The organism is Exiguobacterium sp. s89, assembly GCF_018617735.1.
GTDB lineage: Bacteria > Bacillota > Bacilli > Exiguobacteriales > Exiguobacteriaceae > Exiguobacterium > Exiguobacterium marinum.
Genome location: NZ_JACSKS010000004.1, coordinates 1 through 115,343, shown reverse-complemented (window position 1 = coordinate 115,343; position 115,343 = coordinate 1). Strand labels below are relative to the sequence as shown.

The 115,343-nt window shown below is 46.3% G+C and carries 120 protein-coding genes, 2 tRNA genes and 1 other annotated feature (1 of these 123 running past the window's edge); of the genes, 49 read left to right on the top strand and 73 right to left on the bottom strand.

Annotated features, from left to right (window positions below; all coding sequences use genetic code 11):
* Positions 1-1,393, top strand: partial view of an aldehyde dehydrogenase gene (gene adh, locus KNO96_RS11975; RefSeq protein ID WP_214703977.1) — the 3' portion only. The gene continues 128 nt to the left of window position 1, outside the view; the window shows 1,393 of its 1,521 coding nt (coding positions 129-1,521); the start codon falls outside the window, past its left edge; the stop codon is at positions 1,391-1,393.
* 1 nt (position 1,394) lies between these two features.
* Positions 1,395-1,769 (top strand): DUF779 domain-containing protein, encoded by a 375-nt coding sequence (locus KNO96_RS11970; protein ID WP_214701175.1) that lies wholly within the window; start codon positions 1,395-1,397, stop codon positions 1,767-1,769.
* A 16-nt stretch (positions 1,770-1,785) separates the two neighbouring features.
* On the opposite strand, the gene KNO96_RS11965 is transcribed toward KNO96_RS11970, so the two are convergent.
* The 12 genes from KNO96_RS11965 to recX form a co-directional block, all read right to left on the bottom strand.
* Complete coding sequence (locus KNO96_RS11965) at positions 1,786-2,856, bottom strand: ABC transporter substrate-binding protein (protein WP_214703970.1); 1,071 nt, start codon at positions 2,854-2,856, stop codon at positions 1,786-1,788.
* Complete coding sequence (locus tag KNO96_RS11960) at positions 2,853-3,647, bottom strand: ABC transporter permease (RefSeq protein WP_026826716.1); 795 nt, start codon at positions 3,645-3,647, stop codon at positions 2,853-2,855. The genes KNO96_RS11965 and KNO96_RS11960 overlap by 4 nt, the downstream gene beginning before the upstream one ends.
* Positions 3,644-4,465: an ABC transporter permease gene (locus tag KNO96_RS11955; protein ID WP_034771217.1), complete on the bottom strand. Its 822-nt coding sequence runs from the start codon at positions 4,463-4,465 to the stop codon at positions 3,644-3,646. The genes KNO96_RS11960 and KNO96_RS11955 overlap by 4 nt, the downstream gene beginning before the upstream one ends.
* Entirely contained in the window at positions 4,452-5,558 is a 1,107-nt protein-coding gene (locus tag KNO96_RS11950) for an ABC transporter ATP-binding protein (protein WP_214701171.1), read from the bottom strand. Before KNO96_RS11950 ends, KNO96_RS11955 begins: the two co-directional genes overlap by 14 nt.
* Positions 5,559-5,579: 21 nt before the next feature.
* Complete coding sequence (locus KNO96_RS11945) at positions 5,580-6,119, bottom strand: helix-turn-helix domain-containing protein (RefSeq protein WP_026826719.1); 540 nt, start codon at positions 6,117-6,119, stop codon at positions 5,580-5,582.
* A gap of 150 nt (positions 6,120-6,269) precedes the next feature.
* Complete coding sequence (locus KNO96_RS11940; RefSeq protein WP_026826720.1) at positions 6,270-6,539, bottom strand: YfhJ family protein; 270 nt, start codon at positions 6,537-6,539, stop codon at positions 6,270-6,272.
* Positions 6,536-6,850 carry a YfhH family protein gene (locus KNO96_RS11935; protein WP_026826721.1) on the bottom strand — a complete coding sequence of 105 codons (315 nt, stop codon included), beginning with the start codon at positions 6,848-6,850 and terminating at the stop codon, positions 6,536-6,538. The genes KNO96_RS11940 and KNO96_RS11935 overlap by 4 nt, the downstream gene beginning before the upstream one ends.
* A gap of 72 nt (positions 6,851-6,922) precedes the next feature.
* On the bottom strand, positions 6,923-8,101 hold the full coding sequence (locus KNO96_RS11930) for an RtcB family protein (protein ID WP_214703968.1): 1,179 nt from the start codon (positions 8,099-8,101) through the stop codon (positions 6,923-6,925).
* A gap of 9 nt (positions 8,102-8,110) precedes the next feature.
* On the bottom strand, positions 8,111-10,156 hold the full coding sequence (locus KNO96_RS11925) for an ABC transporter ATP-binding protein (protein ID WP_214703966.1): 2,046 nt from the start codon (positions 10,154-10,156) through the stop codon (positions 8,111-8,113).
* Between the two features lie 22 nt (positions 10,157-10,178).
* Positions 10,179-11,903 carry an ABC transporter ATP-binding protein gene (locus tag KNO96_RS11920; protein ID WP_214703964.1) on the bottom strand — a complete coding sequence of 575 codons (1,725 nt, stop codon included), beginning with the start codon at positions 11,901-11,903 and terminating at the stop codon, positions 10,179-10,181.
* A gap of 321 nt (positions 11,904-12,224) precedes the next feature.
* The gene (locus KNO96_RS11915; protein ID WP_026826725.1) at positions 12,225-13,865 is read right to left on the bottom strand and encodes an L-lactate permease; all 1,641 of its coding nucleotides are present in this window, start codon (positions 13,863-13,865) and stop codon (positions 12,225-12,227) included.
* A gap of 48 nt (positions 13,866-13,913) precedes the next feature.
* Positions 13,914-14,726, bottom strand: coding sequence for a recombination regulator RecX (gene recX / locus KNO96_RS11910; RefSeq protein WP_026826726.1), 813 nt, complete (start codon positions 14,724-14,726; stop codon positions 13,914-13,916).
* A 145-nt stretch (positions 14,727-14,871) separates the two neighbouring features.
* Here recX and KNO96_RS11905 point away from each other — a divergent pair, with 145 nt between their 5' ends.
* The 5 genes from KNO96_RS11905 to KNO96_RS11885 all read left to right on the top strand — a co-directional run bounded on the left by KNO96_RS11905 (position 14,872) and on the right by KNO96_RS11885 (position 19,938).
* Complete coding sequence (locus KNO96_RS11905) at positions 14,872-15,780, top strand: TIGR01777 family oxidoreductase (RefSeq protein ID WP_214703962.1); 909 nt, start codon at positions 14,872-14,874, stop codon at positions 15,778-15,780.
* Positions 15,781-15,792: 12 nt separating this feature from the next.
* On the top strand, positions 15,793-16,947 hold the full coding sequence (locus tag KNO96_RS11900) for an amidohydrolase (protein WP_026826728.1): 1,155 nt from the start codon (positions 15,793-15,795) through the stop codon (positions 16,945-16,947).
* A gap of 178 nt (positions 16,948-17,125) precedes the next feature.
* On the top strand, positions 17,126-17,692 hold the full coding sequence (locus KNO96_RS11895) for a GNAT family N-acetyltransferase (protein WP_214701161.1): 567 nt from the start codon (positions 17,126-17,128) through the stop codon (positions 17,690-17,692).
* A 168-nt stretch (positions 17,693-17,860) separates the two neighbouring features.
* Positions 17,861-18,550 carry a response regulator transcription factor gene (locus tag KNO96_RS11890; RefSeq protein ID WP_026826730.1) on the top strand — a complete coding sequence of 230 codons (690 nt, stop codon included), beginning with the start codon at positions 17,861-17,863 and terminating at the stop codon, positions 18,548-18,550.
* Positions 18,547-19,938, top strand: a complete 1,392-nt coding sequence (locus tag KNO96_RS11885) for a sensor histidine kinase (protein WP_214703960.1) — start codon at positions 18,547-18,549, stop codon at positions 19,936-19,938. The genes KNO96_RS11890 and KNO96_RS11885 overlap by 4 nt, the downstream gene beginning before the upstream one ends.
* 83 nt (positions 19,939-20,021) lie before the next feature.
* Here KNO96_RS11885 and KNO96_RS11880 read toward each other — a convergent pair whose 3' ends face one another.
* Entirely contained in the window at positions 20,022-20,309 is a 288-nt protein-coding gene (locus KNO96_RS11880; RefSeq protein ID WP_026826732.1) for a hypothetical protein, read from the bottom strand.
* 118 nt (positions 20,310-20,427) lie between these two features.
* Between KNO96_RS11880 and KNO96_RS11875 the strand changes: the two genes are divergently transcribed.
* Positions 20,428-20,634, top strand: a complete 207-nt coding sequence (locus KNO96_RS11875) for a hypothetical protein (RefSeq protein ID WP_214703958.1) — start codon at positions 20,428-20,430, stop codon at positions 20,632-20,634.
* Positions 20,635-20,664: 30 nt separating this feature from the next.
* Here the strand turns inward: KNO96_RS11875 and KNO96_RS11870 are convergent, their stop codons facing one another.
* From KNO96_RS11870 to KNO96_RS11860, 3 genes are all read right to left on the bottom strand, one after another.
* Positions 20,665-21,072: a cytidine deaminase gene (locus tag KNO96_RS11870; protein ID WP_251125184.1), complete on the bottom strand. Its 408-nt coding sequence runs from the start codon at positions 21,070-21,072 to the stop codon at positions 20,665-20,667.
* Between the two features lie 92 nt (positions 21,073-21,164).
* Entirely contained in the window at positions 21,165-22,541 is a 1,377-nt protein-coding gene (gene rlmD / locus KNO96_RS11865; protein ID WP_034771220.1) for a 23S rRNA (uracil(1939)-C(5))-methyltransferase RlmD, read from the bottom strand.
* The gene (locus tag KNO96_RS11860) at positions 22,538-22,747 is read right to left on the bottom strand and encodes a hypothetical protein (RefSeq protein ID WP_015880867.1); all 210 of its coding nucleotides are present in this window, start codon (positions 22,745-22,747) and stop codon (positions 22,538-22,540) included. Before KNO96_RS11860 ends, rlmD begins: the two co-directional genes overlap by 4 nt.
* An 85-nt stretch (positions 22,748-22,832) precedes the next feature.
* Between KNO96_RS11860 and yfkAB the strand changes: the two genes are divergently transcribed.
* The 3 genes from yfkAB to KNO96_RS11845 are packed head-to-tail and all read left to right on the top strand — an operon-like array spanning position 22,833 to position 25,372.
* A complete protein-coding gene (yfkAB, locus tag KNO96_RS11855) occupies positions 22,833-23,939 on the top strand; it encodes a radical SAM/CxCxxxxC motif protein YfkAB (protein ID WP_214703953.1) in 1,107 nt (368 codons plus the stop codon).
* Between the two features lie 53 nt (positions 23,940-23,992).
* The gene (locus KNO96_RS11850; protein ID WP_026826737.1) at positions 23,993-24,187 is read left to right on the top strand and encodes a hypothetical protein; all 195 of its coding nucleotides are present in this window, start codon (positions 23,993-23,995) and stop codon (positions 24,185-24,187) included.
* A gap of 42 nt (positions 24,188-24,229) precedes the next feature.
* On the top strand, positions 24,230-25,372 hold the full coding sequence (locus tag KNO96_RS11845; RefSeq protein WP_214703951.1) for an MFS transporter: 1,143 nt from the start codon (positions 24,230-24,232) through the stop codon (positions 25,370-25,372).
* Positions 25,373-25,411: 39 nt separating this feature from the next.
* Here the strand turns inward: KNO96_RS11845 and KNO96_RS11840 are convergent, their stop codons facing one another.
* The gene (locus KNO96_RS11840; protein WP_214703950.1) at positions 25,412-25,714 is read right to left on the bottom strand and encodes a hypothetical protein; all 303 of its coding nucleotides are present in this window, start codon (positions 25,712-25,714) and stop codon (positions 25,412-25,414) included.
* A gap of 132 nt (positions 25,715-25,846) precedes the next feature.
* Positions 25,847-26,791 (bottom strand): DMT family transporter, encoded by a 945-nt coding sequence (locus KNO96_RS11835; RefSeq protein ID WP_214703949.1) that lies wholly within the window; start codon positions 26,789-26,791, stop codon positions 25,847-25,849.
* A 197-nt stretch (positions 26,792-26,988) separates the two neighbouring features.
* On the opposite strand from KNO96_RS11835, the gene KNO96_RS11830 reads away from it, so the two are divergent.
* The 4 genes from KNO96_RS11830 (at position 26,989) to KNO96_RS11815 (ending at position 31,461) form a co-directional block, all read left to right on the top strand.
* Positions 26,989-28,896 (top strand): heavy metal translocating P-type ATPase, encoded by a 1,908-nt coding sequence (locus tag KNO96_RS11830; RefSeq protein WP_214703947.1) that lies wholly within the window; start codon positions 26,989-26,991, stop codon positions 28,894-28,896.
* A 115-nt stretch (positions 28,897-29,011) separates the two neighbouring features.
* Entirely contained in the window at positions 29,012-29,938 is a 927-nt protein-coding gene (locus KNO96_RS11825; RefSeq protein WP_214701151.1) for a carbohydrate kinase family protein, read from the top strand.
* A gap of 67 nt (positions 29,939-30,005) precedes the next feature.
* The gene (locus tag KNO96_RS11820; RefSeq protein ID WP_084483614.1) at positions 30,006-30,443 is read left to right on the top strand and encodes an NUDIX domain-containing protein; all 438 of its coding nucleotides are present in this window, start codon (positions 30,006-30,008) and stop codon (positions 30,441-30,443) included.
* A 64-nt stretch (positions 30,444-30,507) separates the two neighbouring features.
* The gene (locus tag KNO96_RS11815) at positions 30,508-31,461 is read left to right on the top strand and encodes a YihY/virulence factor BrkB family protein (protein WP_214701150.1); all 954 of its coding nucleotides are present in this window, start codon (positions 30,508-30,510) and stop codon (positions 31,459-31,461) included.
* A gap of 40 nt (positions 31,462-31,501) precedes the next feature.
* Here KNO96_RS11815 and KNO96_RS11810 read toward each other — a convergent pair whose 3' ends face one another.
* Both KNO96_RS11810 and KNO96_RS11805 read right to left on the bottom strand, forming a co-directional pair.
* A complete protein-coding gene (locus KNO96_RS11810) occupies positions 31,502-32,035 on the bottom strand; it encodes a beta-class carbonic anhydrase (RefSeq protein WP_034771569.1) in 534 nt (177 codons plus the stop codon).
* A 37-nt stretch (positions 32,036-32,072) separates the two neighbouring features.
* Positions 32,073-32,972 (bottom strand): 1,4-dihydroxy-2-naphthoate polyprenyltransferase, encoded by a 900-nt coding sequence (locus KNO96_RS11805; protein ID WP_214701148.1) that lies wholly within the window; start codon positions 32,970-32,972, stop codon positions 32,073-32,075.
* 168 nt (positions 32,973-33,140) lie between these two features.
* Here KNO96_RS11805 and KNO96_RS11800 point away from each other — a divergent pair, with 168 nt between their 5' ends.
* Genes KNO96_RS11800 through menC form a run of 6 tightly spaced genes read left to right on the top strand, consistent with a single transcriptional unit; the run spans position 33,141 to position 40,249 of the window.
* Positions 33,141-34,508 carry an isochorismate synthase gene (locus KNO96_RS11800; protein ID WP_214703945.1) on the top strand — a complete coding sequence of 456 codons (1,368 nt, stop codon included), beginning with the start codon at positions 33,141-33,143 and terminating at the stop codon, positions 34,506-34,508.
* A 13-nt stretch (positions 34,509-34,521) separates the two neighbouring features.
* On the top strand, positions 34,522-36,171 hold the full coding sequence (gene menD, locus KNO96_RS11795) for a 2-succinyl-5-enolpyruvyl-6-hydroxy-3-cyclohexene-1-carboxylic-acid synthase (protein ID WP_214703943.1): 1,650 nt from the start codon (positions 34,522-34,524) through the stop codon (positions 36,169-36,171).
* Complete coding sequence (locus KNO96_RS11790) at positions 36,168-36,947, top strand: alpha/beta fold hydrolase (RefSeq protein ID WP_214703940.1); 780 nt, start codon at positions 36,168-36,170, stop codon at positions 36,945-36,947. The genes menD and KNO96_RS11790 overlap by 4 nt, the downstream gene beginning before the upstream one ends.
* A 1-nt stretch (position 36,948) precedes the next feature.
* Complete coding sequence (gene menB / locus KNO96_RS11785) at positions 36,949-37,773, top strand: 1,4-dihydroxy-2-naphthoyl-CoA synthase (protein WP_026826750.1); 825 nt, start codon at positions 36,949-36,951, stop codon at positions 37,771-37,773.
* A 50-nt stretch (positions 37,774-37,823) separates the two neighbouring features.
* Positions 37,824-39,182, top strand: coding sequence for an o-succinylbenzoate--CoA ligase (gene menE, locus KNO96_RS11780; protein ID WP_214703938.1), 1,359 nt, complete (start codon positions 37,824-37,826; stop codon positions 39,180-39,182).
* On the top strand, positions 39,179-40,249 hold the full coding sequence (gene menC / locus KNO96_RS11775; protein WP_214701137.1) for an o-succinylbenzoate synthase: 1,071 nt from the start codon (positions 39,179-39,181) through the stop codon (positions 40,247-40,249). The genes menE and menC overlap by 4 nt, the downstream gene beginning before the upstream one ends.
* A gap of 89 nt (positions 40,250-40,338) precedes the next feature.
* On the opposite strand, the gene map is transcribed toward menC, so the two are convergent.
* The 5 genes from map to KNO96_RS11750 form a co-directional block, all read right to left on the bottom strand.
* Positions 40,339-41,088, bottom strand: coding sequence for a type I methionyl aminopeptidase (map, locus tag KNO96_RS11770; protein WP_214703936.1), 750 nt, complete (start codon positions 41,086-41,088; stop codon positions 40,339-40,341).
* 15 nt (positions 41,089-41,103) lie between these two features.
* The gene (locus tag KNO96_RS11765) at positions 41,104-42,288 is read right to left on the bottom strand and encodes an EAL-associated domain-containing protein (RefSeq protein ID WP_026826754.1); all 1,185 of its coding nucleotides are present in this window, start codon (positions 42,286-42,288) and stop codon (positions 41,104-41,106) included.
* Between the two features lie 40 nt (positions 42,289-42,328).
* A complete protein-coding gene (locus KNO96_RS11760) occupies positions 42,329-42,580 on the bottom strand; it encodes a hypothetical protein (protein ID WP_026826755.1) in 252 nt (83 codons plus the stop codon).
* Between the two features lie 100 nt (positions 42,581-42,680).
* Positions 42,681-44,192: a degradosome RNA helicase CshA gene (gene cshA, locus KNO96_RS11755; protein WP_251125183.1), complete on the bottom strand. Its 1,512-nt coding sequence runs from the start codon at positions 44,190-44,192 to the stop codon at positions 42,681-42,683.
* 169 nt (positions 44,193-44,361) lie between these two features.
* On the bottom strand, positions 44,362-45,213 hold the full coding sequence (locus KNO96_RS11750) for a CvfB family protein (RefSeq protein WP_026826757.1): 852 nt from the start codon (positions 45,211-45,213) through the stop codon (positions 44,362-44,364).
* 290 nt (positions 45,214-45,503) lie between these two features.
* Here KNO96_RS11750 and KNO96_RS11745 point away from each other — a divergent pair, with 290 nt between their 5' ends.
* The 5 genes from KNO96_RS11745 (at position 45,504) to KNO96_RS11725 (ending at position 49,052) form a co-directional block, all read left to right on the top strand.
* Positions 45,504-45,656, top strand: coding sequence for a hypothetical protein (locus KNO96_RS11745; protein WP_167330583.1), 153 nt, complete (start codon positions 45,504-45,506; stop codon positions 45,654-45,656).
* A 130-nt stretch (positions 45,657-45,786) separates the two neighbouring features.
* Positions 45,787-46,029: a hypothetical protein gene (locus KNO96_RS11740; protein WP_214703935.1), complete on the top strand. Its 243-nt coding sequence runs from the start codon at positions 45,787-45,789 to the stop codon at positions 46,027-46,029.
* An 87-nt stretch (positions 46,030-46,116) separates the two neighbouring features.
* A complete protein-coding gene (locus KNO96_RS11735) occupies positions 46,117-46,377 on the top strand; it encodes a hypothetical protein (RefSeq protein WP_026826759.1) in 261 nt (86 codons plus the stop codon).
* Positions 46,378-46,455: 78 nt separating this feature from the next.
* Positions 46,456-47,157 (top strand): lysophospholipid acyltransferase family protein, encoded by a 702-nt coding sequence (locus KNO96_RS11730; RefSeq protein WP_214701130.1) that lies wholly within the window; start codon positions 46,456-46,458, stop codon positions 47,155-47,157.
* Complete coding sequence (locus KNO96_RS11725) at positions 47,154-49,052, top strand: ABC-F family ATP-binding cassette domain-containing protein (RefSeq protein WP_214703934.1); 1,899 nt, start codon at positions 47,154-47,156, stop codon at positions 49,050-49,052. Before KNO96_RS11730 ends, KNO96_RS11725 begins: the two co-directional genes overlap by 4 nt.
* Positions 49,053-49,272: 220 nt before the next feature.
* Here KNO96_RS11725 and KNO96_RS11720 read toward each other — a convergent pair whose 3' ends face one another.
* The 5 genes from KNO96_RS11720 to KNO96_RS11700 form a co-directional block, all read right to left on the bottom strand.
* Positions 49,273-49,908: a response regulator gene (locus tag KNO96_RS11720; RefSeq protein ID WP_015880838.1), complete on the bottom strand. Its 636-nt coding sequence runs from the start codon at positions 49,906-49,908 to the stop codon at positions 49,273-49,275.
* A 2-nt stretch (positions 49,909-49,910) separates the two neighbouring features.
* Positions 49,911-50,933 (bottom strand): sensor histidine kinase, encoded by a 1,023-nt coding sequence (locus KNO96_RS11715; RefSeq protein WP_026826762.1) that lies wholly within the window; start codon positions 50,931-50,933, stop codon positions 49,911-49,913.
* A complete protein-coding gene (gene liaF / locus KNO96_RS11710; RefSeq protein WP_214701126.1) occupies positions 50,930-51,619 on the bottom strand; it encodes a cell wall-active antibiotics response protein LiaF in 690 nt (229 codons plus the stop codon). Before liaF ends, KNO96_RS11715 begins: the two co-directional genes overlap by 4 nt.
* A 78-nt stretch (positions 51,620-51,697) precedes the next feature.
* Positions 51,698-52,342, bottom strand: a complete 645-nt coding sequence (locus tag KNO96_RS11705; RefSeq protein WP_214703933.1) for a PspA/IM30 family protein — start codon at positions 52,340-52,342, stop codon at positions 51,698-51,700.
* A 22-nt stretch (positions 52,343-52,364) separates the two neighbouring features.
* Complete coding sequence (locus tag KNO96_RS11700; protein ID WP_214703932.1) at positions 52,365-52,754, bottom strand: lmo0954 family membrane protein; 390 nt, start codon at positions 52,752-52,754, stop codon at positions 52,365-52,367.
* 245 nt (positions 52,755-52,999) lie between these two features.
* Between KNO96_RS11700 and rsgA the strand changes: the two genes are divergently transcribed.
* Together rsgA and KNO96_RS11690 are read left to right on the top strand one after the other, a co-directional pair.
* Entirely contained in the window at positions 53,000-53,965 is a 966-nt protein-coding gene (rsgA, locus tag KNO96_RS11695; protein WP_214703930.1) for a ribosome small subunit-dependent GTPase A, read from the top strand.
* 114 nt (positions 53,966-54,079) lie between these two features.
* The gene (locus KNO96_RS11690; protein WP_268745959.1) at positions 54,080-55,357 is read left to right on the top strand and encodes an Nramp family divalent metal transporter; all 1,278 of its coding nucleotides are present in this window, start codon (positions 54,080-54,082) and stop codon (positions 55,355-55,357) included.
* Between the two features lie 48 nt (positions 55,358-55,405).
* Here KNO96_RS11690 and pflA read toward each other — a convergent pair whose 3' ends face one another.
* Together pflA and pflB are read right to left on the bottom strand one after the other, a co-directional pair.
* On the bottom strand, positions 55,406-56,122 hold the full coding sequence (gene pflA / locus KNO96_RS11685) for a pyruvate formate-lyase-activating protein (RefSeq protein ID WP_026826768.1): 717 nt from the start codon (positions 56,120-56,122) through the stop codon (positions 55,406-55,408).
* A 57-nt stretch (positions 56,123-56,179) separates the two neighbouring features.
* Entirely contained in the window at positions 56,180-58,414 is a 2,235-nt protein-coding gene (gene pflB / locus KNO96_RS11680; RefSeq protein ID WP_026826769.1) for a formate C-acetyltransferase, read from the bottom strand.
* A gap of 373 nt (positions 58,415-58,787) precedes the next feature.
* Between pflB and KNO96_RS11675 the strand changes: the two genes are divergently transcribed.
* Genes KNO96_RS11675 through KNO96_RS11665 form a run of 3 tightly spaced genes read left to right on the top strand, consistent with a single transcriptional unit; the run spans position 58,788 to position 61,071 of the window.
* Positions 58,788-59,210 carry a hypothetical protein gene (locus KNO96_RS11675; protein WP_214703928.1) on the top strand — a complete coding sequence of 141 codons (423 nt, stop codon included), beginning with the start codon at positions 58,788-58,790 and terminating at the stop codon, positions 59,208-59,210.
* 53 nt (positions 59,211-59,263) lie between these two features.
* Positions 59,264-60,430, top strand: a complete 1,167-nt coding sequence (locus KNO96_RS11670) for a DEAD/DEAH box helicase (protein WP_034771232.1) — start codon at positions 59,264-59,266, stop codon at positions 60,428-60,430.
* Entirely contained in the window at positions 60,427-61,071 is a 645-nt protein-coding gene (locus KNO96_RS11665; RefSeq protein ID WP_026826772.1) for a hypothetical protein, read from the top strand. Before KNO96_RS11670 ends, KNO96_RS11665 begins: the two co-directional genes overlap by 4 nt.
* A gap of 137 nt (positions 61,072-61,208) precedes the next feature.
* Here the strand turns inward: KNO96_RS11665 and KNO96_RS11660 are convergent, their stop codons facing one another.
* The 26 genes from KNO96_RS11660 to KNO96_RS11535 all read right to left on the bottom strand — a co-directional run bounded on the left by KNO96_RS11660 (position 61,209) and on the right by KNO96_RS11535 (position 87,404).
* The gene (locus KNO96_RS11660) at positions 61,209-61,781 is read right to left on the bottom strand and encodes a hypothetical protein (protein WP_214703927.1); all 573 of its coding nucleotides are present in this window, start codon (positions 61,779-61,781) and stop codon (positions 61,209-61,211) included.
* Positions 61,782-62,207: 426 nt separating this feature from the next.
* A complete protein-coding gene (locus KNO96_RS11655) occupies positions 62,208-63,308 on the bottom strand; it encodes a hypothetical protein (RefSeq protein WP_214703926.1) in 1,101 nt (366 codons plus the stop codon).
* A gap of 9 nt (positions 63,309-63,317) precedes the next feature.
* A complete protein-coding gene (locus KNO96_RS11650) occupies positions 63,318-64,124 on the bottom strand; it encodes a hypothetical protein (protein WP_214703924.1) in 807 nt (268 codons plus the stop codon).
* Entirely contained in the window at positions 64,121-64,801 is a 681-nt protein-coding gene (locus KNO96_RS11645) for an ABC transporter ATP-binding protein (protein ID WP_214701112.1), read from the bottom strand. The genes KNO96_RS11650 and KNO96_RS11645 overlap by 4 nt, the downstream gene beginning before the upstream one ends.
* The gene (locus tag KNO96_RS11640; protein WP_214703921.1) at positions 64,779-65,171 is read right to left on the bottom strand and encodes a GntR family transcriptional regulator; all 393 of its coding nucleotides are present in this window, start codon (positions 65,169-65,171) and stop codon (positions 64,779-64,781) included. Before KNO96_RS11640 ends, KNO96_RS11645 begins: the two co-directional genes overlap by 23 nt.
* A 139-nt stretch (positions 65,172-65,310) precedes the next feature.
* A complete protein-coding gene (locus KNO96_RS11635) occupies positions 65,311-65,901 on the bottom strand; it encodes a kinase (RefSeq protein WP_214703918.1) in 591 nt (196 codons plus the stop codon).
* Between the two features lie 51 nt (positions 65,902-65,952).
* Positions 65,953-67,638 (bottom strand): b(o/a)3-type cytochrome-c oxidase subunit 1, encoded by a 1,686-nt coding sequence (locus tag KNO96_RS11630; RefSeq protein ID WP_251125182.1) that lies wholly within the window; start codon positions 67,636-67,638, stop codon positions 65,953-65,955.
* Complete coding sequence (locus KNO96_RS11625; RefSeq protein ID WP_026826780.1) at positions 67,639-68,109, bottom strand: cytochrome c oxidase subunit II; 471 nt, start codon at positions 68,107-68,109, stop codon at positions 67,639-67,641.
* Between the two features lie 24 nt (positions 68,110-68,133).
* On the bottom strand, positions 68,134-68,253 hold the full coding sequence (locus KNO96_RS11620; RefSeq protein ID WP_224863290.1) for a cytochrome c oxidase subunit 2A: 120 nt from the start codon (positions 68,251-68,253) through the stop codon (positions 68,134-68,136).
* A gap of 177 nt (positions 68,254-68,430) precedes the next feature.
* Positions 68,431-69,141, bottom strand: coding sequence for a Crp/Fnr family transcriptional regulator (locus KNO96_RS11615; protein WP_214703915.1), 711 nt, complete (start codon positions 69,139-69,141; stop codon positions 68,431-68,433).
* Positions 69,142-69,290: 149 nt separating this feature from the next.
* Entirely contained in the window at positions 69,291-70,676 is a 1,386-nt protein-coding gene (locus tag KNO96_RS11610; RefSeq protein WP_214703912.1) for an aldehyde dehydrogenase, read from the bottom strand.
* A gap of 166 nt (positions 70,677-70,842) precedes the next feature.
* Positions 70,843-71,988, bottom strand: coding sequence for an MFS transporter (locus KNO96_RS11605; RefSeq protein ID WP_026826783.1), 1,146 nt, complete (start codon positions 71,986-71,988; stop codon positions 70,843-70,845).
* Between the two features lie 121 nt (positions 71,989-72,109).
* Positions 72,110-72,823 carry a purine-nucleoside phosphorylase gene (gene deoD / locus KNO96_RS11600; protein ID WP_214703909.1) on the bottom strand — a complete coding sequence of 238 codons (714 nt, stop codon included), beginning with the start codon at positions 72,821-72,823 and terminating at the stop codon, positions 72,110-72,112.
* A 15-nt stretch (positions 72,824-72,838) separates the two neighbouring features.
* Positions 72,839-73,549 carry a response regulator transcription factor gene (locus KNO96_RS11595; RefSeq protein ID WP_214701104.1) on the bottom strand — a complete coding sequence of 237 codons (711 nt, stop codon included), beginning with the start codon at positions 73,547-73,549 and terminating at the stop codon, positions 72,839-72,841.
* Entirely contained in the window at positions 73,546-75,297 is a 1,752-nt protein-coding gene (locus KNO96_RS11590) for a sensor histidine kinase (RefSeq protein WP_214703908.1), read from the bottom strand. The genes KNO96_RS11595 and KNO96_RS11590 overlap by 4 nt, the downstream gene beginning before the upstream one ends.
* Before the next feature lie 100 nt (positions 75,298-75,397).
* Entirely contained in the window at positions 75,398-76,615 is a 1,218-nt protein-coding gene (locus KNO96_RS11585) for a M48 family metallopeptidase (protein WP_214703900.1), read from the bottom strand.
* A gap of 96 nt (positions 76,616-76,711) precedes the next feature.
* Positions 76,712-77,800 (bottom strand): PQQ-dependent sugar dehydrogenase, encoded by a 1,089-nt coding sequence (locus KNO96_RS11580; protein ID WP_214703892.1) that lies wholly within the window; start codon positions 77,798-77,800, stop codon positions 76,712-76,714.
* A gap of 37 nt (positions 77,801-77,837) precedes the next feature.
* Complete coding sequence (locus tag KNO96_RS11575) at positions 77,838-79,298, bottom strand: MDR family MFS transporter (RefSeq protein WP_026826787.1); 1,461 nt, start codon at positions 79,296-79,298, stop codon at positions 77,838-77,840.
* A gap of 63 nt (positions 79,299-79,361) precedes the next feature.
* A complete protein-coding gene (locus KNO96_RS11570; protein ID WP_214703889.1) occupies positions 79,362-80,081 on the bottom strand; it encodes an ABC transporter ATP-binding protein in 720 nt (239 codons plus the stop codon).
* Positions 80,078-80,869 (bottom strand): hypothetical protein, encoded by a 792-nt coding sequence (locus KNO96_RS11565; protein ID WP_214703886.1) that lies wholly within the window; start codon positions 80,867-80,869, stop codon positions 80,078-80,080. Before KNO96_RS11565 ends, KNO96_RS11570 begins: the two co-directional genes overlap by 4 nt.
* A 3-nt stretch (positions 80,870-80,872) precedes the next feature.
* Positions 80,873-81,430, bottom strand: a complete 558-nt coding sequence (locus KNO96_RS11560; RefSeq protein WP_214701097.1) for a nitrous oxide reductase accessory protein NosL — start codon at positions 81,428-81,430, stop codon at positions 80,873-80,875.
* The gene (locus KNO96_RS11555) at positions 81,417-82,601 is read right to left on the bottom strand and encodes a NosD domain-containing protein (protein ID WP_214703883.1); all 1,185 of its coding nucleotides are present in this window, start codon (positions 82,599-82,601) and stop codon (positions 81,417-81,419) included. The genes KNO96_RS11560 and KNO96_RS11555 overlap by 14 nt, the downstream gene beginning before the upstream one ends.
* Positions 82,602-82,747: 146 nt before the next feature.
* Positions 82,748-84,040 carry an ABC transporter substrate-binding protein gene (locus KNO96_RS11550; RefSeq protein ID WP_214703882.1) on the bottom strand — a complete coding sequence of 431 codons (1,293 nt, stop codon included), beginning with the start codon at positions 84,038-84,040 and terminating at the stop codon, positions 82,748-82,750.
* Positions 84,041-84,204: 164 nt separating this feature from the next.
* The gene (asnA, locus tag KNO96_RS11545; RefSeq protein WP_214703881.1) at positions 84,205-85,185 is read right to left on the bottom strand and encodes an aspartate--ammonia ligase; all 981 of its coding nucleotides are present in this window, start codon (positions 85,183-85,185) and stop codon (positions 84,205-84,207) included.
* Between the two features lie 69 nt (positions 85,186-85,254).
* Positions 85,255-85,495 (bottom strand) — a binding site (T-box leader).
* A 104-nt stretch (positions 85,496-85,599) separates the two neighbouring features.
* Positions 85,600-86,502 (bottom strand): carbohydrate ABC transporter permease, encoded by a 903-nt coding sequence (locus tag KNO96_RS11540; protein WP_084483616.1) that lies wholly within the window; start codon positions 86,500-86,502, stop codon positions 85,600-85,602.
* The gene (locus KNO96_RS11535; RefSeq protein ID WP_026826795.1) at positions 86,499-87,404 is read right to left on the bottom strand and encodes a carbohydrate ABC transporter permease; all 906 of its coding nucleotides are present in this window, start codon (positions 87,402-87,404) and stop codon (positions 86,499-86,501) included. The genes KNO96_RS11540 and KNO96_RS11535 overlap by 4 nt, the downstream gene beginning before the upstream one ends.
* A gap of 243 nt (positions 87,405-87,647) precedes the next feature.
* Here KNO96_RS11535 and KNO96_RS11530 point away from each other — a divergent pair, with 243 nt between their 5' ends.
* From KNO96_RS11530 to KNO96_RS11520, 3 genes are all read left to right on the top strand, one after another.
* A complete protein-coding gene (locus tag KNO96_RS11530) occupies positions 87,648-89,333 on the top strand; it encodes a formate--tetrahydrofolate ligase (RefSeq protein ID WP_214703878.1) in 1,686 nt (561 codons plus the stop codon).
* A gap of 14 nt (positions 89,334-89,347) precedes the next feature.
* Positions 89,348-90,256 (top strand): alpha/beta fold hydrolase, encoded by a 909-nt coding sequence (locus tag KNO96_RS11525; protein WP_214703875.1) that lies wholly within the window; start codon positions 89,348-89,350, stop codon positions 90,254-90,256.
* Positions 90,257-90,426: 170 nt separating this feature from the next.
* A complete protein-coding gene (locus tag KNO96_RS11520; protein ID WP_214703872.1) occupies positions 90,427-93,396 on the top strand; it encodes an SH3 domain-containing protein in 2,970 nt (989 codons plus the stop codon).
* A gap of 41 nt (positions 93,397-93,437) precedes the next feature.
* Here KNO96_RS11520 and KNO96_RS11515 read toward each other — a convergent pair whose 3' ends face one another.
* The 3 genes from KNO96_RS11515 to KNO96_RS11505 are packed head-to-tail and all read right to left on the bottom strand — an operon-like array spanning position 93,438 to position 94,764.
* Positions 93,438-93,851, bottom strand: coding sequence for a DUF3805 domain-containing protein (locus KNO96_RS11515; protein WP_026826799.1), 414 nt, complete (start codon positions 93,849-93,851; stop codon positions 93,438-93,440).
* Positions 93,848-94,402: a hypothetical protein gene (locus KNO96_RS11510; RefSeq protein ID WP_353047598.1), complete on the bottom strand. Its 555-nt coding sequence runs from the start codon at positions 94,400-94,402 to the stop codon at positions 93,848-93,850. Before KNO96_RS11510 ends, KNO96_RS11515 begins: the two co-directional genes overlap by 4 nt.
* A 2-nt stretch (positions 94,403-94,404) precedes the next feature.
* Positions 94,405-94,764 carry a hypothetical protein gene (locus KNO96_RS11505; RefSeq protein ID WP_214703869.1) on the bottom strand — a complete coding sequence of 120 codons (360 nt, stop codon included), beginning with the start codon at positions 94,762-94,764 and terminating at the stop codon, positions 94,405-94,407.
* A 130-nt stretch (positions 94,765-94,894) separates the two neighbouring features.
* Here KNO96_RS11505 and KNO96_RS11500 point away from each other — a divergent pair.
* The 4 genes from KNO96_RS11500 to KNO96_RS11485 all read left to right on the top strand — a co-directional run bounded on the left by KNO96_RS11500 (position 94,895) and on the right by KNO96_RS11485 (position 96,625).
* Positions 94,895-94,968: transfer RNA gene (locus KNO96_RS11500), tRNA-Gly, on the top strand.
* 15 nt (positions 94,969-94,983) lie between these two features.
* Positions 94,984-95,057, top strand: a tRNA-Gly gene (locus KNO96_RS11495).
* A 155-nt stretch (positions 95,058-95,212) separates the two neighbouring features.
* Entirely contained in the window at positions 95,213-96,013 is an 801-nt protein-coding gene (locus tag KNO96_RS11490; protein ID WP_214703866.1) for an MBL fold metallo-hydrolase, read from the top strand.
* 405 nt (positions 96,014-96,418) lie between these two features.
* Positions 96,419-96,625: a DUF3006 domain-containing protein gene (locus tag KNO96_RS11485; protein WP_015880796.1), complete on the top strand. Its 207-nt coding sequence runs from the start codon at positions 96,419-96,421 to the stop codon at positions 96,623-96,625.
* Positions 96,626-96,675: 50 nt separating this feature from the next.
* Here the strand turns inward: KNO96_RS11485 and KNO96_RS11480 are convergent, their stop codons facing one another.
* On the bottom strand, positions 96,676-97,242 hold the full coding sequence (locus tag KNO96_RS11480; RefSeq protein ID WP_251125180.1) for a TlpA family protein disulfide reductase: 567 nt from the start codon (positions 97,240-97,242) through the stop codon (positions 96,676-96,678).
* 74 nt (positions 97,243-97,316) lie between these two features.
* On the opposite strand from KNO96_RS11480, the gene KNO96_RS11475 reads away from it, so the two are divergent.
* The gene (locus KNO96_RS11475; RefSeq protein ID WP_214703863.1) at positions 97,317-98,171 is read left to right on the top strand and encodes an aldose 1-epimerase family protein; all 855 of its coding nucleotides are present in this window, start codon (positions 97,317-97,319) and stop codon (positions 98,169-98,171) included.
* Between the two features lie 36 nt (positions 98,172-98,207).
* Here the strand turns inward: KNO96_RS11475 and KNO96_RS11470 are convergent, their stop codons facing one another.
* The 3 genes from KNO96_RS11470 to KNO96_RS11460 all read right to left on the bottom strand — a co-directional run bounded on the left by KNO96_RS11470 (position 98,208) and on the right by KNO96_RS11460 (position 100,421).
* Positions 98,208-98,426 (bottom strand): PspC domain-containing protein, encoded by a 219-nt coding sequence (locus KNO96_RS11470; RefSeq protein ID WP_214701085.1) that lies wholly within the window; start codon positions 98,424-98,426, stop codon positions 98,208-98,210.
* Between the two features lie 20 nt (positions 98,427-98,446).
* On the bottom strand, positions 98,447-99,154 hold the full coding sequence (locus KNO96_RS11465) for an SDR family oxidoreductase (protein WP_026826806.1): 708 nt from the start codon (positions 99,152-99,154) through the stop codon (positions 98,447-98,449).
* A gap of 79 nt (positions 99,155-99,233) precedes the next feature.
* On the bottom strand, positions 99,234-100,421 hold the full coding sequence (locus KNO96_RS11460) for an LCP family protein (protein ID WP_251125179.1): 1,188 nt from the start codon (positions 100,419-100,421) through the stop codon (positions 99,234-99,236).
* Positions 100,422-100,618: 197 nt separating this feature from the next.
* Between KNO96_RS11460 and KNO96_RS11455 the strand changes: the two genes are divergently transcribed.
* A complete protein-coding gene (locus KNO96_RS11455; RefSeq protein WP_026826808.1) occupies positions 100,619-101,533 on the top strand; it encodes a hypothetical protein in 915 nt (304 codons plus the stop codon).
* Between the two features lie 177 nt (positions 101,534-101,710).
* Here the strand turns inward: KNO96_RS11455 and KNO96_RS11450 are convergent, their stop codons facing one another.
* On the bottom strand, positions 101,711-101,938 hold the full coding sequence (locus KNO96_RS11450; RefSeq protein WP_026826809.1) for a hypothetical protein: 228 nt from the start codon (positions 101,936-101,938) through the stop codon (positions 101,711-101,713).
* 272 nt (positions 101,939-102,210) lie between these two features.
* Here KNO96_RS11450 and KNO96_RS11445 point away from each other — a divergent pair, with 272 nt between their 5' ends.
* On the top strand, positions 102,211-103,083 hold the full coding sequence (locus tag KNO96_RS11445; RefSeq protein WP_026826810.1) for a hypothetical protein: 873 nt from the start codon (positions 102,211-102,213) through the stop codon (positions 103,081-103,083).
* 65 nt (positions 103,084-103,148) lie between these two features.
* Here KNO96_RS11445 and KNO96_RS11440 read toward each other — a convergent pair whose 3' ends face one another.
* Positions 103,149-103,520 carry a hypothetical protein gene (locus KNO96_RS11440; protein WP_026826811.1) on the bottom strand — a complete coding sequence of 124 codons (372 nt, stop codon included), beginning with the start codon at positions 103,518-103,520 and terminating at the stop codon, positions 103,149-103,151.
* Between the two features lie 102 nt (positions 103,521-103,622).
* Here KNO96_RS11440 and KNO96_RS11435 point away from each other — a divergent pair, with 102 nt between their 5' ends.
* Entirely contained in the window at positions 103,623-104,036 is a 414-nt protein-coding gene (locus KNO96_RS11435) for a VOC family protein (protein WP_483297750.1), read from the top strand.
* Between the two features lie 11 nt (positions 104,037-104,047).
* Here KNO96_RS11435 and KNO96_RS11430 read toward each other — a convergent pair whose 3' ends face one another.
* A complete protein-coding gene (locus KNO96_RS11430) occupies positions 104,048-105,094 on the bottom strand; it encodes an NAD(P)/FAD-dependent oxidoreductase (protein ID WP_214703857.1) in 1,047 nt (348 codons plus the stop codon).
* 169 nt (positions 105,095-105,263) lie between these two features.
* On the opposite strand from KNO96_RS11430, the gene KNO96_RS11425 reads away from it, so the two are divergent.
* Positions 105,264-105,818, top strand: a complete 555-nt coding sequence (locus KNO96_RS11425) for a methyltransferase family protein (protein ID WP_214703854.1) — start codon at positions 105,264-105,266, stop codon at positions 105,816-105,818.
* 38 nt (positions 105,819-105,856) lie between these two features.
* Here KNO96_RS11425 and KNO96_RS11420 read toward each other — a convergent pair whose 3' ends face one another.
* A complete protein-coding gene (locus KNO96_RS11420) occupies positions 105,857-106,666 on the bottom strand; it encodes a DUF368 domain-containing protein (protein WP_214701074.1) in 810 nt (269 codons plus the stop codon).
* A 73-nt stretch (positions 106,667-106,739) separates the two neighbouring features.
* Positions 106,740-107,315, bottom strand: coding sequence for a GNAT family N-acetyltransferase (locus KNO96_RS11415; RefSeq protein ID WP_214703851.1), 576 nt, complete (start codon positions 107,313-107,315; stop codon positions 106,740-106,742).
* 100 nt (positions 107,316-107,415) lie between these two features.
* Here KNO96_RS11415 and KNO96_RS11410 point away from each other — a divergent pair, with 100 nt between their 5' ends.
* Positions 107,416-108,165 carry a sugar nucleotide-binding protein gene (locus KNO96_RS11410; protein ID WP_214703848.1) on the top strand — a complete coding sequence of 250 codons (750 nt, stop codon included), beginning with the start codon at positions 107,416-107,418 and terminating at the stop codon, positions 108,163-108,165.
* A 54-nt stretch (positions 108,166-108,219) separates the two neighbouring features.
* On the opposite strand, the gene KNO96_RS11405 is transcribed toward KNO96_RS11410, so the two are convergent.
* Complete coding sequence (locus tag KNO96_RS11405) at positions 108,220-109,458, bottom strand: cytochrome P450 (RefSeq protein WP_214703846.1); 1,239 nt, start codon at positions 109,456-109,458, stop codon at positions 108,220-108,222.
* An 87-nt stretch (positions 109,459-109,545) separates the two neighbouring features.
* On the opposite strand from KNO96_RS11405, the gene KNO96_RS11400 reads away from it, so the two are divergent.
* Positions 109,546-109,911 (top strand): potassium channel family protein, encoded by a 366-nt coding sequence (locus KNO96_RS11400; RefSeq protein ID WP_015880779.1) that lies wholly within the window; start codon positions 109,546-109,548, stop codon positions 109,909-109,911.
* 17 nt (positions 109,912-109,928) lie between these two features.
* On the opposite strand, the gene KNO96_RS11395 is transcribed toward KNO96_RS11400, so the two are convergent.
* Together KNO96_RS11395 and yidD are read right to left on the bottom strand one after the other, a co-directional pair.
* Complete coding sequence (locus tag KNO96_RS11395) at positions 109,929-111,281, bottom strand: alanine/glycine:cation symporter family protein (protein ID WP_026826819.1); 1,353 nt, start codon at positions 111,279-111,281, stop codon at positions 109,929-109,931.
* Positions 111,282-111,411: 130 nt separating this feature from the next.
* Complete coding sequence (yidD, locus tag KNO96_RS11390) at positions 111,412-111,681, bottom strand: membrane protein insertion efficiency factor YidD (protein WP_015880777.1); 270 nt, start codon at positions 111,679-111,681, stop codon at positions 111,412-111,414.
* 192 nt (positions 111,682-111,873) lie between these two features.
* Here yidD and KNO96_RS11385 point away from each other — a divergent pair, with 192 nt between their 5' ends.
* The 4 genes from KNO96_RS11385 to KNO96_RS11370 all read left to right on the top strand — a co-directional run bounded on the left by KNO96_RS11385 (position 111,874) and on the right by KNO96_RS11370 (position 115,247).
* A complete protein-coding gene (locus KNO96_RS11385) occupies positions 111,874-112,662 on the top strand; it encodes a pyrroline-5-carboxylate reductase family protein (RefSeq protein WP_214703836.1) in 789 nt (262 codons plus the stop codon).
* Positions 112,663-112,807: 145 nt separating this feature from the next.
* Complete coding sequence (locus tag KNO96_RS11380) at positions 112,808-113,044, top strand: FeoA family protein (protein WP_034771241.1); 237 nt, start codon at positions 112,808-112,810, stop codon at positions 113,042-113,044.
* Positions 113,041-115,017 carry a ferrous iron transport protein B gene (gene feoB, locus KNO96_RS11375; protein WP_214703835.1) on the top strand — a complete coding sequence of 659 codons (1,977 nt, stop codon included), beginning with the start codon at positions 113,041-113,043 and terminating at the stop codon, positions 115,015-115,017. Before KNO96_RS11380 ends, feoB begins: the two co-directional genes overlap by 4 nt.
* 11 nt (positions 115,018-115,028) lie before the next feature.
* On the top strand, positions 115,029-115,247 hold the full coding sequence (locus KNO96_RS11370; RefSeq protein ID WP_026826823.1) for a FeoB-associated Cys-rich membrane protein: 219 nt from the start codon (positions 115,029-115,031) through the stop codon (positions 115,245-115,247).
* Positions 115,248-115,343 lie beyond the last annotated feature (96 nt).

Here is a 115,343-nt window from a genome sequence, read left to right as displayed (position 1 = left end):
TGGGAAAGTACTATGTGAAGTCGCCCGCTCAACGAAAGAGGATATTGAACTCGCTTTGGATGCCGCTCATGCAGCCAAAGACGCTTGGGGCAAAACGTCCGTCGCGGAACGTTCTGTCATCTTAAATAAAATCGCCGATCGCATGGAAGAGAACCTTGAGATGCTCGCGTATGCAGAAACGTGGGAGAACGGTAAAGCAGTACGAGAAACACTTAATGCCGACCTTCCGCTCGCGATCGACCACTTCCGTTACTTCGCCGGTGTGATTCGTTCACAAGAAGGCGGAATCAGTGAACTCGACAACGATACAGTCGCTTATCACTTCCATGAGCCACTCGGCGTTGTCGCTCAAATCATTCCGTGGAACTTCCCGATTTTAATGGCTGTCTGGAAACTCGCTCCGGCGCTCGCAGCCGGAAACTGTGTCGTGTTAAAACCAGCCGAACAAACACCTTCTTCCATCATGGTCCTCATGGAACTCATTGAAGACTTATTACCACCAGGCGTCCTCAACATCATCAACGGTTTCGGGCTCGAAGCAGGGAAACCACTCGCATCGAGCAATCGTATCGATAAAGTCGCCTTCACGGGAGAAACGACGACGGGTCGCCTCATCATGCAATACGCTTCTCAAAACATCATCCCCGTCACACTCGAGCTCGGTGGGAAGTCTCCGAACATCTTCTTCGCGGACATCATGGAAGCGGATGATGATTTCTTTGATAAAGCGATCGAAGGTCTCGTCATGTTCGCCTTGAACCAAGGGGAAGTATGTACGTGCCCATCCCGCGCGTTGATTCAAGAATCCATCTATGACAAATTTATGGAGCGTGTGCTCGAACGCGTCAAAGCGATCAAACTCGGGAACCCGCTCGATTCTGACGTCATGATGGGTGCACAAGCTTCGAACGAACAGATGGAGAAAATCCTTTCTTATCTTGAAATCGGGAAAGAGGAAGGCGCAGAATGTCTAATCGGTGGTGAGCGCAACATGATGGACGGAGATCTCGCGGATGGATATTACATTCAACCGACCATCTTCAAAGGTCATAACAAGATGCGAATCTTCCAAGAAGAGATTTTTGGACCAGTCTTATCGGTGACGACGTTCAAAGATGATGCGGAAGCACTCGCCATCGCGAACGATACGCTTTACGGACTCGGGGCAGGCGTATGGACCCGTGACATGAATCGCGCGTACCGCTTCGGCCGCGAAATTCAAGCAGGCCGTGTCTGGATCAACTGCTACCATTCATATCCGGCACACGCTGCGTTCGGCGGCTATAAAATGTCTGGGATTGGACGCGAGAACCATAAGATGATGCTCGGTCATTATCAACGGACGAAAAACATGCTCGTCAGCTACAGCGAACAAAAGCTCGGGTTCTTCTAAGATGGTGAAACGAGTCGAGGCCACCCCCGCCGCGCTCGAACTGATCGAACGCCTGAAATCGAAACACGGTCCCCTCCTCTTTCATCAGTCTGGAGGATGCTGTGACGGAAGTTCTCCCATGTGTTTCCCCCGTAACGAGTTCATGGTGGGCGACCAAGACGTTCTTCTCGGCGAAATCGGCGAGACACCGTTCTATATCCATGAGAAACAATACGATTATTGGAAACATACACAACTGATCATCGATGTGGTCGATGGTCGAGGCGGTATGTTCTCACTCGAAGGTGTCGAAGGGAAACGATTTTTAGGACGTTCTCGAGTCTTTACAGAAGAAGAGCGTAAAGCGCTAAAACAAAACACCCCGCGCTCACGATGAGCGCGGGGATGTTTCGTCATTTACTCTGCATTTTAAATCGTAAATACAATTCGTTATAGTAAGCGTTCATCCGCTTCCCTAGATTTTCATATACTTCGAGTTCTTGCGTCACGTCGCGAGACGGATAGAATCGTTCATCTGACGTCACTTCCTCATCCAAAAAGTCGAGAGCGGCATCGTTCGGAGTCGAATAGCCCACATAATCCGTGTTACGCGCCGCGATCTCAGCATCTAACATGAAGTCGATGAACTCGTGCGCACCGTCCACGTTTTGTGCCGTACTTGGAATGACGAGGTTATCGAACCAAAGATTCGTGCCTTCTTCCGGAATGACATATGTCAGTTCTTCGTTCTCATACATGATTTCTGAGGCGTCACCGGACCAGACGACGGCCGCTGCCGCTTCACGGTTTGCCATCAACATTTTAATCTCATCTCCGACAATGGCTTTAATGTTTGGCCAAAGCGTTTCTAACTTTTGCTCCGCTTCAATCAACTCATCATTGTTCGTCGTATTGAGCGAATAACCTAGCGAGTTCAAACCGAAGCCCATCACTTCTCGTGTTCCGTCCGCAAGGAGGATATCGTTCTCAAGCGGCATCTCCCATAAGTCGTTCCACGATGTGATTTCACCATCAACTAATTCAGGATTATAGACAATCCCGACCGTTCCCCAGAAGTAAGGGACCGAGTACTTGTTACCCGGGTCGAACGATTTATCGAGGAAGCGTGGGTCGATGTTATCAAAATTCTCGAGCTTGTCGTAGTCGATTGGAAGGAGCAAATCCTCTTCAATCATCTTACTAATCGCATAGTCTGAAGGGACAGCGACGTCGAAGGCCGTACCACCTTGCTCAATTTTCGTGAGCATCGCTTCGTTCGAGTCGAATGTTTGATAGACGACCTTCAACCCGCTCTGCTCTTCGAACTCCCCAATCAAATCTTCATCGATATAGTCTCCCCAGTTATAGACGACAAGCGTATTGTCGCCACCAAATCCTTGAGCGGCATTCAATTGCTGGATCCAAAGAAGAAGACCAAAGCTGACAACCAATGGCACAGCCAGCATGATGACTATTTTTTTCATCGTCTAACCTCCTTTGATCCTCGTTGCGACAACACATAATATCCAATGACAAGAATAAGGGTGAAGACGAACAAAATCGCAGACAGCGCATTGATTTCAAGCGAGATCCCTTGACGTGCCCGTGAGTAAACTTCTACCGCAAGTGTTGTAAATCCGTTCCCTGTTACGAAGAACGTGACCGCGAAGTCATCTAACGAATATGTGAGTGCCGTGAAGAATCCGGCAAATACCCCCGGCGTGATATACGGTAGAATGACTTTCGTCAACACGTCCCATGTACTGGCTCCTAGGTCACGTGACGCATCAATCAACGTCGGACTCATCTCTTGGAGTTTGGGTAACACTAAGATGACGACAATCGGAACTGAGAAGGCGATGTGCGACAAGAGGACGGAATAGAAGCCTAACTGAATCCCAAGCATCGTGAAGAGGATTAAGAATGATGCTCCAATGATGACGTCCGGGCTGACAATCAAGACGTTGTTCAAAGACAAGAGCGACGTCTTCGTATACTTTTGTTTCGCCGTATAAATGGCGAGGGCTCCTATCACACCGAGCACAGTTGAAATTGTCGCCGATAACAGCGCGATGACAATCGTGTTCAAGACGATGACGAGAAGTCTCGTATCGGTGAAGAGGGATTTGTACCATTCAAGTGTAAAGCCTTCAAAGTTACTCATCGTCCCGCCGCTATTGAACGAATAGAAGACGAGATATAAGATTGGCGCGTATAGAATAAAGAATACGGCCGCCAAATACAGGTTTGATAATTTGAATCGTTTACGTTTCATCGACGGACCGCTCCTTTCGCACCCCAGTCACGCGTGATGACCATGACGAGAACCATCGCCAAGATCAAGAAGACGGCAATCGTTGATCCCATCCCCCAGTTTTGCGTGACAAGGAATTGTTGTTCAATCGCTGTACCGAGCGTGATGACACGGTTCCCTGCGATGAGGCGTGTAATCATGAAGAGTGACAACGCCGGAATAAAGACAATTTGAATCCCTGACTTGACGCCGTCAAGCGTCAGCGGGAAGATGACACGTCGGAACGTCGTCCAGTTCGATGCACCTAAGTCTCGTGATGCATAGACGAGAGAGGCTGGTAATTTTTCAATCGCGTTGTAGATCGGCAAAATCATGAACGGTATGAAAATGTATACGGAGACGAAGACGAAACTGAAGTCTGTAAAGAGAATCTGTTTCGTTCCAATCCCGATCGCCTCTAAAAACTGATTCGTGATGCCGTACGTTCCAAAAATACCGAGGAATGCGTACGCTTTTAATAACAAGTTAATCCATGATGGAAGCAAGATGAGCAAGAGCCAAAGCTGTTTGTGCTTTGTCTTCGTCAACAAGTATGCCGTCGGATATCCAACGAGTAGCGAGAAGAACGTAATGAGGAACGCATACCAAAACGACGACAACGTCATCGTCAAATACGTTGAGGTGAAGAACGTCTGATAGTTCTCTAAACTCAAGTTCCCATCGATATCAAAAAAGGAATAATAGACGACGAGGACGAGTGGTGCGATGACGAATAAGGCAATCCAAATCCAATACGTCGTCAAATATACCGTCTTTGCGGTCTGATTAGTTTGATTCATGAGGAACCTCCTCATAGGATTCGAGACGACGGTCAAACTCTTCTTCCGTCTCCCCTAATCGCATGACATGAATCGCTTCTTCGTCAAACGTCAACCCGATTTTTGATCCGACTGTCGACTTCTTCGTCGAGTGAACGAGCCATTCGTTCCCTTCTTCGTCATAACAGCAAATCTCATAGTGGACGCCTCGGAACAATTGTGAATCGACGTCGACGACAAGGTTTGCCGCTTCGACCGATGTCATCTCCAAGTCTTCCGGACGAATGATGACTTCGACTTTTTCATTCCGGTCAAACCCTTGGTCGACACAGTCAAATGTTTTACCAGCGAACGTGACGACGTTGTCTTCCGGCATGACACCAGGTACGATATTGGATTCTCCAATGAAGTCCGCGACGAAACGGTTGATTGGTTCGTCATAAATATCAGTCGGCGTCCCACTCTGAACAATTTTCCCGTTATTCATGACGAAAATCTCATCGGACATCGCGAGCGCCTCTTCTTGATCGTGTGTGACAAAGATAAACGTAATGCCAAGGCGTTGTTGCAATTCACGAAGTTCGTATTGCATTTCCGTTCGAAGTTTTAAATCTAAGGCAGATAGCGGTTCATCGAGGAGGATGACTTCTGGCTCGTTCACGATCGCGCGGGCGATAGCGACACGTTGACGTTGTCCCCCTGACATCTCATCGATTTCGCGCGAGCCGTATCCTTCTAAGTTAACAAACTTGAGAGCCTGCTCCACTTTCGCTTTAATGTCTGCTTCTTTCAACTTTTTAATGCGGAGACCGAACGCGACATTTTCAAATACGTTCAAATGAGGAAACAGCGCATAATCTTGAAACACGGTATTTACTTGTCGTTTGTTGGCCGGAACATCGTTGATTCGCTTCCCACTGAAGTGAATATCTCCTTCGGTTGCATCTGTAAATCCTGCGATGAGACGTAAGATTGTCGTCTTCCCACATCCCGATGGACCGAGAAGCGTATAAAACCTTCCACGCTCAATTTCAAAACTGATATCTTCTAAGACGACTGTGTCGTCGTAACGCTTTGACACATGGTCAAAACGAATAATTGTCTCTGCATTCATGCTGTTTCCTCCTCTATTGACTTATAAATAAGAATGGGTCGCTACGATGAGACATTCACTCTCGCCATCATGGTCGTTGACGATCTGGTGTGAATCCGAGGCGACATAGTACATTGTTTCCCCTGCTTTAGCGAAATAAGTGTGATGACCTAACTTCAGCGCCACTCTACCGGACAAGACATAAACCAATGTCTCTGAACGTGAAGGTTCATATTGTTTGAATTCTCCATTTTTGCAAAACGTGACGAGAATCGGCTCCATCTCTTTCTCATTCGATTCGGGAATGAGCCACTCTGTCCGATATTTTCGCTCCTCATCTACATAAGTAGTGCGATCATCGACGGTGTAGACGACTTTTTGATTCAAGTCTTCATCGAAGAACTCTTTTGGAGAACTGCCGAGGACGCTCAATAAATCAAATAACGTCTCTAACGAGGGAGAGCTTAAATCCCGTTCGATTTGAGAAATGTATCCTTTACTCAAATCCGTACGCTCCGCCAATTCTTCTTGGGTTAATCCTTTTTTAATTCGGAGCCGCTTAATGTTTTGACCTACTTCCAACGACTGAACGCCCCCTTCTAGTTTAGTAAAACATGAGTTCAACTAAAGAAAGTTTATCTATACTATACTTACAATCAAACTATTAGCGACCTTCATTATAACGAACTGAATGATAATTGCAATAAAAAAATCACGTCGGATAGACGTGATTCAATGTAAATTCCGTTTAGACATCAAATGCTTAAACTTCTCGTTCTTCGTTTGGAACAAGTGGAGCTGTGCGCCGTACGCATCAATCTGTTGAATGACGTACTGAAACGCCTTCGCTTCTCCCGGATACGGCTCCCCGGCCTTGGCAAGCGTTGTTTCAAAGTCTTCCCATAACACCTCGACCCACGTTACCGCTTCCGAGTCGTTTAACACATCATTCTTTTCTTTTAAGATTGTAGCAAGCCGATCATACTGTTCGTTCCGATTCATTGCTTCACCTCCGACAGTTCAGAGAGTGGGATAGCCCGTTCCGTCATGTCCCCTTCAAACGTACCCCAACCCATGACACCGTTGACGAATTTCAAGCGGAATGGTTGGTCGTTATAGTTGACGACGTATGTTTCACCGGGACGAAACGATGACGGGTCGACCAAATAACTTTCGGCAATCGCAATCCGTCGAAGGACAACTTCGATTTCGCTGACCATGCCCATTTGTTCAGCCTTTCGCTTTCTCTCATGTAATGCTTGAATTTCCTGCTCTAACTCATATTTTGATAAGTCACTTAACCGCTTTTCCATTTCGTTCACCTCGATGTAAGCGTATCAGATTTTACGAAAAAAAGAAAAAGGCGAAACTGAGTGAAAACCCACTCAGTTCGCCTTGAAGTTGTACAACGGTTTGATGACTTCGTCGATGCTGACGGCCGGTTCGATATAACGGACGATTTCTTTCATCGATTTGTAGACGAATGGTGACTCATCCACCGTAGATGGTCGAACCGATGTCGACCAAACGCCTTCCATCGTACGTTTGAATTCTTTGAAGTCGACGCGTTTACGTGCTGCCGAGCGAGACATGATTCGCCCTGACCCGTGCGGACCCGAGAAGTTCCAGTCCGGGTTCCCTTTCCCGGTACAGATGAGCGAACCGTCTCGCATGTTCATCGGAATGATGACACGCTCTCCTTCTTGCGCGGAGATGGCTCCTTTTCGTAGAATCATCGCATCATGGTCGATATAGTTATGAACGGTGTCGAATTGATCGAAGACGTTCCACTTCATCGCTTCCACGATCACATCTGTCATCGCGCGACGGTTCGCCGCTGCGTATTGTTGGGCGATGCGAACGTCATGCATATAATCGTCCATGTCCTCTCCTTCGACATAAGCCAAGTCTTGGAATGATTTCCGCGCTTCTCGTTCCACTTCCAGATACGTCGAGATTTCTTTCTGGCGTCCAGTATCCTTCAATCGTTCGATTGCTTCTTTTACATCTTTCGTTTCCATCATGTGTTGAATCGCGCGCTCTTGATAGTGATCGGCAATCTGTACACCGAGATGGCGTGAACCGGAATGGATGACGAGAAACGTACGTCCCGAGTCATCTCGGTTCACTTCAATAAAGTGATTTCCTGAGCCGAGCGATCCGACCGAGCGCAAGGCACGGTCGAGTTTATACGGCGCCCGCACCTCTTCTAGCGGAAGTTCAGAAGCATATGGATGAACCTTCTCACGAATGTTCATCCCGCTCGGTACCAGTTCACGAATGATATCGTCGAGTCGCTGAAAATCGATTCGCTTGGCTTTAATTTCCGTACAAAGCATCCCACATCCTAAGTCGACACCGACCAGGTTAGGCACGACTTTGTCTTGAATGGTCATCGTCGTCCCAACGACCGACCCTTTACCGGCGTGCATATCCGGCATGATCCGAATCGATGCCCCTTCTGTGAATGGTTGGTCGAGAAGGGTTTGAATCTGATTCCGCGTCATATCATCGATTCGTTCATTGAATACTTTGGCGCGGTTATATTTCCCCGTGATTTCCATGTGACCTCCTTAGCTGATGACTTGTTGTTTACTTTGTAACTCATGCATTCGAGCATAGACACCACCGAATTCGATGAGTGACTGGTGATTCCCCCGCTCGATAATTCGACCATGGTCGAGGACGAGAATCTGGTCCGCTTCCCGAATCGTAGAGAGACGGTGGGCGATGACAAACGTCGTTCGACCGTACGTGAGTGTTTTGAGTGCCTCTTGAATCAGTGCCTCGGTCTCCGAGTCGACACTCGCTGTCGCCTCATCGAGGACGAGGATGGCCGGGTCAAAGACGAGGGCACGAGCGAAGCTGATCAACTGTCGTTCCCCACTCGAGAGTGAGGCCCCACGCTCAATCACCGGTTCATCGATTCCTTGTGGCAACTGCTTCACGAAACGGTCAGCCCCTACGGCTGTCAATGCGTTCCACACCTGCTCATCCGTGATTGTCTCGTCTCCTAGCGTGACGTTCGTCCGAATTGTACCGGTGAATAGGAACGGGTCTTGTAAGACGATCCCGAGGTGGTCCCGTACTGCCTGAGTCGGGAGCTTCGTCACATCCATCCCATCGATTCGTAGGACGCCTACAGACGGGTCATAAAATCGCATGAGCAAGTTCATAATCGAGCTCTTCCCACTACCCGTATGTCCGACCAGAGCGATCGTCTCACCCGGAGCGGCGTGTAGTTCAATCTGTTGCAACACCGGCTTCCCTGCTTCATAACTGAATGTCACATCATCAAAGACGACTTCCCCTTTAAAACGTGGAATACGTTCAGATGAGACCGGTTCTCCTTTTTCATCGAGCAACTGGAACATCCGGTCAGCCGAGACGAGCGCCTGTTGAAGTGGTGATAACTGGTTCATGATCTGGGTTACCGGCTCAAAAATCCGTGAAACGTAATCGATATACGCATACAAGACCCCAAGTGTCAGGATGCTTCCCCCACCGAGCGTTTGTGTCCCGACGAACCAGATGAGCAAGGCGAGCGCCATGTTTCGGAAGAAATTGACGAGGTTATGGCTCATCAACGCATCTAATTTCAACAGTTTTCGTCTCGTTTGGAAGTTGTCACTGTTCTTCTCGTTAAATTCGTCATAGACGAGATCTTCGCGGACGTACGATTGAATGATTGGCATCGTCTGAATGCTCTCATTTAACTGCGCGTTCATATCCGCGACGAGTGCGCGGACACGGAAGTTATTTTTCGTCGAGAAACGTTGGAACAATTTAATCCAGACGATGACGACCGGGATGATAATGAGTGAGACGAGTCCAAGACGTACGTCTAGGAAGAACATCGCAATGAGTACCCCAATCATCATGACGACACTTTGGAAGACGCGAGCGAGCACCCCTAAATACAGGTCACGAATCGTCTCCGTATCATTTGTGACACGACTGACAATTTTCCCAATCGGTGTCTGGTCAAAATAGCGGACCGGAATCGTTTGGAGATGCTTCATCACGTCAAGACGCATCGTTTTTACGATTTTATGCGCTGACCGTTGCAAGAGCATCTGTTGTCCCCAGTTCAATCCCGCCGCAAATAATAACAAGACGACGTAAAGTCCCGATAAGAGAAGGACCGCTCGTAAATCCGTTTGATAAAATTGGAACACGTCGGTCGACGAGAGTGAGACGATATTATCATACGTCGCCGTCTCGTCTCCTCTTGTAATCGTCAGCACGTCTCCTTCAACTTCACGGACTCCTCCGCTCATAACCGCCTCAGGTACAAGATAGTATCCTTCGGTCGTTTGTACGATCGAGACCGGCTGAATCACATCTTGGCCGTTTAGTCTCGTTTCCTTCTCATAAGAATCACCATTAAAGGAAACACTACCGCCGGATTCGACTTGAACCCAGTCACGCTCGATGGCGACGATATGCTCATCGATAATGACTTTGGCGATATACGGCCCGGCAAGTTCTGCGCCGACCGCTAAAAAGAGTAATGCCAGTCCGAGGAAGATGGAGCGCTTCACTTGTTTGGCATAGCCAACGAGTGAGCGAATCGTCTTCTTCCGGCGGACCGGATCTAATTCATATTGATCGATCATGAGAGATTCCCCCTTTCCCGGATTACTCCGACTCTCCTTGTCGAATAAATTGTTCATAGTACCAACCGTGTCGTTCCATCAGTTGGTCATGTGTGCCGCGCTCTGTGACACGCCCGTCTTGAAGGACGAGAATTTGGTCAGCGTGCGCCACCGCAGAAAGACGGTGAGCCACGATAAATGTCGTCTTCGCCTTACGGCTCGTACGGACCGAATCGATGATTCGTGACTCCGTTTTCGCATCGACCGCCGAAAGCGAGTCGTCAAGAAGTAGAATCTTTGGATTTTTCAACAACGCTCGTGAAATCGACAAACGTTGCTTCTGTCCACCTGACAGCATGACACCCTGTTCCCCGACAACCGTATCCAGACCATTGTCAAGGTGTTCGATATCTGTATCAAATGCGGCGAGATGAATCGCCGTCTCGAGTGCTTCATCCGATACGTCATCTACCCCGAAGCGAATGTTATCACGTACTGTTTTCGAGAATAGGAGATGTTCTTGTGACACATATCCACTCCAGCCACGGACGGTTTCGAGTTTGATGTCAGAGATTGGTACACCGTTCACGAGAAGTGAATCGTCAATCGGATACTCCCGAAGCAATTGACGCAATAACGTCGTCTTCCCGGCCCCAGTCGGTCCGACGATTCCAATTGTCTCACCACGTGAGACGTGCAGGACGATGTCTTCTAACGACTCCCGATTTGCGTTTGGATAACGGAACGAGAGCGATTTGAAGGTGATTTTCTCCGGTACATCGATGTGAACTGTTCCCGTCGAGGCAACGTCTGGTACTTCGTTCATCGTCGTCTCAATTCGCTCGAGACTCGCTGTTCCTCGCTGCACGACGTTGATGAGTTCCCCGAACGCATACATCGGCCAAATGAGCATCCCTAAATAAATATTGAAGGAGACGAGCTGACCAAGCGTGATGTCGTTCGTAAAGACGAGATACGTCCCGAACGATAGCCCAATCAAGTAACTGAATCCGACAAGCAACTTGATGACCGGTTCAAACAACACATCGATTTTTGCGACATGCAGGTTTTTTGCCATCACGTCATCCGTGATATCATCAAACTTTTTCGTGTCCGCTTCTTCTTGGACGAAGGAACGGACGACCCGAAGACCTGAAATCGATTCCACGACTTGGTCGTTCATCACCCCGAACGAGTCTTGAGCTGCCGTGAAACGTGTATGAATTTGACTTCCGAGTTTATTCATCGACCAGGCAAGAATCGGCATCGGCAAGAGTGCTGCGAGCGTCAACTTCCAATCGATAAACACACCCATGATCGTCAACGCGATAAGCGTCATGTTGAATGAGTCGACTAATGTCATGACCCCAAACCCTGCTGTCCGCTCTACCGCTTTCAAGTCATTCGTCGCAAGCGCCATCAAGTCACCTGTACGATGTTGTTGATAAAAACGCGGTGTTTGTTTAAGGAGATGACCAAAAAAGCGACCTCTTAATTTCTTTTCCAGTAGAAAGGCTGTCCCAAATAGTCGGGCAATCCACAAGTACGACATCACATAAGACAGCACCATGATGCCTAGAAGCGACGACACAATCAGAATTAACCGCTCTGTCGTCAAACTACCTTCACGAATCGCATCGATTGCCTGTCCGATAATCCATGGTGGTAGCATATCCACCACACCCGTGATGATAAGTAAGATGATGGCGATCACATACGTCCGTTTCTGTCTTTTAATAAACCAATCCAATTGTTTAATCAGTTTCATGACTGATTTCCCCCTTTCGCCCAATCCATCTGAGCACGCAAAAAAGCGCACTCCACCTGATTGTGCAACCAATCAAATGAAGCGCGCTTGAAGAAGTCTTCAGTCTTTTGCATGGTCAGGGAAAGGACACTACCCCTATCCAGCTGCCAAAGTCACGCAGTTAAATACGAGTAGCCATATGATGTTTTGAGTGTGTTTGTGAGTGCAATGTTGTTCATCATTTTGGCTCCTCTCGTTTCATCGTTTTAAAATCTACTCAAACCTTAGCAGACTGTTCTGAAAATTGTCAATATTATTCTGTTAAAAAATTGTAACTTGTGTTCAGTTTAAGAAAAACATGCCCAAAATGAGACCAACGACCCCTGTAGCCGTTGCATAATAAATCATCGGCATGAGCGTATAACGGATGATCGTTCCTTCTTTCCCAAGCAATCCGGCAACAGATGCCACCGCTACGACGTTTAACACACAAATCATGTTTCCGGCGTTCGCCCCTGCCATCTGCATCGACAAGGCTAGTGACTCATTCAACCCAACTGAACTAGCGACATTTGTCGTCAAGCTCGAGAACATCATGTTCGAGAAGGTCGCCGATCCTGAAACGAACGCGCCGAGGGCCCCAATCCATGGTGCGACGAGTGGCCATACTCCACCGAACGTGTCAGCAGCCGCTGTCGCGAGTTCGACTGGCATCGACGCAAGTCCAGCTCCACCACTTTCTGAGTGGATGAAAATACGAACCATCGGAACAGAAGCCGCTAACGTAATGGCCGTTCCAACGACACCAAGCGTCGTTGCTTTAAAGACCGACGTGACTTGTGACCAACTCATATTGTGCAAGAAGAATGTTGCGATGATCGTCAAGATAAACATGAATCCTGGTGAATAAAATGGTTCCCAAGATGTTGAAATCCCTTCGACCCCTAAAATATCCGGGAGATTGATTCGTACACTGCGAGATAACTCGTTCAAGAATGGAACTGTTCGTGTCAAAATTAAGAAAATCGTCAAAATGAGATAAGGTGCCCACGCTTTCCATTGTGGCAACTCACGCTTTCCAGTTTTAACGGTCTTACTTTCAACAGGTTGTTCGATTTGATCCGCGTATCCATCAAACGTCCATACGCGTTTTGGCATGAGAATCCCTTTTCGTGCCATTGTGACGAGAATGACTAGCCCCGTCAATCCACCAAGCATTCCACCGAACTCAAACCCTAGAATCAACGTCCAAATGTATGCCGGCACACTATATAGAAGCGCTGCGACAATTGCGATTGGAAACACTTCAAGCGCAGGTTTGATTGACTTTTCTTTACTGAAGAAACGAGTCAGCATCAAAATTAAAATAAATGGGATGAATAATCCAACCGCCATGTCAATCAAGACTGTTTGTAAGACGACCTCTGTAATAAATTCAATCGCCTCCGGCTGATTCACATCAAGGGATAGACCATTACCAATCCCGATGAGTGCCGGTGTACCCACTGCCCCAAACGTAACGGCTGAAACGTCTGCTGATAGTGCGATGACGACTGCCGCTATTGGCGGAAAGCCGAGTGCAATCAAAAGTGGTGCCGCCACGGTAGCCGGTGTACCGAACCCTGAAGCCCCTTCAATGAATGAAACGAATAACCAACCGACAATCAAAACTTGAATCCGCGGATCGGGTGTGATGTTGACGAATCCGGAGCGAATTGCATTCATTCCGCCTCCTTCTTTCATCGTATTCATCATTCCGATGGCACCGTATACAATCCATACTGTTGTCACGGCGATGACAAGACCTTGTAGCGTGGCTGACATAATCCGTGTCGCATCCAATTGCCAAACAAAGAATGCTAAAATCGCCGTCGTCACAAGTGACAAAGGCATTGCTACTGATGCAGGTAAACGCATAATTACCAATAAGATAAGCACGGCCACAATCGGTGTCAGTGCTGTAATCCATTCTAAAATCGTCAATGTAGACCCACCTTTTCGTATTTTCCCCTACCGTAAACAGATGTCCCATCACGATTCTTCTTGAACGAGTCGATCTAATGTACGTTCAATCACGTCATACGGAAATCCTTTGCGCCGAAGCTGCATCTTCATACGCTGTTTGCGTTCGAACGCATCATATCCGTTGAACTTCCGACTCAACTTTTCAGCCTGTTTCAGACATGCCGCAATCTCGACATCTTCGTCTTCTTCCTCCCAAAAAGTTTGAATCGCCTCTGAAATAATATCAAAGGTAAACCCCCTTTGCATTAGGGTTTGTTGAATTCTTTGTTGCACTTCTGTGGCAGAACGTCGATTTGTTTCCATTTGTTTCCTTTTCACGAACTTTCCTGCCTTTTCGACAAGCTCTTCATGAGTGATTGACGCCACTACCGTCTCGACGATGTCTGCTGGAATACGAAGCTGTCCAAGCTCCCGTTTAATTTTAATTGGCCCGCTCGGACTCGTATTGAACTTAGTCTGGACATAAGCTTTCGCGAATTCAGCATCATTCAAGTAGCGTTGCTCTTTCAGTCGCGTGATGGCATGTTTGATGGCAGTTTCACTTAACTCCTTCTTCACTAGGTAGTCCTGTACCTCTGAAATGGCACGCATTCGATACGATAAATAATTGACGGCCAATTTATACGCCTTTTGAGCCTCTTCCGCTTCAAGCACATCTTGGACAAAGTCATCCTCAAGCTCCATTCCTTTTGCGAGTCCGTACTTAATGAACACGTCAACATCGATAGCAAACGCAAACTCCTCTTTTCCTTCGCGCTCGATGAAGACGTTCAATCGGTCTTTATTCTTTTGTTGGGTAGTGAACTTTGCAATTTTCACAACGATTCCCCTCCATTTCATGTTTCTAACATATCACGTTCAGGAATTGTAGAGGATTTTTGATAAGTTAGAAGAAAGGGTATTCATCTGGATATACTGACTTATACCCATTTTAGAAACAACACATGATATCGGAGGGAATTTCATGAAAATCGCAATCACCGGTGGAACCGGGCTCATCGGTCAACCGCTCGTCCGCGCACTAGCCGATGCCGGTCATCAAGTCGTCGTGTTGACTCGTCATCCTCGTCCTCGCCATCGCGGGGTGTCATTTATCGAATGGTTGACACCAAATAGCAAACCAGAAAAAGAACTTGAAGGAACGGATGCTTTCATTCATTTAGCTGGGGCCTCCATCAATGATGGACGATGGACACATAATCAAAAACAAGCCATCCTTCAAAGTCGAATCGAAGGAACGAAAGAGGTCGTTCGCCTGATTAAACAGTTGAAACAGAAGCCACAAGTCGTCATAAGCGGCTCAGCGATTGGGATATATGGTGAAGACCGCTCCATCACTTATTCGGAAGAGACGCCCTTACCGACGCGGACCAATTTCCTAGGGAATGTATGTATTCTTTGGGAACAAGAAGCCGACCCGATTCGCGACCTTGGCATACGTCTCGTTACCATGCGTACCGGAGTCGTTTTATCAAATGACGGAGGTGCTTTCCCATTAATGAAACTTCCTTATCAGTTCGGGGTCGGTGGTAAAATTGGATCGGGAGAGCAGTGGGTACCCTGGATTCATTTAGATGATCTTGTACGGTTATTCGTGCATATCATCGAAACAGATGCAATCGAAGGTCCCGTAAACGGAACGGCTCCAACACCGGTGACGATGAATGAATTCGGGAAGACGATCGCAAAAGTGATGCATCGTCCACATTGGATTCCCGCACCTATATCAATGATGAAACTCGTTCTCGGTGAGAAAAGTGTCATCGTCCTAGAAGGCGCGAAGGTCGTTCCGACTAAAGCGCTTCAACACGGATTCGATTTTCGATATGAAACACTCGAACCCGCTCTAACACAACTACTACAAGATACCTAAGGAGAATTAATTGTGAGTCACTTACTTATTCGAAATGCCCATGTTTATCCGATTACCGCACCTCACTTTTACGGAGACCTTCGTGTTCGAGACGGCAAAATCATCGAAATGGCTGAATTGCTTGAGCCACTTGACGATGAGAACGTCATCGAGGCGGAAGGAAACTTCTTATTCCCTGGTTTCATCGATGCCCATACCCATCTTGGCTTATATGATGAAGGGACCGGGTCCGTCGGAAACGACGCTAATGAAACAGTAGAAGCGATGACTCCTCATGCCCGTGCGATTGATGGTGTTTATCCCCTGGATGAAGGTTTTCAGGAAGCGCTGATGGCAGGGGTGACTGCCGTACAGGTCATGCCAGGTAGCATGAACGTCATCGGTGGTGTGACAAGCGTCATCAAAACGCATGGTCGCTATATTGATGACATGATTGTCCGACGTCATGCCGGACTGAAGATGGCGCTCGGTGAAAACCCAAAACGGATTCATAGTATGGGAAAAACGGGGGACTTAACACGAATGGGTATTATGGGATTGCTTCGTGAAGCGTTCCGCACGGTCGGGTCGACCAAGACGATTGGAACTTTCGGCAGTCAGATGATTCAACTCGCTCTCAATCGTGAAATGCCAATTCGTGTTCATGCACACCGAGCCGACGATATCCTATCTGTCGTACGTTTCGCAAAAGAGTTTGACCTCGACTTTCGAATCGAGCATTGTACGGAAGGTCACCTCGTCGCTAAAAAGTTACAGGAACTCGGTGTGAAACACGTCACCGTCGGACCGACGTTCACTCGAAAATCGAAAATCGAGCTCCAAAATAAGACGTGGGAGACGTATCGTGTTCTACATGAACATGGCATGATCGTTTCGATTACGACCGATCATCCGTACACGCCTGTTCAATACTTAAATTTATGCGCAGGACTTGCGGCTCGTGAAGGCTTACCGGTTGATGTCGCTTTACGAGGAATCACCATCAATCCTGCTGAATCATTAGGTGTTGACGACCGCATCGGCTCACTAGAAGTCGGGAAAGACGCCGATCTCGTGCTGTGGAATCACTTCCCCCTCGACTACTTGGCGAAGCCGATTATGACGATTGTAAACGGCGAAGTCGTCTACAAAACGGAGCGTGCCGAAACGCATCATGAGGTCGAATAATTTTCATTATTTTTCATAAGCGTTTTTACGCATAATTTACTTGCTTTTTTAAAAATACTATATAAAATTTATCTTGTAACTTTATAAAGCAGCCAAGGCGGTTCGAACAGCGAAGCCAGAAGTATGCTTTCGTTACGACTATTCTTCAGCGGTCTGAAATAGGAGGAGGAATGTAAAGGTGCTCAAATTTCGTGAGCTCACCGACTGCGCGGAGTTGTTCGAACTGATGCAACACCCAGATGTCTTTCCGTATGTCCGTCAAAAGACGGTCCACTTTGACGAGTTTTTATTTAGCACGAAGCAAATCATCGAGCTAGAAGAGCAAGGAAATATCATCTCACGTACCATCACGAACGAGTATGGTACCCCAATTGGGACAATCAGCTTGTTCGACGTCGAATCCGGCTACGGGTTTCTTGGTACATGGCTTGGCAAGCCATATCATGGCAAAGGTTATAATCAAGTCGCGAAAGAGTCGTTCTTCTCGGAACTCTTCTTCGAACTTGACATGGAAAGTGTGTTTTTAAAAATCCGTAAATCGAATGAACGCTCGATTGCCGCAGCAGAAAAGCTTCCCTACGCGTTTTGCGCGAATGAGATTCGTTCAGAACTGCTTGCAGAAATCAATCAGGGTGACGCCGAATACGTCCTTTATGAAGTATCCAAGTCGAGTTTCCAACTTTACTCGCATACCCTTCATGTCCCAGAATACGAAGTTCCTTACGAAACGCAACTCGAAGCCTGAGCCAATTCTGTCAAAGAATTGGCTTTTTTGTGGCTTTTTTGTGTGGATTTGATGGAGGTAACTTGTCGGAGCCGAATAAATCTGTTCTAATTCGAAGAGATAGGTATGATAGAACTATGGGGGATTCATCACATCTCCCGTTAACCGTTTTGTAAAGGAGAATGACATATGTCAGAATCAATGTTTCGTATCCTCGTAACTGATGACGAAGAACAAATGCGAGATTTACTTGTATCAAATTTAGAAAAAGAGGGGTATGAGACGGTCACCGCCTCAAACGGTCTTGAAGCTATTGAGCGCTTAAAAGAAGAGACGTTCCATCTCGTCTTACTCGACGTCATGATGCCGGAACTCGATGGTTTGACGGCATGCATGCGCATCCGTGAGTTTTCGAACGTGCCCATCATTCTGTTAACGGCACGATCGGAAGAACTCGACCGGATTCACGGACTAAAAATTGGGGCGGACGACTATATCACGAAGCCGTTTAGTCCACGCGAATTACTCGCTCGTATTGAGGCAACTCTCCGTCGCACTCATAGTTTCTCTAAAGAACAAGAGGCAACGTTTGATATCGGGGTTCTCTCAATTGATATCGATGGCCGTGCCGTCAGTGTGAAAGGAAAAACCGTCAACCTGACACGTAAAGAATTTGATTTGCTTTACCTGTTTATCACAAACGACGAGAAAGTATTCTCTCGTGAACAGCTACTCGATCAAATTTGGGGAACCGAATACCACGGGAACCTTCGTACAGTCGATACACACATTAAGACACTACGTCTGAAACTTGGTGAAGCGGGCGGTTACATTCAAACGGTATGGGGCATCGGATATAAATTCGAGGCAAACGAATGAAACGATACACGATTCGGAAGCGGATTTGGATTACCATCTGGACAGCCAGCCTCTTCTCAGCATTCGTGTTTCTGATTATGACGTTTTATTTGTACGATAAATTCTATATTCAAACGCAAGAAGAGCTGCTCATCAATCGTGGAGAGAAACTCGTCACCATCTACAAGGCCGACGGTTTTTCTGACGCGTTTGCAGACAGTATGACGTATACGAATGAGCTAACGGAAACGAAAGTGTTCCTCTCCTCGGTTCGAGAAGATACACTCGGTTCAGGAAAGACGTTTTTAAGGCAACAAGATCTCGAGCGGCTACAAGACGGGTATGCAATTTCCGTGACTCGGAAACATCCGACCGAGGACGTTGACATTTTGATGACTGCATTCCCCCTCGTACGAGACGGTGAACTCGATAATGCGTTAATCCTTTACATGGAGCTCAGTAAAATCAGCGAACCGTTTCAACCGATTCGGCTCATGATCACGTTTTTGCTCGTCCTCATGATTGTGAACTTGCTTATTTTTGGTAAACAAATCATCGACACCATCATTCAGCCGCTCATCCAAATGAAACGTGCCTCTCAAGTATATGCGCAGGGAGATTTCTCACACCGCATCCCGATTGTCTATGATGACGAGATTGGTGAACTGGCGGATACGCTCAATTCGATGGCGGAATCGCTCGGACTCGTCGAAGAACAACGAAAAGAGTTTTTAGCGAACGTCAGTCACGAACTCCGCACACCGTTATCATACATTCGCGGTTATACCGAGATGCTTCAAGACGACACATTGGATGAACAAACGAGGGCACAATATTATGACATCATCGAGAACGAGACGAACCGGCTTCAACGACTTGTTACTGATTTACTCGACCTCGCACAGTTAGAGCGAGATTCGTATCCGATGACAAAAGAGCCAGTCGTCTATTCACAAGTACTCGAAGACGTCCTCTATCGACTCGAACCCATTGCCCGGGCGAAAGGTGTGACAATTGAATCGGACTTAGATTTCGACTTAATTATCCTTGGCGATCACGACCGACTCGAACAGGTCATCGGTAATCTACTTGACAACGCACTCCGCTACACGGAATCGGGCAAAACAATTCATGTGAAATCGTTCGCTGAAACAAACTATGCGATTACTGAAATCCGCGACGAAGGTCGGGGCATTCCGAAAGAAGATGTAGATAAATTGACGGAACGCTTCTACCGCGTCAATAAATCAAGAACACGAAAAGATGGTGGGACCGGTCTCGGTCTGGCCATTGCTAAACATATCATCGAGCGGCACGAGGGGTCGCTCCACTTCAGTTCAGAAGTCGGAAAAGGAACCACTGTCACGGTCGGTTTACCTCTCCTCCCGGAAGACACGTTCGATATGTAAAAGGCAGCCCGCATGAACCGCCCCCATAAAAGTTAGACATGAAAATCTAACTTTTATGGGCAGTTCAGCATAGGGCTGCCTTTTTAAATGTCTTTGCCTTTATATTGATTAATCGATTCTTGTTGCAGTCGCTCTCGTTCGGCGTGCGTCTGTGGGAATCCGTTCGCTTGCCACTCGGCACGATGACTAGAATCTAGTTGCGTGAGGCCTTCTTCTGCCTCATCCTGACTCGCGTCCACACTCTCCCGTTCATCCATCTTTTGCCATGTGTCTTCTGCCTCACGTTGAGAAAGTAGTGCCGCCACTTTCGGTGCTACGAGCGCAGCTCCAGCGACACCTAATACAATCCCGGTCAATACTTTCCGGTCCATCATAACCCCTCCTTCACTATGCACTCTTCATTCCACCATTTCACAATCTCAAAACCCATGACGAAAACGTTTACAGCTTTACATGTAGTGGAATGTTTAGGTGGAAGGAGGCGATTGGATGGAAAAGAAACGACCAATTTCGAAGCGTCCGTTCGATAACCCAGATGCTGTCGACACGGACAAAGAGAGCATTTTTGACGAGGACGGCATGCAGACTGTCGATCCGATTCCCGTTGAGGAGTTAAATGAACGGGTAAAAGACGAGAAGAACAAACGTCACTCAAAAGATGACTCGGTGAGCGAAAAGAAATATACGGACAAATAAACAAGCTGCGGACAAAGGTCCGCAGCTTGTTTATTTTAAGTCCTTCGGTGAGAATCCGTAAGGCAACATCTCTTCTTTTGTCATCACTTTTGTGTCACCATTTAAGTTCGCTAGAATTAACGTGAACTCTTCTCCTGCGAATTCGGCGATGACTTGGCGGCATGCCCCACACGGGGAAATCGGCCCTTCTGTATCGCCGACGACAACCACCGTCTCGATCGATTCGCTACCTTCTGAGACAGCTTTGAAAATCGCTGTTCGCTCGGCACACATCGATAGACCGTATGAAGCATTTTCAACGTTACATCCTGTAATCTCATTACCGGATGCGTCGATGACGACAGCCCCGACGTTAAACTTCGAATACGGTGTATAGGCGCGTTTGCGCGCTTCAATGGCTTTATTGACGAGTTCTTGTACGCGTTCTTGTGAAATCATTGGATGTTCCTCCACTTCTATATTTGATAAGAAGTCTGACATCTGAACTATAACGTGAAAACGCTTACTTCACAAGTATTTTCACCGACTCGTCAATATTTTTTCTTTTTCTTCTTCTCGAATACAACAACGGATTCGACATGTGATGTCTGAGGGAACATGTCGTACGGTTGTACGTAATTTACCTTGTATCCGGCCTTCATCAACTGATCGGTATCACGTGCGAGCGTCTGCGGGTTGCATGACACGTAAACAATTCGTTTCGCCTTGGATGAAATGATTGAATTGATTAATTGATGATCCATACCTGTTCGTGGCGGATCGACTACGACGACATCTGGGAGCCATCCATCTTTAACCCAACGAGGGATCCAATGCTCGGCACGCCCTTCGACGTACGTGACGTGGCTGTAGCCATTCTCACGCATATGGTCGTTCGCATCTTCGACTGCTTCCGGTACAACTTCCATTCCTCGAATTTCCTTCGCGTGTGGCGCTAACCAGAGACCGATCGAACCGACACCCGCATACGCATCAATGACACGTTCTTCACCCGTCAATGCTGCAGCTTCAACGACTTCACGATACATTTTTTCCGTCTGTGCCGGATTCAACTGGAAGAATGCGCGTGGTGACAAGTGATAATGGACGTCATCAAGTTGCTCATCCATCTTTTCTTGACCCGCGATGTGAACCGTCCGATAACCAAAAATAACACTAGAGCGGTTTGAATTGATATTGATATGGAACGAGACAACATTTGGCAATGCCATGATGCGGTCACTCAATTCATCTAAATCCGGGACATCTTCATGCCCAACGACGAGAACAACTTGTACGTCATTCGTGTTGTATCCGGAACGAACGACGACGGTTCTGGCATACCCCGTGTCGCGGCGTGCGTCATAGACGGGGATGTCGAGTTCGTTTAAAATACGGACAATCGCATTATTGATGTTCGTTGTGTCCCGCTGTTGGACCATACAGTGCTCAATCGACACGAGATGGTTTGTGTTCGGCTTGTAGAGTCCTGAGACAATCTCGCCATGGCGTGTGCCGAGTGGGAATTGTGATTTATTTCGATAGTACCACGGGTCTTCCATACCAATTGTCGGACGAATATCCGATTTTTCCACGTTTAGCTTCGTCTTTTGACGGAAGGCATTTCGAACGATTTCTTCTTTATACTCCATCTGCAGACGAGAACTCATGTGTTGGATTTGGCAGCCTCCACACTCGTCGTAAATCGGACAAGGTGCTTTAACACGGTCTTTCGAGTCGTTGTCGCGTTTGACGACACGCGCTTCTGCGTAATTTTTTTCTACACGTGTGATTTCGACTTTTGCTCGTTCTCCCGGTAATAAGTTTGGAATGAAAATGACCATGCGATTGATGGTCGCGATGCCCTCTCCATTAATGCCAAGTCGGTCGACTGTGACATCTTTAAAATCTCCAGTAATTAATTTCAATCTGATTCATCCTTTCGAGACGATTGTTCTAGGTCTTTGGCGTAACGCACCACTTTAGCGCGCAACGAATCAATGTCGGCTAACAGGCGATGTAAATCTTCAGGTGTCGTATGCTCGTCTAGCGTGTTGACCGATAGACATAGCAGTTCCGTTCTCGATTTTAGGACGTTCATCTTTCCGGCAGTATCTGTACGTGATTTACCCATCTTGTAATCGCTCCTTTGGTTCGTGACAAAGAGTTGCTATTATAGCATACTATTTCGTGTAACTTGATGAAAAGGTGGAATCCACATGCAAAACATCTCCCCAACTTTCGACCCTTGGGAAGCCTATCTCGATCAAGTCGAACATGGTCGACTCGTCTTATCCAACGTCGAAGTAACAACAACAAAATTGTGTAATATGCGCTGCGAACATTGTGCGGTCGGTTATATGCTTGACCAGAAGGAAGAACCCGAAGTCCCACTCGAATTGTTAATTCAACGATTGGATGAAATCGAACATTTACGCGCCTTCTCCATCACAGGTGGTGAACCGATGTTATCGATGAAATCGGTCCGTAACTATGTCGTTCCGCTGTTACGCTATGCGAAAGAACGTGGCGCCCGCACTCAGATCAACTCGAACTTGACGCTACCGTTATCTCGCTATCATCTTATTACCCCTTACTTGGACGTTTTGCACATTTCGCATAACTGGGGCACCGATGCCGATTTCCTCGAAGGCGGATTCGCGATGATGGACCGGAAACCGAGTGAAGAGGCCCGCTTGAAAATGCTCCAGACCATGAAAGACAACGCCCGCGCCTTAACGGCTGAAGGAGTCATCGTGTCGGCGGAGACGATGATCAACAAACGGACGATTCCTCATTTGAAAGAAATTCATGAAGAAATCGTCTCACTCGGTTGTCAAAGACATGAGGTGCACCCAATGTACCCCGCAGACTGGGCTAGCGCACTTGAATCAGCGTCACTCGCTGATACGCGACAAGCCATCCATGACTTACTCGACGTCCGTGACGAGAACGTATGGATGTTGTTTGGGACGTTGCCATTCTATGCATGTTCTGACCTACCTGAAGACCGTGCTCTGTTGAAGCGACTTCATGAGACAAAAAACGTGACCGTCCGAAATGACCCGGATGGTCGTTCACGCCTTAACACGAATATCTTTGACGGACAGATCATCGTGACCGACTTCGGTGACGAGCTTGGTACTCTTGGTACCGTCTATGATACGTCATTCCAGGAAGCGTACAATGCATGGACAAACAGCCAATTGTACGCCACACTGTCTTGTCATTGCCCAGCCGTCAAATGTCTCGGACCGAACGCACTCGTCAAACAAGCCTATTATCCAACGATTGATTTCCAATCTAGAAAAGCTACCTCGTTTTAAATATTTCAATTCGGGAAATATTCTGTATATTAAACGAATCGAGGTGTGTATAGATGACAGCTATTTATGTGTTCATCATTACAGTTATGGCCATCGTAATCTTCGGTGGCACACTCAGTATTTTATTGACAGCCGCATTCGTTTCAGACAAAGTAGAGCATGATGAAATGTTCAGTCAAGGTAGTTGGGATGATGAATTACTCCATTTGAATCACTCTCCACAACCGATTGACGACACGAAAAGCTGAGAACCCTCTCGGCTTTTTACTTTGATTTCATGAGGTGAATCCATGCTCCGCTTTCGTTTTATGATTTTATTATTAATCGTCTTTATATCTGGTTTGATTCAAGGCGCACTCATCCCTCTTTTATCCACGCTGATTGAACGGGATGGGGCCCCAGCCTGGGTAAACGGACTGAACGCGACAATGCTTTACATCGGTGTGATCGTCTCTGCGCCTCTTTTGGAGCGATTCGTCCGAAAATACGGGTTCCGACCGACTATCGTCCTCGGCATCGTATTGACGGCATTCGCGACCTTCGTTTTGCCGATTTGGCCATCCTTGCTCGTTTGGGCAATAATGCGATTTTTCATCGGATTCGGAGATTCCGCCCTCCACTACGGGTCACAAGTGTGGGTGACCTCAGCTAGCGAAAAGCGAAGTCTCGGTCGAGCGATGGCGTATTATGGAATGTCATTCAGTCTCGGTTTTGCCATCGGCCCGTTACTCGCACCACTTGTTGATGTATGGTTTTGGTTGCCGTTTCTGATGATCGTCTTCTTCTGCCTCGCTTCGTTGATGCTCGTCTTTAAAGTCGAGAATGAGTTTCCGGAGGTTGAAAAAGTGAAGACCGACTCGAAAGGACGAATTCGACTGATTCTCGTCGGTGCGGGATACACGCTTCTACCTGCCTTTACATACGGTTTCCTCGAAGCGAGTTTAAACGCAAACTTCCCAATCTTCACTTCACGAAATGGGATGAGCTTGACGGAAACGAGTACACTCATCACGACGTTCATCGTCATGTCGATTGTCGTTCAGCTTCCTCTTGGTCGTCTCGCAGACTTGTACGGTAAGAAACGCATCTTACAAATCGTGCTGACATTTGGCACCCTCGTATTCGCCTTGGCGAATCTTGTCGTCGATCATTATATCGGTCTACTCTTCCTATTCGCTTTGGCCGGTGCAGGGCTAGGATCGACTTATTCACTCGGTTTGGCACATATGACAGAGGTGCTTCCCCGTTCGTTACTGCCGACGGGAAACATGCTGTACAGTATTTCATTCAGCATCGGTTCGATTTCAGGTCCGATGATCGGTGCCTTCTGGTTGTCTTTACCGAAAGAGGTCTATTTCTTTATGTATGCCGTGATTCTCGGTATTCTGGCGCTTCGACTCTTTACGTCGACCACCAAACCAATCGACATATAAACAGAGGCAGATGGTTCCCATGAACCACCTGCCTCTGTTTTATTCCACTACTCGTTCCATTTCATCGTCGTTCAACTGTAGAGCCCGGATGAACACTTCGTCTAGCGCGAACGGTTCCGTATCTAGCGAAGCGAGGACATCTGATTTCAGCGTCACCTCTACGACACGGTCATCAAACTGCCATCTCGTCTGAATATCGTCTCCTTGTCTCGTCGCGCGGGTCGCCACGGGACCGTGACTTTCCTTTAAACTTTGACTCACGCACTTCATCACGTACTTGACGTACTCATCTTTCGGTTGACGCGAGATGAGAATGTTTCGAACGATTCGATTCCTAGTCATTGTTTCTCCTCCTCCCTTTGAATGATTGCGCACGCAAGTCTTTACAAACGAAGACCGATTTTCGAACTTTAATATTCAGAATTTTTAATATATTTTGTCATGTGATTTCAATTCCGTCAACTCTGTCTCTTTTCAAATACGATTGGTTCGTTGTTTTGCACGACGTCCCTGAAAATAAGTAGAGAGATAAATACCTACGATGACGAATCCGAGCCCGACGATCGCATTCCACGGAATGGTCTCACCGAGTAAAATCCCTGACAACATAACACCAAATAAGGGAACTAAGAAGATATAGAGTGAAATCCGACTGACCGGATTGTATTTCATTAACGTGTTCCACAATGTAAAACCGATTGCTGATAACATCGCCAAGTAAAACAGAAACGCAATCGTCTGTCCGGTGTACGGCATGGAGATTCCACTTGGGTCTAACAAATAACCGATGACGAGCAATCCAACTGAACCGATCACCATCGCCCAAGCCGTCATCGGGGCAACGTCATATGTTTTCGAGTAATCCTTCGCAATCAAGTTCCCGAACGCACCCGACACCATCGCCAAAATGAGTAAAATCTCCCCTAATCCAAAACCAAACTCCGAACCGGTTGCCGGCCAGTTTGCGATGACAATTCCAGAAAAACCAAACGTCAAAGCCAGCCCCTTCAACCGATTCAACTTATCATCCTCATAACGGATATGGGCAAGTGCCATTTGGAAGAACGATGTCGACCCGGCAATAATCGATCCTTGCACGCCAGTCGAAAGGGAGAGTCCGATATAGAAGAACAAATATTGTAGAAACGTCAAGAATGATCCCAGGTGCGCATACGCTTTAACCTTTTCACGCGTCAATCGAACCGACCGTTTTAAGACAGTCTGACTGATGATGAGCAGCAAAAGTCCGGCTAGTAAAAAGCGTTCGCCTGCGAACAATAGTTGTTGACCATACTCATTCGACTGAATGTCCAACTTCTCATAACTCAGTTTGATGAATGGAAATGCACTCCCCCATAACAGGGTGTTGAAGATTGCTAATAACGCCACCGTCCATGGGCGTTGAAATATATTTTGCATGACACAAAAACTCCTTAATCTTTTTATTTGTTGGCAGACGATAAGCATGATAAAATAAACCTAGATAATAATTATTATAAATTAAAAAAAGGTTAACATGGATTAAATCGTTAATTCAAAGCCGGTTGATGATGATAATCATCTTCAACCATTATCATTTAATCGAGATTTATTCTCAATTAGAAAGAAGGGATTACATGAACGCTCCATCTGTTACACACGAAAAAAGCCACGTTTTCAAACGGGCTAACTGGTACGAACATATCGAATTGATTATGGCGCTCATTAGCGGTGTATTGATTGTACTCGCTTATATCACCGAAACACAAGAAGGAGCCCCTTGGATTCACGTCTCGCTTTATTTATCCGCCTTTTTCATCGGGGGATACGCGAAAGCGAAGGAAGGGATTACAGATACCGTTGAGACGAAGTCCTTGAATGTAGAACTTCTCATGATTATCGCCGCCATCGGGGCCGCATCGATTGGATATTGGATGGAAGGCGCCATTCTCATCTTCATTTTCGCCTTATCCGGTGCGCTCGAAACATACACAATGAACAAAAACGAGCGCGCTCTCGAATCGTTAATGGAACTCCAACCGGAACAAGCGACTCGTCTAACGAATTCGGAAGAACTTGAAATCGTCCATATCGATGACTTGAAAGTTGGGGATCGTATTTATGTACGACCAGGTGAACGGATCCCGGTTGACGGAAAGATTGTAAAAGGTAGCGCTTCGGTGGAAGAAGCCGCCATCACAGGAGAGTCCGTCCCTGTCGATCGCCAAATCGGAGACGACGTATTCGGATCGAGCGTCAACTTGAACGGTGTATTGACAATCGAGGTGACAAAGCTCGCCACCGAGACACTGTTCCAAAAAATCATTCAAATGGTTCAACAGGCACAAGAAGAAAAATCACCGTCTGCACAGTTCATTGATCGATATGAAGGACGGTATGTTCAAATCGTGCTTATCTCCGTCACGGCGATCATCCTACTTGGACCGTTCTTTACGTCGTGGTCTCTTGAAACGAGCATCTATCGCGGCATGATCCTTCTCGTCGTCGCCTCTCCTTGTGCGCTCGTCGCCGCCATCACACCTGCTGCGTTGGCTGCCATCGCCTCTTCCGCAAAACACGGTATTCTCTTTAAGGGTGGCGCGCATATCGAGAATATGGGACGCCTAAAGGCAATTGCTTTCGATAAGACGGGGACACTCACGATTGGGAAACCTATCGTACAAGAAGCACTCATCTCTCCGGAGTTGCTTGAAGATGACGTGAACCGAATCGTTAGTTTGATTGAAGAACATTCGATGCACCCTCTCGCCGAAGCGCTCGTTTCATATACCGGGAGATACACCGGAGACATGATGGATTTCAAAGATGTCACAGGATCGGGAATTGAAGCAACAATTGACGGGACGACATATCGCGTCGGGAAACAAAAGTTCGCTGACCGCAGTGGCGATTTCTTTAAACAGGATGTCGAACGATTGAAAGAAGCTGGTCACACGCTCGTTTTCATCAGTGACGACTCGCGTACAATCGGTGCCTACGCCTTACGTGACACGCTACGACCTGAGGCGAAAGTAGCGATTCAGCGACTGAATGACCTAGGCATCGCCACCATCATGATTACCGGTGACAATGAAGCGACCGCTCGTGCCATCGCGAACGAAGCCGGATTGACACGCTACGTCGCCGAATGTTTACCGGAAGAGAAGGTTTCGCAGATTAAGACGTTACGTGAAGAATATGGGGCAATCGGGATGATCGGCGACGGAATCAACGATGCCCCCGCCCTTGCGACCGCTGATGTCGGAATCGCCATGGGCGAAGGAACGGATGCCGCACTAGAAACGGCAGATGTCGTTTTAATGAAAAATGACCTCGTCCGATTGAGCGACGCCATTCGTCAATCGCGGAAGTTGAATCGGATCGTCTTACAAAACGTCGTCTTCGCACTCGGTGTCATCCTCGTCTTGATCGCAACGAACATTTTCGAACTACTCATTATGCCGTTCGCGGTTGTCGGACATGAAGGTTCTACCATCCTTGTCATCTTGAATGGGCTTCGACTCCTCACGTCAACATGGGAGTGACCAATTCGACAAATGAAAACGATGATTGAAACAATATGTCGATTTCGTTATAATTGAAACAATGTGTCTAAAAGACTGAATTAGATCGAAAGATTGGCTAAAGGTGGTACAAGATATGAATACGATTGCAGTCATCGGCAAGGTATTTGTCGATATTAAAGGGACTTCCTTCGCACCGCTCCATAAAGATGCGAAGAACGTCGGCGACATCACTTTCTCTAATGGTGGAACAGGTCGCAACGTTGCGCAAAACTTAGGAGTACTCGGCAATGATGTTCGTTTCGTCTCAACCGTTACGAACGATCAAATCGGCGTCGGTGTCCTCGAGGAATTACGTTGTTTGAACGTAAACGTCGATGGGGTTGATATGCTCGAAGATAACGGCATGGGTATGTGGCTCGCTGTTATGGATAACAACGGCGACCTCCAAACGTCGATTTCAAAGCAACCTGACGAAGCGCGAATGGAAAAAGCTATTTTACGCCAAATCGATACCGTTTTTGAAGAGAGCGATGCGGTCGCAATCGACTTAGACTTGTCGGTCAACGTACTAAACGAGACGATTGAACTATGTCGCGTTATGGATTTGCCGCTGTACGGCGTGTGCGGCCACCTTTCTGTCATTGAACGAAACCGTCATTTACTCCAAGGGTTTACGGGGTTCATCTGTAGTCGGGAAGAAGCAGAAATCTTATCTGATATGTCAATCGTCACCGTGGATGATGCCCTGCGTGTCGCTGAAGTACTCGCCATGAAAGGCGCTCCCCTCACCATCGTCACGATGAGCGAACTTGGTGCCGTTTACGTCGATCTCCGCACGAATGAACAAGGTCACGTCCCGACGACGAAAGTGAAAGTCGCCGACTCTACCGGTGCCGGTGATTCATTCTTCTCCGCTGTCATCTCTGAACTCATGAAGCGCCACTCTATCGAAGATGCACTTCGACTAGGGATGCGTATCGCCGGAAAAGTTATCGCGTCACATGAGAATGGATTGACACAAGATATGTACGCATCATTAGAACAACCTACGCAAGAATGAGTTGAACGCATCGGCGAATCGTCGATGCGTTTTGTGCAAAATTATAGGAATGAAAGGAACGATCTCAGTGGTTCGAACGAAATTAAGAAGCGCGATCATTTTAATAAATGATCAAGATGAAGTAGCTTTGATTCGACGTGAAAAGGAAGACGTGCTTTATTACGTCTTCCCTGGTGGTGGAGTCGAATACGGTCATACAACAGAAGAAACTGCCGTTCGCGAAGCATTTGAAGAGCTCGGCGTCCATGTAGAATTAGAAGGTGTGGCTGCCTACGTCGCATTCAATAACGAGTTAAATCCTTACTATTGGGCGAAAATGACAGGTGGCGAATTTGGTACCGGAACAGGTGAAGAGTTTCAAGAAGAACAAACAAACGGATCATATACCCCTATGTGGATCAAACGATCCGCATTACCCCATCTTCCGATTCGTCCCCCATCGCTCGCTGAAAAATTAGCCTCACAAGAGACACGTTTTTACGATTTGACGTTGTCTGAGGCATAATCAAGTGTACCTTTAAGCAATTTCGGGAAACGTTCACTAATGATTGTTTCAGGAGGGTTTCATGATGGCGATGACAGAAGTAAAGGAAAAGAAGAATTGGTTCTCGTTTGGAAAAGAATTATTTCGACGCTTTAAAGAACACGATGTACAAGATTACGGGGCAACTCTCGCATTCTTTTGGTTTTTATCCATCTTCCCGGGGATTATCTTTATTTTGGCACTCTTATCATTTTTCGATATCTCACAAGACACGTTCCAAAATCAATTGAATGATTTAGCTCCCGGTTCAGCCGCTTCTGATTTTTTGACCGGGATTTTTGAAGCGATTGGCGAACCGAGAGGCGGTCTGTTATCTATCGGTGCAATTTTAGCGATTTGGTCTGCCTCAAAAGGTGTCGACCGTCTCGTGACGACAGCACTACACGCTTATGGTGAAGACAATGAACGTAACTTTTTTGTCAAAAAAGGCTTAGCGCTCGGATTAACAATCTTACTTGGAATCGGGATGTTGTTGCTCATTCTTTCGAACGTATTCGGGTCACAAATTATCACGTTTGTCACTGAATATTTGCCAGTGAACATCACCGGCGCTGAAGAGTTGATGATCAACGTATTCCGATACGTCTTGACAACGGTTGTCTTAATTTTGACGCTTTCAATTTTTTATAAAATATCACCGCAGCAGCACGTGTTTTGGAAAAGTACGATTCCTGGGGCCATCTTTGGTGTCATCGGTTGGCAACTCGTGTCATTAGGATTCAGCTTGTACGTCTCAAATTTCGGGAGCTACGATTCAACTTACGGATCGCTCGGCGGAATCATCGTCACCTTGCTATGGTTGCAATTAACTGGAATGATCATCCTTATCGGTTCTGAGATCAACGCGACGTGGATGCGTTTCTTTAAAACGCCAAGCGAACAAGAATACGAACGTGATTTCAAGAAGAACAAAAAGAAAGCAAAACAAAAACAACAAGAAGATGACTACGATGATATCCCCACTAACACGTATGGCTAATACAAAAGGAGCACGTTCACAAAATGAACGCGCTCCTTTCTTATGCTTCTATTGGATCAAGACGTCCCGTTGCCGGGTCGATCACAAATCCATGGACATTCGTGCCTGGTGGTAACAAGGGATGATTGTTGATTAAATTGATGGAATGAACGACATTTTCCTCTACTGAATCAAAGCCATGTAACCATTGTTCTAAATCCATTCCTGACGATTTTAGCATTTTCAAAGTTTGAGGGTCGATTCCCCGACGTTCCATTTCTTCAATCACGATAGACGGTTCAATCGCTGCCATTCCACAATCATAGTGTCCGACCACAACGACTTCTTCCGCTCCTAGTGCGTAGAGGGCCACCAAAATCGAACGCATGGCCGAACCGAATGGATGTGACAGGACAGCACCGGCGTTTTTAATAATTTTAGCGTCTCCGTTCTTAAGTCCTAACGCTTGAGGTAACAGCTCCGTCAAACGTGTATCCATACACGTTAAAATCACAATTTTCTTATCCGGAAACTTATCGGACACGAACGGTTCGTACTGCTTCTCCTCTACGAAACGTTTGTTAAATTCAAGCATTTCCTTTACGACTGACACGTTAACGCCTCCCCTTTTCTCACATCACAAACCTCGACACAATCAGTCCAACGACCATCCACGCCCCGAATAACGTATTCACTTTCGCTGTCATCGCCATAGCAGGCATCAATGCAGCTGGTTCTGCTTTTGGCCAAAACTGTTTAATCGCCTGAACCATGACCGGCACTGTAAATAGTGAAAGTAAGACCCACGGTGTGACTCCATAATACACTACGGCGACGATGATGCCGACTAATGCGGCGATAAAGAACATCGCAAGTACATACACCGCACGTCGATGACCGACTAAACAAGCAATCGTTTTTCGACCATTCTCTTTATCGTTATCTAAGTCACGAATATTATTCGCAAGTAAGATCGCACCGATTAATAATGCCATCGGAAACGATACGAGTAATAACTCCGTCGTCACCGTATTGATTTGGATGAAACCGGCGATTCCAATAATGACATAGCCCATGAATAGACCTGCGACGAGCTCCCCGAACGGTGTATAGGCGATCGGCAATGGGCCCCCGGTATACAAGTAGCCGACGAGCATGGACAACGCACCAATCCATAGCAAATGCCAGCTCGTGGATGCGGCAATATATAACCCGAGTAACGCTGAGACAGCATACATGCTAAGGGCAATCGTCAATACCTGTTTCGGCGTAAATCCATCACGAACGATTGAGCCACCAATCCCGATCGATCCTTCATGGTCGAGCCCACGTTTATAATCATAATACTCGTTAAATAAGTTCGTTGCGATTTGAATGAGGACAGACGCCACTAACATCGCAAGAAAAAGTCCCCACTTCAGCTCGGTTTGATTGAGGACGATGAACGTCCCGAGCAAGACCGGAATAAAGCTTGCTGTCAGGGTGTGCGGGCGAATCATTCGCCAATATGCCCCTTTTGATTTCTGTTTCATTTACTTCCCTCCCTTCGTTAGTTTACGTCTCGAGGAAAAAATCTGTCAACGCCAGCCTACAATCTCATTTTCCGAATAATTTTCCGAGCATTTCATAGGCAGGTCGATTGCAAACTCATGATACACTAAAAAGTGAGAATTCTATCGGATTGAGGAGGCTTTTCTTTTATGCCAGATACTCAAACACATATAAAACAACGAATTGAACAAGCCCATAAACGGGCGCGAGCTTGGCAACGTCCAGTCCTCGCTTCATACACCTGGGAAATTACAGCGTTCGATGCTTTTGAAATCATTCAGAACACCGATACGTCCCACTACTATTTCATGACACCGGACCGCACGCTTGAGATGCTCGGTTGCGGAGATGCGCTTGTCTTAAGTGCTTCTGGACCAGAACGGTTTCAACGCTTGCAGTACGATTGGAGTTTACACCGACGAGACGTTGATGCCAAAATCTATGCATTCGCCGGATTTTCATTTGACACATTCATGCGTCCACAAAAAAGTATGTGGGATGCCTTTGGGGAGGCATCTCTCGTCGTTCCAAAATTTTTATACCGTCGTTATAAAAACCGATATACGTTGACAGTCGCCACCCTCGTTTCTTCAAAGCAGTCGGTTGAACAGTACTTGATTCAGTTGGCGGATCAGTTGGCCCAGTTCAGTTCACTTCATCCGACAAAGGAAGCGACACCGTCCTATTCGAAAGTGAAGGATGGCATCGATCACTTCAAGTCGAGTTTTCAACAGGCGAAACAGTTGATTGAAGAAGAACTGGTCGAAAAAATCGTGATCGCGCGCGAAGAAATCTATCAGCGTTCCGACGATGCGTTCCCATTCAGTAAAAGCTTGAAGCATTTGGCAGACCATCAAGAATCAAGTTATATCTACTTATACCAACCAAAACGTGACATCGGTTTCTTTGGCGCGACACCCGAACGACTAATACAAAAAGAAGGTATGCAACTGCATACTGCGGCCATCGCTGGCACAATCAAGCGTCCTGACACAGAAATTGAAAGCGACCTCGCGAAGGAACAGTTGCTGAACGATCCAAAAAATCGCGAAGAACATCAAATTGTCGTAAAAGATATAAAACAAGCACTGACACCGTACACCGCACCAATTCAAACGAACGAAACTCCACAAATTTTGGCGAATCGCTCGGTGTTCCACTTGCATACTCCAATCCAGGTGACACTTGAAACTAACGCCTCATTGCTGTCGTTAGCGGAATCATTACACCCAACGCCAGCACTTGGTGGCTCACCGAAGCGGACATCGGTCCGATTGCTTCGTGAAATTGAACGGTTCGACCGCGGATGGTATGGTTCTCCATTTGGTTGGATTGACAACGAAGGTGATGGCGAATTTGTCGTCGCGATTCGTTCAGCACTCGTTCAGCATCAATTCGTCGCACTCTATGCAGGATGCGGCATCGTCAAAGACTCTGTGCTCGAGCAAGAGCTCGAAGAAACTGAAATGAAAATGAGTCCAATCAAACAAGCTCTGCAGTTTGATTCGCACGATTAAGGAGGCACCCTACATGAATAAGATGTTGACCGATTGGGTAGCATCCATGGTGAATCGACTTGTAGAATCCGGCGTGACGGATGTCGTCATCAGTCCTGGCTCTCGTTCGACTCCACTCGCGATGGCGGCTTATCTACATCCACATATCCGTCATCATATTATCGTCGACGAGCGTTCTGCCGGATTTTTTGCGCTCGGATTGACACGTTCCACAGCAACCATTCGTCCCGTCGCACTGATCTGCACGAGTGGGACTGCTGCGACAAACTACTACTCGGCTGTGACGGAAGCGTTCATATCACAGTTGCCACTCGTCGTACTGACGACCGACCGACCACATGAATTGCGGAATGTCGGGGCACCACAAGCAATCAATCAAGTCCGGCTCTACGGGGAACAAGTGAAGACGAGCGTTGATTTGCCCGTTCCTGAAGAAACAACGTTATCGTTCATGCAACAAACGATTACCCGCTTCACGACTCTAGCGATGCAAGCACCGATGGGACCCGTTCATTTGAATGTACCGTTCCGGGAACCTCTTCTTCCAGATCTCGAGTCATTGAAACAGATATTGAAGGCTGATCCTGTCTTGCCAGAACGACAGCGTATTCGGCCGACACAGGCAGACAAAGACATTTTCTCAGAACGGACGAGTCACAAACAGCTTGCCTTCGTCGTCGGACCTTACACACCAACATCTTGGCAGAAACCCATTGTTGAATTTGCTTCCGAACGACAAATCCCGATCTTCGCCGATCCTCTCAGCGGCATGCGGCGTTTCGACGACGTCTTGACCAACTATGACACGTGGCTCGCAAGTGAGCATCGAGCCGATTGGCTGCCTGAGGTGTTCGTCCGTTTCGGGGCTGCACCTGTTTCAAAGCGATTCAATCAATGGATGGGCATGGCGGACCAACTCGTCATCGATGAGCCAGGGTCTTATCGCGACCCAAGTAGCCGTGCCACCATCTGTTACGGCGACGCACTCGATTTTCTACCGCTCATCGCATCCGCAAACGAACCTCGGTATCTTGAGCGTTTACGCTTTTTTGAAGAGATTGCCGAGTCTGCAAAATCGTCACTTCAAGGTGAAGCGGCATTGACGAAACGATTGCTCGATACATCGATAGAGCGTCTATTCGTCAGTAACAGCATGCCGATTCGAGATGTGGATACAACACTTTCTGCCGGCACGAACAAACACGTTCTCGCCAACCGAGGCGCAAACGGGATTGATGGTGTGTTATCCAGTGCACTCGGAAACAGCTATGATACGTCTCACGGCGCTCTATTGATTGGTGATTTAGCGTTCTATCATGATAGCAATGCCTTGCAACTGTTAAAACATCATCCCGGAAAATTTTCCATTGTGATTGCAAACAATAACGGTGGAGGGATCTTCTCCTTCCTCCCGCAAGCTTCAGTCGACACGCAATTATTCGAAGATTTGTTCGGGACACCGCTCGATTTAAACATCCGTGGCTTCGCTGAGACATATGGCTTGTCCTATCGTCTGATTGAACGACCTGATCAAATTCAAGAGGCAATCGAAGACGGCATCCACCTGATTGAATTCCCATCGAATCGCGAGGAGAATGTGATGATTCATCGGAGGTGGACTCAATCGGTCTGCGATCGTCTCACTACGGAGAATGAGTCATGAACATCGACTTGCGTGGCGTCCGTTATGAAGTGATTCATCGCGGTGAGGGAAGACCGGTATTATTTTTACATGGATTCACCGGAAACGCCCATTGGGTCGATTCGCTCCCTGCGTTACCGATTCGCCTCGTGTCACCATCGCTCCTTCAACATGGTGCAACTGAATACCCTTCCGTCAATCGTTCGACGATGAGTCAACAAATTAAGGATTTGTCCCACTTACTGGATACGGACGACCGCCCTTGGACAGTCGTTGGCTATTCACTCGGTGGGAGAATCGCATTGACGCTCGCCGCATGTGACAAGCGCGTCGAACATGTCATCGGGATCAGTACGACTCCTGGTCTTTTATCCTCTAAAGAGCGGACCTCACGTCGACGCCAAGACGCAGAATTGGCTCACTTTATCGAAACCGAAGGACTCGTTGCTTTCGTCAAGCGATGGGAGAACCTTCCGCTTTGGAGACAAACAGAAGAGATGAAGCGTTCGCTCAGACAGGACCGACTCGCACAACATCCCGTTGCTCTTGCAGACAGTTTGCGGGCCATCGGAACGGGTCATATGCCCTCGTTATGGGGAAAGCTACACCATCTACCACGCACTGACTTGATTGTCGGAGCAGAAGATCTCAAGTTTAAAGCGATTGCACGAAACATCCAGGAAGAACGACCCGATTTTAAAATCTACGAAATTTCAAATGCAGGGCATGCTCCTCATATCGAGAATGCATCAGAGTTTGGTACAATAATAAAGAAATTGATTTTAGGGGGTATTTAAAATGGAATCAGTAGCGAACTGGACATCGGTCCGTACGTATGAAGACATTAAATATGAAACGTGGAACGGAATTGCCAAAATTACGATCAACCGTCCAGAGGTGCGCAACGCGTTCCGTCCGTTGACGGTCAATGAATTGATTGATGCATTCGCACGCGCTCGTGACGATAAAGAAGTCGGCGTCATCATCTTGACAGGTGAAGGCGAAAAGGCATTCTGTTCAGGTGGAGACCAAAAAGTTCGTGGACACGGCGGATACGTCGGAGAAGATGAAATCCCACGCTTGAACGTCCTCGACCTTCAACGCTTGATTCGCGTCATTCCAAAACCGGTCATCGCCATGGTCGCAGGTTTCGCAATTGGCGGAGGACATGTCCTTCACGTCGTCTGTGACTTGACGATTGCAGCGGACAACGCTCGCTTCGGACAAACAGGTCCTAAAGTCGGTTCGTTCGATGCAGGATATGGTTCTGGTTACTTAGCTCGCATCATCGGTCATAAGAAAGCTCGTGAAATCTGGTATCTTTGCCGTCAATATGATGCACAAGAAGCACTCGAGATGGGCCTCGTCAACACGGTCGTCCCACTCGAGCAACTCGAAGCAGAAACAGTCAAATGGTGCCAAGAAATCTTACAACACTCACCGACTGCACTTCGCTTCTTGAAAGCAGCGATGAACGCAGATACAGACGGTCTTGCTGGACTTCAGCAACTCGCTGGAGACGCAACGCTTCTCTACTACACAACAGATGAAGCAAAAGAAGGACGCGACGCGTTCAAAGAAAAACGTGATCCTGACTTCGGTCAATTCCCACGTTTCCCTTAATTTTTTGAGAGAGTAGCGATGTCGCTACTCTTTTTTTGGAGGTGACTGATATGTATGAATGGATTCGTAAACACCCGGCGTCACACCTCGCACTCGTGACGTCTGAAGATCGACTGACGTGGGAATCGTTACGTACCGAGAGCCTTCAACTTGCCCAATTCATCCATGAAGAGACATCTACTGCCGAACGGATTGGCATATTCGCTAAAAACAGCAAAGACTATGTCATCGCCATCCACGCGGTGCATCTGCTCGGTAAAGTATTGGTCCCGTTGAATACACGGCTAACCGAAGAGGAAGTACGTATTCAGTTACAAACAGCGAAAGTGGACCTCCTTCTCGTAGACGAAGAAATCGATTTGTCCGTCACCCAACTTCTGATCACACATCGGGCCACTTCATGTTTCACCGTGACACATGAGTGGAAAGGAGATGAAACCATGTCTCTTATGTTCACTTCCGGTACGACGGGGCGGGCTAAAGCGGTAAAGCAGACGTACGGGAATCATCTCGCTAGTGCGCGGGCCGCTGAAGCACATCTGGACTATCGAGCAACAGACCATATGCTCGCGGTGACCCCACTCTTTCACATGAGCGGACTGTCTCAAGTGTATCGGAGTGCTATCATCGGTTCGACGCTCTATGTCGAGCCACGTTTTGATGTCGATCGAACACTTCATATCATCGAGACAGAAGGAATCACCCAACTGTCGCTCGTCTCGATTATGCTGCAGCGACTGCTCGATACCGGCTTAGAGAAACACCAGCTTCGCACATTACTCGTCGGAGGTGGACCAGTCCCTCGCTCATTACTAGAAGAAGCAGAACGACGGCAACTACCAATCGCCCAGACATATGGGATGACGGAGACGTGCTCTCAAGTCGCCACGTTGCTTCCGAGCGAAGCACTCTCGCATATCGGTTCGAGCGGTCAGGCAATCGCCCCAACTAGTATTCGAATCAATGTGGACGGCGAGATTGAGGTAAAAGGTCCGACGGTGACGAGCGGATACTTCGAACAACCTGAATCAGACGTCTGGACATCAGACGGTTACTGGAAAACGGGCGACCTCGGCACGATGAAGGATGGCTATTTATATGTACACGATCGCCGAAGCGACCTCATTCTTTCAGGTGGTGAAAATGTATATCCGGCCGAAATCGAGGCCGTGATGTTACGATGTGCCGGCGTTCAAGATGTCGGAGTCACAAAACAATCGCATCTGACCTGGGGAGAGGTCCCGCTCGCCTTCGTCGTCGGCTCCTATGACCCCGCAGAGATGAAGGCAGTTCTCGATTCCCAGTTAGCTAGATATAAACACCCGATTGCGATTTATCACGCACAGGAACTACCACGAAACGCGAACGGAAAACTAATGCGCCATCGCTTAAAGGAGTTACTGCCATGATTAAACGTGCTGACCTTTCCATTGTTCCCTTGACGTTTAAACACCCAATCGTGACGGCACACGCCGTCTTATCCGTTAGACGAACGCTTATCCTCCGCCTAGAGACCGTAGACGGTATCGTTGGATACGGTGAAGGTGTCGCTTTTGAGACACCTTGGTACACGGAAGAAACAACCCAATCCATGGTGGATACGTCTAAACTCATTCTCGATTTACTGAAAAGGGAGACGGTCACGACGGACGTGTTTCCGAACTTGGTCTCGTCCATCATCGGTCAGCGAATGGCAAAGGCGATGTGGGAAAGTGCACTCTGGGAGATTGAAGCGGCACGCGCGAACAAATCACTCAAGTCATACATGAACGCAGGAGATTCTGTTTCTTGCGGACGAACAATCGGGATTGGCTTACTGAACCAAACGATGAAATCCATTGAGACGGCATTGGCTGACGGATTCGAACGAATCAAATTAAAAGCATCTCCTAATGAACTACTTCCTGCTCTGCGCGAGATTCGTGCGGTCTTCCCCGACGCACCACTCATGATTGACTTGAACGGAAGCGCGTCCGATCAACCGATGGAATGGTTCGAACAACTCGATGCCCATCGGTTATTGATGATCGAGCAGCCATACCCGAGCCGACAGTTCGCGAAATCAGCGGCTCTCCAAGCAAAACTCACGACCCCCATTTGTCTCGACGAGTCCATCACGTCTTATGATGACGTGGAAACGATGACACAGCTCGGTGCGGGAAAAATCGTCAACATTAAACCCGCACGTGTCGGCGGTCTAAGTGAGGCGCTCCACATCCGACAATATGGTGCGCCATACTGGGTCGGCGGAATGTATGAATCCGGTATTGGAAGATATCATACACTCTTGTTCGCTTCGCTAAGCGGCGCGAGCTTCCCCGCAGATATGTCGGGAACGAGTGCCTATTTTGAACAAGATTTGCTCGATACACCACTTGAAGTGGAAAATGGAAAGTTGATTCTCCCAGATTCGGTACAACCGAACTGGGCTGTGATTGAACAGATGCGAGAAGAAACAATTTCATTACAAGCTTGAACTCCCCCCTACGCTTCGCTTAGAAGTGGGAGTATTCTCGCCTAATTTTGATAAAAAAAGGTGTGGTTCGCATGAACCACACCTTTTACTTAACGGAACGATCCCGTTAACACTTCATACCCATCTTCTGTGACAACGACCGTATGCTCGAACTGCGAAACAAGACTCTTGTTCGGCGTAAAGAGCGTCCAGCCGTCCTCTTCCGACTGATAAACAACTTCGTCTTTCGTGGAGATGAACGTCTCTACCGCAATGACTTGCCCAGCTTTTAAGAGTTGATTCTCCTCACGACTGTAGTAGTTCGAAATGGTCTCCGGCTCCCCATGTAACGTCCGACCAAGACCGTGTCCAGCCAAGTTACGGATAACGGTGAACCCGTTCTTTCTCGCATCCGCATAAATCGCCTTACCGATTTGATTGACTTTCACGCCCGCCTTCACTTTACCAAGTCCAGCTTCTAGCGATGTCAATGATACCTCTACCAAACGTTCGTGCTGAGGTGATTTCGCAGTCCCGGCAATGACCGTACGACCTGTATCGGCATAATAGCCATCCTTCACAGCCGAAACGTCAACGTTAACGATATCGCCTTCTTGAATGACCTCTTCCCCAGGAATCCCATGGGCGGCGACGTCATTGAGTGAGATACACGTGTACCCTGGGAACTCATACATCGTAATCGGCGCAGAAGCTGCACCTTCTTCTTCTAAAATCCGTTGCCCAATTGCATCTAATTCTTTTGTCGTCATACCCGGTTCGACTGCTTTTGCCATCTCGTCTCGCGCAAGTGCAACGATTCGACCGATTTCGCGTAATGCATCATAATCATAATCTAACATCTGTTGTTCTTCCTTTCAGTCTAATAATCGATTCTGGTATAAGTAGTCTTCTGACAAGTCAGCGAATAAGAACATGCCATCTGGTAGTGGATAACTGAATGTGCGCGTCACTTCATTCGAACTAAAATCACGATAGTCATCAGATAAATAACCACGTCCTCGAACATCCATCGCAGCCATCGTCTGAATAAAATACGGTCGGAAACTCCAGTTATACCCCCGAAACGTATTGTCAACGCGCCATTCTTCATTTACATAGTAGACGTTCGCACTCGTCTGAAAGCCTGTCTTATCCGTCAAATAATAACGAACAAACACTTCTTCGAGCTTTGGCGCGATGTATTGAATCCATTCATCTTTCTTATCTCGAGACCATTTACCGGATTGAACCAGTTCGCCAATCTGACGGTGCAATTCAAATTCAAGTTCGTATAATCGGTTCAATCGTTTCTGGTCATGTAAAAAGAATGAAGGCACTTCTTGTGCCAACACACCCATTCCTTTAATTTCTAGTTGAGGTCGCTCATCCTCCAACCCAAGCAGACCACCCATATAATAGCGGCCACCATGTTGCCAAGCGTAACGAAGTTGTCCGACATGATTGATCGACTTATACAGGAGTGGCGCACCGAGCTTCGAAGCGATATATTCCATCGTCTGAAGCATGTTCGGATACGTGACCGATAATGTCTTTTTCTCAACCATCGTCCCTAGATCGACAAGTAACAATTCAGGTGCAAGGGTCATAATATCCTCAATACTGGTCGATTCTGCAAAATCTAAAGCAATCTTCAATCCATAAGACCGATAATATTGAATGACGCGCGACAGACGGGGAACATCAACTAAATCTGTTCCTTGAAGCGTCACATAAATGCGATGTAATGGAAAGTTCAATGCACGAAGCGGAGCTAAGAATGTTTCTCCCCCTTCTTCGAGTATCCATTCAGATCGGCATCTGAACGTGACAAACTGCTTGGCGTCACGAAGTTGTTCCGCTGCTAATTGCTCCATTCGTTGAGAGATGTCCAACTGATATTCGAGCGGAACGTCATCATCATAAAAAAACGGTGTTAACGATTCGCCACGAAAGCGACCATGTACCATATATCCTTCCACTTGAAACGTCGCCGCCCCAAGAATTGGTTCATAAGTTACCATTACTTCTTCAGGGTGGACCATCACTTCTACCGCATCCACAACTCATCACCTCTTCGTTAAATGCGAAAACGAGCTACATTCAGCTCGTTCGCGTGTGTACATACATATAGGCACCGAAACAAGCAATAAAATAGACGATACTCATCACGCCATATGCAATGCCCATCTTTCCGCCTACTCCAATGGCTAACACTAGAAAAATCATCGCTCCAAATAACAATGTCGCCACGGGGATATAACGAAAATTAGGACGGTCCGTCTTTGACACGATTGGTTTTAGTGCAAATATACAACCAAGCAGCACAAGGAGACCGAAACTTAATTCCACCATCCGTTGACACCTCATCCTTCCATCTCTACTCAACTAGTGTAGCATGACCCTATAAAAAAAGCCGCAAATCCACTTAAGGAAATGCGGCATTTCATGATGATTAGTCACGTGGACGGCGTGGACCACGGTCATCCGAGCGACGACGATCGTCACCACCACGGTATGATCCTTTACGGTCTCCGCTACGTCCGCCACGACGGTCGCCACCACGGCCACCGCCACCGCCACCACGACGGTCGTTACGACCACGGTATCCACCACGATCGCCACCACGGCCACCTTGGCGCTTCACACGAACTGGTTCAGCGTACGAGATTTCAACTGGTGTTGAATCTGGCTCTTTTGTCAGTCCACGAAGGGCAGCAGCGAGAAGCTCAACTGCTTCGTACTCTTCAAGGAGTTCTGTTGCAAGTTGCGTGTAAGCTTTGAAATCACCCGCTTGCACGCGTTCGATCAACTCTTCAGCTGCTTGCTTTTGATTTCCTTCAAGTACTTCCGCGATCGTCGGTACGTGACGACGGTTCATCTTCTTGTTCGTTACGCGTTCAATCGCCTTCACTTGTCCAAATTCACGTGGTGTGATGAACGTGAGGGCTGTACCTGTTTTACCAGCACGACCAGTACGACCGATACGGTGTACGTAGCTCTCTGGATCTTGTGGCACATCGAAGTTGTAAACGTGCGTTACGCCTGAGATGTCGAGTCCACGTGCTGCGACATCTGTCGCTACCAAGATATCGATTGTTCCATTTTTGAAACGACGAATGACTTGGTCACGTTTTGATTGCGTCAAGTCTCCGTGAAGACCGTCTGCTGTATATCCGCGTTTAATGAGTGCTTCTGTCACTTCATCAACACGTTTCTTCGTACGAGCGAAGATGATGCTAAGTTCTGGCGAGTCGATGTCGATCAAACGGCAAAGCGTATCGAATTTTTGACCTTCGCGCAATTCGAGGAACTGTTGGTTGATGTTCTCAACTGTCATCTCTTTTGCTTTTACTTTGATGATTGTCGGCGACTTCATGAAACGCTCAGCAATCTTCTTGATTTGCGGTGGCATCGTTGCTGAGAAGAGAAGCGTTTGGCGCTCTTCAGGAAGACCTGCCAAAATCGTTTCGATGTCTTCAACGAAGCCCATGTTAAGCATTTCGTCTGCTTCATCCAAGATAACTGTTTGAATGTTATCAAGTTTGATTGTTTTACGTTTCATGTGGTCCATGAGACGTCCTGGTGTTGCAACGACGATTTGTGGATTCTTTTTCAAACCACGGATTTGACGGTCGATTTGCTGACCACCATACACAGGAAGAGCGTAAACGCGCTTCGCTTCTCCGATTTTGTTTAATTCTTCTGCAACTTGAATCGCAAGTTCACGTGTCGGTGCAAGAACGAGTGCTTGGACTTGACGTGCCTTTGAATCGATTCGCTCAATAGTCGGAATCCCGAAAGCTGCTGTTTTCCCTGTACCTGTTTGTGCTTGTCCTAATACGTCCACTCCTGTGAGTGCGACAGGAATTGTCTCAGCTTGGATCGGTGTTGCTTCTTCGAAGCCCATTTTGTGTACACCTTTTACTAATGCTTCACTTAATTGTAAGTCTTGAAATTTTGTCAAATTATATTCTCCTTTGTTCATACAAAAAAACGTCTGAGTTCAGTTCGACAGATCTACAGACGTTTTCTCAATGTTTCCTCATAGTCAACTTTATTAACTATAACGTATTTCTTCCTAAAATGAAAGAAATACATTTTAAAACTTTTACGTCACCCGAACATCAGTTATCTTATTTCAATTTATAGCCGTTGTCGAGTTTTTCAACTCGCTTCTCTTTTAACAATTTTCCGAGCGCCCGTTTAAATGCGGCTTTACTCATGCCGAACTCGCGGTCGATCACGTCTGGTGAGGTTTTATCGCCATATGGCATTTGTCCACCACGTTCCTCGATATAAGAAAGGACACTCGCTGCATCACCGTCAATTGCCTCATAGGCACGCGGCTTCATTGAAACGAGGACCGTTCCGTCTTGTTTGACCTGTGTCACGCGGACCGTTAACTGTTCACCGAGTCGTGGCCAACGTGTCATCTCTGCTTCATGCAAGAAACCGAGTGATTCGCCTTCAACCCATACGTTAACGCCGACTTCACGTTTATTGACGACGACCGCTTGAACGTCTTGGTTGCTCCATTCTTCTTTAGAAGGTCTCGCCAACAAGTTTAAATACGCGTAAGGTGCAGGGTCCCCAAGTAAACGTCCTTTTTGGTCATACTTCAAACGAACACATAATTGATCCCCTGCTTGTGGCCAATAGGAACGGTTCTCCGGTAAGTCATCCATCGAAACGAGAACATCTTTTTGAATTCCAATATTGACGAAGACACCCGTGTTATATCGAACGCCCGTCACCTCAAACCATTCGTACTCATCAAATGAGACCGTCGGAATGGTCATCGTCGATGCGAGACGCCCTTCCGAGTCATGATATAAAAAGACACGAACCGTTTGACCAACCGTCACTTCTTCCGTCTGTTCTTTCCGATGAAGGAGTACCTCTTCGCGTCCGTTACTAATGAATACTCCAAAATCAGCAGAACGTTCCGCGACCAAGTCTACTACTTCTCCTGCGCGCAATGCCATTACACCCACATCCTTTTCTAAGCTATTACTGTCAGTATACCTATCTACACACGTTCCTAATCATATCATGTTCTCTTACAGCATTCAGCCTATTTGTGTCTAAAATGTGAATAAGGAATTGAAAGATAAAATTACGTTGAAATTAGCAGCATGATCCTAATTTATTAAAATTTTGTGACATTTTTGTGAACGAACCTTTTTCTTCTAGTATCCTTATTTTGAAAACGTTATTATATAGGAAGTGTCCAGTTTGAAAATGGTTTCATTTAGTATCGATCGGGGGATAATAAATGTTTGATATACAGTCTCGTTCATTTGCAAAACGATTTACGAAAGGTCTGCTTGTCGCTTTTTTCGCATTATTAGCATCACTCAGTTTTATTTTTTCAAACGGTGTCGATACGAATGTATCGTCATCCACAACTTACATGACGCAAGAGTGAACGCCATTCAGCCACCTGAAGGCGTTTTTTCTTTACATGATATAGACAGGAGTTTCTTTCAAAAGGTCGAATACGAATTAGAAGACCTTGCCTTTTTCTTTCATATCATTTAAGAAAAGGAGATTCCGCTATGATTTTTTATTTTCTCACTTCGATTTTGTCTGTTGTAGGACTTGCCTTCTTATTCCAGACTGAATTGTACAAAGATCCGATCGGAACATTTCTGTTCGCTATCTTAATTGCGATGGCCCTCTCTTCCTTTAAACAACTCTTCATGCAGGCAAATGAGTTCTTCGCGGAAAGACGAAATCAAAAGCGAATCAAACGCGTCGTGGCCAGAATGCATTCAACGACACGAAAACGCTCTACATAACGCTCGTCTTCACTCGCCACATTTGGTATCCTATGGAGGAACAGACAACGTACAATGGATTTATAATCGCAGGAGGCACAAAAACGTATGAATGAAATTCCGTTATCGAATGAATGGCTACTTCGTTATTCACCCGTCATGGAACTTTGGTTAAAGGAAGACGGGATCTTACTTGTCGATGATGACAATCGAATCCGTCTCACTCTTGAAATCGGCAACGACCAAGCCATGCAAATCAAAAGCATTGAGCAAGACGGCGCTTATTTCGTCGTCGATCCTGTGAATAAACGCATTACATTCGAACTCGAGGAAGAGGAAGAAGAGAGCGATTCTCGCTTTTGGGAATAAGGATTCATACCTAAGGGTCGGATTCTCGTCAAGAGAAGAAGACTCTTTCTTGTTGTCATCATGAGAGGAGAAAATAGAATGATTCGAACAGTAGTATGGTTTTTCTCATTTTTTGCAGTGTTACCAATCACCCTTCCATTTTTACAGAGAGCAAAGAAAATCGAACCTCCACAACGTTATCGTTATGTACAAGACATCGCCTATAAGTGGGCTCAGTTCTTGCTAAAAGTTGCGGGTGCCGATATTCGGGTCCATGGACAGGAACTGATTCCAGATGAGCCCGTCGTATATGTATCAAATCACCAAGGAAACTTCGACGTGCCGATCATGTTGACGGCCACGAAACGACCGAAAGCATTCATTTCAAAAATTGAAGTACAAAAATTCCCGATTATTCCGCGTTGGATGGAATTGATGGGCTGCATCTTCATCGACCGAAGTGATCGTCGTCAATCGATTAAGGCGATACGTTCCGGTGTCGAGACGATTCAGTCTGGTCAATCGATGATTGTCTTCCCGGAAGGAACACGTTCAAAAGGCGGTTCGATGAAAGAGTTCAAAGCCGGGAGTTTGACGCTCGCAACATCAAGCGGTGCCAAGGTTGTTCCTGTCGCGATTCAAGGCAGCTACAAACTGCTAGAAGCAAAGAACCGAATTACTCCGGCAACAGTCGACGTTACGTTCCTACCAGCAATCGACCCAGCCGATCTGCCAAACAAAGAAATCGCAGCGACGATTGAAGCAGCCATTCGTCAACAGATTGAAGGAGAGAACGCATGAGTTTATTAATGATTGAAGGCATCCATAAAGAGTTTGTCGATAAAGTACTATTTGATGATGTGACGATGACCATCCACCCTGGAGATCGTATTGGTATCATCGGTGTGAACGGCTCTGGAAAGTCGACGTTTATGAAAATCATCGCCGGTACTGAGACAGCTGATCGGGGAACAATGCAACATCCGAACGATTATCGAATTCGCTATTTGACTCAAACTGTCCAATTCGGCGAAGGTCAAACGATTCTCGACGCCCTGTTCACAAGCGATACCCCGTCTGTGAGAGCGCTGAAACAATTCGAACGTGCCCGTCAAGCACTCGAAGTGGATCCAACGAGCGAGCAGTTACTCGAACGTTTCATGAAAGCTCAACAAGCCGTCGATGCTGCAGATGCTTGGGAAACGGAAGCAAAACTAAAATCAATTTTGAACCGCCTTGGCCTACCTGACTTATCGGTCGATGTAAATGCGCTCTCCGGCGGGCAACAAAAACGAGTCGCTCTCGCCGCAGCATTACTGGATGAGGCCGATTTATTACTTTTAGACGAACCGACGAATGAACTCGATGCCGATACGATTGCGTGGCTCGAGACGATGCTTACCGACTATCGAGGCGCAATCCTTCTCATCACCCACGATCGTTACTTCTTGAATCGTGTCACAAACCATATTTTAGAGATTGCGGACGGAACGAGTTACTTCTATAACGGAAACTATGAACTGTTTCTTGAGAAGCGTGCTGAGCGAAAAGCACGCGCCCAGTCGATGGAACAAAAACGACAAAATATTTTACGCCGTGAGCTCGCTTGGTTACGTCGAGGTGCAAAAGCACGAACGACGAAACAAAAAGCCCGCATTCAACGCGTTGAAGACTTGAAACATCAAGAGAGCTTAGCGGAAGAAGAAGCGCTCGATGTTTCGGTTGGTTCACGTCGCCTCGGTAAAAAAGTCATTGAAGTCGAAGACATGTCTTTCGGATACGACGAATCGTTATTGATTCAACAGTTCAATTGGATTTTTGGTCGCCGTGAACGGTACGGGATTGTCGGACCGAATGGGAGTGGGAAGTCAACGCTCATGAACCTGCTCGCGAAACGTTTGGAACCGACAAGCGGTATAATCGTGCATGGAGAAACGGTTCATCTAGGTTACTACGGTCAACAAGTTGAGTTTGAAGATGAGTCAAGACGTGTCATCGATGAAATCGAGCGAATTGCGAAAGTGATTTATACCCCGGATGGCGAGACCATCACGGCCGGTCAAATGCTCGAGCGTTTCCTTTTCACACCGGACGCACAATATAAACCGATTGCGAAGTTATCCGGTGGCGAGAAACGCCGTCTCGTCCTGTTACGAATTTTGATGGACGAACCGAACGTCTTGTTCCTTGATGAGCCGACGAACGATTTGGATACGGAAACGTTGTCCGTGTTAGAAGACTATTTAGAATCGTTCCCAGGCACTGTCATCGCCGTCAGCCACGACCGTTATTTCTTAGACCGTGTCGCCGCCCAGTTAATTGCATTTGAAGATGGAGCCATCCAAGTGTATCACGCAGAATATAGCGATTATCTGGCCACACGCCAAGAAGAGGTTCGTCAAGTAAAGAAAGAGAAAGAACCGAAAGAGAAGAAAGATCGTCCGAAATCAGAAGTCGTGAAATTCACATTCAAAGAACAGAAGGAATGGGACACAATCGAGGAAGACATCGCTGCGCTTGAGGAACAGATTGAAGTACAGGAAACGACACTCGCGACAGCGGGTAGCGACCTCGGTCAAGTCAATGAATTGTATGCAATGATTGCAGAACTGAAAGAAGCACTCGATACGAAGATGGAACGCTGGGCGTACCTATCTGAAATCGACGAACAAATACAAGCACAAAAAAAGGGCTGATCTGTTCGTAAGATAGCCTGGTCTATCAAATAAGAAAAGGAGTTGGATTCCCGGCATGTGCTCTGGGACTCCAACTCCTTTTTATCACTTCACTTTAAGGAAAAGCACATCGTCTGTAAGGCGATGTGCTCAAACCGGCTGATGAGTCAGTGATTTGTCACAGTCATAGACATAGACGTCATGGGCCTGCCCCCGCTGGCGCATGTAGCTATGTAGGCGGTCATCCTTTACTGACCAAATTATGTTGGAATGCATAGACGACCGCTTGTGTCCGATCGTAGACGTCAAGCTTCGTCAAAATATTTGAGACGTGTGTCTTCACCGTTTTCAGTGAAATGAACAATTCATCTGCGATCACTTGATTCGATTTACCTTCCGCCATCAGTTGCAAGATTTCTCGTTCACGGGCAGTTAGACTCTCATGGAGTGTCATTTCCGGATGGCGCAGACGTTCGAGCATCTTTCCCGTCACTTGGGCGGCCATGACGGGATTTCCGGCAGCGGTTTGACGAATCGCATCCGCGATTTCGTTCGCGTTCGCCGTCTTGAGGACATAGCTCATCGCACCGGCCTCGATCACCGGATATACTTTCTCATCATCTAAGAAACTCGTCACGACTAAAATTTTCGCTTCTTTCCAACTTGCTTTAATTCGTTTCGTCGATTCGACCCCGTCAACAGGCTCCATAACCAGATCCATGAGGACGACGTCCGGTTTTTCTGCAATGGCAAGCTCCGCTCCCGTTGCTCCGTCCGACGCTTCGCCGACGACTTCGATGTCCGGTTGTGTCGATAAAAAAGCAGACACGCCCGCTCGGACCATTTCGTGATCATCAATTAATACGACTCGAATCATCATTACCCCTCCACTTGTTGTTTCACACGTACTTCGATTTGTGTCCCGACATTCGGCACACTGACCAACCGCAACGTTCCACCGACTTCTGCCGTGCGCTCTCTTATCGATTGTAATCCATATGAGGCGACTTGTGTATCGTCCACATTAAATCCGATTCCATCATCGTTGATCTTTAAAATGACCGTCTGTTGCACTTTACGCATCTCGATTTCCAAACGTTTCGCTTTGGCGTGCCGTAACGTGTTACTGATGGCCTCCTGTACGATGCGGAATAGTTCATTTTCGGTATGACGGGACAGCTTCACTTCTTCTAATCGCCAGACGAGCTCGGTCGACTGTTTGCGCGACAATTCTTCTAACAAACGTTCGATTCCCGTCTTGAGTGTCATGCCTTCTAGTTCGACCGGTCGCAGCTGCAGGAGTAACGAGCGCATCTCCGCCTGTGCCGTTTGAGCCATGAGCTCGACTTGTTCCATTTGCTTACTCGCTAATTCCGGTTTCGTCTGCATCGTCTGTTTGACCGCCGTTGTCATCATCGAGATGGCGTAGAGCTGTTGACTCACCGAGTCATGAAGTTCTCGTGCGACGCGACGTCTTTCTTCGACGACGGCCTCACTTCGCGCCTCTTCTACACTGATTGGGCGCTCTCCGACACGCTTCGCCATCTCGATCATCTCTTGCCGCTGTTTTGACACGCGGACGATTCGTTCGAGTGTATCCCGATAAGGAGACATCGGACGGAATGTGATGTCTTTTTGATTTTCCAGTTTCCACAAGGCATTGGCGACTTCTCGAAAGTCTCGACGCAAATAAAAGTAAGAGCCTACGCCGAAAATACTCCCAATCAACACGGCAATGACAAGGATGGACACACCGAAAGGCAACCCTTCTTCCCGCGAAAATAAATCGCTCAGTGAAGTCGAGTCACCTATGAGAAACGCTACTGTGATTAAGAAAGCCGTCAAGAGGCTACTAAATAACTGATGCCAAACGACCGTTCGTGGATAAGAATCTTTTTTCATACCGTCATCACCTCGACACTTCCGCTCATGAGCACGATATGAATCCGAACTTTCCGTGTGGCTTGAACATAATCATCGGACGCTGTATAGAAGCGGCGATTGAACACTGGCGAATAGTTCGAGTCATCTACCTGAACTTTACCGAAACCGATCGACGCATCAATCGAATAGTCATAACCCGCTGGAATGAGAATTCGGATGTCTCCTGCAAGACCATTCAGGAGTAAGAACGTCTCCCCTTCCGGAATAATGGCTTGTGATAGGTCCATCTCGACATCCCGTAGTAAAAAGAACTCGTTCGTATCACGTAACACATAGTGTCCTGATTCTTTCATACCGAACGAGAAAGCTTGCTCCTGGCGAAGGGGTGTCCGAATTTTCGCTTCGACTGGTCGATTTTTATAGAGTCGGTACCCGAATAACAATAACAGTCCCGAGAGCACGAATCCGAATGCGGCAGATGAGAAAATCAAGCCGATCAAGAGGATGCCGCCAATCGCATAAAAGATATAGCTCGCTGACTGCTTGCCCCGACGACTGAACCGTCGTCCGATATAGAGGAGAAGTAGCGGGAGAATCATGCTGAATAAGACGCTATTCCCACCCGTCACGATATCGATAAACAGTCCGACTGAAAATAAAATAATCATGAATCCGATGATTTGACGTGTGTTCCAACGCTCCATGTCCCTTCCCCCTTTCTGTTTATATGTATGAAGCAAAGAAAGCGATGACCTCATTTAGGTCATCGCCGAACCGTCACCTCACTCCTGTTTAAAGCGACGCTCCAGTTCTTTTAGTTTTGCTTCAAAATCATCTTCGTCTGCTTGCGTGTCTTGTTTCTCTTCAGCAGGCTCTTCTTTCTTTTCTTCCTCAGTGAAAGGATGAGACTGTGACGTGTTCTGACCAAAAATTTGGTCGAGTGTCCCTTTTAACAGATCTAGATTTTCACGCATCGCGAACTCATATCGTTTGTTCTGCATCTCATCGAGCTTGAGTTTCATCTCGAGCGCACGACGTTCAAGTGCATCCAATTCACGCTCTCCTTCATCAATCAAGCCTTCAAAATAACGGTACTGTTCTCCGTAATGTTTCGACTCGAGCGCTGCACGCTCTGCCAACTTCTCTTCATCAGCTTGTTTCGCCAGCTCTGTCTGTTCATATCGCTTATCCGCCATTTTCTTGGCATCGTCACGTTTTTCAGCAAGTTCTGAGAGTAGTGTACGTTGACGTTCAACAAGTCGCTCAACAGACAACGCTTCCTTCTCCGCTCCACGGATATGACGGTTCAATTCCGCTTCTCCGCTTGAACGTGGCATCTCTTTATCTTGATACTTCTTCACTTCTTTTGAAATCTCTTTCGTCAACTCATTCGCTAATTCACGAAACTGATCAAACGGTGTCTTCATGGTGAATCCTCCTTATGAAATCTTAACGACGATTAACAAATTTCTGCCACACTTGATCGAACTGTTGGAAGCTGCTACGGCCAGCACGAGTTCCATCCGCATCTAAAATCTCGACATCCGGATCTCGTTTTTGTCCCGTATACATCATATACCCTTTAAATAACAACCATGCCACAATCACTCCGACGAGTGCCCAAATGTTCGAGAGCATCGTCCCAATCCCGACGACAGCAAGGATTCCGAAACCAACTTTAGCACCGATGTGTGTCACAGCCTGAAAACGGACCCCAGCCCAAAGCGTCAAGAGAGCTCCTAATCCGAACAAAATCATATTCGGTAAAGCACCGATTAACACGAGCACTAGAGCGATCCCGGCCACGATGAACAGCACCTTCTTCACTTGGTGATTCATCTGTCATCCCTCCTTATTAAGTACACTCTTATCATAATACGTTATTTTGTATAGGTCGACGAGCGGAAGGCTTGTTTCGCCTCGGTCTTTAGACTGAGATGTTACCGTTTTCAAATATTATGGTAAACTTATGCTATCGAACAATGAAAGGATGATGTTTTATGAGCAACATGATGCATGCACGCCACCTAATGTCAGCGAATCGGAGGGCTGTCGTCCTCCATCATTAAAAGGAGGATTCTATTTTGTTTCAACAAACTGAAACGGGACGTGTCACGGCACAGTTCCAACATCTTTATACGGTTTCCATCGGAGAGAAAGGTTATATGTGCGGAGTCTCCGGAAAATTTCGACATGCAGCGACGAGCGAACGGGATTACCCGGTCATCGGCGATTATGTCATGATTCAAGTTCGAGAACATGGTCAAGGTACGATTCACCATCTCCTTGAGCGTCGGACCGTTCTATCACGAGCGGCTGCCGGCAACGAGACACGTGAACAACTGATCTGCGCGAACGTCGACTACGTCTTGATTACGATGGCGTGTGGACACGACTTCAACATCCGCCGACTAGAGCGCTATACGTTAGCCGCTTGGGACACAGGCGCCATTCCAATCATCGTCCTGACGAAGATCGACCAAGTCGACTCCGTCGACACATTGCTTGAAGACATTCAAGTGAGCGCACCCGGGATTCAAGTATTCCCCGTCAGTGCCGTGACGGGAGAAGGTGTGGCTGAACTTCGTCACGCGTTACCGAGCGAGAGCACGATTGCATTCGTCGGTTCGTCCGGAGTCGGAAAGTCCACACTGACGAACGCCCTAGCCCACGAGGCACTCGCCGTCACACAAACCGTTCGGGCACAAGACGAGCGTGGGAAGCATACGACGACACACCGCGAACTCTTCCGAATCGATGATTTATACGTCATCGATACACCGGGGATGCGAGAATTCGGACTATGGGAAGGAAGCGAGCATCTCGAGGACACGTTCCGTGATATCGAAGCGCTTGCTGAGACGTGTCGTTTCCGCGACTGTTCACATCAGAAAGAACCGGGCTGCGCCGTCCAAGAGGCGCTTACGAACGGTACGATAGATGCGAAACGCTACGCGAGTTACCTCAAACTCGAACGAGAACTTCTCTATATGGAGAAGAAACAGGCAGAACATGCACGAGTGTTAGAAAAGAAAAAGCGCCGGTCATAAAGATTAAGAACTGTGAGCTTCTCACAGTTCTTTTTTATACGATTTGACAAGCTATTTCACCAGGCGTAAAATTGCCTTGTACTTAAAAAGTTTCCTTAGGTAAACAAATTAACCATCAGGCAAAAGAAAGAAGGATATGTCATGTTGAACGAAGTCGAATCGCCTCGAACACATCACTCGATATCTCAAAAAATGAAAACACTCCTCCCATTTCTAGGTCCGGCTTTTGTCGCTTCGATTGCTTATATTGACCCCGGAAACTATGCGACCAATATTGCCGCAGGTTCTCAGTTTGGTTACTTGCTTCTATGGGTGATTTTAATTGCAAACATCATGGCCGGTTTGATTCAAACGTTATCTGCCAAAATCGGAATCGCGACCGGAAAAAATTTACCTGAGATTTGTCGAGATCGCTTCTCTCGGAAAACTGCCATCTTTTTATGGATTCAAGCCGAGTTGATGATTATGGCAACTGATTTGGCCGAGTTTGTCGGTGCCGCCCTCGGAATCTACCTGGTGTTTGACGTAACACTGATTCAAGCCGCACTCCTCGCAGCGGTCGGTTCCTTTGCGATTTTAGAAGTGCAACGACGTGGCTACCGACCTCTCGAAACGGTTATAACAGGTATGCTACTCGTTGTCGCTCTTGCATTCGCCATTCAAACGTTCAGTGCTCAACCTGAAATGAAGCCTCTTTTATCCGGTCTCTTAATTCCTCGTTTCGATGGCACTGAGAGTATTTTACTGGCTGCCGGAATATTAGGTGCAACCGTGATGCCGCATGCCATTTACTTACACTCTGCGTTGACGCAACGACGGATCATCGGAAAAGATACGGTGGCACGAAAGCGAATTATGAAATTCGAACGAATCGATGTGATGATTGCAATGATTTTTGCTGGTGCGATCAATGCGAGCATGTTAATTATCGCTGCTGCTGTCTTTTATAAGAACGGTATAATCGTAAATGACTTGGAGATTGCCCACCAGCAGTTCGATTCCTTTTTAGGTTCACCGATTGCTATGCTGTTCGGGATTGGATTAATGGTCGCTGGACTATCAAGCGCATCTGTCGGTACGTTGGCTGGAGATGTCGTTATGCAAGGTTATATTCAAAAGCATATCCCGATTTACGTGCGTCGTCTAATTACGATGACCCCACCGCTCTTACTCATTTTGTCTGGCGTCAATTTGTCAAACGCTCTCGTTTGGAGTCAAGTCGTTCTTTCGTTCGGCATCGCGTTTGCCCTCGTCCCCTTACTTCTCTTTACGAGCAACAAGCAATTGATGGGCGGACTGGTGAATCACCGCTTCACAACATGGATCGGTTGGGGAATTACAGCGATTGTCATCGCATTAAATCTCTTTTTGATTCTCCAAACTTTTGTCTAATCTCTAAATCAATAAAACAAGCGCAGGCCGATGTGGCCTGCGCTTATTTTATACAGTTCCCTGCAAAATCCCTTCCGCCCACTCGACTTCATCTGATGTCGGAGGTTTCGTTCCTTTAAGCGGATAATCTAATCCAAGCGCCTCCCATTTGTAGACGCCCATTTCATGATACGGCAAGATTTCGACTTTCTCGACATGGTCTAGCTTCTGAATGAACGCGGCGGTGCGACGAAGCGCACCTTCTTCAAGCGTCCACCCAGGAACGAGGACGTGGCGAATCCACATTTTTGTTCCGCGCTCGGAAAGATGTTCGGCAAGCGCGAGCGTGTTGGCATTGCTACGACCCGTTAGCTTTTTACACATATCGTCATCGATATGCTTGATATCGAGCAAGACAAGATCGGTATGATCTAAAATCGCATCCAAATTAGGAGGACGGAGCGCACCGGACGTATCGAGCGTCGTATGGAGCCCGTGCTTTTTCGCTTCACGTAGTAGCGCCTCTAAAAATTCGGGTTGCGCGAGTGGATCGCCACCAGAGATGGTGATGCCACCATTCGATGCTTCCATGAACGGACGGTAGCTGAGCGCCTCTTGAATGACGTCTTCAGCCGAGCGGTGATTATTCTTTTTGAAATCCCACGTGTCCGCATTATGGCAATACAGGCAACGTAACGCACAACCTTGTAAAAAGACGATGAAGCGAATACCAGGGCCGTCAACTGTTCCGAATGATTCGACCGAGTGTACATATCCCATTGTCATCGAAATGACCTCCTAACGAATGAGCGACCTTCCTAACGAAGGCCGCTAAGCCTTTATTTACAACGAACCGTGGAACGTACGGTTGATTACATCAATCTGTTGCTCACGCGTCAATTTGATGAAGTTGACTGCATATCCAGATACGCGGATTGTGAGCTGTGGATACTCTTCTGGATGTTCCATCGCATCAAGGAGTGTTTCACGGTTGAAGACGTTGACGTTCAAATGATGTCCCTTATGCTCTCCACTCATATAACCGTCGAGAAGTGCCGCCAAGTTGAGTTCACGTGCGATTTCTTCTTTTCCGAGTGCTTTCGGTACGATTGAGAACGTGTACGAGATTCCATCCTGTGCGTGCTCAAACGGAAGTTTCGCGACTGATGAAAGTGATGCAGCCGCACCTTTAGTATCTCGTCCATGCATTGGGTTTGCTCCAGGAGCAAACGGTTCACCAGCACGACGACCGTCTGGCGTGTTCCCAGTTTTCTTACCGTAGACGACGTTTGATGTGATCGTGAGTACCGATTGTGTGTGAAGCGCGTCACGGTACGTTTTATGTTTCCGTACTTTTTCCATGAATGACTCGACGAGTTCGACAGCGATCGCATCGACACGGTCATCATTGTTTCCGAATTTCGGGAAGTCTCCTTCTGTTTCGAAGTCGATGATGATTCCTTCTTCGTTACGGACCGGTTTAACGTTCGCGTATTTGATTGCCGAGAGACTGTCGGCCGTTACCGAGAGACCAGCGATTCCACAAGCCATCGTCCGTAAGATTTCTGGATCGTGAAGCGCCATTTCGATTCGTTCATATGCATATTTGTCATGCATGAAGTGAATGACGTTGAGTGTGTTGACGTATAGTTCTGCCAACCAGTCGAGTGTACGGTCGAAATCGGCATATACTTTTTCGTACGTGAGTACATCTTCTGTGTTCATTTCCCAAACCGGGGCAATTTGAGCGCCGTTCTTCTCATCGCGTCCGCCGTTCATGCTATAAAGAAGGGCTTTTGCCATGTTGGCACGCGCACCGAAGAACTGCATTTGTTTCCCGATCTTCATCGGTGATACACAACATGCGATGCCGTAGTCGTCGCCGAATTGTGGCATCATCAAATCATCGTTTTCGTATTGAATGGCCGACGTTTCAATCGACATTTTCGCACAGTATTGTTTAAACCCTTCTGGAAGTTTCGTTGACCAAAGGACAGTCAAGTTCGGTTCCGGAGCTGGTCCAAGGTTTGTGAGTGAATGCAAGAATCGGAACGAGCTCTTCGTGACGTTCGAGCGACCATCTTCACTCATCCCACCGATTGATTCTGTTACCCATGTTGGGTCACCTGAGAATAATTCGTTATAGTCCGGCGTCCGTAAGAATTTGACGATCCGAAGCTTCATGATGAAGTGGTCGACGATTTCTTGGACATCTGATTCCGTCAAACGACCAGACTCGATATCACGCTCTGCGTACACATCAAGGAACGTGGAGACGCGACCGAGTGACATCGCCGCACCATTTTGTTCTTTGATGGCTGCGAGATAGGCCAAGTACACCCATTGATACGCTTCTTGCGTGTTTTCCGCAGGACGACCAAGGTCAAACCCATAAGCCGATCCGAGTTGCTTGAGCTCTTGGAGGGCACGAAGTTGTTCATTCAGCTCTTCCCGCTCGCGGATGTCCGATTCAGATAAGAATCCGCCGCGTTTTGCCAAATCTTTTTTACGTTCTGCCATCAAGAAGTCAATCCCATAGAGAGCGACGCGACGATAGTCCCCGATGATGCGTCCACGACCGTAAGCATCCGGAAGACCTGTGATGATTCCCGACTTACGAGCGGCCCGCATCTCAGGCGTATAGGCATCGAAGACACCTTGGTTATGTGTTTTACGGATTTCTGAGTAAATTTTTGTGATTTCTTCATCTGGTTCGAAACCATATGATTCGAGTGCGGCATCAACCATACGAATACCGCCATTCGGGTGAATCGAACGTTTGAACGGTTCATCCGTTTGAACGCCGACGACTTTTTCTAACTCTTTGTTTAAGTAGCCTGGTCCATGCGACACAATCGTCGATGGTGTGTGTTGATCGACGTCCCAGACGCCTCCACGTTCACGTTCTTCTTTTGTAAGTTCCATCACACGATTCCACAGAACGTTCGTCGCTTCTGTCGGACCTGCTAAGAACGTATCGTTCCCTGTGTATTCATGACGGTTCAAACGGATAAACTCACTGACGTTTACTTCATTCGTCCATTGACCAGGTACAAAACCTGACCATGCGGATTTGATTTCGGTTGCCATGTTGATTCACTCCTCATTCTCGAAAGTAACTGCCTGCTATCTATACTTGAAGTGTACGTGAAAACGTGAACAATATGTTTTACATTATTGTGAAACTTGTAACAATCTTATGAACGTGATAAAACAGCCGTTTTTGAAAGCGTTTTACAAACTGTTATATTCCTTACTTCATAAAGTTTGAAACAGATGAATCCCTGTTAGATAGGGTTTCAATTTCATCTGTACTATTTTGATTGTTCTGTGACTAACTATACAGTTTTTAGAGTGATTTAACTCACATCACTCGGTTAGAACTTGAATTTTCGTGTCGTATCAGACACAATGAAGGCAGAACATTGTATAAGAGGAAGGGGTTCTACTTATGACGTACGAACCATTAACAACAAACAATACCTTTCAAGTCGGCGATCGTATCTCATTGAAGGTCGACGAGGCAGGTGAAAAGCGTGACGGATTTATCACAGAATTTGAAGATGGAGGGTTCTGGATTCGCTTTGACGATGACATCGAAAATGAAGATTTTATCGATTATCGCGACCAACTACTCGCTGCACTTGAGTCGCGTCCAATGAATGTCATCACGACACACCCGGAGCTGAAGCCGTTCGAGCAAATGACGACCGAGTTACAGTATCGTGTCTATCAAGGATTCACGATTGAACAAGTTAAATTGACAGAAAAAGGTGCGGATGCCCACATCCAACTCATTGAGGACGGTCAAACGTTTACACAGACGTTACGTTCTACAATGGAAGATGGTCAGGAGCATGTTCGCTATATTTGACGAGGGAGCGCTTTCGCTTCCTTTGTTTTTGCCTAAAGATAAGGAGACCGATTATGAATTTTACAAAACCTTTTATTAACGAAACGTGGGAACGGATGGGCTTTAACGAGCCGATGCCGGTCCAAAAAGAAGCGTTTCCCCTACTATTAGATGGAAAAGACGTGACAATCGAAGCACCGACGGGAACGGGTAAGACGCTCGCCTATTTACTTCCCGCGATTGAAAAGATTGATCCGTCGAACGATCGTATCCAAGTCGTCATCGTCGCCCCGACTCGTGAACTTGTCATGCAGATTCAACAAGTCGCACAGCGCTTCACTGAAAAAGGCGACGTCCGCATCGGTTCATTCATCGGCGGTGTCGAATTGAAACGCCAAATCGACCGGATCAAGAAAAAGCCGCATTTGATTGTCGGGACACCGGGTCGTCTCGTCGAGTTGATTGACAAGAAAAAACTGAAGCTTCACGAGACACATACCGTTATTTTAGATGAAGCCGACCAAATCATCGACAGCGGTTTGACAGAGGCCGCAGAACGAATCATCAAGCATACTGCGCATGAGCGTCAGCTTGCACTCGTCTCGGCAACACTCACCGATTCACTCAAAGAGTGGTCATCACCATTCATGAACGAGCCGGCTCATATCAAAATCGAACGTGCTGTCAGCGATCAAGTGACATACGGCTATCTGTTGACGACGCGTCGCTACAAACCGGAACTCCTTCGTCGTCTTTCACACGTCGATGGCGTGAAGGCACTCGCCTTCATCAACAACCGTTCGTTCTTGCCACCTCTTCGAGGAGAATTAGAGAAGTTGAAAGTGAACTATCGGATGCTCGACAGCTTGAAAGGAAAACGTGAACGCGTCGAGACGCTCCGTGAATTCCGTAAAGGGGAATACCCGCTCCTCATCACGACCGGCCTCGCGGCACGCGGCCTCGATATTGAGGATGTGACACATGTCGTCCATTTCGACTTACCGGAATCAATCGACGACTTCATTCACCGTTCAGGCCGTACCGCTCGCGGTAGCGCAGCCGGAACCGTCCTTTCCCTTGTGACGACAGACGATCTCCCACACTTGAAATCATTCGCACGTCAGCTCGGTGTCGAGTTAAAAGAACTTGAGATTTATCGTGGCGACGTGATTGAGAAACGGATTGAGGAGAAGCCTCCTGTCGTCAAACGTCCTGAGAACAAGCGAGGACCGCGCCGATGAAAAAAGACCGGAAAGTAATTCCCTTCCCTTTGCTCGTCGAAGAGTCCGAATTGCTTGCCGAACTGAAAAAGTTATATGAGCAAGCGGCTCTTGCGCGAAGCACACAGTGGACGAACTATATTCAAGAGATCGCGTCGGAAGGGACTTGGCATTTAAAAGACGCTGAGCTCTTCCGTGACCTCTTCATCGACTGGGCCGTCTTCTTTGAGACGGACGAGGACGGTATGACGCCCCACGGTCGCTATTTGACTGACCATAAGGGCGACATGTCACCTGCCCTCTATCACGCACTCCGTGGACTTGCTGTCCCGCGTTGCAGCATTTTTGAAGTGACCGAAGACGGTCAGTTAAAAGACTGGGAGTCAAAAGAGACATATGCTGTTCAGTTACCGGAAGAACGTGAGACCGGCGACCTCGTCCTCGGGAAGTTACTCGATATCCGAGGCAGCTGGCGCTTCGGTTCGGCGTTCCTCGCCTTACCCGCGAAAATGTCTGGTAATGTTGTCGATCTATATATCGACTTTACGGATGAAGTCGGTCCCGGTGCCTTTTTGGAGCAGTTCCCAGAGTTCTGTGCGGAACTGATCGACTTGTTACTTGATTTAGAAGAAGGCGTCATCATCCCGAAACCGACTAAATAAAGGGGCCAGATTTGTATGCAATCATCGCCTCACTATACTTATGGGTGCAAGTTCAGTATTCCAACACTAATACAAAGAGCGGGTATGCCAAGACCCGCTCAGATTTTATGAGACTCCGAAATCAATCGGGGTCTGTTTTATTTCCTAAAGGCTGCTGAACATGATCCAATCACAGATGAAACACCGAAGAAATCTAGCAAGGCTTCGCGCGCATCTGGTCCTGCATCTTTAGCGGCGAGTCGGACAGCTTGTTTAAGTGACGCTGTCTTACTTAATTTATCCTCTCGTGACATCTTATAGTATGGTTTGATTGCTTTAACAAACTTAGTGGCGCCACCGACAGATTTCAAGGCAGACTTAATTTTGAGGATTTTAGCTGGAGTAAAATTGACGACGATTGCAGTTCCGACGGCCCCTACACAACCTGCAATTGAACCTATACTAGCCATTCGAACATCCGATAAACCTTGTCCCTCTTCTAAACCGAGCGGGAAACTCACTTCATTCTCAAGGTATGTTTTAATGGCTTCCTCGCCTTGCATAATCACTTCATCCGGCATATTCTCGATTGCAGTTAGGATCTCAATTAACTGTAAATCCTGCTCATTCAAACCATCAGCAGCGTTAGCTGAACCTACTGGTATGAGTGAGGCAGACAAAACAAGTACCATTGCCATCATAACTGATACAATTTTTGATTTTATGGACAATTTATCTCTCCTCCTTCGTTTTCACTCCAAATTTAAGCACTGCAGCGATTAGAAAAATCGCAATGGTTATAACCGCTTTACTATTCTCAGACAATCCATCCACAAAAAAGTGTATAACGGTAATGGCTGCGAGGAGTAGGATGTAAATCCACTCTTTAGTCGAATTTTTCATATATATGACCTCCCATTCACTCGCAAAATTAACATACTAAAATTTGGAATGTAAGCCCGGAAAAGATGTTCTAAGGAGTAAGACATATGTCTATATTTAGAAATGTAAAAAATAAAAAAAGCGGACAAACTTGTCCGCTCAGAATGTTGATGAGGCATCCTCCCCGTTATAGCAGTGAAGAAACGTTATCGTAGCGGTCATCACTAGTAATGACGCTGACTCACGCTTCGGATGGACCCCATCTTTGCATATTTTTATCTGACATATACGTCAATCTGTTTGAGCATGTCACGCGCTTCTTCATTTTCAGGCGTGATTGCCGCGCTTGAGATTTGTCTCCCATCCTCGTATACATCGATAACGACACCGTCCTTCGCTTGGCGCGTTTGGTACAGGCGACCATTTACGTAAGAGGCATGATCCACCGAGTCGAGAACTATCCGAGTCGTTTGTTTCCCGGTGTTCAAGTCGATGACGACTTCCTCGCCGTCTTCATTTAATGCGATCAGGTTGTGGCCTGACACTGTATGATCCCAAAAGCCTTGGCCTTCAACCAATTGAACAACTTTCCCCGTTTTTGTATCGTAAGCGAATAGTCCTGGCATCGCGTCCTCAACATGGATGTCCTCTTCCCCTTCTCGGATGACTTCGTGAGAACTAACACTGACTGGAACGTATCGTGTTTCTGTCAGCCGAGTATCTACATCAGTAGCATAAAATCGATTCGTATGCATGACACCGGTGATAAATCCTTTGTCCATACTCAATTCTTTGACGGTCACATCATTCATCGTCTGGTTGAACGTGGCGAGCATCGTTTTTTTTACCTCGCCATATCCGTCCCGATAGATCAAATTTAACTGGCCGTCCTTAATAAAGATACCTGCCCACCACCCTGTCATGATCTCATAAATTTGACGTTCCTCGGCATCGAACGTATAAGTCGATAGCTCTTTTCCTTCTACTTGTTCAAATACGATGAGCTCTTTCATTCCATCCTGACCGACCCCGATATATCCCTCTTCTGTTTGAATCGATTGGGCATATGTCATTCCGTTCATTTGTCGATGAACCGGGCGTTCTCCCTCATTTAAACGTTCATGATACCGTAGCGCCTCAGCAATATAATTCAAATTTGACGTGATGCGACTCTCATCAGTCGTCACTTCAAACCGCTCTTCTACACTGTCCTCTATGCTATAACTGATCTCAACCACTGCGTCTGTCCAAACAGATGGATTCGAATTGATGTCTAACGCCCATTCTGCTTTCGTTTCCGTCGCATCAACAGCAAACGTCCCAAGTCCAATCACGATGACCGCACCAAGAGCGGCCACATTCCACATTCGTTTCATTTTCTCACCTCAAACATTCAGTTTCGTCTGTAAAAATCGTCCGCCTAACCAAATCGTCACACCTGCCCATGCTATCAACACCACACCGACATATACAATCGTCTCATCATAAATCAGGTAATTATCCAAGAACGCGTAGCCTAAAATCGGAATAGTTAAGATGACAACTAGAATCGATAAGCTAAGTACCGGTGACCACAACGTCCGTTGCCAGAAACTTCGTTCAATCAACACAAATGCGAAGATGAAGAGCACAGCGATCGTGATCATCAATTGATGAATGACAAAATTAACGAGTGAAGAAGGATACATCATAGACAGTATTGCCTGGTACGATAGTGCTTGTTCAAATGACCCTTGCATCGGAATCATCTTATCTTCGAACCAACTTGTAAACGCTATGTATTGCAACTTAAGGGCAATCCATTCGACAGCGAACAACCCGAACGTCATCATTAATATGGTAGCGAGTTTGGCGAAAAAAATGGTCATTCGTTTTTGTGGCATCGTGAGGAGTCGCATCATGAACGTCCCTCGTCCTTGAAAATCGCGATACCAAATCCATACGCTGTACAGTAACACGGCAGCAACGGCAATCCCGAGGGATAAAAGATATGGAGTTCCGTTCAAGTAACTGACAAACATCAATTGATAGTCTGCATTCCCTGCACGACGTAACTGCTCGTACAATTGTGTCTCGCCCCATAAAAAGTAGCCGAGATATCCAAACTGGACGACGAGGAGACCGGTGACTAACATCAAGAACGGTTTCGTGACACGCTCGACTTCCCAACTCAATAGTTTCAATAGATTCATGCCCCGTACTCCTCTCTCATCACATCGACGATGGACTTACCATGAATGAAACGGACATCTTCGACATCAAACTCACGGACGATGCGTCCGTTATTCAACATGACCGCCTTGTCGATCAAGTACTCGATATCTTCAATCTCGTGTGTCGTAATGAGCACACCCCGGTTCTCCATGACCTCACTCGAAAACAGTTCAACAATCTGTTCTTTCGAAAAGACATCGATTCCTGAGAACGGTTCATCGAGTAATAAATAATCCGGGTCTTGGGCAATGCCGAGCGCAAGGTTCGCTTTGGCGAGCGTCCCTTTCGATAACTCGCTTAACTTATCCTCCGGGAACAATTTAAAGTCTTCGACGAGACGAGCAAATAATGCCGAATCAAATGTCGGATAAAAGTCTTTCATAAACGCCTCACATTGCTCGATTGTAAAGTGAATCGGGAACATCGCATGGTCGGCGACGAAAGCGACACGATTCAAATCGATCGGTTTTCCATCAATCAATACCGAACCTTTATCAAAAGGTGTCAATCCCATGATGCCTTTCAATAACGTCGATTTCCCTGTTCCGTTCAGTCCGATGAGACATGTGATTTCCCCTTTATTCGCTGTGAACGAAACGTCTTCAATGACTTGTTTTTTGCGATAGCGCTTCTTAACTCCCAACACTTCGATCATCGTATATTCCCTCCTTGTACTGTCGTTTGATTTTCTCGACAAGTTCGTCTACCGAGACGTCAAGCTCTTGAATCGATTCCACAAATACAGCGACCGCGTCATCTACAATCTCAGAACGAATGTGTTTCAAGATGGCGTCATCTGTCGTCACGCGACTCGGTCGATTTCGTTCGGTCGTAATCAATTGTTGGTCCTCCATTTCCTTAAACGCTTTTTGAACCGTGTTCGGATTAATTTTTAAATCGTTCGCTAGTTCTCGCCGGGATGGCATCTCATTCCCGGCCTTTAGTTCACCGAGTGCCATCTTCTTCTTGAAGTAGTCGACGACCTGTAGATAAACCGGTGCCCTCGTATTGAATTGCATGTTCATCACCTTTCTAAGTGTATGACATGGTTAATACACTTTCTAACTGTATTATTAGTGTAATACACTTCTGCGTCAATCTTTTTTTCAAATTTTCGCCAAATAAAAAACATCTGACACGTGCGTCAGATGTTGAAATGTTCAGTCAGAACACGATATCCGCCCCTCTTTTCGGATCGATTTGTTGAAGATACAGATCTTCCCCGGGCCAGTACCGGCGCTTATATTTCGCAAGTCTTTTCGCCGGATCGCCGAGGTATGTATCACGGTTCAATACTCGCTCATAACGAACCTCGCGTGGGCAGTCGAGATAAATCACATAATCGAAGTAAGGACGCCATTCCGGTCGCTGCAAAAAAATCCCCTCTATGACGACTGTATGAGCAGATGACACATCAATCTTCTCTTCTGCGATGACATCTCGTTCATACACGTAACGAGGTAATTTTAGTTCGGTAATCCCATTCCTTAATGGACGAAACAGTTCACACTCAAGACGCGATACGTCCCATTGTAGAGCATAATACTCGGTCGGTTCAGACTGTCCGGTCTCATAGCGCTTTGCACGTTCGACGATATAGTCATCGATGTGAAGAACATAAACACTCGGCTCATTGCTCAAATGTGAAACGCGCGTCGTTTTGCCCGCTCCGCTCAGTCCATCAATCGCTACGACAAACGGTCGATTCCCTAAGTGTATCGAACGTGCTGCATGGATGACCTCTAATGTGTTCATACCGTTCCTCCCCACACAAAAAAGTCAGCTCACGTATGAGCTGACTTTAGTTTACCAGAGTACCCAACCACGCGCTCCAGGAGGCGCACTCTCAATCAAGTGCCAGATTGGAACGGTGTATGCAAATGCGATCAAGACGAATGTCACGGTGATCCATAGTTTCCAATTCTCGAAATAACGTGGTGTATCCATCGCTGCTTCCTCTGTCTCAGCGAGCGGGAATTCTTCTTCGCCTTTCGGTGCGAGGAATGACAAGTTGAACATCGAGTAGACGAAGATGAGAACAGAGATGAACAAAATTGTTCCCCCGATTGCCATCATGACGTGATATGGGATCCATTCACGTGTCAACGCATCCGAGAAATAAGTTGCCGGACCCGTACGACGTGGGTTCCCGTTTAATCCTGAAATATGCATCGCATACGACATGATAGACATACCGAACGCCCACGTTCCTGCTTGAATCAAACCAAGTTTGTTCATCGCCTTCGTCAACGTGCGACCACGAAGGACTGGTACGAGCCAATAGGCCGTCCCGAAGAACGTCAAGGCAACAGCCGTTCCGACGGTGATGTGGAAGTGTCCTGTGACCCAAAGTGTATTGTGGACCATCGCGTTCAATTGGTGCGAAGCGTTGATGATCCCACCTGCGCCGGCAGGAATGAAGAACAACATCCCGACGAATGGTGCAAGGAAACGAACATCGCCATATGGCATTTTCTTCACCCAGCCGAACAACCCTTTTGCACCAAGCGCACGTCCACGAAGTTCGAACGTCGCAAAGAGCGAGAACGCCGTCATAAACGAAGGAATGACAACTAAGAACGTCAAGATAACTTGAACGAACTTCCAGAACGGCTCAATCCCTGGCTCTGTCAATTGATGGTGGAATCCGACCGGGAATGAGAAGAGTAAGAATAACAAGAATGCCATTCGCGCCAACGCATCAGAGAAGATTTTTCCGCCGATTACTTTCGGTACGACCGTATACCACACAATATATGCCGGCATGAGCCAGAAATACACGAGCGGGTGCCCGAAGTACCAGAATAATGTACGGGATAATTCAATACCGACTGTATCTTTCCACCCGAGTGAGAGCGGGAGGAGTTGGAATAAAATCGTCGCTGCGACACCGAGTGTCGCGATGACCCAAAGTAGCATCGTCATAATACTCATGTAAGCCGGGAGTGGTGGATGAACCCCTGGGTTATCACGTTTGTAATCTGCATACATCCGGAACATCGCGAACGAGGAGAACCACGTTCCGACTACGAACAGGACGAGTCCGACATAGAAGAGCGGATCTGCCATGAGCGGTGCATAAAATGTATAAAGTACAGTCCCTTTATTAGCAAGAATCATCACAGTGATCATGACAGCACCGATAATCATCGTCCAAAAACCGAGCCAAGCGACACGGGTCGGGAACGATTCAAAGCGACCGAATGACTTCGCAAGTAGCGCATATAATAGACCGATGATGAACATCGTTGTGAAGACGATTCCGAGCATGATTCCGTGAGCTGTTAGTAACTGATAATATCCAAAAATTTCAGGAATGACACCGGTCCGAATTAACGTCTGCATCAAACCAGCCAATGCACCAATCAAGACAGCGAGAATCGATACAAGAACGTGACCGTAAGCAAGACGCGCTTCTTTCGCTCCAATACTCGGAACCGGAACTCCACGCTCCATCTCCCATTGCTTCAGTTTAGATGATACATCGTTCATTTACTCCACCACCTTGATTTTAGTCGACATCATGTGATGTCCTGTTCCACAATATTCGTTACAAAGAATCAAAAATTCTCCAGCTTCCTCAAACGTGTACGTCAATGAGTTGATATGTCCAGGGACGACCATCATATTGACCGGTGTACCTGTCAACTGAAATCCGTGAACGACGTCCGGTGACGTCACGAGGAACGTCACTTTTGCACCTTTTGGAATTTCGACATTTCCTGGTGTAAAGGTAAATGCTTGTGCAATCATGACGAGCTCGTATTCATTCTCGCCAATTTGATGAAGTCCCGGTTGATCAAACGGAGCCGTCTGATTCACTTTTGCTGGGTCGATCAAATCCGCATCCGATGCAGGTTGATTTCCCGCTGCGAAGGCAGATACCCCTAGAACAGTCAAGAAAACTGCAAGCAAGATAATACCAAACGTAAGCCAATATTTTTCTAATTTATGAATATGCATGACGAGACCCTTCTCCCTGTATGTTTATCGAGTAACAAATAAGTAAAAGACCGAAGACCACATGGCGATGATGACACCTGCGACAATCATGACCGATGTAAACGTTCCTTTAAGATTTGGTTCTTGTCCATCTTTATGTTCCACGTGTAAAACCCCTTTCGCTTGTTTTTCCACCTTTATTGTACGCAATCGCTCAGGTGATAATATGTGACATTTATCACTTCAAAAGTGACAATCACATCAATTTTGCGTAGTTTCAACACACAAAATTCACATTTTTAAAAAGGAGTCCACAAAAAAACCACCTACACATGAGGTGGTTTACAAACGACATATTCCAGCAGGACAACCCTCGCAGTGACAAAGCTCTTTCAAAAAATCAACATCGTGAATAACGATCGATTTTGCTGTTGTACTGATGACTCCGTCTTTTCGCCACTGGCTGATCAAACGGTTCACCGTCTCGCGCGGAGCTCCAATCAATTGCCCCAGTTCTCCATCGGACGGATGACGAGGAATCACAATGGTATCTTCTTCCTCTACACCATGCATGGCCGCCATCCGCAGTAATGTCGAGCCCAGCGCCCCTGGCTTTCCGTACAATAATAAGTCGCGGACTTTCATTTCCGAGTGCTTCCGCATCATCGATGTCCAACGTAAAATTTCTCCAGCAAACCGAATATCGCTTTGCATCAGTGATTCTAGCTCACGTTTCGAAATCGTTCCAATTGTACTTTCTTCTGTCGTCTCGATACTGTATGAACTCGGGAAAGTTTCCACGATATCGAACTCACCGAAGAAATCATCTGGTCCATACATGAACATGACGAGTGGATTTCCTTTTTTCGTGATTTTCGTAAATTTAACAGAACCACTCTTTAAGTAAAAGAACTTATCACACTTCTCGCCTTCCCAACACACGATACTTGCTTTTGGATGATGCTGAATCGTCATCATTTCAAGTAACAGTTGTTTCGTTTCATCTGAAAATACAAAACTGTTCGGCTGAGTCGTTCCACATTGCATTGACATAAGTCGTTGCTCCCTCCACATTTCATTCGTCCGTTCCATTTATGACTTTATTATACAAGAGTGTGACAGGAAGAATCGTAAAAGTATGTGACATTTCAAACAATCTTTAAAAAAGAGATTCGGCTATTCTCCCGAATCTCTCTGCTTGTTCAACGCTGAATCAACCGAATCAATTTTTCTGCCGGTTTGAAGTTCGGATACCGGACCGGTAAATCGAATTTTGTCGTATTCTTTAAAATCGATTTGGCGTGACTGAACGTTTCAAAACTCGTTCGACCGTGATAAGCCCCCATCCCGCTCTCGCCGACTCCGCCAAACGGAAGGTTCGGATTCGTCAAGTGCATGATGACATCGTTCACGCACCCTCCGCCAAAGGAAAGATGTTTCATAACTGTTTTTTCCACGTCTTTCGATTCCGTAAAGAGATAGAGAGCAAGAGGATGCGGTCGGTCAGAAATGAACTCGATTACTTCATCAAGTTGACGGTACGGAATGACCGGTAAGATTGGACCAAAGATCTCGTCTTTCATCACATCAGCATCTTCATGAAGATTCGTCATGACAGTAGGCGCAATTTTTAGTTCATCTTGACTCGTTTCACCACCGAAAATAAGGTCACCCTCCGTCAAGTAGTGGGACAGACGGTCGAAGTGTGCTTCATTGACGATGCGCGTGTATCGTTTTGTCCCGACACCATTCCCGAACATCGCAAACGCTTCTTGTTTAACGGCTTCTAAGAAAGCTTCCTGCTGTGATTCATGCACGAGCACATAGTCTGGTGCGACACATGTTTGACCGGCATTCATCCATTTCCCCCATGCGACACGTTTCGCTGCAATCGAGACGTTCGCATCTCCATGAACGATAACAGGTGATTTCCCACCGAGTTCTAGTGTGACCGGTGTCAGATGTTCTGCTGCTGATTTATTGACGATCCGACCAACTTGCGTAGAACCTGTGAAGAAAATGTAATCCCATTTTTGATCCAATAATTCTTGAGCCGTGTCCTTATCACCTTCGACACTTGCTACATAGCGATCGGTAAAGGCGCGCTCTAACACCTGTGTCAAGACACGAGCGACGTTAGGCGTCAACTCTGAAGGTTTGACAACGGCGGTGTTCCCTGCGGCGATTGCGCCGATGAGCGGAGCAACGGCCAATTGGAAGGGATAATTCCAAGGAGCGATAATTAATACCGTACCGTACGGCTCATAACGTATCTCGCTCTTCATCCCAAGATGGATGGCTGTTCCACGGACACGTTTCGGACGCATCCACCGTTTTAATTCTCGTTTCGTTCGTGAAATCTCATCGTAAATAAATCCGATTTCTGTCGTATACGCATCCATCTCTGATTTGTTCAAGTCTTCGCGCAGAGCTTCTAACAAGTCCGGTTCATAGTGCTTGATCGATTCCTTTAAAAACGTCAGCATGCTCAAACGGAATGCCATTGATTTCGTCGCCTGAGTTTTAAAGAAGCGGCGTTGTTTCTGGACAAGCTCATCAATCGTCAACTGTTCAATCGGTGCCAGCATAAACTTTCCTCCTTACGATTTATCACATTTATTTCATCTTATCATCCAATGAAGAGTGAATCTAAGAAATCGCTTTCATCCATTGAACATCTTTCAATCTCCTATAAACGTTTAAAGGTTTAAACATTTAATCATATGTATAGATTAATGAATTAAAGTCATCGTGTCAAAACATTCGCCCTCTTTTTAGAGAACTCATCATAAAGAGAAGACTCGCTCCCCATAAAATTACTCCGGTCAGCGTAAACTGCTGGATGACCGAAAGAGAAAGCGCACTTAAAAACGACGATCCCGCCACCGTTCCGAGAGAGAAAAATGCATAAAATGCCCCGTACGCTTTTCCCCGATTTTGTGGGGATGTTGATTGAATCAACAATGTGTTGATTGCCGGAAATAAGATCGCAAATCCGACTCCATATAAGGCAAGTACCCCGTAAAGGCCAGATTGTACACTTGCTTGTCCAATGAGCAGCTGACTCGTCCCGATGATGGCCACCCCGAGTGCGCTCAATTTAGTCGGGGAAAAGCGATCGAACAGTCGGTTCGTTGGTAATAAAAAGAATAGGACGGCGACCACACCGAACATACTGAGTAACGTCCCACTCAATCGCGAATCGTATCCGAGCGCTTGCACATGGAGCGGCAATAAAAAAGCGAGCGCCCCTTGTGAAAACATGAGGAAGAAAGCCCCCCAATAGGCCCGAATCACTCTAGAATCAGCTTTCACCGGTTCGTCATCTGTTTTTGTCTTCACATCTATCATTTGACCGCGACGCATCGTGATGACCGTCAAGAACAGAATTATCCAACCGAATAAAGAGACGAATAGAAAAACGGTCGGGGGTGACGTCATACTTGCGACAATCCCACTAAAGGCTGGACCGACGATGGCCGCTAGACCAACAAAACTACCGGTGATTGCAACTTTCTTCCCTTGACGATTCGTCGCGGTGACGTTCGCAGACAGCGTAAACGCTGCCGGGACGATGAGCCCGGCCATAAAGCCGTGAACAAACCTTACAAACAGCAACATAGATGCTGAGTCGACGAACTGATAAGTCAATAAACTGAAGCTCGTCAAAAATAAACCGAGAACTAAAACGCGATATGGACCATTCCTGTCAGTCCATATACCAGATAATATATTTCCAAACGTGTTCGTCAACGAATAAATGGCAATAGAAAAACCAGCGATAAACGAAGATGCCCCAACGGATACCGCAAATGTACTCATAATCGGAAGTTGGGCGAACAAATCAAAAAAAGCAAAAAATACAATTGCATATAATATAAAACGCGATGGAGTTTTCATCAGACAATTCCTCTTTCTCGTGATCTTACCCTTAGTCTAGCTGGAGCTCCGTACGTTTCATAGGGATGAGTGGGTTTGGACACAAAAAATCCCTACAGCCATTGGCTATAGGGAAAATCGCTTAGTTTGTCACTTCGACGGCTGTGTCGAGAGCGACACGAATCATTTCATCAAACGTCGACTGACGCTCTTCTGATGTCGTCTCTTCACCCGTCAACAAGTGGTCAGAGATCGTGAGGATCGTCAACGCGTTCACTTTGTATTTCGCTGCAAGTGTGTAAAGACCTGCTGCCTCCATTTCGATGGCGAGGCAACCGAAGTCTGCCCATTTCTTGAAGTGATGGAAATCGTCTTGGTAGAATTGGTCAGCTGTGAAGATTTGTCCGACTTTGACCGGGATGCCCGCCTTCTCTGCATTCATATACGCGCGATGTAGGAGGTCGAACGTCGCTGTCGGCGCATAGTCCATTCCGTTGAAGCGGACACGGTTTTGACCCATCTCACTTGATGCGCTCATCGCAATGACAACATCACGCACTTTAACGTCTTCTTGAATTCCGCCCGCTGTTCCGACACGAATCAAGTTTTTAGCACCGTACGACATGATGAGTTCGTTCACGTAAATCGACATCGAAGGCACACCCATCCCTGTACCTTGAACCGAGATACGCTTCCCTTTGTATGTTCCCGTAAAACCGTACATGCCACGAACTTCGTTATATAATTCGACGTCTTCTAAAAACGTTTCCGCGATATACTTGGCGCGAAGCGGATCCCCTGGAAGTAGTACCGTTTCTGCAATTTGTCCTTCTTGAGCTCCAATGTGTACACTCATGTTTGAATTCCTCCTTTAAGCTTGTCGTTGAACCTGTTCCCGAAATTCGTTCGGAGTAACACCGACTTGTTTTTTAAAGACCTTCCGGAAATACTTATCATCCGAAAAACCGACTGCTTGGGCGACTTCATAAATACGTTGTCTACTCGATTCTAACAGGCGCTTCGCTTCGTTCATCCGAATCGTCAACACATATTCAGACAAGTTCACGCCATATTGCTGTTTAAAACGTCTCGAGATATACTCTCGACTTAAGTAAAATCGTTCACTCATACCTTGTAAACTCAGTTCTTCCGAAAAATGCTGTTCAATGAACGTTCCGATTTGGGCAATCGGGTCTTCACTCGATTCAGTCACCACGTCCGCTAACGCGCGTGCCAACGTATCATTCAATACGTCAGGGTCAATCGGTTTCAACAAATAGTCAAAGCTACCATATTGGATGGCCCGTCGCATGTATGAATATTCATCGTATCCTGTCAACACGACAAGCTTAGAAAATGAAGCGTGGTCGTGTACCCACTCCATCAGCTCGATGCCGTCACAATGAGGCATTTGAATATCCGATAAAATAAGGGCAGGACGCTCTTGCTCGATGAGCGTCTGTGCTTCACGCCCGTCCGTTGCCTCGAGTACTTTCGTCACACCAAATCGTTCCCATTCACCGAGTAATTTCACCGCTTCCCTTACCGGAGATTCATCATCTACAATCAACACTTTCGTCATAACGCCACCCCCTCAGAAGAAGCGGGGAAACGCATCATAATTCGAAAACCGCCTGTTTCAGGTGTAGCCAACATAAATTCTGCCTCCCGATTATAGTTTAACATGAGTCGATCGCGAATGTTTCGTAATCCTGTGCCTTCTGTGTCATAAAATGTCGAATCATCTTGTTCGATTCGTGACATGACCCGTTCCCATTCCTCGGTCGTCAACGAACGTCCACTGTTCTCACAGCGAATCACGAGTGTCGCGCCTTCCACCCAAATCATCACGTCAAATCGATTCGCTAAAGCAGACCCGTCCCGCTCGAACCCATGTTTGAAAAAGTTCTCCGCCAATGGCTGTAAAATCATTTTAGGGACAATGAGTTCATGTAGTTCTTCTGAGACGTCGACTGTCACTTGAAACTGATTCGGAAAGCGTACGTCTTGCAGTCGAATGTATGAGTTCAAATGCTCGATTTCTCTCTTTAGAGAAACCATCGATTCCTCTGGATGCATCGTATATCGCATCATCGAAGAGAGTTGTGTGATCAATCGATAGACGGTCTTGCCATCCCCTTTTAAAGCTAACGTTCCGATGGACTGTAACGCATTGAATAAGAAATGCGGATTGGTTTGCGCCTGTAAGGCACGTAGTTCATTCGTTCGATTCTCTAGGGCAAGCTTATACTCCCGTTGAATCAAATCATCGATTCGTTCAATCATCCGTTTGAACTGTCTACCGAGGACACCGAATTCATCATTTCCGAGGGAATCGAACGATACGGTCATATCCCCCTGCTCAATTCGCCAAATGTTCGAGGTCAACGTCTTGATTGGAGTCGTCAGTTTCATCGAGGCATATGTCGCTCCAATCAAAGCCAAGATGAGCGAGATGATTCCGACAAGTAAGATAATGAATGACGTTCGTGAAGCTGGTTCCGTCAACAGCTGATCCGGAATCGATTTGCCTACGTAGAATTGCTGATGGTCGAACTCAAACGTTTTTGTGATTTGGTGATGTTTCCCATCGTTCGACACCGATGTCGGTTGAAACGAAGATGGAATCTCTCCATCTCCAAGATGGGCAAACACGCGACTGTCCTCACCGACGAACCATAAACTTTCGTCCGGACTGTTTTGAAGAGAAGCCAACTGTCCGATAAACGAGTCTTCTGGGATATCAAGCGACAGAATGGCGAGTGGCTCATCCGTCTCAATTTTATCGAGTCTGAAATGGAGGGTGACGACGTCTTCTTGTGTTATGATTGGTCCAAAGTCATGATAGGGAATCAGCGGATGTGAAGCTTCCAGCAATACACGACTTTTCGAATTGTCCAATAGCTGTTGTTGGACAGCGCTCGGTTCTTTTTTCGAACGTGGCGATACCTTCATTTTATAGGCTGCAAATGAGTCCATGTCTTCAAGCATTAACAACTGAATTTGGGCCACATCTTCCCGCGAAAGATACATCGCAAGAAGTGCCCGCCTCACTTCAATCTCTGTTTGCCTGAGTGATAGACCTGGTCCATATTCCAATATGTCTAATACATCACGATCTGCATATAAACTTGTCGGCAGCCGACTCAAGTCAGAGATGTATCGTTCCATCTGACGCGTCCCCCGCTCAAGCGACCATTCGGTCATCTCGAGACCACGTTCACGCTCTCGGTCCTCTACATACCAAAATGAAATGATGGTCGCCACGATGACCGGTACGATGATGGTCAACGCAATCATTCCCGTTAACTTTGTACGAATACTACTCACCGATATCCCTCCTACCTCATCAGTATATCACGCGCTATGCAAACGTTTGCAATAATCATAAAAAAAGACCCTTGTCTCTTTCGAAACAAGGATCAATTCTTTATTGATGCGATTCCATCAATTCAATGATTCGAGGACCATGTCCCCAGTCTCTTGCCACGTCAATCGGTTTCATGCCGTCTTCGTTTTCAATCGTGACATCTGCACCATTTTCAAGCAAAAGTCGGACCGTTTCTGGATCAACGTCATCGTTGTAGAACAGGTTATGGAGCGGCGTGTCTCCATATTCGTCTTGGATGTTCACGTCAGCCCCGTTCGCGAGTTCAGCTTCAATATCCTCATAACTGGCATTGGCATACGTCAATTCTTGAATTGGTTCTTCCTGTTCCGTCGCCCAGTCATTTTCAATATCCTCACTCATAGCCGATGCGACAATGTCAGATAAATCATCATTCATGACGAGGAACGCAATGATTGCCCCATTTCCGATGACAGTTAAGAGAATCGCTGTAATGATAGACGCCTTCACATATCCCGCCGTCTTGAACATCGGTACGTTTTCTTCACCGGCATGTGTCGCAATCGCTGCGATGCGTTTCGGTAACGTTGGATGTGTCGACAACAATTCACTATACTTCGCAATGAACCCATTTTCTCGACTTGCTTCGTATAGATAGTCAAACTCATTCACTTCTTTAGCGAGCGGTCCCCCGATTGCGAGTACTGTCAACGCTCGTTTCGCCGCTCCAAAATCTTGAAGATAATGAGCTGCCATCCGGTCACACGTGTATTCACATGCGCGTGAGTATGCCGAACCTAAGAACGGAATGATACTACCGAGTAAGACCACCCATTGTTTTTGGACATGGTTTCGGCGAATGTGTGCCAACTCGTGCGCGATGACGAATTCGACTTCTTTCGTCTGTCCGGTACGTGTCAATTCCACGACGTCAGAATATAAAATGACCATATTCTTTTGGAAGAATCGTGTGGCGAAAGCATTTAACACGCCACCGGCCTGTAAGATATACACATCTGGCAACAAACGAATACCCATCTCAGCCCCGACGCGTTGAACCAGTTCATGAAGTTCTGTGAACTGCCGTGCCGTCACCTTGACACCGTTCGTCCGAATATACCCGATCTGAACCCAGTGCGTAAAGAGCGAAAGTACTACGATTGTCCCGATGATCCACAAGAAAAGACCGAATGATGCAATCGTCAGTACGATTCCTAAAATCAAGACGAGTACGCTTGCTGCGACTAATAATGAGAAGTATAAGTTTTCTCGTTTATGTACCAAGTTTGAATGTTTCATCTAATTTCTCCTTCTTTTCCCAAAATACATGTTTAATTATACCTTTCATTCCAGAAGAGACAATGAAAAAATAGAAACTAACGGATTCGTCAGTTTCTATCGAATGGTCACTTGATAAAGTTTGTCGTCTTGCGATTGTGGATTGCCGCGTCCGTCCGTATTGTTCGAAATAAAATACAACGTATCGTCGTCTAACCACACATCGCGAATCCGCCCTACCCCTTCGACAATCGTCGTCACTTGTTTCGTCTCTCGATCGATGGCGACGAGACGCTCGTTCCGAAGTGTCGCCATATATACATATCGTTCATCTGTCGCAATACCAGATGGCGCCCAAGACGTCTCACCGACTTCAAACCATGGCGTGACAAGACCTTCTTGTTGCTCGTTTCCTTCAATGATGGGCCAGCCATAATTGTTCCCTTCTTCAATCACGTTGACCTCGTCATGTCCACTCGCTCCATGCTCGCTCGCATAGAGAACGTCGTCAATCCGACTCAGCCCTTGTGGATTACGATGACCAAGCGAATAGATCCAGTCGGTCGGTTCGCCTTCACCCGATAATGGAATTCGTAAAATCTTCCCTGCCAAAGATGACTCGTCTTGAGCAAGTTCTGGCACGAGCGCATCGCCCGTCGTCACCCAAAGATACTCACCATTGATTAGCAGACGCCCTCCATTGTGGAAGCGTGCCCCTGGAATCTCGTCAAGCACGACGTCTGTCTCTTCGAAACGTTCCCCGTCCCACGTCAATTCCACTACACGATTCTGCACGTCTCTTCCTGACGAGCCGTATGTGTGATACGCGTAAAGGATTCCGCTCGATTCAAAATCGTCACTTAACGCGATGCCAAGGAGTCCCCCTTCACCAATCTCAAATACGTCTTCCTTCAAGTTCACTGCAGATTGCGTCGCGCGACCCGAATCATCGATCACGGTGATCGTTCCGCCACGTTCCGATACGAACCATCCGTCCGGTGTACGAGCGATTGACCAAGGGATGTCCAAGTTTTCAACGATTGGTGTCACTTCTCCAATGTTAAGGTCCGACTCTTCAGCGATGCTCGATTCATCCGTAGTCTCTACTGATTCTTCTGTAGGCGGTTGTTCCGAGCCCTCATTTGTCGATTCTGGCGTACATCCTATAAGAAATAATAGTGTCACAACCCCGATTTGACGTTTCATGTCGGTTCGCCTCCCTTTCCTTCATCATACCCTTGTTTTAAGAATGTTGTGAAGGTTCAGGTCGGTGCGTTGGTAATCGGGACGCAATGATAAACGCGATGATTGCGGCGACCATCGCCCCGATAAATATACTGTTCAATCCGGTCGCGATGATTTGTTCACCTTGCAGACGGACAGATGCGCTTAGCGTCTCCGTCACACGTTGATTAAAGAAATCTTCCAAAGACACTTTGGATAACGAGCTGCTTTCTTTAAAGTCGTTAAGAACGACAAAATTGAAAACCGCCCCAAACACAGCGACACCGAGCGTTTGACCGACTGTACTTAAAAATGAATTGGTCGCAGTCGCCGTTCCGCGTTGTTGATACGAGACGACGGTTTGCAGGACGACGATAAACATCGGCTGGGACAATCCAAATCCGACACCAATCAACGCCACTGCACTATATACCCACACGTCCGAACTAGACTGTGACAATAGCGTTAACGTGAGTGTCCCGATGACGAGTAACCCCATTCCAATCATGGCACGCCGTCTCGGAGAAGCCACACCGAGTGTCCGTCCACCGATAATCGACGTGAATGTCCACGCAACAGATAATGGCATCAGCATAAATCCGGCCTCTGTCGCCGTCTTGCCCAAAACAGCTTGTGCCCAGATTGGAATATAGGCTGACATGGAGACGAGTACCCAGGCTGCAAAGAAGACCGAACCGTTGATTGCGGCAATCGTTGGCTGCTTTAACAAGTCAAGCGGCAACAAGGGAGATTTTGCTTTTCGTTCCGATAAGAAGAAACTACCTAACAAAACGATACTTAACATTCCACTTCCGACGATCGTCGTCGTCCATTCATTCGTTTCACTGAACGTGATGAGGGCATATAAAAATGCGGTTGTTCCACTAGCAAACAAAAGGGCCCCTTTCAAATCGATTCGTTCACTCGTCTCGGTGACGTTCTCTTTATAAAAGATGATAATCATGATGAATGAGAGTAAGGCAAACGGCACGTTCAATAAGAATACGTAACGCCACGATAACGTTTCAACTAAAAATCCGCCGATAACGGGACCGAGTACACCCGATACCCCCCAAACCGCGCTTAAAATCCCTTGAATCTTTCCACGCTCTTCATATTTATATAAATCACCGATAATCGTCATCGAAATCGGGAGTACCGCACCAGCCCCCAAACCTTGCAGTGCTCGAAAGACGATCAATTGTTCCATCGATGTCGCCAGTCCACACAATAATGAGGATAGTGTAAATAATCCGATTCCAAACAACAAGACACGTTTACGCCCGAACAAATCTGCTACTTTCCCATAAATCGGTGTCGATACCGCTGTAAATAGTAAAAAGGCGGCAAACACCCAACTGACGAGCGTCGCTCCGTTCAATTCGCTAGCGATAACCGGTGTCGCAACTGATACGACCGTTCCTTCAATTGCCGCTAAAAAGGTTGCCAACAAAAGAGCAACCGTCACATTTTTTCTCATCCATTCCATCTCCCCAAAAAAATAGTGGCGTCGGAAGGTTCCGAGCACCACTTCAACTGTCTATTATTTTGTGCGAGCCACGTCTATTTGACAAGTGTCATCTTTCGATTCGAAAAAGAATTCTCTCAGTCGTTCGTATGCGGCCTGTTCTTCTTGAACATATACCTTCCCACAAACAGAACCTGCTCGCATCATCCAGACTTCGTCTGACAACATAGCAGCAACGTCCAACTGATGCGTTGAAAACACGATGGTCGCCCCTCGCTCGGCTTCCTGTCGTAATATGTCTCCGAGTGTATGCATCCAAATGGGGTCTAGGCCATTCGTCGGCTCATCTAGTAAAAGAATATCCGGTTCGCTCACAAGTGCTTGAGACAGCAGGAGCCGTTGGCGCATCCCTTTCGAGAGTTCGGCGACGCGCTTTTGCTTATGTTCATACAATCCGACCCGCTCAAGAATTTTAGGAATCGGGCGTGCCCCTTGTAAAAAAGAATAATAGGCAAACGTCTCTTCAACTGTCCATGCGCCGTCAAATGAGAAATCGTCCGGCATGTATCCAAAGTTTTGATTATATTTCGTCCGTTGTTTGATTGTATAGCCGTTCAATTGAATGACCCCGGTGCTCGGTTCAATCGTACCGTTCATTAGATTCAAAAGCGTCGATTTCCCAGCTCCGTTGCTCCCGCATAATGCAACAATTCGCCCCGGATTAATTTCTTCACGAGTAGGATGGAGCGACCATGTATTACCATACTTTTTGCCTACGTCTACACAGTTAATCATGACGTTTTCCTCCAAACCAATATCGAAGCAAGCCATAGTAAGAAGCCACTCATCGTAAGTAAGGTCGCCCAAACCACTGCATACCCAATCGGTCGATTCATCCAACTCAATAGATCAAGATAGACATCTCCAAAAACGTCTGATGATGACGCCGCTGTACTGGCCCAAATTCGCATCAAATCAAATCCATTCATAAACAACATAACGATCATCCCGTTCACTTGCATGCCGTAAGGGAGCCAGGAAATGATTGTCACGAGAATTGTCGGCCAAAGTAATATGAAGAGGACCCACGTTAAAAAAGCAAGCAATATCGCCCGAATCCGCGTACGTCCCACTAACCCAAGTAACGTACCGAGCGCTGTAGCATAAATCGTCAATCCAATCGCATAGGAAAGCAGAATCATCCATGTCTGAATCGACTGCCCGACCACGAGCGAAGCAATGAGGAATGCCAATAATAGAATGAGTACTTGCGTGACCAAAAAAGTGCTGACCCGAACGAAAATCAGCTTCCACTTCGGATAGGTGAACGTTGACAGCAAGTTCAGTCGCTTCGACTCCCGCTCTTGCCCCCAATGGAGTGCCGTCGTCAATAAAATAAAAAGAGGGAGCAACAAACCGAGCACCGTGATGAGCGTTGCGCTTATATTCGTATAGTTCGCAGCAACCGGTAATGCTTGTCCAAGCCCCCCTAGTAGAACGAGCGTGAGAACCCATGTGAATAAGAAAACGTAATTTTCTCGTTGCCGTAGGGTGCGTGCCCATTCCATTCTCCATAACGACATCGTTTACTGCCCTTCTTCTTCCATTTCCATGTCCATTTCCGTATCCCCATCATGATTATGGTCCATCGAACCTTCGCCGTCCATCATCATCTTCATCTCGCCGCGTTCCCACGTATGATCTTTTAATTGATCAAAGTCCATCATTTCGCCGCCATTCTCTTCCATATAGGCTTCAGCGTCTGCCTCTTTTGCGAACGAGAGAATATTATAAGCCATCGGTGTTTTTGACTCTTTGTCGTAAACAAACATCGCTTCGTCTAATTCGACCCAATCTTTCGTATTGAAGTCCTTCACATACATTGCAGCGATGTCTTCTTCTTTTTGTTCAGGATACCAATCTCGCATGAGACAACCGATGTCATCAAATGCATATCCTTTTTCATTTTCCATGATTGCTTCCGCTGCAAACTGCTCATCCATAATTTTCATTTTACATACTTCACATTCGGTTTCGCCCCATTTGATATCAAACGGTTCTGCCGATGCACTTGAACATGCACCGAGTGCTAAAGATAGCCCAGCTACTGATAATAATCCTGCTACTTGTTTATACGATTTCATGTCTTTTCCTCCCAATTATCCAAATCATGATGAATAAAATGATACTCCCTAAGCTCCAAATCGAGCCGTTCCATTGCCACGTCACGGAGTAGGTTTGTGGCGTAATATCTGTCAAAGATAAGTCTTCCGGGCTTCTCAGTATGTTTTCTAGTAGAAGAAGACCCGGTGACCCGTACAATAATTCAAATGCCTCATATGAATCCGTTAATAAAAATAAATACGGATCGGTACGAAATGGAATCTCACTATAACCGTCACGGTCTAGGTCAAGTGTCGTACCACCCCAAACATTACCTTGCACAATATTTTCATATGACTCGACCATTGTCACCGATTCACGATTCCCTAGTAGATTATTTTGAAGAATCATCATCCCTGTTGCTTGTTTCAATTGAAATCCAATATCGTTTCCATTGATCGCATTCCGTTCAAGAATCGTTCCTTCTGACTGCTCCGCATATAAACCGATATGATTTCCGTAAATATTCGTCATCTCAATTGTTGTGTCGACGGCCTCATATAACATCAATCCCGTCGCCGTTCCGCCGAATTGGTCGTGCACATTCCCATTTTTGAAAACGACCCGATTCGTTCCCATAATCATCGCACCTGTCAAGTTATGATGTAGTTCCGGTACCGAAATCACAAGGTCGGTCGGAAACATCAAATGAATGCCATATCGAGAATGGGAAATAACCGGTCGAACAATCGTGTGCTGGGACCCGTTTTCTATGTAAATCCCATCTCGCACACCTTTGACAACGACTCCTTTTAATTCTGCCGCTTCGCTATTTAGAAGTGCGACTCCATCCGCCTGGCCGTTCCCATATACAGCAGTTCGTATGACACGAACACCGTAACTATCTTCAATCAACAGACCGGTACCTGAAGACTCAATCGACACATCGAGTAGCTGATGTCCAAGACCAGATACGTGAATCGCCGGTGCCTCATCACCCTCGCACTGCTGAATCGACACACGTTCAAGCACTGCACCCGTTCCTTTTATAATAAAAGCGGGATGACCACAACTCGTATACGTTTTTCCAGCCCCATCAAAACTGTTATTCGATTCGATAACAATCGGTTCAGTCACCGGAATCGATGCTCCTTCCGCATTCGCATGCGGCATCCAACACATAAATAGGATGAATATCAGTAACCGTTTCATGCCCCCTCCTTCTCATAAGCGCTTACAACATCCATTCTACTGAAACCCCCATAGGTATGTGTGTGGTTTGTATGGGGTTCCTGTGACAGTTTCTTCATAAAAAAAACACAAACGGTGAAGGGGTCGTTTCACCGTCTGTGTATTCTTTATTTCACTTTGTCTTGCCAAACTTTAGTGAAGTCTTGAAGCATTTCTTCACCTGTTTTTTGTTCACCAACATACGCCTGCATGAGTGCACCATATTCATTCACGGCACCATCCGGATACTTGAACCAGTTCCAAGAGATTGTCTTCCCTTCATTTGAATAGGCTAAGATATCATCTGCAAGTGGTCCGAGATCATTCGCTTCAACCGACTTGAAGGCCGGGATAAATTTGAACTTGTTGACCATGTAGTCTTTACCTGTATCAGACGTCGCCATCCACTCTAAGAAATCTTTTGCTTCTTCTTTATACTTCGAGTTTTTGTTGACGACCCAGTTGTTCGGGACACCGACCGGGAGTCGGTCCATCTTCTCAGCATCGTCGTTGATCGGGATTGGAACGAAGCCCATCTCTATATCCGGATTGACATCAAAGATCATCTGTTGTGCCCAGTTTCCTTGTTGGAGCATCGCTGTCTCTCCTTGAGCGAACTGTGTGACTTGAGTGTTATAGTCTGTCGTCAGTGGATTTTTATTCCCGTATTTAATCGTCAAATCAAACAGCTTCAAGAATTCCTGGAACTGTTCGTTGTCTTCAAACTTCGCTTTATTTTCGTTAAGCGCTTGAATGAACGCATCTGGATCATCTTGCTGAGCCATCGGGATATTTAATAAGTGAATTCCTAAAATCCAAAACTCTGCATAACCGACAGAGAATGGTGTAACGCCAGCCTTATCTAATTTTTCAGCTGCAGTAGTCAATTCAGAAAGCGTTTTTGGCAACTCATCGATGCCTGCTTTTTCAAACAGTTCTTTATTATAAATAAAACCGTACCCTTCAAGATTCATCGGCATACCATACAGTTTACCGTCCATCGTCATCGGTTCTTTGGCGACTTCGGTCAAGTCTCCTACCCATTTCTCACTCGATAAGTCCTCGAGTTTGTCTTTCCATGTTTGTGCTTCCGTGAATCCACCGTTGTTGAAAATGTCTGGTTCGTTTCCTGAAGCAAATTGTGATTTTAAGGCCGCACCATAGTCCGCACCGCCACCGACCGTTTGAACGGTCACTTTGACACCCGTTTCTTCTTCATACTCTTTTGCCATCGCTTCAAGATCTTTGGCGATCTCTGCTTTGAATTGGAAGACGTTCAACGTGACTTCTTTTTTATCACCGCTGTCCGCATTTCCTTCAGAAGACCCTTCGTCCGTCAGTGATCCTCCACCACATGCCGCGAGTGATAAAACCATTCCGGCTGTCATAACCGCTGTCGATAATTTCCACTTCCGCTTCATCTCATTTCCTCCCTTAATCTCATCCATTCTTTACAAAACCAACTTTAAATGAAAACGCTTCCAATATGTAGGTGTCAAAATTGACGGATAGGGTGGAAAATGTTGCACAGAAAAACAAGACCCGTTTTAACGAGTCCTGTTCCCTGTTTCTAATTATTTTTATATTACAACAAGCTGATACCAGCATCTTTGCACGACTGAATCACTTCTTTTGGCCAGACCGATGTTTGGACTTCACCGATATGACGTGCACGTAAGAGATACATCGCTACACGGGATTGACCGATGCCTCCACCAATCGTGAGCGGAAGTGTTCCTTCGAGCACACCTTGATGGAATGGATAAGCACGTTTTTCTTCGGCCCCGGCTTTTTGAAGTTGTGCTTCAAGAGTCACCTCGTCTACACGAATCCCCATCGACGATAATTCAAATGCCGACTCAAGTTCAGGGTGCCAAACGAGAATGTCACCGTTGAGCGACCAGTCATCATAGTCCGCCGCACGTCCATCATGTTTCATACCTGAAGCGAGTTTGTCTCCAATTTGCGAGATGAAGACCGCGCCGTACTCTTTACAAATTGCACTCTCACGCTCTTTCGGAGTCATCGTCGGATACGCATCCTCTAGCTCTTGGCTCGTGATGAAATGAATGGCATCTGGAAGAATCGCTTCAATACCATACGTTCTTTCCACTTCCGACTCTGTTTCACGGAGTGCCACATAAATCGACTCGACCGTTGCTTTTAAATACTCCATCGTCCGTTCTTCTCGAGCAATGACTCGCTCCCAGTCCCACTGATCGACAAAGAGAGAATGCGTCGCATCGAGCTCTTCATCACGACGAATTGCTCGCATTTGAGTATACAATCCTTCTCCGACACCAAATCCATAACGTCCGAGTGCCTCTCGTTTCCATTTCGCAAGCGATTGAACGATTTCAAGTTCATGGCCTGGATACATCGTATCAAACTGAATGATGCGCTCCACACCGTTCAGATGATCGTTGACACCACTTGCTGATTCGACGAATAACGGCGCCTGTACTTGTGTGAGTCCGAGTTCACGCGAGACTTTCTCCTCGAAGAGTGCCTTGACTGCTCCGATTGTCTGCTGTCTTTCCTTCATCGTGCTTGTTGCTGTTGTCATTTTCCGTTTCCTCCAATTGTGGAATATTTGGGAGTGAAGCCATGAAAAAAAGCCCTCCAATCCCATCGAACATGGGACGGAAGACTTCGGTTCCGCGGTGCCACCCAAATTAGTAGACGAATCTACTCACTTTTTCGAGACAAACATCTCGTAGCTCCGATAACGGGGAGCGGTCCGGCTACGTCTACTGGCAAAGCGTTCGGGTAGCGACTCCAGGAAGTTTTTCGACGAAGGGTTAAGACCGGGCTCTCACCTCCCCCGGATCGCTTGACTCACTACCTTCATGTACTCGTCCTTTCGACGTCGTTCACAATTGAATTGAATTCATTATTATAAATATTCTGAATAATGTCAACGGTTTTTCAAAAAAAAAATAATCCTCCGTGTAGCGAACGGAGGATTCCCTTAGGAGGGTTATTTAATCGAACCACTCGTGATTCCTTTGATGATATGCTTTTGCATACCGAAGAAGAAGACCAAAAGGGGAACGATTCCTAACACTAAACCAGCTAACGCAAGATCCCACTGTTTTGTATATTGTCCAAAGAAATAGAACGTCGCGAGCGGGATGGTCCGTAATTCCACATCACGAAGAACGAGAGACGGCAATAGGAAGTCGTTCCAAATCCAGAGACTGTTCAAGATGACGATTGTCACCGTGATTGGCTTTAGTAGCGGAAAAACTATTCGCCAAAATACACCCCATGTCGAACATCCGTCAATGATGGCCGCTTCTTCAATTTCTTCAGGAATGGACTTCATGAACCCATGGTAGAGAAACACGGAGATTCCAGAACCGAACCCAAGATACATGACCATCAGTCCCCAATGACTGTTCAACAACCCAAGGACGCTCGATACCTTTACAAGCGGAATCATAATAGATTGAAACGGAATGACCATAGCTGCCACGAATAAGAAAAAAATCATCGTGGAGACCCAATGTTTCGTACGAACGAGTTTCCATGCTGCCATCGACGTAAAGATGACGATGATTGCATTTGCACCAAACGTGATGAGAAGTGAGTTTAGAAACACGCGTCCATAATTCATCGCTTCCCATGCTTCCGTATAGTTCGACGTCAACCATTCGTTCGGTAAGGCGGAAGTATTCGTAAAGATTTCGGCCATCGATTTGAACGAGTTGGCGACAACGTAATAGAATGGAACCAAATAAAGAAGTCCGAGCAGAATAGCGACGAGTTCAATGACTCCGAGATTCCAAGAATACGCTCCCGGGCGGAGAGGCCGCTTCGGGACGAGCTTTGGTGTTTCATCCAATTTTTTCTCGATTCGTTCCAATTTTTCCGTCGTCATGCTTCCACCTCCCGTTTTTTCGTCACATACACTTGCGTCACCGTAATCGCAGCCACGACCAAGAAGAAGATGACCGCTTTAGCTGAGCCAAGACCATAATTGTTATTGACGAAGGATTCTGTGTAAATGTTTAAAGCCAACATCTCGGTCGATTTGAACGGTCCTCCATTTGTCAGCGACAAGTTCGTATCAAACACTTTGAACGACCATGAAATCGTTAAGAATAAACAGATCGTGATGGATGGCATAATCATCGGCAAGGTAATGTGACGAAGCATCTTGAAACGGTTCGCTCCATCAATTCGAGCCGCCTCCATCAAATCGGTCGGTACATTCTGTAATGCTGCGATATAGATGACCATGACGTAGCCGCCACCTTGCCAGATTGCGACGATCACGATTCCCCAAAATGCCGTTTGCGCATCTCCGAGCCACGGTAGTTCAAATAGACTCCATCCCGTCAACGCCCCAATCGAGGCAAATCCTTTCACGTAAATGAACTGCCAAATGAATCCGAGAATCAATCCACCAATCAAGTTCGGCATGAAGAAAATTGTACGTAAGAAATTTCGTGTTTTAATATTCATCGTCAACAATAGTGCTAAAGAAAATCCGACGATATTCGTCAATAAGACAGATACAATCGTATATTTTGTTGTTATCCAAAAAGAAGCTCGGAATTGCTCATCTTCCAAAAATAATCGTTGATAGTTATCGAATCCGATAAAATTCAACTCGCCTGTCACACCGTTCCAATCCGTGAAACTATAGTAGATTCCATTGAAGAACGGGATCAGTACAATGGCGACAAAAGCCAAAAAAGCGGGTCCGACAAATGCTATAAAACTCGCAGGCTTCTTCCAATTTCGTCTTCGTTTCGTCCGTTTTGCAGTCTCAGTCATGTGTATCGCCTCCACTATCAATGTATCGTGAAGAGCTCTTTATGAAAACGGATACATTTGACAGAAAGGGTGGAAAATATTGAACGGAATGAATGAAATTCAAGGAATGATGAGTTATGATAAAATCAATGACAATACGAACGGATTGTACTCCAAACTATCTGTTCTGTTTTTTATGACGTTAATCACGAATATTATTCAATATATTAAAACACATCGTTCGATAAACGGAGGTACTTTCACATGACAACAACGAAACCATTATCCGACTTAACCATCGCCCAACAAGCTAAAACATTGCCGATCAAAGAAGTTGCAGCAAAAATCGGACTACAAGAAGACGACCTTGATCTTTATGGAAAATATAAAGCCAAACTTTCTTATGATGTCCTCGAACGTGTGAAGACACGAAAAGACGGAAAACTTGTACTCGTTACTGCAATCAATCCAACGCCAGCCGGAGAAGGAAAATCAACGGTCACGGTCGGTCTCGGTCAAGCCTTGAATCAGTTGGACAAACAAGCAATCGTTTGTCTTCGCGAACCTTCACTCGGACCAACAATGGGCTTAAAGGGCGGCGCAGCCGGTGGTGGCTTCAGTCAAGTTCTCCCGATGGAGGACATCAACCTCCATTTCACAGGAGACATGCATGCGATTACGTCGGCACACAACACAATTAGTGCCATGATCGACAATCATCTTCATCAGGGAAATGATCTCGGGATCGACGTTCGCCGAATCGTATGGAAACGCGTTCTCGACTTGAACGACCGTGCGCTACGTCATGTCACCGTCGGACTTGGGGGTACCGCTCATGGAGTACCGCGTGAGGACGGATTTGATATTACTGTCGCTTCTGAAATTATGGCCATCCTTTGTCTCGCCGATTCTTTGAATGACCTTGAAGAACGAATCAAGCGAATCGTCGTCGCTTATGACCATCAACAAGAACCAATCACCGCCGAACAAATTGGTGCGGCAGGCGCGGCAACATTACTTTTAAAAGAGGCATTTAAACCAAACCTTGTCCAAACACTTGAACAAACCCCGGCTCTCGTCCACGGTGGACCGTTTGCGAACATTGCGCACGGATGTAACTCATTAATCGCAACAAAGACAGCTTTGAAGCTTGGTGAATATGTCGTGACGGAAGCCGGTTTCGGTGCAGACCTCGGAGCTGAAAAATTCTGTCACATCAAATCTCGAGTTGGAGAATTAAATCCCGATGCGGTCGTTCTCGTTGCGACCGTACGTGCTCTAAAAATGCATGGAGGTGTATCTAAGGATCAGCTTCATATCGAAAATGTCGGTGCAGTCGGTCAAGGAATGAAGTTACTCGCCAAACATATCGACACGATGAAAAAGCTCGGACTTCCGACTGTTGTCGCTTTAAATCGTTTCAATTCAGATACAGAAGATGAGCTCGCTGCCGTTCTTGATTGGTGTACTGCACATGATATCCGCGCTTCATTGAGTGAGGTATGGGCGGATGGTGGACTTGGTGGTCACCAGTTGGCCGAAGCCGTCATTGATGCGGTGGAATCAAAGGAAAGCAAGCTATCTCCACTTTATGAATTAACTGACTCGATTGAACACAAAATCAAGACGATTGCCCGGGAAGTATATGGTGCCGCGGATGTCACGTTCACACCAAAAGCACAAAAACAGATTCAAGCCATCGAAACAAATGGGTGGGCCGACCTCCCAATATGTATGGCGAAGACACCGTTCTCCCTCTCTGACGACCCTTCAAAATTCGGTTATCAACAAGGATTCACGATCACCGTTCGCGAATTGAAACCATCAGTGGGAGCAGGATTCCTCGTCGCCTTGACAGGAAACGTGCTGACGATGCCAGGCTTGCCAAAACATCCGGCAGCTCTCAATATGGGAATTGATGAATCCGGAAAAGCAATCGGACTTTTCTAATAGGGGGATGACAGATGATCGTATCGGAGTTGACGTATCCTGACGGGTATCAAACGGAAGTGATGCACGTGCGGGCAGATCAATCAATTGGGAAAATATTCATGTTTCACGGGATGCTCGAACATCATGAAAGATATATTGAGTTCGCGTATTTTATGGCAAATAATGGATACGATGTGTTTGTATGTGACTTGCGCGGTGCGGGCACTAGCGCCCATGACCAAAACACTTACGGCCATCTTGCGCCAGAGACTGGATTTCAGCAACTCGTCGATGATGCCCAGTATCTCATTAACCAGCATGAGGATGAGCGTCCGACGTATCTGTTAGGTCATAGCTTCGGCTCACTTCTCGCACGACGACTCGGACAAGTCATGGGACACGCTTTATCTGGTGTGATTGTCGTCGCCCCGCCTCCACACCCTGGAGTCGCAGGGGAGATCGGTCATCGCTTAATTGCTACTGCGATGAATCGAAAAGGCGCGACACACCAATCTAAATTTTTTGAACGTCTCTTGTTCGGACGCTACAACCTAAAATTTTTACCAGCTCGAACAGATAGTGATTGGCTCTCGAGCGTGCCCGATGAGGTTGACTCCTATATTGAAGATCCAAATTGCGGTGGACTACCATCCCTTGGCTTCTTATATGAGGTGACCCGCGCCTCATTAGATGTCACGACATCCGCACGTATTCACGAACATCCGAAGTCACTTCCAGTTTTATTCGTTGCTGGAGTGGACGATCCCGTCACTCATGACGGCGAGGGGTTGAACGGAATCATTCAAAAATATCGTAAAGCGGATATCGAACCCACTGTCGTCACATACGACAGTGCCCGACATGAAATCCTTCGCGAAGCTCACCGTGAACAAGTTTGGTTGGATATCCTTGCTTGGATGAAGCAAATCAAAACCCATTAATTTACTCAACCTCCTTTTATAAGGGGGTTTTTCATTTACCTGATTTCGGAAAAGATATTTTAACCATTTACCTTTTTTAAAATTTTACTTCTTCTTTCCAATTTTTAAGTACGTTATACTTAGACCGCAATCATTTTTATCATGTTTTTTCATCCGAAAGGGGTAACATATTGAAATCGACACTCTCACGATTAGGAGTAGCCGCCATCGTCTCAGGAACGATTCTGAGCACCGTTGCGCCTCTCCAATCATACGCAGCAACATCTGAAGGAACAGTCAACACACCCATTTTAAATGTACGGTCTGATTCATCGACATCGTCTTCAATCGTCGGCAAGTTAACGGAAGGAACGTCGGTAGATGTGTATGCCTTAAATGATGAATGGGCACAAATCAGCTTCGAGGGACAGAAACGTTACGTTTCTTCTACGTATTTGACGATGGGTTCATCCATTACAAAAGCATCTACAACGTCCACTTCATTATATATGGCTGAAATGAACGTCAATCTTCGGTCGTCGATGTCAACATCTGCTTCAATCGAAACGGTCATCCCGAAAGGATCACTCGTGACGCATCTTTCTACTCACGGTGCGACAGGGTCTTGGTATAAGGTACAATTCGGTACATATACTGGATATGTGGCCGCACGATACTTTAGCGAAACGAATCCTTCGTTTTACGCTTCTAAGACAGCCGTTCTATATGACAAGACCGGTACTGGCGCGTCAAAAATCGCAACGATTCCAGAAGGCGCGCACGTCACTTACCTCGATTCATTGGGTGCGACGGGATCTTGGTACAAAATCGAATACGGTTCACTCGTCGGTTATGCACCGGCACGTAATTTCACAGCGACTCCCCTTGCTCCAGAAGCGGTCACGACATATTACGCAGTGAAAAATGTTGCGCTCTACAACGGTTCAGGAACGGGTGCATCAAAAATCGCAACGATTCCACTCGGTGCAGAAGTGAAGCGTGTGTACGTGAACGGATTGAGTTCATCTTGGTATAAAGTTCAATACGGGGATACTGTCGGTTATGCAGCTGCACGTAACTTCTCGACCTCAAAACCTGAATCAGTCGTCAAAACCACATATTATGCGGTTCGAGACCTAGTACTGTATGAGTCTTCCGCTTCCGGAGCGGCTCGTCTTCGCACGATCAAAGAAGGAACGAAAGTGGTACAGGTTTCTGACGCCAACCTATCCGACTCCTGGTTCAAAATTGAATATGATGGAGTCACAGGCTTCGCTGCCGCTCGCCATTTTTCAACGAAGGCACCTGAAGAAGTGACGATCACACCATACTTTGCGATTCGAAATGTGGCGATGTATAGTTCTTCTGCAGCCGGAGCGACAAAGATTGCGACGATTCCATTCGGTGCAAAAGTGGAACAAGTCTCGCAAAGTGGTCTATCTAGTTCATGGTTCAAGATTCGCTATGATGGCAAAACAGGATATGCAGGCTCTAGTCACTTTTCATTGAAAAATCCAGAGGTTATTGTGAAAACAGATTACTATACAACTCGCGATGTCGTCTTATATAACCGTTCTGATGCTGAAAAGGTTAAAATTGCGGTCATTCCGTTCGGTACGAAAGTTCAACAAGTATCTGAACCTGGCCTCACGGAACGATTCTTTAAAATTGAATACGGCCCAATCACAGGTTATGCGACGGCGGATTACTTCTCGAAAACAGCACCGTCAGACGAACAATACGAAGAAGAACGTCAAGTTCGCATCTATGTAGATGGGAACGAACCGCTCAACGTTCGGTCTACGCCTGAAGTAACGACAGCAAATAAAGTCGGAACGTTAAGTACAGGAACGATTGTCAACATCAAACCGATTGTCGGCTCAGACTGGGCTCTTCTCACGAATGGAACGTATAGTGGTAACTATATTCATACCGATTACGTCGTACCTGTCACAACGACTCCACCTGCGACAGGCATCACGAAAAAAGTTTCATATACAAGTTATCCAATGACGGTTCGCCAGATGGCAGAACGCCAAATGGCTCAATTCGCTCAAACCGACGCACATCGATATGATGAAGCATATTTACCTCGCGCTTGGGTTAGCGTCAATGGTTCGACTGGAACGATTGTTAAGCCTGAGATGACAGTCATCTCGGGCTTAGGAACAGCTCTGAAGATGACTGCTTCCTCAAGTTCTTCTTCACTCGTTACGATTCCATACGGGGCGTCGATACAATATGTTGACCGCTACACTTCCGGTTCAACAGTTTGGTACAAAGTGAAATACGGCACAATGACTGGATATGTGACACCGAGTTCAGTCGTTGGGACAGCAAACATTTTAAGTCGACCGATTTTGACATCTCACGCCTATGGACAAATCAACACAGGTGAGACTGTAACCATAACTGGTCAGACGGGGACATACTATACAATTTCGTATAAACGCCCGGCTGGACACAACATTCGAGTATTCGACAACACATGGCGTCGCGCGTCAGTAGATGACCTTATCTCGTATGTCGATCCAAGTCAGATTGATTCGAACTCTCGTTCATTCTATCAATTCTTAGATTTATCAAAGAGCGCTGGGACAACAGCGACCACGCTCAACAAAGTTCTCACATCTAAAGGGACACTTAGTGGACAAGGTCAAGCATTCGTAGATGCGGCTAGCATGTACGGCGTAAACGAAGTCTATCTTCTCTCGCATGCCCTCCTTGAAACGGGACACGGTACGTCACTTCTTGCAAAAGGGGTTCCTGTCGATAAAGATGGGAATGCATTGATCAACTCGAGTGGGAATCGGATTTATCCGGAACGTCCTGTTGCCGCAACCGTCTATAATATGTACGGAATACAAGCTACCGATAGTAATCCGCTTGGGAACGGCGCAAAGTACGCTTTCCAACAAAAATGGTTCTCACCGAAAGAAGCAATCATTGGGGGAGCTTACTGGATTGGAGCGAAATATATTAACAATCCGCAATACATGCAGAACACACTCTACAAGATGCGCTTCAACCCGTCTTCACCCGGAACTCACCAATATGCAACCGATATCGGATGGGCTGCGAAACAGACGACTAGTATCTATAACATCTATCAATCTCTTGATGCTTACACGCTCAACTTCGATGTACCAAAATATCAGTAAAAAAATGAGACACGCGCCCCTAACTGGCGTCGTGTCTCATTTCATGTCCATTCGATTGAATCGATGATGGACTCAATCTCCATCTTTTCATCGGTCACCTGATCGGCTACGTATGTTAAAAATAAGAGCCGTGTTCCGTCGGTCAAGGACCATACATCTAAATGCATGCCGTCTTCAATCCCACTCGCATAGGCCGTCGTCATGTCACTCGTCTCATCGGTCACACTCGGTGCGACTTTCACGTCGATCGGAAACTCTCCTAAGAACGTTTTCAACTCGCTCATTGCGGATTGCTTTGGTTCTTGCGAATCTTCTGATTCATAAATTGAGATTTGAAGCGTTCCTTGCGCATCCTCTTCCGTCGAATAGAAACTCACGTAGTCTTCTTCTTCGCTGTATTCATAATGTTCCGGATATGTCAGGCGGAACCACCCATCAATTTCATACTCTTTCATGCTGTTTTCTCCTTTACTTGCTTAAATGCTAGCCCCGTGACCATCCTGGCTTGAAGTGCATACTTCAACCGTTCCGTCACGTAAAGACGTTGGCTGTTTACGTCTTGGGCAATCATATGTCCAAATAAATTCATTCGGACCGTTTGATTAGATAGGAAATAGAGTCGATCCGCACTTAATGGACGATATTCGTTCGAATGCTCAAGGTATTCGATTTCAAAGCGGCGAAGGACATTGAGTGCGCAATAACGGTCGGTTTTTCCCGTACTCGTATGAAGTTCGACCCGAACGAGTTGAACATCATACGGACATACATTCATAAAAACGTGACCTACCCGTTCATGTATCAAGAGGACACCCATATCGGTTTCAATTAAGTCGGGGAGGGCCCCTTCATCTTGCGAGATACTCAGCACGACATAAGGGCGGTTTGTCGGTGCGAGCAATTCTCCTTTGTAAAATCGAAATCGTTGAATCCCTGTTAGCACCCGGGCACGCCAAGCATTCCCCCGAGCCTCGGCTTCCATCCGATATAACCTCTCTCCACTCACGCTTACTCCCCCTTCACTCGTTTGAGCGCATCGACGAATGTTTCCCATTCTAGATTGTCACAAACAACCTTATTTTCCAATCCCCATTCTTCATCGATTGTCAAACGTACTTCATTCGATTCCTCGTGACGGGTGATTTTTAAATCTCCTATTTGAATCGTGTCAGGACGTATAAGAAACGTTGTGGTCGGCAACCCGATCCACTTGATCCGACTCGTACGTAGTACAATGTACCATTCGTGATCGTGATGAATCGTAAACGTCCAATTCCGGAGAGACACCGTGGTATCCGTTTGTTTTGATTGCTTCAACATTCGAAATCCTTCACCCATCAGTTGTAAATATGATTTCCGTTCACTCATATTTGATTTCTCTCCTTTTTTCTATTATCTTCGTTGTCGATAGGGTTCTGCAACCTAAAAAGTTTTTTAAAAAAGGGTTTGCAAATAGAATCGTATATGCTATTATATCAAAGTAACGTTAAAACGTTTCGCGGGTGTAGTTTAATGGTAAAACCTCAGCCTTCCAAGCTGATGACGAGAGTTCGATTCTCTTCACCCGCTCCATATTTTTTCACTCATGCGGGTGTAGTTTAATGGTAAAACCTCAGCCTTCCAAGCTGATGACGAGAGTTCGATTCTCTTCACCCGCTCCAATATCGACATATACGCGAGAACATCTCGCACACATACACTGCACGGTTGAGACCTTGCAAAAGCAGAAAGTCACACGACTTTCTGCTTTTTTGTTGTTCTCTCAAGCGATTTGGGGAAAGAGTAAATGAGTCTAATCGAATGAGGAGGAACTCCATTGATTCAAGCGAAACTGCAATCATTTACTGTATATGAAAGTGCGTTGATGCGAACGACATCGACTCTCATCGATACACCCGATGCTATTATTTTGATTGATCCGACGTGGCTCCCTGAAGAAATCGCCACGATTCGCCGAGATATCGAGCTGCGTCGCAACGACCGTCCACTTTACGTCATCTTTACGCATCATCATTTTGACCATATCATTGGAGCCTATGGCTTTACCGATGCTACAACCATTGCCTCACAAGCGTTTGTAGAGACAGATTCATCTGAGCAGCTAAATGAGATTCGTGAGTTTTATGAGCAACATTACATCAATCGTCCTATCCAAAAACCCGACATCGATCTCGTGATCAAGCCCGATCAAACGCTTTTGCTCGGTTCAGTACCGGTCACATTCATCTCCACACCTGGCCATGACGCGACACACATGTCGCTTTTAATCGAATCGATGAATCTACTCGTTTGCGGGGATTACGGATCAAATATCGAGCCCCCATTTATCGAACACGACCCGACTGCCTATCTCGATACGTTACAAACGTTGCAATCAATCATTTATGAACATGAAATCCAATGGTTCGTACCGGGGCATGGTGATTTATGTGATAATCGAAGTCAAATGATTAAGCGGTTGAGCGCTGCGGAAGAATACATTCTAGCTCTTCCTGAACAACGTCATTGGTCTCCATCTTGGCCAGATCACGCATTTTTCGATCGGATTCATGAACGAAATCAGAAGATGGTGGAACAAAAAGAGACCGATCGTCGGTCTCGTCGACAAGACTATTAAAAAATCGCAACGTCTCCCCAAGACGTTGCGATCCCCCTATGTAGACCTATTTCTTTGTGATGCGTTCTGAGCGGACCGTGAACATACGGTCAACCCCATAGATTGTTACTCCCGTCAGAGCGAGCAATCCAATCATAGCAGAAGAAAACATGACCATCCCCCCATTGTTCACAGTTTCGTCATAATCACCCCGTGGTTTTATTATAGAAGACCGCCTCCAAAAAAGAAAGCGTTTTCTTCAAACTTTTTTCACATTTCTTGTTAATAACATCCACGGGTCTCGAACATAACGCCCACCCTTTCTATGGACGGACACGTGTAAAGAGGTGTAGCTTTTATGTAATTTGGGAATACATGATGTAAGGATAAAAAGAGACAGAAGCTGTTCGTCGAGGAGGAAGAGGTATGATTAAGTACGGTACATTGGTACGGATCGAGGGAAAATATGCCGTATTGAGATGGAATAATGGCTCAAGTTTCATCCCTAGACGATTCCTACCATCCGAAGCACGTGTTGGTGATACAATCATTCGAGACAATCATCACTATTATCTTGAAGAAGATATGACCCCTAACTTTGATGCGTTGATTAAGCAACACTACAAAAGCTGAACGATCTGCCCAATCAAACCGGGCAGATCGTTCAGCTTTTGAATGACGTGTCATTCTGATAATTGACTAACCTGTCCTTGAAGCCACGCTTCGTCAACTGGACCCGTCTGTTTCGCCACGATGATTCCTTTTGCATCTAGAACGTACGTTGTCGGTAATGCGACAACACGATATCGTTGCTCGACAGCAGCCTCTTCATCTAACAGAATCGGAAAATCGACGGGATACTCATCTAAGAATGCTTCCACGTCTTCTTTTCCACGTCGTTCATTCTTCGTGACATTTACTCCAACAACCGGAATATTCGTCGCTTTTTCAAAAGACACGAGTTCAGGGAACTCATCCCGGCATGGTGGACACCACGAAGCCCAAAAGTTAATCACGACCGGCTTTCCTTGATATTGAGTAAGGGAAAGACGTTCCCCTTCTAGCGTGCTCAAAGTGAAGTCTGGAGCTTGCTGTCCGACTTCTAACCCTCCCAAAACCGATTCATCTTGTACAATCGGAACCGCTTTATCTCCCTCTAACGTCGACATATATTCTTCATAACCTTTATAAGCAAGCCCAACAATCAATAGAAGGATTAGCGTTCCGATTACGATTTTTTGTAAGCGCATCATTTACCTCTTGTTTGTTTTCCTTAAGATTTCTACACTTAACTTATCATAAACTGTAAAGGAGCGTGTGTATTGTGCAACTTCAAAATGAAAAAATACAGATTAGCTTAAAAGCGCAAGGGGCGGAGATGACTAGTTGGAAAGTAGAAGGACAAGAATTTCTTTGGCAAGGGGACCCCACGTATTGGGGGAGACAGGCACCGATTCTTTTTCCGATTGTCGGTCGGTTGCTCGATGATCAATATTTGTATGAAGGAAACACGTATACGATGAGCCAACACGGCTTTGCCCGTGATGCTATTTTTGATATCGATTCATCGTCTGCCACGTCCGTCTGTTTCACACTGAGCGATACACCTGAATCGCGCCAACACTATCCTTTCCCGTTTACGCTAAACGTTTCATATCAACTTGTTGGCGAAGAAGTCATCGTGTCGTATCGTGTCTATAACTCCGGTGAAACCGTGTTACCATTCAGTATCGGAGGCCACCCCGCATTCAATGTTCCATTCATGGGGGGGACGTTTGAGGACTATACGATTGACTTTGGTGAAGTTCGCACACGCGATCGCTATCTCTTAGACGGTCCTTATTTGACAGGTGCGTATCAACCACTCGGTGAACGACAGTATATCCCGCTCACTAGATCGCTATTCGATGACGATGCGCTGATCTTTGAGAACGTTGACTACGCAGCACTCCGGCATCAACCGACAGACACCGTCATCGTGATGGAAAGTCCGTCCTTCACGCATTTCGGTATTTGGTCTCCACCGCACAAAGAAGCTCCGTTCGTCTGTTTGGAACCTTGGTTTGGACATGCGGATTATAAAGGGCATCGAAGAGACTTCCTGAACAAAGAAGGGATTCAACTCCTTTCACCAAATGAGACATTCGAAGCGAGTTACACTTTATATGTAGAGAAATAAAAAATCAATCCGACGAGACGTCGGATTGATTTTTTATTAAAAGCGATCTTCTTGTTCTACTTCATACTCTGATGGCGGCTTCTTCATAATAATTGCCAGGACGATGTAAATAAGAAGTCCTGGTCCTCCGAGAAGAGCCATCGCCACGAAAAGAACGCGCATGATCGTGACATCCACACCTAAATAGTTTCCTAGTCCTGAACATACTCCGGCAATCATTTGATTACTTGGGTCTTTGTATAACTTCCGTTCCATGTTATCTTCTCCTCAACTCATTATGAGCGTTGTGGTCGACGCAACGTCGTTCTTCCTCCATTCGCCACTTCTCCACGTCCTTCAAAATCAAGTGCTTCGTTGATTGGTGTACTGCCAGACTTAATTTCAATCCGGCGACCGTACAAACCACGGTTATCGAGGGATGCTGCGATGATAGTCGCGACATCAGTTTCAGAAATCGTCGCACCATCCGCGTCATTCAGATCTTCAGATGCTTCGATGGAACCTTTACTCGGTTCATCGACAATGGTCACTGGGCAAATAATCGTATAGTTCAAACCGCTATGTTCGATATACTCGTCGGCGGCATTATTAGCTGACAGAAAGTTAAAGAGTTCTTTCGGTGCAGCATTCGGTTGATCGGCGCCATAAGCACTGAGCAAGACGACATGACGTACTCGTTCTTTTTTTGCGGCATCAATTGCGTTCATTGCGACGTTTCGGTCAAGCAGTTCAATTTCAGTGCTCGAACCATCTGCACCAGCAGTTGCCGCAATAATAACGGCATCTTGTCCGCTCGTCGCCTCATGCACTTTTTTCTCGAGTTCTTTCTCAACGTCAACCGTCAATACATGCGCACCCATTTTTTCATACTCTGCTTGTAGTTCAGGATAACGAATTAAAGCGGTCACTTGATGGGTTTTCGCCAGGCTTTTCAATACACGTTTCCCGATCTTTCCTGTTGCTCCAATGACTAAAACTTTCATTCAAATTTCCCTCCTCAAAAGAGTAGTTCATTTGTTTAAAATTCCTCTTTCAAGTCAGAATCAAACCCTTTTCTTAAAATTATCTGACAGTACCCCAAATAGATAAATCAAGAGCATCTCGAATCGTCTGGACACTCTCTTCTAACGGTTCATAGTAATAGACGTTGTTGATATAGGCATCCTGACCTTCGACTTGCATTTTATTTACCTCCGGATTCGAAATCATCGTCAATCCGACAGAAGCCATTTGCAAGACGTTCATCTCAAGCCCCATCTCTTCTTTCATAAAGCGGTATGTCGCCGGAATTTTCGTCCATCCTGAAGGACTTGCCAGTTTTTCTGCGACAGCCGTCATGACCTCCGTTTGACGATTCGAACGAGCCCCATCTGTATCAGATTTACGGTGTCTCGCATACGCCAATGCCATGTCTCCATCCATCGCATAGGAAACGCCTTCCGTATATTCATACGTTTGGTTGAACCCTTTCTCACTAAACGAATGCGTTGCCGTGACGTTCACCCCACCGATCAAATCAATCAATTCCATAAACGATTCGAACGTGATGACGACTTGTCCATCGACCGAGGCATCAGTCAGTCCTTCCACGGCACCAACCGTACACTCTGCACCACCGAATGCGAACGCATGCGTAATTTTGTCACCTTCCCGTTCAGGTTCACATGGGATGGCCGTATACGTATCCCGTGGAATCGATACATTCTGAACAGTACCAGAGCGTGGTACGAATTCCATCAACTGCAAGGAGTCCGTACGAGATCCCGAGAGTGACTCACCAACCCGTGCGTCGCTTCCCATGATGAGGAATGTGAAGGGAGATGTCGCCATATATCCAACGACTAGTAGAATCACAAGTAGGAAAAGGGCAACTTTCCCCTTCCATTTACGCTTCCGTTTCGTTGGCTGTTTAGAAGAATGAGACATTTCTCGTTTTGTGGGAGTAGATGATTCTGATTGTCTCGTCGCATGCTGTGATTTCGAACGAGATGATTTCCGTTTCGAAAATAATGAGATACGGGGCGATCGTTTCCGACGTGGCTTCACCGTTCCATTTTTCGGTTTTGAAGAATCTTTCATATGTTCATTTAAAAATGGATGTTCGGATTGACGTGTCGCCTGTTCACGCCGTTGTTCATGTATAGATAGTTCGTCCGGTTGACCACGGTCCACATGAGACGATTCGATTTCTTGTTGTTCTAATTCGCGTTTTCTACGTTCGACACGCGATAAATGTTGTTCATCTTTCATCATTATAATCCTCAACTTTATCAATTTTTCTCTATTATCCCGAACCTGCCTTCATCTGACAACGTTTCTTATGAAAATCCGTCTTAAGCATGAGACCAAATGATTGTTTCAGATGAAAACCGGGAAAGGAATAATAATTGGTGTTTGCCCAAATCAAGAAACGGTGTAATAAGAAATGACCGAAAGGAGGAGAGCTGATGCGTGTCGGAAAATTACGCATGTTATTGGAGCAATACGGTGAGACGACGTTACGCGATTTACTCGTCGAAATGTATCGTCATACTCCTAAAGATGTGATTGATGATCAAGATTTTGATTTCATGATTAGCCAGTTCACACGCTATAAAGAAAAAAAGCATTCGGAAGAACGGCATTCGCTCTCGCAAACGATTACGCTGGCTGAACGCTTTGTTGACTCCGCATATGAATATTTATATATTCGCCCGAATCAGGTGATGTCAGAGCGTGACCAAAAAAATTGGTACATCCACGCCAAAAAAATCATTCGTGATTTATCCCACTACGCAGAAGAGTATACAGAAGCGCGTATGATGTATGAAGAAATGTTTTACCTTCTGTCTACGTCGGCCGGAGAAGAACCGCTCTTTTCAACGAGCGACCCATTCCGCCTTTTAAAAATTTCACAAGTCACCATGCTTCAAAAACTCATTCATTACTATCAACTAGATGCTCCGATTGATACCGTCTGGATTGACCGCGCCTTATACACCGCTCTTCATGTCCCAAAAGATGTCGATTCCACAAGAATTGATTTACTTTCAACGTTGTCCATCGAGCATAGTCACGCCAACTCAAGAAAAATCCTCCACTCCCGTCTCCTAAAACTTTGTGACCGTACTTTAGAGAAGTCTCAGATAGAAGATACCGAACTGGAAAACTACCAGGCACTCAAAATGTTAGAGCTTCGCCTTCTTGTCTCTGAAGGGAAATTAAAAGAAGCGGAACAAAAACTGTTTTCAGAATATATTCCGTTCTTTTCTCATCGCTCCGAACCATTTCAAGTATATGTCGACTTTCTAGAAAGTCACGGACATACAGACGAGACAAAACGGTTAAAGCGGTTAGCAAAAGAAAAGCGAATTCGTTTATAGAAAAAGGGAGTCAATCGATGAGATCGATTGACTCCAATACATGATATGAACGAGGGGTGTTCATTTGAAAGGAGGACAGAAAGTTGGTGCAGAACTTCCTTCCTACACGTACAAGTATAAGCGAATGATTGTAAACGTTACCAAACTACTTATTGCATTTTTGTGAACGTTTTCACGTTATTCAATCGTATTCATTATCCCAAGTCCGATGACTGATAATAATACGATGAGTACGAACAAATAAATCATTTCATTTGGTGATTGAAATCCCTCATGAATTTCTACGTCTTCTTCGATAATGATATTTTCATGAATGACCACTGGTTCTGTTTCAGCTAGCGCTGGAGATGGTGTGCCTGTCATCAAAAGTACAAAAGCCAGTATCATGTAATAAACGTATTTCATTTTATACTCCTAATATATGGTTTCATTGTGATTAAGTATAGCATGTTTCATCGGTTCGTTACGGATGACTTTTGATGAAACTCACACATCAGCGCTCAGGTGAATCATATTTTACTGTATTAAACGTATATCTTCTATTTTACTCAAACCTTTTTCTAGAAGGTTTGATTTTTTCTTAAGTTAGATGTCATCACAATGCCACACACGATAATATAAGGAAGCGCTTACAATTTAAGTGTACGTACCATCCAATATAGAAAGAAGGATTCTTTGTGAAACGAGCGCTACGTTTTGTGGAATGTAGACAATTACCGTTGCATGAACGCACTTCCATTCAATCATTATATCCATTTAGCCAGGCACCTTTACTTCTCTCCCTGCCTTCACATCACCACGTCTATGTCGCATTAAACGAACATACCCCACTAGCCTCCGTCGTCGCAAACGACGAACATCTTGAAGAATTTCAAATCATTCAACTTTCAAAATCGGCATACGATGATCGTCATGTTTTCCGTGGATTACTCGATCGAATTTTATATGAGAGAAGTCGGGAAACAAAGCACATGATAACTTACTATTTACACGAAAACGACTATCACAATCAAGATAAACTTCGAATATATGAGGCATCCGGATTTCAAAAGTATCATCAAACGACTACGTATCATTTGCCATTACTCCCATGCGAGAAAGGATCACATACATATTGGACGCTAGATTTGATTGATTATTCCAGAAGAAACGAATGGATCGAATTTCGAAATACATCTTATTATGTCCTTCCGGAAGCGGTCCCTATGACAGACCAACAGTTTACGAATGAAATGCGCCAGCATACATTGTTCTATATGTTACGTTGGTGTCACCGCCCAATTGGGATTATGAAAGTAAGATTACGAATGTACCATGTGTTCGTACAAGAAATCCACTTAGAATGTGACGAACCGTTTGTACGGGAAGCCATTTCGTTTCTGCAACAAAAGTTTTTCTATAAGCTTCGATATATCGAAGAGGCTCACATTTCCACGACCAATTTGCAAACCGACTTGACCTTTGCGCTCCAAAAACACGGTGCTCAAGCATCTTCTGTCAGCGGATTAACTTACACGCAACAGGTGCCGCCGACCCCGCTCTATTCATAAAACGCTAAAAGACGTCGAGCAAATCAACTCTTTCTCACAGGAAAAAGTTGTTCGTTCAACGTCTTTCATTCTGCAGCGGTTGTCGACTCCATCGCTAAAGGTGGCATCTCTTCAAACAGTTCTGTCCGAAGTCCCGTGTCTCTCAAATCGAGCGATTCAATCCGATCGAATTTGATTTTGCGGTCGACAACATTGAACCAATACGTGATGTTTGGCTCATCTTTGAAACGAATCGCATAATTCGATCCATTCAAATGAAAGTCGACTTCGGTAGACAGCAACTCCGTCGGACCAATCTGTTTATGGGTAGTTAACCGTTCAAGGACAACCTGTTCTTCATTGATGCGATAGTCGACAAATGTCGCAAGTGAGAGTCCAAACACAAATGATACCAAGGCGAAAGTGCCCACCAAACCCGTAGTGATTTTTCCGTTCATTTCGCTGTCCCTCCCTCTCCTATTATATCGGATATGCTTGAAACGTTGTGAAGTGACATTTTGTTCAACTTTAGGCAAACTGAAGAGTGAGGAGGAATGTTTATGCAAATCGACCATACAGGAATCGCCATTCGAGATTTAGACGAGGCGATCACCTTTTATACGACCGTGTTAGGTGGAGAACTCATGGATCGCTATACAAATACGGCTACCGGGGTCGAAACCGAGTTAGCCGTTATCCATATCGGGGAAGATGTTATCGAATTACTACGTCCGACAAGTAATACGAGTCCGATTGCCCGGTTTATGAAAGCTCGAGGGAAAGGGGTCCATCACATCGCTTACCGCGTGGACGATTTAGATCAAGCCATTGCCAAACACATGCAAAACGGAATCACGTTTTTAGATGATACGCTTCGTACGACCGCTAAAGGTCGACGATTAATCTATATGGATCCGCGTCATTCAGGTGGCGTGATCACCGAACTTTGTGATTATCCTACAGAAAAGCAGTAAGAGTGTCCCTCTTACCGCTTCATCATGGTTTCTTCTATCAGTTGACGGTTCTTTTCTTTTAATCGTTCGTTATGAGAGGACACCATTGCCGTTGCGGTCGCATTCGGGTCAATGTATGTTTTGGCCCGGTTTACCGCATTCGCAGCATCTTGAAACGCTCCGGCAATCAAGTGAACTTTCCCTTCATGTGTGAGGATGTCACCGGCGGCGTATAATCCCGATACGGATGACTCGCTACCTGAATTGCCTTTCACATAAAATCCATCCTTCATTTCTACCTGTAAATCACTGTGACGAAGCAACTCCGTATCTTGCTCGTACCCGTGATTAATCACTACTTCATCCACATCGACCACACGCGACTTACCTGTTTCTACATGTGTCAAACATACTTGCTGAATCGATCTCCCATCGTGAGAAATCAAATCCGTCACTTTAGATTGTGGGCAACAATCAACCCGACTCTGTTTAATCTTCTCGACTTGTGCCTCATGTCCACCGAGTTCTTCTTTTCGATACGTCAGTACGATCTGTTCTGCAATCGGCTCAAGGGCATTGGCCCAATCAACAGCACTATTGCCTCCACCGGAAATCAATACACGCTTCCCTTTGAAGCGTTCAAGCGATTTGACCGTATAATGAAGATTTGACAATTCGAATCGTTCCGCTCCGCTCACTTCGATTTTATGAGGCTTGAGAATCCCGCTTCCGGTTGCGACGATGACGGTTTTCGATACGTGATGCCCATTCGTCGTATCGATTCTAAACAATCCGTCTTGGTGTTTCGAAATCGACTCTACTTTCTCGCCAATATGAACCGTTGGAGAAAATGTGAGGCCTTGCTCGACTAGCTGATCAATCAGATTCGCACCTGTTGTCGGAAGGAGTCCACCTACATCCCAGACCATCTTTTCCGGATACACGTGCACTTTTCCGCCTAAAAAAGGTTGAAATTCGATGATTTTCGTCTTCATGCCTCGTAAACCGCTGTAAAAAGCGGCATATAATCCGGCAGGTCCCCCACCGATAATCGTCACGTCGAATACTTCCTCGTTCATCGTCGCACCCTTCCTCTCTCTATATGTAAAAATGATAATCATTCTCATTAGATGATAACTCGTTTTCCTCCCTTTGACAAATCATTTTCGTAAGTCGGTGATGCTCATTTGGTTTTTCTTATGCGAAGGTCGGGTAATGGAAGATGAATCAGAGGGAAGGGTGTGTACTATGGAATGGATGGATATCATATTGATCATCGTGTCCTGTTTTTGGATTGTGGAAGTATGGCGATTTCGTAATCGGAAAGAGGCAACAGATGGATCGGTCGAGCGGAAAAGCTTTTATTTCGTAGCAGCAACGATGATTGCTGTCTTTTCGTTATCCATCATATCTTCTGTTGTTTTTGAAACGCCTCCATCAATCACTCAACAAATGATTGGACTTACACTTTACATAGCCGGTGTGTCCTTACGATATTGGGGAATTTTACACCTCCGTCACCAATTTACTCGACACGTCGTCGTTCGACCTGAAGATGAGCTCGTCAGCTCAGGACCGTATCGCTATTTGCGTCATCCGTTGTATACAGGCTTGTTACTGATCACGTTCGGATTTTCTCTATATTTTCTCCATTGGGTCATCGCATTAATCGGTGCGGGTATAACATCACTTGCGTTACTATACCGGATTCACATCGAAGAAGGAATGCTGATTCGTCACTTTGGGCAAGCCTATCGAACTTGGTCGAAGTCACGCAAACGTTTATTCCCCTTTATCTATTAAAAAAGGAGTCCGGAAAATGAACCGGACTCCTTGACTATTTAAGCAGAATATCTACTGAGTAATCGGACGACAATAACACCTGCGATAAACGCGACGATACTAAGTACCCATATAAGACCGGAAGCCGGAACTCCTGGAAACACGACGGCGAGCGAACCAATCACTAATCCGATAATGACTGAAAACGTCATTCCAGGGAAATTCGCTAGCAAGTAGCGGATGACTTTACTACTCACAATAAAGCCGACTGCCACTCCTGCACCAACAATCCCGATAATCAACAGGTTAAAGTTTGAAATGGCACTGATAACCGTTGGATACACCCCAATCAGCAACAAGACGAATGACCCACTAATACCAGGAAGTAGCATAGCCATACTGCCTAACCATCCAGATAAGAATAATAGAAGCACTGTCCCGAACGTCATGTCGGTAATGATTGATGAATCAACCGGATTAAGAAATGCCATACTAGCCACGAGTAACATTGCCAACGTCATTGCAATGACATGAATCGGACGAATCGATGCGCGCGATTTGAATTCCATGAATAACAATGGAATAATCCCTAAAATCAGTCCGATAAAGAAAAACTGTGTCGGTGCATAATACTCAAGTAATAAGTATTCGATGATTCGACTTAGGACGATAATGGCTGTCCCCATTCCAATTGCCAACGGAATTAAGAACCCGATATATTTCTTCCAATATCGGCTAAACACGCCGCTGATTGCTTCGATGAGTTGATCGTAGATACCTAAAATGACTGCGATGGTGCCGCCACTGACACCTGGAATCAAATCACTTGTTCCCATGGCCATCCCTCGCCAAATATTTTTCCACTCCATAACGTATCTCCTTTGCGTATATCTTTCCTCAAGCACTTAGTATAGTCGAGAAGAACGGTTTACGCATCCGCTTTTAGACTGAGAAAGGAGGCGAGTTGATTTCTTTTTTCATATAGTCAAATTTCGCCCCGGAAATATTGATTTCTTTTTCTTTTTGGAATCCGAGACGTGTATATAAGCGATGCGCCGCAACATTTTCTTGGTCCACATTTAATGTGACCGCCGGAACACGATGCTCTTCCGCGACTGTACAAATATGTTCGATTAACTTCGTCCCAATTCCTTGTCCTCCAAACGCCTCTGCGACAGCGAGTGAGTCGATGTACTGAACGTGCCCTTCCGTTTCAACGTCCAACTCTTCCTCACTTCCACGTGCCTTCAACCATTCTCGAATCGGACGATCTAGCTCCTCTGCTTCGTCTCCACGGTACGAAATGATTATCCCGGCCACTTCACCTTCCACATCGGCCACCCAAATATTTTTGTGACTCAAGCGATTTTTCGGATGCTCCACCCAACCCGCAAGACCTTCCAAGACTTCACTTGTATTTTTTGACGCTGTTAACGTGTACGCAATCTCATGAATTGCTTGATACATGAGTGGCGCAATCTGTTTACTGTCTTGTTTCGTTGCTTGTCGAATATTCATGATTGATCCCTCCACCCTCTAGTCTAGCATAGCCGCACACATCGATTGTTTGTCCACACTCGTTTTGTGGCATCATATAGAGTGAAAGGAGCGAATCAAAATGAAAGCAATCATTACTGGAATGAACGGTACTGTAGCACCAGTCGTCGCCGATACGTTACAGCGCCATGGAATTGAAGGAGTTGCGTGGGACCGTGAACGTGTGTCAACGACGAATGAAGAGGAGATGCGACGATTTATCGATAGTATCCGTCCTGATTATTTTTTACATATCGGTATGGGTGCAGTGGAATGGGCCGAGACACTCGCTCGATTATGTGCAGAGAAAAATATTCCGTTTCTGTTCACGAGTACCGTCTCCATTTTTTCAGACGATGTAACCGGACCAATTACACCGGACACCTCACCAGATGCGGAAGATGACTATGGGCGGTATAAGCGTGATTGTGAACGTGCGATTGTTCGCGTCAATCCAGGTGCACAAATCGTCCGTCTCGGATGGCAAATCGGAGAAGAGGCCGGATCGAATAATATGATGGACTACTTTACAAACGAGATGAAACAACGAGGTGTCATTCAAGCGAGTGAGCATTGGTATCCGTCTTGCTCATTTTTACCGGATACAGCAGACGCTTTATTCGAAATTTTGACAAAACGTAGTCCTGGAATCTATCAATTAAACGGCAACGCAAACTATTCCTTGTACGACATTGCGGTAGGGTTAAAAGAACTTCACGATGCGGATTGGCAAATCGAAAGTACAGATGAACCAAAACGAGACAATCGGATGATTGATTCATCTGTATCCATTCGTCCGATTTCAAAACGCTTGAATCTGCAAACCAAATGAATCCTATACGACAAAACCCGCCTGCTCGATGATCAAGAGTAGACGGGTTCTTAATTAGATTCGTTTCACATCGGCCAATCGCAGTTTACTTTTCGGAAGACTCGGCATATCCACAAAGCTATAACTCAAGTCTTGAGGAGGAACCGTGTAGGAAAACTCCTCTGTAAACAGTTCGATGACTTGTTCTAGTACTGCAATCGTTACATGTTCTCCAGCACAACGATGTCCAAAGTCCACATCTCCCCCACCTTGTGGGATAAAGTTGAACGGACTCTCTTTCCAGTCCTTAAAGCGATAGGGATCAAACCGATCAGGCTCTGTCCAAATGGATGAGTCATGGTTCGTTCCATACAAGTCTAATAGCGTGAGCGTGCCTTCGGAAAACGTATATCCGTTCCATTCAAAGTCCGATTTGACACGAGCTGCCGCTACAGGGAAGAATGGATAGAACCGTCTCACTTCTTGGACGAACTCGGTTTTTGTAAGCATACCTTGCCTCACTTGTTCCGTCTCGTTCGGGAACTGATGTAATGCCAGGACAGTAAAGAGAATATAGACAGAGATTGCGACAGTCGGGCGTAGAATATTTAACACTTCAACAGCCACGACTTCTTCAGGTAACAATTCGCCTGACTCGTCTCGATGCCACGAAAACTCATAAAGTGCCGTCTGTTCGTTCGGCAGTAATCGGTTCGTCCGTACTTCTTTTACCATTTGACGAATCCAAGATTCAGCCGAAGCCCTCGCTTTGCGTCCTTGCAAATAGGTTGGCCCAAGGGACGTACCGGATTCGAATAATAATCTCATCTCGTCTGTTCGTCTTACTACTTCTTCTGGCGCAAGCGGAACCCCAGCCCACTCACATACTGCCTTCATCAACACCTGTTGAGACACATCATATAAGACGACTTCCTCTTCATTTTGTTCGATTTGTTCCCACTCGCGATGCGTCAATCGGAGCAATCGATCAATATTCTCTTTCGTCATCAGTGACATGAAAATGTGTTTTCGATGCGTATGCGCCGCTCCATCTAATGTTTGAACACCATCTTCCCCAAATAACGTATTAAGGAGACGTTTCGGCGCCGCGTCTTGACGCATAAATTTGTCGGCATCATAAAACATCTCTGCAGCCTCTTCACCCCCAACACAAATCACACGTTCCCCGAGTAAACGAGTCTCAAAGATGTCTGATTGAAAACTTTTGCGTCGATTGGCGACGAACAAATATCCCTCTCGTAAAAAATCGACACTGTGGTCAATCCCTTCCTGTTTCGGTATGACTTTCCCCATTCAACTCACCCTTTCTCTTTTTTTGAACTATAAAGGATGTTCCCGTGTTGTTAGCGAACAAACCTAATATCGAAAGGAGCGAGTGACATGTTACCATTCTTACTGACACTACGACGAATCGTTCGCGGAATTTGGCGCGGGCTTCGCGACCCTGAGTTTCAGGTCCTGTTCAGTCTCGCCTTCCTCACAGTCCTATCTGGTACACTTTTTTACACCCGATTCGAGGCGATGCGTTGGTTGGATGCACTTTACTTCAGTGTCATCACCCTGACAACCATCGGATACGGTGATTTCGCACCTCAGACCGACATCGGAAAAATATTCACAATCGGATATGTATTAACCGGGGTCGGTATTATGGTCGGCTTTATCACAAAAGTGTTTGACCATTTACAAAAAGCACGACTCGATGAATTGGAAGCAAAACAAAAGACGCCACCCTCTGATTCGTGAGGATGGCGTCTATATGTTTAGGATACTTTTCGATTTTCAATCTCAAGCTGTTGATTAAATCGCTTCGTCTCTGCGATGACGACGCCCGACAAGAACAAGAGGCCAATTAAGTTCGGGATGGCCATCAAGCCGTTAAAGACGTCGGATAACGCCCATACCAAGTTCAAGTTGGTCGTCATCGCACCGAGTCCGGCGACGAGGACGAAAGCAATCCGATATGGAAGAATCGACTTTTGCCCAAACAAGTAGTGGATGGAACGTTCTCCGTAATACGACCAACCGAGCACGGTCGAATAGGCGAATAAGACGAGTCCGATCGTGACAATGTAGCCACCCGCCGGACCGAGGAACAATTCAAATGTAGCGGAAGTCAATTCGACCCCTTCAAGTCCTGTCCCGATTTGCCCACCCATGACGAGCGTCAAACCGGTCACCGAACAGACGACAAGCGTGTCTAAGAAGACTTGCGTCATTGAGACGAGCGCCTGACGACCCGGCATATCCGTCTTCGCCGCAGCCGCTGCGATCGGAGCAGAACCGAGACCCGCTTCGTTCGAGAAGACACCACGCGCGACACCATATCGAATGGCCGCCCCGATAGCTCCCCCACCGATTGCTTCCGCACTGAACGTACTGCTAAAAATGAGTGCGAGCGCATCCGGAATAAGCGAGTAGTTCATGAACATGATCAATAAGCCGCTGCCTAAGTAAAATACAATCATGACAGGAACAAAATAACTCACAACTTTCCCGATTGAACGTACGCCCCCGAGAATGACCGCACCTGTAAAAATCATAATGAGAATTCCTGATATGTAGAGTGGTACATCGAATGTTGTTTTTAGTGCCAACGCAACCGAGTTCGTCTGGACCCCGTTTCCAATCCCGAACGCCGCAATCGAAGCGAATGCTGCAAACGCCACCGCTAACCAACGTTGATTCAATCCTCGTTCAAGATAATACATCGGCCCACCGGCCATCTGACCGCGTTCATCGGTCACCCTGTATTTGACGGCAAGTACTGCTTCCGCGTACTTTGTCGCCATTCCAAAGAATCCAGATACCCACATCCAAACAATGGCGCCCGGTCCTCCTAACACGACTGCTGTCGAGACACCAACGATATTCCCCGTACCGACGGTCGCCGCAAGAGCGGTCATGAGTGCTTGGAAGTGACTGATATCCCCTTTAGAAGATTGATCTTGATTTTTCGAAAACGCCAGTTTCAATGCATACGGTAACTTAGTGATTTGAATCCCACCTAAACGCACCGTCAAGTATATGCCTGTCCCCACAAGCAAGATCAAGAGCGGTGGTCCCCATACGAAATTGGATGCTGTACTCACCCAATCACTAAATGATTGCTCCATCATACTGTATCCCCTTCCCCGAAAAAATAGTGTACGCTTCTATTTTTTCAGAATACTTAGAACAATGCAAAAGTATTGTGATAAAACAACGGATAAACAACATCCCTGTATATATAACAGCGAGACGAACTTAATCGTCTCGCTGTGATTCTGGTTTCTCTCGTTGCAAAGGTGCTTTCCAATCAAATGTATCCGGTACATAATCAAGCCCACCCGGATGAAACGGTTGACATCGGATGAGTCGGCGTGCTGTTAAGTAGCTCCCTTTGACAGCCCCATGTTTTTCAATCGCTTCAATTCCGTAATGCGAACAGCTCGGATAAAATCGACATGTCGGTGGCTTCAACGGTGAGATAAAACGCTGGTATCCTTGAATTCCTTTAACTAGTACACGTTTCACGTGATTTCGCCTCACTCTTTTGAATTAGTGCCATCATAGCGCGATTTGAATCGTTTGTCATGCTCATCGCTTCATGTGTCAGATTGTTTTCCATCTCCTTACAAATGAGCGAGATAGGCGATATTCGAGAGCAAGTTTGTTATGATAGTCAACATAACTATTGACCGAATCGAAAAGAAGAGGTGACGAATCATGAATCAATTATTAATGGTCGGTGCAGGATCGATGAGTGAGGCGCTCGTTCGCGGGTGGATCGAATCGGGAGTCGAACCGACACACATCACAATGACAAACCGAAGTGACCGGGAACGTTTGCACTTCCTACAAGATGAACTCGGTGTTCAAATCGTCGAGGACGAAAACGTCAACGACTATGACATCGTTGTATTAGCGATGCAACCAGATGGCGTCATTCCGTACGTAGAATCGAAAGAATGGAAGACCCCACTACTCGTCTCGGTCGCGGCACACATCGAACCGAGCCAATTAGAAGAAGCTTCAGGGCTTCCTGCCGTATGCGCGATGCCAAACACACCTGTCGCGTATCGTAGCGGGATGACGGGACTATGGTTTGGTCCAGAAACGGATGATACCGACCGCGATAAAGCGACTTCTCTCTTTGAACGTGTCGGTCGAACGGCCGTCACCGATGCGAAGACGATGTCCGCCTTTATGGCCGCTGCAGGTTGTAGTCCAGCCTTCTTCTATGAAATCGTCGGTGCGATGACCCCTGTCTTGACGGATGTCGGATACGATAAACAGACGGCGCGACAAATTGTCGCTCAGGCGATGAAAGGTTCTGCAGAGTTACTGTCACACGAAACACGTGAGACAAATGAATTGATTGCCGACGTGGCTGCCCCAGGCGGACCGACCGATCGAGGTGTCGGTGTACTTCGCAAACGTGACCTTGCCGACGTCATGTCGTCAGCTTTGCGTGAGAGCGCCAAAGAAGATCATGAAACGATTGAAGAAGCGTAAACGATACTCGTTTACGCTTTTTTATGTTCATTCGATCTTATTATTTATAAAAGATAACTTTTTACATGAACAATATTTCACTTTCACCTTGAACATGATAAGATAACGAATGAGAATCGTTATCAAAAGATAGGGAAGGTTACTTATGAGTCTATTACGACATGTCGCGTTGAATCAAACCGTCATTCTATCTGATTTGACTAAAATTGATGATCGCTTGCGCCGGCGAATGATTTCTCTTGGTTTTTATGAGGGATGCTCGGTACGTGTGAAGCGCAGAGCTATTTTTTCAGGACCGCTAACCATTGAACAAGTAGATCATCAACAAATTATCGCCATCCGAAGATCAGATGCCGAAAAAATCGGGGTGATTGTACCATGAGTCAACGTATCGCATTGATTGGCAATCCAAATACAGGTAAAACTTCATTGTTTAATCGATTAACAGGTTCATTCGCACATGTCGGCAACTGGGCCGGGGTTACAATCGAACAAAAAATCGGTCAGTTACATGGGAAGGTCGGACAATTAATCGATTTGCCTGGGGTTTATGATTTAGATCCGCTCTCGGCAGATGAAGCGATTGTTTCCCGTTTTTTATTGCATGAACCGTTTGACGGGATGATCAATATTGTCGATGCCTCACAATTAGAACGCAACTTACAACTTACTCTGCAACTTCTAGAGATGGGACGTCCGCTTCAAATCGGTTTAAACATGGTCGACGTCGCAGAAAGCCGTGGGATGCATGTCCATCTCGATAAATTAAAAACACTTCTTCAAGTAGATGTGTTTCCGATTACGGCACGAACAGGTGATGGTTGTGACGTCTTACTCTCATCGATTCAAATGGAAAAACGTCAACCGTTCGAACTAAACTATGGGCCAGAGACCGAAGAAGCGATTGCACGCATCCTTCGAGAGGTAGGTCTATCGAGAACGGATCGATGGATTGCAATTCAATATTTAGCAGGTAACCGGATTGTTGTTGACCATTTGGAAGCATCATCTCCAGACATTGTCGCCATCCGTAAAGATCTCGAAGCGACACTCGGACGTTTTGCACATGCCCATATCACCGAACGTCGTCGCGATTGGGCGAAACAAATCCGACATCAAGTCATTGAAAATCAACGTATGCAAGAAGTGACGATGACGGATCGTATCGATGCGGTTGTGACACATCCTATCTTAGGTCTGCCCATCTTTTTCGGGGTACTCTATGCGCTATTCCATGTGACGTTTAATTGGATTGGCGCACCCCTTTCCGATTTATTAGACGGATTGTTGTCTGGCCCCATCACATCAGGAACCTTTTGGATATTGGATGCTTTAGGTGCCTCGTCAGTCATTCAAGCACTTCTCGTAGACGGTGTCATCGCAGGTGTCGGAGGGGTATTAGTCTTTGTCCCACAAATCTTTGTCCTCTTTTTCTTCATCTCATTTTTAGAGGACTCGGGATATATGGCGCGGGTCGCCATCGTGATGGACCGTTTCATGCAACTCGTCGGACTGAACGGAAAAAGTTTTATCCCGATGATTATCGGATTTGGCTGCAACGTTCCTGGAATCATGGCAGCTCGAACGGTCGAAGAGGAGAGAGAACGCCTCGTCACAATCTTCATCTCACCATTCATGTCATGTTCGGCCCGGCTTCCGATTTACGCTGTGTTTGCAGCTAGTTTCTTCTCAGCTCATCAAGCTCTCGTTGTGTTATCGCTTTATATGCTAGGCATTTTCCTCGCCTTGATTGCTGCAAAACTATTTACGAAAGCATTAGCTGCCGAAGATCAGACGAGCTTATTCATCGTAGAGCAACCCCCATATCGCGTCCCACAAGGACTCACTCTATGGCGCAGCACTTGGCAAAAAGCCAAAGGATTCGTTCGCAAAGCCGGTACTTTTATTTTTGGAGGCTCTGTATTTATCTGGCTCCTTGCGTATTCAGGCCCGGGCGGTTTTGATGTGCCCATGAACGATAGTTTTCTAGCTATGATTGGTGGGGCAATCGCCACTTTGCTCATTCCTCTCGGATTCGGTACTTGGCAAGCCGGCGCGTCGCTCATTACCGGCTTCTTAGCAAAGGAAGTAGTCGTTTCCACTATGGCGATTATCTATGCCGTTAGCGAATCTGATTTATCTGAGTCGTTATTGCCAGTCTTCACGCCACTCAGCGCGTATAGTTTCATGGCCTTCGTCTTGCTATACGTACCTTGTTTAGCGACGGTCGCTGTCATACGTCGTGAAGTCGGGAGTGCCAAACTCACATGGTTCACCAGTTTATATGGCTTAGGGGTTGCCTATGTGGTATCGCTTGTCATTTATCAAGTCGGTCGTCTGTTCGGATTTGCGTAAGGAGGAACACCATGCCATTCTTTGACTTACTTATCGGATCTGTTGTCTTTGGATATGCCGCCTTCTCCCTTTACCGCTACACGCAGAAAGCAAAGGGTGGAAAATGTGCAACATGTGAGATTGAGCCTACATGTACAACGGCATGTGATGCTGCAGATTGGGATAAAATCATTGCGGAGGCTCTTCAGAAAGACCCTTCCGCTTTCAATTCAAATACAAAAAAAGACTGAATTCCGATGAACTGCCCCATAAAAGTTGGACATGAAAAATCCAACTTTTATGGGGTGTTTTTTATGACCAAATATTCAAAGGCATTGAAAGTCCAA

What these genes read in the sequence shown, in the direction of transcription:
- KNO96_RS11675 (WP_214703928.1), top strand. Translation starts at nt 58,788, where the DNA reads ATGACGTACGAACCATTAACAACAAACAATACCTTTCAAGTCGGCGAT.
- menE (WP_214703938.1), top strand. Translation starts at nt 37,824, where the DNA reads ATGTATGAATGGATTCGTAAACACCCGGCGTCACACCTCGCACTCGTG.
- menC (WP_214701137.1), top strand. Translation starts at nt 39,179, where the DNA reads ATGATTAAACGTGCTGACCTTTCCATTGTTCCCTTGACGTTTAAACAC.
- KNO96_RS11465 (WP_026826806.1), bottom strand. Translation starts at nt 99,154, where the DNA reads ATGAAAGTTTTAGTCATTGGAGCAACAGGAAAGATCGGGAAACGTGTA.
- KNO96_RS11705 (WP_214703933.1), bottom strand. Translation starts at nt 52,342, where the DNA reads ATGAAGACACCGTTTGATCAGTTTCGTGAATTAGCGAATGAGTTGACG.
- KNO96_RS11760 (WP_026826755.1), bottom strand. Translation starts at nt 42,580, where the DNA reads ATGGTGGAATTAAGTTTCGGTCTCCTTGTGCTGCTTGGTTGTATATTT.
- KNO96_RS11905 (WP_214703962.1), top strand. Translation starts at nt 14,872, where the DNA reads ATGAAAATCGCAATCACCGGTGGAACCGGGCTCATCGGTCAACCGCTC.
- KNO96_RS11540 (WP_084483616.1), bottom strand. Translation starts at nt 86,502, where the DNA reads ATGACGACGGAAAAATTGGAACGAATCGAGAAAAAATTGGATGAAACA.
- KNO96_RS11560 (WP_214701097.1), bottom strand. Translation starts at nt 81,430, where the DNA reads ATGAAATCGTATAAACAAGTAGCAGGATTATTATCAGTAGCTGGGCTA.
- KNO96_RS11515 (WP_026826799.1), bottom strand. Translation starts at nt 93,851, where the DNA reads ATGAAAGAGTATGAAATTGATGGGTGGTTCCGCCTGACATATCCGGAA.
- deoD (WP_214703909.1), bottom strand. Translation starts at nt 72,823, where the DNA reads ATGAGTGTACACATTGGAGCTCAAGAAGGACAAATTGCAGAAACGGTA.
- KNO96_RS11370 (WP_026826823.1), top strand. Translation starts at nt 115,029, where the DNA reads ATGCCATTCTTTGACTTACTTATCGGATCTGTTGTCTTTGGATATGCC.
- KNO96_RS11385 (WP_214703836.1), top strand. Translation starts at nt 111,874, where the DNA reads ATGAATCAATTATTAATGGTCGGTGCAGGATCGATGAGTGAGGCGCTC.
- menD (WP_214703943.1), top strand. Translation starts at nt 34,522, where the DNA reads ATGAATAAGATGTTGACCGATTGGGTAGCATCCATGGTGAATCGACTT.
- asnA (WP_214703881.1), bottom strand. Translation starts at nt 85,185, where the DNA reads ATGACAACAGCAACAAGCACGATGAAGGAAAGACAGCAGACAATCGGA.
- KNO96_RS11890 (WP_026826730.1), top strand. Translation starts at nt 17,861, where the DNA reads ATGTCAGAATCAATGTTTCGTATCCTCGTAACTGATGACGAAGAACAA.
- KNO96_RS11960 (WP_026826716.1), bottom strand. Translation starts at nt 3,647, where the DNA reads ATGAAACGTAAACGATTCAAATTATCAAACCTGTATTTGGCGGCCGTA.
- KNO96_RS11580 (WP_214703892.1), bottom strand. Translation starts at nt 77,800, where the DNA reads ATGAAACGTCAAATCGGGGTTGTGACACTATTATTTCTTATAGGATGT.
- KNO96_RS11415 (WP_214703851.1), bottom strand. Translation starts at nt 107,315, where the DNA reads ATGAATATTCGACAAGCAACGAAACAAGACAGTAAACAGATTGCGCCA.
- KNO96_RS11825 (WP_214701151.1), top strand. Translation starts at nt 29,012, where the DNA reads ATGAATACGATTGCAGTCATCGGCAAGGTATTTGTCGATATTAAAGGG.
- KNO96_RS11875 (WP_214703958.1), top strand. Translation starts at nt 20,428, where the DNA reads ATGGAAAAGAAACGACCAATTTCGAAGCGTCCGTTCGATAACCCAGAT.
- KNO96_RS11525 (WP_214703875.1), top strand. Translation starts at nt 89,348, where the DNA reads ATGATCGTATCGGAGTTGACGTATCCTGACGGGTATCAAACGGAAGTG.
- KNO96_RS11860 (WP_015880867.1), bottom strand. Translation starts at nt 22,747, where the DNA reads ATGGGTAAATCACGTACAGATACTGCCGGAAAGATGAACGTCCTAAAA.
- KNO96_RS11925 (WP_214703966.1), bottom strand. Translation starts at nt 10,156, where the DNA reads ATGATCGATCAATATGAATTAGATCCGGTCCGCCGGAAGAAGACGATT.
- KNO96_RS11810 (WP_034771569.1), bottom strand. Translation starts at nt 32,035, where the DNA reads ATGCTTGAATTTAACAAACGTTTCGTAGAGGAGAAGCAGTACGAACCG.
- KNO96_RS11550 (WP_214703882.1), bottom strand. Translation starts at nt 84,040, where the DNA reads ATGAAGCGGAAGTGGAAATTATCGACAGCGGTTATGACAGCCGGAATG.
- KNO96_RS11885 (WP_214703960.1), top strand. Translation starts at nt 18,547, where the DNA reads ATGAAACGATACACGATTCGGAAGCGGATTTGGATTACCATCTGGACA.
- KNO96_RS11645 (WP_214701112.1), bottom strand. Translation starts at nt 64,801, where the DNA reads ATGATCGAAGTGTTGGGAGTTAAGAAGCGCTATCGCAAAAAACAAGTC.
- KNO96_RS11835 (WP_214703949.1), bottom strand. Translation starts at nt 26,791, where the DNA reads ATGCAAAATATATTTCAACGCCCATGGACGGTGGCGTTATTAGCAATC.
- KNO96_RS11700 (WP_214703932.1), bottom strand. Translation starts at nt 52,754, where the DNA reads ATGAATCACCAAGTGAAGAAGGTGCTGTTCATCGTGGCCGGGATCGCT.
- KNO96_RS11725 (WP_214703934.1), top strand. Translation starts at nt 47,154, where the DNA reads ATGAGTTTATTAATGATTGAAGGCATCCATAAAGAGTTTGTCGATAAA.
- KNO96_RS11735 (WP_026826759.1), top strand. Translation starts at nt 46,117, where the DNA reads ATGAATGAAATTCCGTTATCGAATGAATGGCTACTTCGTTATTCACCC.
- KNO96_RS11505 (WP_214703869.1), bottom strand. Translation starts at nt 94,764, where the DNA reads ATGAGTGAACGGAAATCATATTTACAACTGATGGGTGAAGGATTTCGA.
- KNO96_RS11800 (WP_214703945.1), top strand. Translation starts at nt 33,141, where the DNA reads ATGCCAGATACTCAAACACATATAAAACAACGAATTGAACAAGCCCAT.
- map (WP_214703936.1), bottom strand. Translation starts at nt 41,088, where the DNA reads ATGTTAGATTATGATTATGATGCATTACGCGAAATCGGTCGAATCGTT.
- KNO96_RS11745 (WP_167330583.1), top strand. Translation starts at nt 45,504, where the DNA reads ATGTTTGATATACAGTCTCGTTCATTTGCAAAACGATTTACGAAAGGT.
- KNO96_RS11430 (WP_214703857.1), bottom strand. Translation starts at nt 105,094, where the DNA reads ATGAACGAGGAAGTATTCGACGTGACGATTATCGGTGGGGGACCTGCC.
- KNO96_RS11555 (WP_214703883.1), bottom strand. Translation starts at nt 82,601, where the DNA reads ATGAAACGGTTACTGATATTCATCCTATTTATGTGTTGGATGCCGCAT.
- KNO96_RS11845 (WP_214703951.1), top strand. Translation starts at nt 24,230, where the DNA reads ATGCTCCGCTTTCGTTTTATGATTTTATTATTAATCGTCTTTATATCT.
- KNO96_RS11485 (WP_015880796.1), top strand. Translation starts at nt 96,419, where the DNA reads ATGATTAAGTACGGTACATTGGTACGGATCGAGGGAAAATATGCCGTA.
- KNO96_RS11610 (WP_214703912.1), bottom strand. Translation starts at nt 70,676, where the DNA reads ATGCTGGCACCGATTGAACAGTTGACGATTGATGAGCTTGTCCAGAAA.
- KNO96_RS11575 (WP_026826787.1), bottom strand. Translation starts at nt 79,298, where the DNA reads ATGAGAAAAAATGTGACGGTTGCTCTTTTGTTGGCAACCTTTTTAGCG.
- menB (WP_026826750.1), top strand. Translation starts at nt 36,949, where the DNA reads ATGGAATCAGTAGCGAACTGGACATCGGTCCGTACGTATGAAGACATT.
- KNO96_RS11595 (WP_214701104.1), bottom strand. Translation starts at nt 73,549, where the DNA reads ATGACGAAAGTGTTGATTGTAGATGATGAATCTCCGGTAAGGGAAGCG.
- KNO96_RS11880 (WP_026826732.1), bottom strand. Translation starts at nt 20,309, where the DNA reads ATGGACCGGAAAGTATTGACCGGGATTGTATTAGGTGTCGCTGGAGCT.
- KNO96_RS11395 (WP_026826819.1), bottom strand. Translation starts at nt 111,281, where the DNA reads ATGGAGCAATCATTTAGTGATTGGGTGAGTACAGCATCCAATTTCGTA.
- KNO96_RS11630 (WP_251125182.1), bottom strand. Translation starts at nt 67,638, where the DNA reads ATGAACGATGTATCATCTAAACTGAAGCAATGGGAGATGGAGCGTGGA.
- KNO96_RS11635 (WP_214703918.1), bottom strand. Translation starts at nt 65,901, where the DNA reads ATGAACACATTAGAGGTCATCCATGCAGCACGTTCGATACACTTAGGG.
- KNO96_RS11380 (WP_034771241.1), top strand. Translation starts at nt 112,808, where the DNA reads ATGAGTCTATTACGACATGTCGCGTTGAATCAAACCGTCATTCTATCT.
- KNO96_RS11790 (WP_214703940.1), top strand. Translation starts at nt 36,168, where the DNA reads ATGAACATCGACTTGCGTGGCGTCCGTTATGAAGTGATTCATCGCGGT.
- KNO96_RS11970 (WP_214701175.1), top strand. Translation starts at nt 1,395, where the DNA reads ATGGTGAAACGAGTCGAGGCCACCCCCGCCGCGCTCGAACTGATCGAA.
- KNO96_RS11530 (WP_214703878.1), top strand. Translation starts at nt 87,648, where the DNA reads ATGACAACAACGAAACCATTATCCGACTTAACCATCGCCCAACAAGCT.
- KNO96_RS11405 (WP_214703846.1), bottom strand. Translation starts at nt 109,458, where the DNA reads ATGGGGAAAGTCATACCGAAACAGGAAGGGATTGACCACAGTGTCGAT.
- KNO96_RS11850 (WP_026826737.1), top strand. Translation starts at nt 23,993, where the DNA reads ATGACAGCTATTTATGTGTTCATCATTACAGTTATGGCCATCGTAATC.
- KNO96_RS11730 (WP_214701130.1), top strand. Translation starts at nt 46,456, where the DNA reads ATGATTCGAACAGTAGTATGGTTTTTCTCATTTTTTGCAGTGTTACCA.
- liaF (WP_214701126.1), bottom strand. Translation starts at nt 51,619, where the DNA reads ATGGAGCGTTGGAACACACGTCAAATCATCGGATTCATGATTATTTTA.
- feoB (WP_214703835.1), top strand. Translation starts at nt 113,041, where the DNA reads ATGAGTCAACGTATCGCATTGATTGGCAATCCAAATACAGGTAAAACT.
- KNO96_RS11615 (WP_214703915.1), bottom strand. Translation starts at nt 69,141, where the DNA reads ATGTCAATGCAATGTGGAACGACTCAGCCGAACAGTTTTGTATTTTCA.
- KNO96_RS11955 (WP_034771217.1), bottom strand. Translation starts at nt 4,465, where the DNA reads ATGAATCAAACTAATCAGACCGCAAAGACGGTATATTTGACGACGTAT.
- KNO96_RS11565 (WP_214703886.1), bottom strand. Translation starts at nt 80,869, where the DNA reads ATGTCGTTATGGAGAATGGAATGGGCACGCACCCTACGGCAACGAGAA.
- KNO96_RS11450 (WP_026826809.1), bottom strand. Translation starts at nt 101,938, where the DNA reads ATGAAATACGTTTATTACATGATACTGGCTTTTGTACTTTTGATGACA.
- KNO96_RS11715 (WP_026826762.1), bottom strand. Translation starts at nt 50,933, where the DNA reads ATGAAAAAAGATTCTTATCCACGAACGGTCGTTTGGCATCAGTTATTT.
- KNO96_RS11940 (WP_026826720.1), bottom strand. Translation starts at nt 6,539, where the DNA reads ATGAATCGGAACGAACAGTATGATCGGCTTGCTACAATCTTAAAAGAA.
- KNO96_RS11920 (WP_214703964.1), bottom strand. Translation starts at nt 11,903, where the DNA reads ATGAAACTGATTAAACAATTGGATTGGTTTATTAAAAGACAGAAACGG.
- KNO96_RS11670 (WP_034771232.1), top strand. Translation starts at nt 59,264, where the DNA reads ATGAATTTTACAAAACCTTTTATTAACGAAACGTGGGAACGGATGGGC.
- KNO96_RS11425 (WP_214703854.1), top strand. Translation starts at nt 105,264, where the DNA reads ATGGAATGGATGGATATCATATTGATCATCGTGTCCTGTTTTTGGATT.
- KNO96_RS11410 (WP_214703848.1), top strand. Translation starts at nt 107,416, where the DNA reads ATGAAAGCAATCATTACTGGAATGAACGGTACTGTAGCACCAGTCGTC.
- KNO96_RS11935 (WP_026826721.1), bottom strand. Translation starts at nt 6,850, where the DNA reads ATGGAAAAGCGGTTAAGTGACTTATCAAAATATGAGTTAGAGCAGGAA.
- KNO96_RS11965 (WP_214703970.1), bottom strand. Translation starts at nt 2,856, where the DNA reads ATGAAAAAAATAGTCATCATGCTGGCTGTGCCATTGGTTGTCAGCTTT.
- KNO96_RS11470 (WP_214701085.1), bottom strand. Translation starts at nt 98,426, where the DNA reads ATGGAACGGAAGTTATACAAAGACCCAAGTAATCAAATGATTGCCGGA.
- yfkAB (WP_214703953.1), top strand. Translation starts at nt 22,833, where the DNA reads ATGCAAAACATCTCCCCAACTTTCGACCCTTGGGAAGCCTATCTCGAT.
- KNO96_RS11455 (WP_026826808.1), top strand. Translation starts at nt 100,619, where the DNA reads ATGCGTGTCGGAAAATTACGCATGTTATTGGAGCAATACGGTGAGACG.
- KNO96_RS11650 (WP_214703924.1), bottom strand. Translation starts at nt 64,124, where the DNA reads ATGAATCTATTGAAACTATTGAGTTGGGAAGTCGAGCGTGTCACGAAA.
- KNO96_RS11420 (WP_214701074.1), bottom strand. Translation starts at nt 106,666, where the DNA reads ATGGAGTGGAAAAATATTTGGCGAGGGATGGCCATGGGAACAAGTGAT.
- KNO96_RS11830 (WP_214703947.1), top strand. Translation starts at nt 26,989, where the DNA reads ATGAACGCTCCATCTGTTACACACGAAAAAAGCCACGTTTTCAAACGG.
- KNO96_RS11870 (WP_251125184.1), bottom strand. Translation starts at nt 21,072, where the DNA reads ATGATTTCACAAGAACGCGTACAAGAACTCGTCAATAAAGCCATTGAA.
- KNO96_RS11840 (WP_214703950.1), bottom strand. Translation starts at nt 25,714, where the DNA reads ATGACTAGGAATCGAATCGTTCGAAACATTCTCATCTCGCGTCAACCG.
- KNO96_RS11655 (WP_214703926.1), bottom strand. Translation starts at nt 63,308, where the DNA reads ATGAAACGAATGTGGAATGTGGCCGCTCTTGGTGCGGTCATCGTGATT.
- KNO96_RS11950 (WP_214701171.1), bottom strand. Translation starts at nt 5,558, where the DNA reads ATGAATGCAGAGACAATTATTCGTTTTGACCATGTGTCAAAGCGTTAC.
- KNO96_RS11535 (WP_026826795.1), bottom strand. Translation starts at nt 87,404, where the DNA reads ATGACTGAGACTGCAAAACGGACGAAACGAAGACGAAATTGGAAGAAG.
- KNO96_RS11625 (WP_026826780.1), bottom strand. Translation starts at nt 68,109, where the DNA reads ATGCATATTCATAAATTAGAAAAATATTGGCTTACGTTTGGTATTATC.
- KNO96_RS11740 (WP_214703935.1), top strand. Translation starts at nt 45,787, where the DNA reads ATGATTTTTTATTTTCTCACTTCGATTTTGTCTGTTGTAGGACTTGCC.
- KNO96_RS11585 (WP_214703900.1), bottom strand. Translation starts at nt 76,615, where the DNA reads ATGAAACATTCAAACTTGGTACATAAACGAGAAAACTTATACTTCTCA.
- KNO96_RS11460 (WP_251125179.1), bottom strand. Translation starts at nt 100,421, where the DNA reads ATGAAAGATGAACAACATTTATCGCGTGTCGAACGTAGAAAACGCGAA.
- KNO96_RS11930 (WP_214703968.1), bottom strand. Translation starts at nt 8,101, where the DNA reads ATGGAAATCACGGGGAAATATAACCGCGCCAAAGTATTCAATGAACGA.
- KNO96_RS11815 (WP_214701150.1), top strand. Translation starts at nt 30,508, where the DNA reads ATGGCGATGACAGAAGTAAAGGAAAAGAAGAATTGGTTCTCGTTTGGA.
- KNO96_RS11435 (WP_483297750.1), top strand. Translation starts at nt 103,623, where the DNA reads ATGCAAATCGACCATACAGGAATCGCCATTCGAGATTTAGACGAGGCG.
- KNO96_RS11400 (WP_015880779.1), top strand. Translation starts at nt 109,546, where the DNA reads ATGTTACCATTCTTACTGACACTACGACGAATCGTTCGCGGAATTTGG.
- KNO96_RS11805 (WP_214701148.1), bottom strand. Translation starts at nt 32,972, where the DNA reads ATGAAACAGAAATCAAAAGGGGCATATTGGCGAATGATTCGCCCGCAC.
- pflA (WP_026826768.1), bottom strand. Translation starts at nt 56,122, where the DNA reads ATGACAATGGGATATGTACACTCGGTCGAATCATTCGGAACAGTTGAC.
- KNO96_RS11570 (WP_214703889.1), bottom strand. Translation starts at nt 80,081, where the DNA reads ATGATTAACTGTGTAGACGTAGGCAAAAAGTATGGTAATACATGGTCG.
- KNO96_RS11640 (WP_214703921.1), bottom strand. Translation starts at nt 65,171, where the DNA reads ATGAACATGCAATTCAATACGAGGGCACCGGTTTATCTACAGGTCGTC.
- KNO96_RS11720 (WP_015880838.1), bottom strand. Translation starts at nt 49,908, where the DNA reads ATGATTCGAGTCGTATTAATTGATGATCACGAAATGGTCCGAGCGGGC.
- KNO96_RS11665 (WP_026826772.1), top strand. Translation starts at nt 60,427, where the DNA reads ATGAAAAAAGACCGGAAAGTAATTCCCTTCCCTTTGCTCGTCGAAGAG.
- KNO96_RS11440 (WP_026826811.1), bottom strand. Translation starts at nt 103,520, where the DNA reads ATGAACGGAAAAATCACTACGGGTTTGGTGGGCACTTTCGCCTTGGTA.
- KNO96_RS11480 (WP_251125180.1), bottom strand. Translation starts at nt 97,242, where the DNA reads ATGCGCTTACAAAAAATCGTAATCGGAACGCTAATCCTTCTATTGATT.
- KNO96_RS11750 (WP_026826757.1), bottom strand. Translation starts at nt 45,213, where the DNA reads ATGGCATTGCGCGCAGGAGAAGTAGTAGACTTGGTCGCGGAACGTTCT.
- KNO96_RS11605 (WP_026826783.1), bottom strand. Translation starts at nt 71,988, where the DNA reads ATGAAAACTCCATCGCGTTTTATATTATATGCAATTGTATTTTTTGCT.